Source organism: Allobosea sp. Leaf344, assembly GCF_001426225.1.
In the GTDB taxonomy this organism is placed as follows: Bacteria; Pseudomonadota; Alphaproteobacteria; order Rhizobiales; family Beijerinckiaceae; genus Allobosea.
The window spans coordinates 1,169,138-1,252,636 of the sequence record NZ_LMRT01000001.1 but is presented as its reverse complement, the minus strand read 5'-3'; the positions used below and the strand labels follow the sequence as shown (position 1 = coordinate 1,252,636).

Genomic DNA, 83,499 nt, shown 5'->3' with positions numbered 1-83,499 from the left:
CGTCAGATCCCCACCCGCCACAGCCTGCAGGGATCGCGCGAATTCGGTCGTGGCGGAATCCACCACGGCGTTGATCTCGTTGATCCCCGCCACCAGCTTCTGCATCTGCGGATCGGCGTCGCCGATCTGGAGGCGGGCGGAAAAATCCCCCGCCGCGGCCGCCGCGACGATATCGGTCACGTCGGAGACGATGGCGTCGACCGATTGTGCCCTGGCGAGGCGCCGTTCGGCGGCGGCGCGCTCCTGCTCCTCCAGCATCTGGACCCGCGACAGATTCTCGCGATAGGCCTCGAGCGCGCTGCTCAGCGCGCCGACCTCGTCGGGGCAGGGGGCGGCCGGGACCGGATGGTCGACATCGCCGGCCTGCATCCGGGCCAGAGCGGCGTTCATCGCCACCAGCGGATTGGCCAGGCGCTTGCGCACGCCGCGCCAGCTCAACAGGCACAGCCCGATCAGCGCGAGCAGCAGCGCGCCGATCAGAGCGAGCCGGGTCATCGCCTGGCTGCTCTGCTCGGCCGTCGTCGCCAGCATCTCGTCGAGCGAGCCGGTGACGGCGGCGACGATCGCCGTGAACGGGCCGTTGCACAGGCTCGTCCAGTCCTGCGCCGCGATCACAGGGCCGCCGCCGGCGCCGAGCTTGGCGACGAGCTGGTCCATGGCCTGGTTGGCCGCCGTGACCTGCTGGTTGGCGGTGGTCACCTTGGCCGCCACGCTCGCCGGCATTCCGGGACTGGCGACGAGGCCCGCCAGAGTGCTCTGGGCGCTGGTGCTGGCGCCGCGCAATTCGCCGAAGCGCTGCATCTGCGCCGGGGTCAGCGCCTGGCCGGAGCCGAGCGCCGGCCGCAGCACCGAGCATTGCAGCCCATAGCTCGAGCGCATCTGCCAGCCGGCCGCCTTGATCGCCTGCAGCTCCGCCAGCACCGGATCCTCGCGCCGCACCGCCAGAGAGGCCGCGGCGGAGGCCTTGGTCAGGGCCGCCTCGATCTCGCCCACGGCATCGTACCAAGGCATGGTGGCGGCGAGGCTGCGCTGCGCCTTGGGCTTGGCCGCTTCGGCGTTGAGATCGCCGATGCGCGCTTCCATCGCCTTCTGCGCCTGGGTGATGGCCTGGACCAGCCCGGCCTGGCCCGGCAGATCGGCGGCGGTCAGCCTCGCGACCGCGCTGGCGACCTGCGACTGGCCGGTCGCCAGCACGGTGCGGATCGTCGCCGCCGCGTCATCCTCGGCCTGCAGGCTGGTCTGCACCTTGCCGCGGTCGGAGCGGATCGCATTGCCGCTGATCAGCAGCGCCCGGTCGGCCTCGACCAGCCCGGCCAGACGATGATTGGTGCGCAGATCCGAAATGGCGATGAAGCCGAGATAGCCGAGTGTGCCGAGAGCGGGGGCGCTGATCGCCACCATCGTCGCCAGCAGATAGCGGCGCACGGACGTCGAGAAGATCATGGGGAGCGGTTCCGGACAGGCGGCGTCTGCGGGCGCAGACGGGATAGACCTGTCGGATTATGTCCAGGACCGGTTAATAGGCCCTCAAGCCGGCAAACAGCCCCGTGCCTAGAGGTTGAACACCCTGTGCGGCACCAATTCGCCGCGATCGACCGAGCCGGTGGCGATCAGCACGCCGCCGGAGGTCGCATAGACGGCGTCGCTGTCGATCGGCGCATCGCGGCCGCGCAGCAGCACGCTCTGGCCGCGCTTCAGCCGCAGCATCCCGTCGCGGCTGACCGCGATCTCCGGGATCAGCGCCAGCGCGGCCTTGACCGGGAGCAGCGCGGCCTGCGCCTGGTCCGGCCCTTCGCGCAGCCGATCGACCGCGACGGCGTCGGCGATCGCGAAGGGTCCGACGCGGGTGCGCCGGAGATGGGCGACATGGCCGAGGCAGCCCAGAGCGAGACCGAGATCGCGGGCGATGGCGCGGACATAGGTGCCCTTGCCGCATTCGGCCTCGAAGGTCGTCGTCGCCCCGTCATGGCTGACGATGCGCAAGGCGTCGATCTCGACGGGCCGCGGCTCGAGCTGCACATCCTCGCCGTCGCGGGCGAGATCATAGGCGCGCTCGCCGGCGATCTTGATCGCCGAATATTTCGGCGGCACCTGCAGAATCGTGCCGGTGAAGCGCGGCAGCAGCGCCAGGATCGCCGCCTCCTGCGGCCTGGCATCGCTGGTCGCGATGACCTTGCCCTCGGTGTCGTCGGTCTCGGTCTGGGAGCCCCAGGACACGGTGAACTGATAGGCCTTGCGGCCATCCATGACGAAAGGCACGGTCTTCGTCGCCTCGCCGAGCGCGATCGGCAGCAGGCCGGAGGCGAGGGGATCGAGCGTGCCGGCATGGCCGGCCTTCTTCGCCGCGAAGGCGCGTTTCACCACGGCGACCGCATGGGTCGAGGTCATGCCGACCGGCTTGTCGAGCACCACCCAGCCATGGACGTCGCGCTTCTTCGGGCGCTGCGACGGGCTCTGGCGCTCGTCCGGCAGCGAAGCGGCATCGAGCGGCGCCTCACTCATCGGAGCTCTCGGCCTTGCGCGGCGCGGAGCCGGATGTATCGCTGTCGGGCGCCTCGCCATCCTGCGGCAGCCGCAGCGGCTGCTTCAGGATGTCCCGGCGCACCTTGTCGGAATAGAGCAGCGCATCGACCCGCTCGGCCTCGGCGAAGCTCTCATCGGCCAGGAAGCGGATATCGGGGGCGTATTTCAGATTGACCCGATGGGCGATCTCGCCGCGGATATAGCGCTTGTGATCGTTCAGCGCCTTCAGCACCGGTTTCACGTCACCGCCGCCGAGCGGCATGATGAAACAGGTCGCGAGCTTCAGATCGGGCGCGATCCGCACTTCCGGGACGGTGACGACATGCTTCGACAGCACCTCGTCATGGATGTCGCCGCGCGCCAGCATCTCCGCCAGCGCATGGCGCACGAGTTCGCCGATGCGCAGCTGGCGCTGGTTCGAGCCGGATGATCTTGCTGGTTTGGCCATGGTTCCAGGTCTCCGGGATCGGACCGGATGAGCGGTTCAGGGTTCTAGTCGGGCGTTCGACGCCGCGGCGGGACGAAAACATCCTCGCGGCGGCGCGAGAGACGCGACGCGGGAGAAGCGGCGCGAGAGGCGCAGGGGCCGGTGGTGGTCGTCCGGCGCCGCGCCGGCGCAGCTTCCGGACGACCGGCCCGTCTCACAGCGTCCGCTTGATCTCCTCGACGCGATAGCACTCGATGACGTCGCCGGCGCGCATATCCTGGTAGTTCTCGAAGGACATGCCGCATTCCTGGCCCGCCACCACTTCCTTGGCGTCGTCCTTGAAGCGCTTGAGCTGCGCCAGCTTGCCCTCGTGAACCACGACATTGTCGCGGATCAGGCGGACATTGGCGCCGCGCTCGATCGTGCCGTCGGTGACGCGGCAGCCGGCGATCTTGCCGACCTTCGAGACCGCGAAGATCTCGAGGATCTGGGCGTTGCCGAGCATGGTCTCGCGCAGGGTCGGCGCCAGCAGGCCCGACATCGCCGCCTTCACATCATCCACCAGGTTGTAGATGATGTTGTAGTAGCGGATCTCGACGCCAGCCCGCTCCGCCGCCTCGCGCGCTTCCTTATGCGCGCGGACGTTGAAGCCGATCACCGCGGCGCCCGAAGCCTGGGCGAGGGTGATGTCGGATTCGGTGATGGCGCCGACGCCCGACTGCAGCACGCGGGCGCGCACCTCGTCATTGCCGACCTTCTCGAGCGTGCCGACGATGGCCTCGACCGAGCCCTGCACGTCACCCTTGATGACGAGCGGGAACTCCTTGCGGCCGGCGCCCTCCTTGAGGTCGCGCATCATCTCGGCGAGCGAACGCCCGCCACCCGAGGCACCGCCGCGCGCGGCGAGGCGGTCGCGGCGCTGACGCTCGCGATAATCCGTGACCTCGCGGGCACGCGCCTCGGACTCGACCACCGCGACGCGGTCGCCGGCCTCGGGCGTGCCGTTGAAGCCCAGGACCTCGACCGGCATGGAGGGCGGAGCCTCCTTGATCTGCGCGCCGGTATCGGCGATCAGCGCCCTGACCCGGCCCCATTCGGCGCCGGCCACGACGATGTCGCCGGTGCGCAGCGTGCCGCGCTGCACCAGCACGGTCGCCACCGGGCCGCGGCCGCGGTCGAGCTTGGCCTCGATCACGGTGCCTTCGGCCGGACGGTCCGGATTGGACTTCAGATCGAGCAGCTCGGCCTGCAGGGCGATCGCCTCGAGCAGCTTGTCGAGATTCTTGCCGGTCTTGGCCGAGACGTCGATTTCCAGCGTCTCGCCGCCGAGCGACTCGACCTGGATCTCGTATTGCAGCAGCTCGGACCGCACGCGGTCCGGGTTGGCGTCGTTCTTGTCGATCTTGTTGATCGCCACGATCAGCGGCACTTTCGCCGCCTTGGCGTGGTTGATCGCCTCCACCGTCTGCGGCATCACGCCGTCATCGGCGGCCACCACCAGCACCACGACATCCGTCACCTTGGCGCCGCGGGCGCGCATCGCCGTGAAGGCGGCGTGGCCGGGCGTGTCGATGAAGGTCACCTTGGCACCGGACGGCGTCGTCACTTGATAGGCGCCGATATGCTGGGTGATGCCGCCGGCCTCGCCGGTGACGACATTGGTCTTGCGGATCGCGTCGAGCAGCGAGGTCTTGCCGTGGTCGACATGGCCCATGATGGTCACGACCGCCGGACGCGGCAGCAGCATCTCGTCGGTGTCGGGCGTGTCGAACAGGCCTTCCTCGACGTCGGATTCGGCGACGCGCTTGACCGTATGGCCCATTTCCTCGGCGACGAGCTGGGCGGTGTCTGCGTCGATCACGTCGGTGATCTTGTGCATTGCGCCCTGCTTCATCAGCAGGCGGATGACGTCGACGCCGCGCTCCGACATGCGGTTGGCCAGTTCCTGGATGGTGATCGTCTCCGGGACGATCACCTCGCGCATCACGCGCTCCTTGGCGACGTCGGAGGCGCGGTGGCCGGTCATGCGCTGGACACGGCGGCGGAAGGCGGCGACCGAGCGGGTCCGCTCGTCATCGCCTCCGGTCGCCGTCGACAGCGTCAGGCGGCCGCGCGGCTTCTCGCCGACCTTGGGAGTCTTGGGCGCGGGAGCGGGTGCGCCACGCGCGCCGGCCGGGCCGCCACCGGGGCGACGGAAGGCGGGACGCGCCTCGCCATCGTCGGGACGGCTGCGCGGGGCAGCGGTCGAGGGCGCCTGGCGCGTCGGGCGCACCACGGCCGGCTCGGCCGGGGCGGTGGTATCGACGGGACGCGGCGGCCGCGGGGAATCGAGGCGCGGCGGACGCGAATCCAGCCGCGGCGGACGGGCACCGATGTCGCGCATCGGGGTCCGCGGCGCGAAATCGCGCGGGCCGGACGGCGCGGGACGCGGGGCCTGGGCATAGGGCTGCGAGGCCGGAGCGGCGGGCGCCTGCGCCCCCGGGGCGGCGGGCGCATCGGTGGCGGCCGGGCGCGGCGCCTGCGGCTCGTCCATGCGCTGGCGGGCGGCGCTCTCGGCGCGGCGCTTGCGGTCTTCTTCCTGGCGCCGGCGCTCGTCATCCTCGCGCTGGCGGGCCAGAGCGGCCTCGCGCTCCTGGCGCTCGCGCTCGATCACGGCGGCGCGCTGGCGCGCCTCTTCCTCGGCCATGCGGCGGGCTTCCGCCTCGCGGTCGCGGGCATCGGCGAGGGCGCGCTGGCGGGCGTCCTTCTCGTCTTCCGACAAGGTGCGCAGCAGCATGCTGCCGGCAGGGCGCTGCGGCGGCGGCGGCGATGCCGGCGGGGCCGGACGCGGAGCGGCCTGCTGGACCTGCGGCTGGGGCGCGCGCTGGATCGGCGCATCCTTCACATCCGGGCCAGCGACGCGCCGCTTGACTTCGACGACGACCTGCTTGGAGCGCCCATGCGAGAAGCTCTGGCGAACAGTGCTCTGCTCGACAGGCCGCTTCAACGTCAGCGTCTTCGGGGGACTGACGGTCAAGGTCTTGTCGCCCGGGGTCTTGGTATCGCTCATTATGCTTTCGGTCCTGCCGCTTTCGGTCCTGCCGCTTCGGTCGTCTGGTCGTCTCTGTCGCCGGGCTCGGAAGCGTCGTCCGGTCCTGCGTCCCCGGCATCGTCCGTCCGGTAGCGGACGAGCCGACGCCAGCGGGAGAGGAAAGCCTCAGCCGCCGGTCCCGGAGCAAGCGCCGCATGTATCACATGTGGTCGCCCTAACGCCAATTCCAAATCAGTTGCCGCGAAAAATGATATGACCGGGATGTTTCGCGGCTTCAAACCCTCGGATTCCCGGGCCAATCCGGCCCGATGCAGCGCCTGGGACACCTTCCGGCGCCCATCCTCCGCTCCGTCGCTGGCTTCGATCACCGCTGCGCAGCGCCCCGCTCCCGCCATGGCCTCGACCTTGGAGAAGCCGGACTGCACCAGCCCTGCCTTGTTGGCCATGGCGAGCGCCTGCAGCGCGTCCCTGACCAACAACCTGTCGATCATCGCAGGCAAATCCGCCGGAACGATGACCTTCGCCTTGAGGCTGCGCTCGAAGGCCTTCCGTTTGACGGCTTCGGCGACCGTGCCGGCGCTGAGGCTCGTCCAGACGCCGCGCCCGGGCAGCTTGCGCCGCAGATCGGGCACGATCACGCCGTCGGGCCCGGCGACGAAACGGATCAGATCCTCGGGCGCCTTGACCGCGCGTGTGACGACGCAGCTCCGCTCCGGCCCGTCATGCCGGGCTTCCCGCAAGATCGCCGATCGTCCCATCGCCGCGATCCCCGATCAGGCCTCCGCGGCCTCGCCTTCCGCCTCGGGCTCCTCGATCGCGGCGGGCGCCTCGATCCAGCCGGCCTTGACGCGGGCGGCCATGACCATCGCCTCGGCATCCTGGCGCGACAGGTCGAACCCGTCGAGATAGCCGGCATGGCGGGTGGTCTCGCCATCCTTGCGCTCGGTCCAGCCGATGAGGTCGTCGGTGGCGCAGCCGGCGAGGTCCTCGACGGATTTCACGTCGTTCTCGCCGAGCGCGACCATCATCGCGGTGGTGATGCCCTCGACCTCGCGCAGATCGTCGGAGACGCCGAGCGCGCGGCGCTTCTCGTCATGCTCGGCCTCGATCGCGGCCAGATATTCCTGGGCGCGGTTCTGGATCTCGGCCGCCGTATCCTCGTCGAAACCTTCGATCGAGGAAAGCTCGGTCGGCTCGACATAGGCGACCTCCTCGACCGTCCGGAAGCCTTCGGAGGCGAGCAACTGGCCGACCGTCTCGTCGACGTTCAGCGCGTTCATGAAGATCTCGGTGCGCTGCAGGAATTCCTTCTGGCGGCGCTCCGATTCCTCGGCCTCGGTCAGGATGTCGATGTCCCAGCCGGTGAGCTGCGAGGCGAGGCGGACATTCTGGCCGCGGCGGCCGATGGCGAGCGAGAGCTGCTCGTCGGGCACCACCACCTCGATCTTGTCGGCTTCCTCGTCGAGCACGACCTTGGCGACTTCCGCCGGCTGCAGCGCGTTGACGACGAAGGTCGCGACGTCAGGCGACCACGGGATGATGTCGATCTTCTCGCCCTGCAGCTCGCCGACCACGGCCTGCACGCGCGAGCCGCGCATGCCGACGCAGGCGCCGACCGGATCGATCGAGGAATCGCGGCTGATCACCGCGATCTTGGCGCGGGAGCCGGGATCGCGGGCGACCGCCTTCACCTCGACGATGCCGTCGTAGATCTCCGGCACTTCCTGGCCGAAGAGCTTCGACATGAATTGCGGATGGGTGCGCGACAGGAAGATCTGCGGGCCGCGCGGCTCGCGGCGCACGTCGTAGACATAGGCCCGGGCCCGGTCGCCGACCTTGAAGGTCTCGCGCGGGATCATCTCGTCGCGGCGGATGATCGCCTCGCCGCGGCCGAGATCGACGAAGACATTGCCGTATTCCACGCGCTTGACCGCGCCGTTGACGATCTCGCCGATGCGATCCTTGTATTCGTCATATTGCCTGTCGCGCTCGGCCTCGCGCACCTTCTGCACGATGACCTGCTTGGCCGACTGGGCGGCGATGCGCCCGAAATCAAAAGGCGGCAGCGGATCGGCGATGATGTCGCCGATCTGGGCGGCCGGGTTGTGGCGCTTGGCCTCGTCGACGGTGATCTCGGTCGCGCCGTTCTCGACCTGCTCGACCACCTGGAGATGGCGGGCCAGGCGCAGCTCGCCGGTCTTGGTGTTGATCTCGGCATGGACGTCGGTCTCGGCGCCGTAGCGGGAGCGTGCGGCCTTGGCGATCGCGTCCTGCATCGCATCGACGACGATCTGCCGGTCGATCGACTTCTCGCGGGCGACGGCATCGGCGATCTGCAGCAGTTCGAGCCTGTTGGCGCTGACGACCATGGCGCTCACTCCTCTTCTTGGTTGTCTTGGGAATCCGCCGCGCGGGGCTTGCCCGGGCGGGGACCGAGGGATTTGCCGCGGCCCTTGCGGGGCGTGGCGATGTCATCGGCGGCCGGCATCTCCGGCGGCAGCCCGGCCTTGCCGCGCCGCAGCGATTCCGTCACGAGCGCATCGGTCAGGACGAGCCTGGCATCGTCGATCAGCCGCATCGGAATGGCGACGTCGCGCTCTTCCTCGCTCTTGGCGTCGTCGCGGGAGAGCAGGGCGTCACCGCCCTCGACGCCGCGCAGGATGCCGCGGAAGCGCTTGCGGCCGGCGACAGGCTCGCTGGTCTCGATCTTGGCGAGATGCCCGGCCCAGCGCGCGAAATCGCCGGCGCGCACCAGTGGGCGGTCGATGCCGGGCGAGGAGACCTCGAGATGATAGGGGACCTGGATCGGGTCGTCGACGTCGAGCGCCGGCGACACCGCCTGGCTCACCGCCTCGCAGCCCTCGACATTCATCGTGCCGTCGGGGCGCTCGGCCATGATCTGCACGGTGCAGCCGTTCTGGCCCGAGACCCGCACCCGCACGAGCCGGTAGCCGAGATCGGCGATCACCGGCTCGACGATCGCGGCGACGCGCGAGGCGACGCCGCCCTCGACGACGATGCGCTCATCCTGGCCGTAGCTGTCCGTCGGCTCGTTCATGGTCCGGTCGCCTGCCCTGGAGTTTCGACGCTCCAGCCGATTGAGTCCCTGAAATCCGGGCACGAGCAAGACGGAGATCGCCCGTCCCGGCACCGCGCCCGCTCCGGCGGGGCTGGGGCCAATAAAAAAGAGCGGGCCGGTGGGCCCGCTCTTGATCATCGGCATTCACCGAAACCAGAGCTGTTGGGCGCTGTTTAGTCCGGTTTGCCGGCGCATGCAAGATCTTCCGACGTCGCAGCGTCTGCCGATCCGGGATCGTGAGACGGCTCGACACATACAGTCGACGACAGTGGCGCGACAGTTTCCGAAGCTGCGCTAACCCGATGGTCATTCTTGTCAGCTAGGCTGCGCAAAGTTGCGTTGGACGGGATTGCTTGAATGAGTGCGGTGAATGCGCTGTTGCGCGACCTCGAAACGACGATGCTGCGCGGCTCCCAGAGCGAGCGCGCGCAGATCCTTTCGCGACTCACCGATCTCTTCATCAGCACGGCCGCGGCGATGGAGGACGAGCAGGTCAGCGTCTTCGACGTGGTGATCGGCCGCCTCGCCCGCGCCATCGAGGTCCGGGCCCGGGCCGAACTCTCCGAGCGGCTCGCGCCGGTGCCCAACGCGCCGCGCGGCGTCGTGCGCCTGCTGGCGCTGGACGAGATCTCGGTCGCCCGCCCCGTGCTGGTCGCCTCGCCCCGCCTCAACGACCAGGATCTGGTCGCGGTCTCGGCCGCCAAGGGCCGCGATCACATGCTCGCCATCACCGAGCGCCCCAATCTCGGCGAGCCGGTGACCGATTTCCTGATCCTGCGCGGCGGGCGCGTCGTCACCCATGCCGTCGCCGCCAATCAGACCGCCCGCTTCTCGCGCCATGGCATGGGGGTGCTGGTGATGCGCGCCGTGCAGGACGACGCGCTGCAGGCGACGCTCGGCTCGCGCAGCGACATCCCGCCGGAGTTGGTCGAGCAGCTGATGATCGCCGCCAAGAACGCGGCGCGCCGCCGGCTCAGCGCGACGCTGGAGCCGAGCGCCGTCAATGCCAGCGCGGTGGACGGCGCGGTGGAGCGCGGCGCCGAGGCGATCGGCGCCAAGGACCAGATCAGGGACGATATCGGCAAGGTCAGCGCCGCGCTGATCGAGATCAACCGGCTGAACGAGGCCGGCGAGCTCGACGAGGCCACGGTGGCGCGCTTCGCCGCCGACGGCGCCTCCGAACATGCGATCTGCGCGATGGCGGTGCTGGCTCAGCTCACCTTGCCCGCGACCGAGCAGATCATTCTGGGGCCGGATCGCGACGCGGTGCTGCTCGCCGCGCGCGGGCTGGGCTGGTCCTGGGAGACGACGCGCACGCTGATCGGCCTGAGGAAGGACCACGGCAAATCCGACGCCGCGATCGAGCGCGCGCGCCAGAGCTTCCGCAACCTCAATCTCACCACGGCGCAGCGCGTGCTCGGCTTCCTCAGGATGCGCGACGCACAGCCGTGAGATAGCTCGGCACCCGCCCGGCCGCGATCGCCTTGGCCTCGTAGCGGGTCCGTACCCAGCCGGGATAGGGACGGCGCCAATCCTCGGCGCGCTCGTCCGTCCAGTCGAAATCCGGCGAGGCGAGCAGCCGCGCCAGCGTCCAGCCGACATAATCGTCGATATCGCTGGCGAAGCGGAAGCGCCCGCCGCCGCGCAGCGCCCGCGCCAAGAGCTGCAGGGTCCGCTCCGAGACGAAGCGGCGCTTGCGCTGCCGCCGCTTCGGCCAGGGATCGGGATAGAGCAGGTCGATCGCGTCCAGCGAGCCCGCCGGCAGGCGCGGCAGCAGCAGCGCCGCATCGCCGTCCCAGAGCCTGATGTTGCCGAGCTTCTCGCGCTCGATCACGGCCAGGAACTTCGCCATGCCGTTGATGAAGGGCTCGACGCCGATGAAGCCGATCTCGGGGCTCTCGCGCATGCGCGCCAGCAGATGCTCGCCGCCGCCGAAGCCGATCTCGAGCCGTACCGCGCTCACCTTCCGGGCGAACAGCGCGGGCAGATCGGCGATCTCGCCCTCGGGCAGCCGCAGCCGCGGCAAGGTGCCCTGCATCAGGGCGCTCTGGCCCTCGCGCAGCGCCTTGCCCTTGCGGCGGCCGAAGAAGGCGCGGTCTGGATTATGCTCGTCTGTCATGCCGGGACTTTACACCAGGACCGGCGCTGCCGGCGGGGGGCACCAATGAAAAGGGCCGGGCTGCAGCCCGGCCCTCACCGAAAGCGGCGGCGCGCGGCCCGATCAGGCGACGGCCTTCTTCAGCGCGTCGATGAGATCGGTCTTTTCCCAGGAGAAGCTGCCGTCGCGGCCGGCCTTGCGGCCGAAATGGCCGTAGGAGGCGGATTTCGCATAGATCGGCCGGTTCAGCTGCAGATGCGTGCGGATGCCGCGCGGGGTCAGGTCCATCACCTCGGCCAGCGCCGTCTCGAGCTTCGCCTCGTCGACCTTGCCGGTGCCGTGCAGATCGACATAGATCGAGAGCGGCTTGGCGACGCCGATGGCGTAGGAGAGCTGGATCGTGCAGCGATCGGCGAGCTTGGCCGCGACCACGTTCTTGGCGAGGTAGCGCGCGGCATAGGCGGCGGACCGGTCGACCTTGGTCGGGTCCTTGCCGGAGAAGGCGCCGCCGCCATGCGGGGCCGCGCCGCCATAGGTGTCGACGATGATCTTGCGCCCGGTCAGGCCGGCATCGCCATCGGGACCGCCGATCACGAATTTCCCGGTCGGATTGACGTGCCAGACCGTCTCCTTGGTGATCCAGCCCTCGGGCAGGGTCTCGCGGATATAGGGCTCGACGATCTTGCGGACATCGGCCGAGGACAGGCTGTCGTCGAGATGCTGGGTCGACAGCACGATCTGCGTCACGCCGACCGGCTTGCCGTTCTCGTATTTCACCGTGACCTGGCTCTTGGCGTCGGGGCCGAGCTTGGCGGCCGGGCCTTCGCCGGAATGGCGGGCCTTGGCGAGCACTTCCAGGATCTTGTGCGCGTAATAGATCGGCGCGGGCATCAGCTCCGGCGTCTCGCGGCAGGCATAGCCGAACATGATGCCCTGGTCGCCCGCGCCTTCATCCTTCGTGCCGGCGGCGTCGACGCCCTGGGCGATGTCGGCCGACTGGGCGTGGAGCAGCACGTCGATCTTGCACGTCTTCCAGTGGAAGCCGTCCTGCTCGTAGCCGATCGCCTTGATCGCCCGGCGCGCGGCGGATTTGACCTTGCTCTTCATCGCCTTCTCGTCGAGCGAGGTGCGGACTTCGCCGGCGATCACGACGCGGTTCGTGGTGGCGAGGGTCTCGCAGGCGACGCGCACCTGGGCAGCGTCCATGCCGGACTTGGCGGCTTCCTTGAAGAAGAGATCGACGACTTCGTCGGAGATCCGGTCGCAAACCTTGTCGGGATGACCTTCAGCGACGGATTCGCTGGTGAAGAGATAGTTCTGGCGGGACACGGTTCTGAAATCCTTGCGACCAGGGCCTGGCTACCCACGGCAATCCGGTAGTCGGCTTGCCTCGGAGCGCGCCGTCTTTACAGCGGACAGGTTCGTCGTCAAGCGCGAAATCCGGCCTGAGGAAACTTCGTTCGTCCTGCCGAACAGGAATCGCTGGAAATCAGGCCTCCGGCGCCTCGTCCTCCGCCAGCGACTCCACAAGATCGATCAGCTTGCGGCGCACGCGGCTGCTCTTGATCTTCACGAAGGCCTTGGTCAGCTGCACGCCTTCGCTCGTCGCCATGAAGTCCGAGACATAGGCGGAGGAGGCGGCATCCGAGAACCCACCCTGCGGCATGTCCCCGGTCGGGGCGCCGTCGAAGAAGAAGGACACCGGCACGTCAAGCATCTTGGCGATCTGCTGCAGGCGGCTCGCGCTGATGCGGTTCGACCCCTTCTCGTATTTCTGCACCTGCTGAAAGGTCAGGCCCAGGGCTTCCCCAAGTTTCTCCTGGCTGACACCCGCCAGCATCCGGCGCATGCGGACGCGGCTGCCGACATGCCGGTCGATCGGATTGGGAATCTTCTTGATCATCGTTGGGTTGTCCTTGTTTCCGGCCGCGACCGCTGCCCCAGTGACCAACCAGGCTGCAGGCATGAAAATAGACTGTTCGAAAGGAACTTCTAGAGGCCGTTTATCGCAAAGCGGTTCCAAATGGGATGATCAGTTGCGTCGATGCCTAAGAAACAACGAAAAGATTAGGAGAATGGCCAGAAGGCCTAGCTCTCCATAGCGGGCATAGAGCGTTTCGGCGGCCGGACGGGGTAGGCCGGAATCCAGGACGCCCTGCTGCCCCAGAGGAAGACTGCCGATGATCCTGCCATGGCCGTCGACGACGCCGGAAATGCCGGTATTGGCGACACGCACCAGCGGCAACCCCTGCTCGATCGCACGCATCCGCGCCTGGGCGAAATGCTGATAGGGCCCGCTCGTCTGTCCGAACCAGCCATCATTGGTGAGGTTGAGCATCAGCCCCGGCCGCGATCCCTGTCTCGGCACCACCTCTCCTGGAAAGATCGCCTCGTAGCAGATCAAGGGCGCCACGGGCGGCAACCCCCGCACGGAAAGGCCGACATGGCGGGGCCCGGCCGCGAAGCCGCCGGGGATGGCGACGAATTCCGAGAGGCCGACGCCACGGATCAGCCTGGCGAAGATCTCCGGCAGATATTCGCCGAACGGCACCAGATGCACCTTGTCGTAGCTGGCGACGATCGCGCCCTCGTCGTCGACGACCTGGATCGCATTGTAGATCGGCGGGCGCGCCTCCCCCGGCAGCGGTTCGCCCGCCCGCGCCGCCCCGGTGATCAGCGTGGTCTGCGGCGGCAGCAGCGCCGCGATCCGCGACAGCGCCGGCGGCGTCCGGCCGAGCAGGAAGGGAAAGGCCGATTCCGGCCAGATCAGATGCGTCACATCCTGCACGCCCAGCGTCGTCGGGCTGGTCGCCCGGTCGCTGAGCGTCAGATACTGGTTCAGGATTGCCTCGCCATTGCGCGGGCTGAATTTGGCGTCCTGCGGCAGGTTGGGCTGCATCAGCCGCAACTTCACCCCGGCGACCAGCGGCGCCGGCGTCGGCGGGATCCGCCAGACGCCATAGCCCGCCATGGCGGCGAGCGTCAGCAGGGCGAGCAGCGGCGCGCGCCAGCGCCGGGACCCGGTCTCCGCCGTGCCGAGCGTGGCCGGCGCCGCGCCGATCGCGACCGCGAGCAGCGTCAGCCCGTAGATCCCGGCGAGCGAGACGAATTGCGCCAGCTGCAGCTGGCCCGCCAGCATCATCCCGTAGAGATTCCAGGGAAAGCCTGTGAAGACGTGCCCGCGCAGAAATTCGCTCGCGGTCAGCGCCACCGCCAGCACCAGGATGCGGCGCGCACCCGCCGGCCAAGCCAGCCGTGCCAGGCCGAAGGCCAGCGCCGGGAACACCGCCAGCACAGCCGGCAGCGCCACCACGCCGAGCGGCATCGCCCAGGCGAATTTATCGGCCTCGACCAGGAAGGCGGCGCCGAGCCACCACAGCCCGGCGACGAAAAAGCCGAAGCCCCACCACCAGCCGACCGCCGCCGCCGCCCGGAAGCGCCGGGAAGCCGTCTCGCCGACGGCGCCGTCGATCAGCCAGACGGCCATCGTCATCGGCAGGACGATCAGCGGCCAGAGATCGAGCGGAGGCAGCGCCAGCGCACCGCTGGCACCGGCCGCGACGGCCATGAGGCGTCGCCGCCAGCCCCAGGCGAGGATGACGGCGTCGGCGACGCGGGCGAGCTGCATCAGACCGGCTCCACCTGCGCCATCGCCTGGCTGCCGGGTTCCGGCCGCTGCGAGATTCGCACCCGCTTGATGCGGCGCGGATCGGCCTCGAGAATATCGAAGGCGAGGCGCTCCGGCCCCTCGACGGTTTCGCCTTCGCCGGGGACGCGTCCCGCCAGCGTCACCACCAGCCCGCCGATCGTGTCGATGTCCTCGGCGACCTCGAGCTCGGAGAGATCGATCCCGGTGACCTCCTTCAGCTCGTCCAGCGTCGCCCTCGCATCGGCGGTGAACACGCCTTCGCCCGCGGCGGCGATCGATGGCGCCGCATCCTGATCGTGCTCGTCCTCGATCTCGCCGACGACGATCTCGACGAGATCCTCCATCGAGACCAGCCCGTCGGTGCCGCCATATTCGTCGATGACCAGCGCGATATGGGTGCGCGTCGCCTGCATCCGCACCAGGAGATCGACCGCCGGCATCGAGGGCGGGACATAGAGCACCGGGCGCAGGATCTTGGCCTCCGCCAGGGTCTGCGACAGGTCCAGCGCCGCGAAATCATGCCGCACCGCTTCGGTCACCCCGTCAAGCGTCGTGGCGCGGGCCTTCTCGGCGATGAATTCGAGGAAGTCGCGGATATGGACCATGCCGCGGGGGTCGTCGAGCGAATCGTCGAAGACCGGCAGGCGCGAATGGCCGGCGGTGCGAAACAGCGCCAGCAGCTCGTCCAGCGTAGTGTCGGAGGGCACGGCGATGATGTCGGCGCGGGGAACCATCACGTCGCCGACCCGGGTCTCGCGCAGGCTGAGCACGTTGGACAGCATGGCGCGCTCCTGCGCGCTGAGATCGGCGAGCTGCCCGCTGCCCTGCGCCAGTGCCTCGGTGATCTCCTCCCGGATCGTGCCGCCGCTGCGCAGGCCGAGGCGCTCCAGGAAATGGCCCAGCCAATGCGCCAGGCCGCGCGGCGCTTCGGGTTGGCTTCGACTGTCGTCGCTCATGATCTCGGGGACGGGTTCTGGTTGGAGGAAAGCGGCTCGCTATCCGCATAGGGGTCGCCGATGCCGAGGCTGGCGAGCGCGCGGATCTCCAGCGCCTCCATCCTCTCGGCCTCGGGTGTCGTCTCATGGTCCTCGCCGAGCAGATGCAGCACGCCATGGATGACGAGATGGCTGAGATGGTCGGCGAGCGGCTTGCCGTCGTCGCGCGCCTCCCGCTCCAGCGTCTCATAGGCGAGGACGAGGTCGCCGAGCACCGGGCTCTGCGCCACTCTCTCGACCGGGACCGCGGGGAAGGACAGCACATTGGTGGGCTTGTCGAAGCCGCGCCAGTCGCGGTTGACGACGCGGATGCGCTTGTCGTCGGTCAGCAGCACGCTGAGCTCCGCCTGGTCCATCGGCTTGCGGGCCGCGACGGAGACCGCCGCCCGGCTGGCCAGCGCGACGCGCTCGCGCAGATCCTGGAGGTCCCGCCAGCGCCGGGACTGCACCCGTATCGCCAGCGAAAGTTCCGGCTCCGCATCAGTGTCCTGGCTGTCCTGGCTGCGCGGCGCCGAGCGCCGCGCGCGAGATCGGTCGCTCATCGCGGCCGCTCCCGCGACAAGGTGCGGCGCAGCCCCTCCGCCTCGTCCTCGATCGGCGTATCGGGCACGGCGGCGCGGATGCGCTCCTCCCGCTCCTCGCGCTCGCGGCGGGCGGCGCTCTCATAGGCCATCACGATGCGGCGGACGAGATCGTGCCGGACCACGTCGCCTTCCTCGAATTTGGCGTAGCCGACGCCGTCCACGGTGGAGAGCAGCTTCACCGCCTCGATCAGCCCCGAGCGCTGGCCCGGCGGCAGGTCGATCTGCGAGGGATCGCCGGTGATGATCATCCGCGAACCCTCGCCCAGCCGGGTCAGGAACATCTTCATCTGCACGGAGGTGGCGTTCTGCGCCTCGTCCAGCAGCACCACCGCATTGGTCAGCGTGCGTCCGCGCATGAAGGCGAGCGGCGCGATCTCGATCATCCCGGTCTGCAGCGCGCGCTCAACATGGCGCGCCTCCATGAAATCATTCAGCGCGTCGTAGATCGGGCGCAGATAGGGGTCGACCTTCTCGCGCATGTCGCCGGGCAGGAAGCCCAGCCGCTCGCCGGCCTCGACCGCGGGGCGCGACAGCACCATGCGCTCGACCACGCCCTGCTCGATCAGCGAGACCGCATGGCCGACCGCGAGCCAGGTCTTGCCGGTCCCGGCCGGGCCCTCGGCCAGCACAAGCTCGTTGCGCTTCAACTGGCGCAGATAGGCGTCCTGCGCCGCGTTCCGGGCCCGCACCGGCCCGCGCTTGCGGGTCACGATCGCGTCGAAGGAGGCCTTGCCGGCATGGTCGGAGGGAAACAGCGAGCGCTGCACATTGCTTTCCTCGATCGCCCCGTCGACCTCGCCGAGCGTGACGGCGGCTCCGGCCTTGGCCCGGCTGTAGAGCGTCTTCAGCACCCGGCCGGCCTGCTCCGCCCCCTCCGGCGTGCCCTTGATCGTGACGTGATTGCCGTTGGGGCTGATCACCAGGCCGAGGCGGCGCTCGAGATGCGCCAGATTCTGGTCGTAATGGCCGAAGACCAGGCTCGCCAGCCGGTTGTCCTCGAAGGACAGCGTCACCTCCGTGGCCGCCAGCGCGTCGCGCGCCAGACCCTCGCGCGGCAGCGCGTCGACACGCAAGGCGCCCTCGCGCCGCAGGCTGCGCTCGGGGCGGGTGTTCAGCGGGTCAGGCTGTGCCAAATGCGTCGTCTCCCTGGCGGGTGGGTCGTGCGGGCAGGAGCGTCCGCGCGGAACTGCGGTCCATAACGAGATAAGAGGTTTTCAACCTGATGACAGGGCCGCGCCGGCCGGATTGCGCGCGGCGGAACGCAGGCGGGGCGTCGAGCGCGTTCAAGCGGCCAACTCCTCCGGCGCGCGGTCATCGGGCCCGGCCTTGCGGCCGAACAGCGAATTGGAGCCGGCCCGCTCGATCACCACCTGCACGCGGTCGCCGATCTGATTCGTCTCGGTTTCGATCTGCACAGCCTGCAGATACGGCGTCTTCCCCGCAAGCTGCCCGGGATGGCGCCCGGCCCGCTCCAGCAGGATCTCGACCTTGCACCCGACCAGCGCGTGGTTGAACGCCTGGCGGTGATGCTCGATGCGCTCCTGCAGCCGATAGAGCCGCTCGTTCATCTCCTCGCTGCCGATCTGGGTCGCGAGCTCGGCCGCCGGCGTGCCGGGGCGCGGCGAATATTTGAAGGAATAGGCGCTGGCGAAGCCGATCTCGTCGACGAGCCGGATCGTCTCCTCAAACTCCGCCGCGGTCTCGCCGGGAAAACCGACGATGAAATCCGAGGAGAGCGCGATGTCCGGCCTGGCGCGGCGGATCCTGGCGATCAGCCGGCGGTAATCATCGGCCGTATGCTTGCGGTTCATCGCGGCCAGGATGCGGTCGGCTCCGGCCTGCACCGGCAGATGCAGGAAGGGCATCAGCTGCGGCAGGTCGCGATGGGCCGCGATCAGATCCTCGTCCATGTCGCGCGGATGGCTGGTGGTGTAGCGAATGCGGCAGATCCCCTCGATCTCCGCGACCCGGTGCATCAGCCGTGCCAGGCTCCAGCTCGCGCCGTCCGGCCCCTCGCCATGATAGGCGTTGACGTTCTGGCCGATCAGCGTGACGTCCTGCACGCCGGCCGCCGCCAGCCGCTCGACCTCGACGAGGATCTGCGCCACCGGCCGCGAGAATTCGGCGCCGCGCGTATAGGGCACCACGCAGAAGGCGCAGAATTTGTCGCAGCCCTCCTGCACCGTGACGAAGGCGGAAATGCCGCGCGCCCTGATGCTCGCCGGGCGCGGCGCAGGCAGGTGGCCGAATTTATCGTCGATCGGCAGGTCGGTATCGACGATCCGGCGCGCGCGCGCCTGTTCCAGCAGCTCCGGCAGGCGGTGATAGGCCTGCGGCCCGACCACCAGGTCGACCGCCGGCTGGCGGCGCTGGATCTCCGCCCCCTCCGCCTGGGCGACGCAGCCCGCGACGACGATGCGGGTGTCCTGGCCCTGCGCCTTCTGCGCGGTCTTCAGGTCGCGCAGCTTGCCGAGCTCGGTATAGACCTTCTGCACCGCCCGCTCGCGGATATGGCAGGTGTTGAGCAGGATCAGGTCGGCGCCCTCGGGCGTGGCGCTTTCCTCGAAACCCTGTTCGCCCAGGATGTCGGCCATGCGCTGCCCGTCATAGACGTTCATCTGGCAGCCGAAGGACTTGATGTGGACTTTCTTCATCATCTCGGGTCGCGAGCCGCAAAGCGCTTCCATACTCCGGATCGCGCCGCGAGGAAATGCGCTGGGTTAAGTCGCGTCCGCGGCACCGCCGCTGGCGATGCTCCGCCGCCGCGCCTGCCGGATGCTGGCCTCCGCCCGCCGCGTCGCCTCCTTGCGCGAGACCGCCCGCCCCATCAGGATCGGCTCGCCCCAGGCCAGCTCGACATCGATGGCGCCGGCATTCAGCACCGCGCGCAGATGCGGCGCCAGATCGGTGTCGCCATACCAGGCCAGCAGCGTCCGCTCGAAGCGTCCGCCGGCCAGCCCATGGAAGCCGGTATAGGTGATGGTCAGCGGATAGACCGGGATTTCGCTGTCGGGCCCCGCCGCCAGCGCCTCATGCGCCGCGCCGAGCAAGGAGGAGCGCATCGGCAGGATGCGCGTGCCGTCGCCTGTCGTGCCCTCGGCGAACAGCACCACCGCCTCGCCCGCCTGCAGCCGCGCCCCCATCTCGGCCGCGACATCGGCGGTATGGGCGCGCCGCGCCCGGTCGATGAAGACGGTGCGCTGCAGTTTCGCGAGCTGCCCGATCACCGGCCAGCCCGCCACCTCGCTCTTCGCGACGAAGGAGAGCGGCCGCTCGGCGCCGATCACCGAAATATCCAGCCAGGAGACGTGGTTGGCGACGATCAGCCCGCCCACCCCGCGCTGCGGCGGCGTGCCGCGGATGATCCGGCGCACGCCGAGCAGCCGGCAGGTGACGCGGTGAAACAGCCGAGGAATCGCGCTGCCGCGGCCGATGCGGGTGGCGACGAGCTGCGCCGGCAGGAGCGCCAGGGTCACGCCCGCGAGCAGCGTCAGCCGCAGCATTCCGGCGGGCCGCAGCCGGCTCATGCGAGATCGAGCCGCATCGTCACGGCGCTGGCGCGGCTGCCGTCGCTCTTCGCGTAATAGCTCTGGCGGCGGCCGACTTCGCGGAAGCCCAGCGAGCGGTAGAGCTGCTCGGCCGGCCGGTTGCCGTCCTCGACCTCGAGATAGACATGGCGGATGCCGGCCCTGGCGAGCTGGTTGAGATGCGCGCCGAGCAGGATCCGGCCGAGCCCCTCGCGGCGATGCGCCCGGGCGATGACGACGCTCAGGATCTCCGCCTCGTCTGCCGCCTTGCGCGACAGGACGAAGCCGCAGGGGTGCGGGTCCGTGCCGGCGAAAATCCCGTCGGTGACGACGGCCGGGTCGGCGATCAGGGCGGCGCATTCGCCGGGCTCCCAGCCGCGGGCGAAACCGCCCTGGTGGTGCAGCGCCGCGACATGCCGCGCGAAGCGCACGTCCAGCATCCCCGTCCGCGCCGGGCTCGCTCCGGGTTTCAGCAATTTGCGCAGCCAGTCCATGCCGCTTGTTGGCCACAGCGCGGCCGGCAGGCAAGGATAATCTGGTCGGGCCCCGCCATGGCGTCGCGCGCTAGCGTCGCGGCAGCCGCGCCCGGTCCTGCGGCGTGGTTTCCGGCGCCTTGAGGTAGAGCGGGCGCGGTGGCGCGCTCTGCGGATCGGCGATCAGCCCGAGCCGCGCCACCCAGGCGATGTCCGGAGCCTTGGAATCGTCTATCACCAGCGCATCGAGCCCGATCGCCCAGGCCTCGTTGGCGATGGCCAGCGCGGCCGAGCCGACGAGGCTGACCGGCCCGGCGCCGATCGCGCGCGCCGCGTCGCGATGATTGACCTGGCGGACCGAGACCAGCGGCTTGCCCTCGGAGCTCAGCGCCTGGAACCAGACCTGCCCGTGCCGCGCATCCAGCGCCGCGGCGATCACCCGGCCGGGCTCGCGCCCGATCAGCGGCGCGGCCGTGGCCGCCAGCGTGGTGACGCCGACGGCGGGGATCCCGGCCGCCAGGGCGATGCCGCGCGCCGCGCTGATCCCGACCCGCAGCCCGGTATAGGAGCCCGGGCCGACGGTCACGGCGACGCGGTCGAGCCCGGAAAAACCGCCCTCGACCCCGGCCATAACCCGCTCGATCAGCGGCATCAGCGCCTCGGCATGGCCCCGGTCCATGGCGATCTGCTCGCCGGCGAGCGGCGCGGCCGCTCCGGCTTCGAACACGCAGGCCGCGCAGGCGCCGAGCGCGGTGTCGATCGCAAGGATACGCATGGTCGGCGGCAAATCCCGTCAGCAGGGCGCCGCCACGAGGCGTGACGACGAGAGGTCAGCGACAAGAATGCCAAAATCGCGCCGCGATCAAGCGTCGCGCGGCTCAGACCGCCTCGACCTCGCGCACATCCGGCAGGAAATGCTTCAGCAGGTTCTGGATGCCGTGCTTCAGCGTCGCGGTCGAGGAGGGGCAGCCGGCGCAGGAGCCCTTCATCGCGAGATAGACGGTGCCGTCCCTGAAGCCGCGGAAGGTGATGTCGCCGCCATCGCCGGCCACGGCCGGGCGGATCCGCGTCTCCAGCAGGTCCTTGATCGTCTCGACGGTCCTGGCGTCCTCGGGCGCGAAGAACTCGCCTTCCTCGATCACGTCGGCGGCGGAGCCGGAGGCCAGAACCGGCGCGCCCGACATGAAATGCTCCATGATCGCGCCCAGGATCGCCGGCTTGAGATGCGGCCATTCCCCGCCCGATTTGGTGACGGTGATGAAATCCGCGCCGAGGAAGACGCCGCTGACGCCGCTGACGCCGAACAGGCGCTGGGCCAGCGGCGAGCGCTCCGCCTGCTCGGGGGCGCGCAGCTCCAGCGTGCCTTCCGGCATCACGGTGCGGCCGGGAATGAATTTCAGCGTGGCGGGATTGGGGGTGGCTTCGGTCTGGATGAACATGGTCGCCTCCGGCGCGGGCGGTTCAAGGCCGCCGTTCCGCTTCCCGATATAGGCGTGACGCGGCCGGGATTCCAGCGGAAGCTTTCGCCTCCCGTCCTGGTCCCGCGCCCGCTCGGCATCGCCGGCCCTCAGGCCAGCGCGTCGATCTCCTCGTCGGCGAGATGGCCCGGAACGATCGCCACCGGGATCGGGAAGGTCGCCGCCGCCTTGCCGGCCAGCGCGCTGACCAGCGGGCCGGGGCCGTCCCGCCCGGAGCTGGCGGCCAGCACCAGCAGCGAAATATCCTCGTCGGCCTCGATCAGCTTGACCAGCTCATCGGCCTTCACCCCGGTGCGGACCACTTTTTCCGGCTCCATGCCGGCGAGCGAGCGCACCGCGGCCGCGGCCTCGTCGATCAGCGCCTGCGCCTCGGCCTCGGCCTCCGCCTGCATCACCTCGCCGACGCCGAGCCAGGTCTCGTGCTCGGGCGGGGTGATCACGCCGAGCAGCACGATCGCCGCGCCGACGCGGGCGCAGCGCCGGGCCGCGAAGCGCACCGCCTTGGCGCATTCGGGGCTGTCATCCACGACCGCGAGGAATTTCGGACGATGGCCCGTCTCATAGGCCCGCCTGCGCTTCACCATCTCTCTGGTCCTGTCGCCGCTTCCAGGAGCCGGCATGGTGGCCCGCGACCTTAGGTCAGCGCAAGCCTGCCGACGCGGGGGGCATCGGCGCTCAGCGCCTGACGAAGCCGATAATGTCCTTGACATCGGCCATCACCGGCTCGGCGATGGCGCGGGCCCGGTCGGCGCCCTCATGCAGGATCGCGTCGACATGGCTGACATCGGCCAGGAGTCTGCGCATCTCGCCGGCGATCGGGGCCAACCTGTCGACCGCGAGATCGACCAGCGCGCTCTTGAAGGCCGAGAACTGCCCGCCGCCGAACTGCGCCAGCACCGCCGCCTTGTCGCTGCCGGACAGGCCGGCATAGATCCCGACCAGATTCTCCGCCTCGGGCCGGCCCTCCAGCCCCTTCTCCTCGGAAGGCAGCGCCTCCGGATCGGTCTTCGCCTTGCGCACCTTCTGGGCGATGGTCTCGGCATCGTCGGTCAGATTGATGCGGGAATAGTCGGACGGGTCGGATTTCGACATTTTCTTGGTGCCGTCGCGCAGGCTCATCACGCGCGGCGCCGGCCCCTGGATCATCGGCTCGGGCAGCGGGAAGAAGCCGAGATCGCCGGTGGCGAGGCCGCGTTCCGCGATCTCCGCGCCGAAATCATTGTTGAATTTCTGCGCGATGTCGCGCGCCAGCTCGAGATGCTGCTTCTGGTCCTCGCCGACCGGCACATGCGTCGCCTTGTAGAGCAGGATGTCGGCCGCCATCAGCACCGGGTAGTCGTAGAGCCCGACGGAGGCGTTCTCGCGGTCCTTGCCGGCCTTTTCCTTGAACTGAGTCATGCGGTTGAGCCAGCCCAGCCGGGCGACGGTGTTGAACACCCAGGCCAGCTCGGCATGGCCGGCGACCTGGCTCTGGTTGAAGATGATGCTGCGCTTGGGATCGACGCCCGCGGCGATATAGGCGGCGGCGACCTCGCGCGTGGCGCGGCGCAATTCCGTCGGCCCGCCCCAGACATCGAGCCCCTGGGTGATCGCGTGCATGTCGACGACGCAATAGATGCAGTCATGCGTCTCCTGCATCGCCACCCAATTGGTCAACGCGCCGAGATAATTGCCGAGATGCAGCGTCGAGGTCGGCTGCATGCCGGAAAAGACGCGCTGGTGAAAGGCCGCCATCGGGCGCTCCCGCAAATCGGTGGAACCGGAGTGGCGCGTTCTGGCGGAAGCGCAGGGGGAGCGCAAGAGGCGCGCAAGAGGCGCCGCAGGAGGGCGAGAGGCGCGGTCAGCCCGGCGGTTTGCCCAGCCGCCCGAGCTCGCGCAGGTGGAAGGCGCCGAAAATCCGCCCGGCCAGCGCGAAGACCGCCAGGCCGAAGGCGCAGAGTCCCGCCAGCACCAGCATGCGCAGAGCGAGCCCGGTCGGTTCCGCCAGCCACGCCGCGAGCCTGGGTGTCAGCGCGCCCAGCGCCGCCAGCATGGCGAGCGTCGCCGCGATCAGCGCGAGCAGCGGCTTCAGCAGCGCCAGGCGCGGGTGCCAGAGCCCGTCGCGGATCAGGAAGATGCCGAGCACCGAGCCCTGCACCAGAAAGGCCAGGCTCGCCGCCAGCGCGGCGCTGGTCGCCGGCAGGGAGGATGTCCCGATCAGCCCGGCCGCGATCGCCACGGCCAGCGCCGCGAGCCCGGCACAGACCGGCAGGCTGGGCTTCTGGCGGGCGAAATAGACCTGCGCGAAGACCTTGGCCATCACCGCGAAGGGCAGGCCGGCGGCGAAGGCGGCGAGTGCCGAGGCCGTCCGCACCCGGTCGAGAGCCGCGAAGCGCCCGCGCTCGAACAGCACGGAGACGATCGGATCGGCCAGGAAGGCCAGCGCCGCCGCTGCCGGCAGCGCCAGGGCGAGGCCCAGCACCAGCGCCCGGTCGACCGTCCGGCGGCGCCCGGCCGCGTCGCCCTCGGCCTCCTGCCGGGCGATCGCCGGCAGCAGCACCACGCCCATCGCCACCGCGACGAAGCCGAGCGGCAGCTGGAAGATGCGGTCGGCATAATAGAGCCAGGACACCGCGCCGGGCTGGGCCGAGGCGATCTGCGTCGCGACCAGCAGCACGAGCTGCGAGGTCGAGGCGGCCAGCAGCGCCGGCCCGCCGAGCCGCATCAGCCGCGCCATTTCGGGCGACCAGCGCAGGCGCGGCACGGGCAGGCCGGGGCGGCGGCGCAGCAGGGCGGTGGCGATCATCACGAGATGCAGCAGCCCGCCGAGGCTGACGGCGCCGGCGACCAGAGTGGCGGCGCCGGCGGCCTGCAGCCCGGTGCCGAGCGCCAGCAGCAGCGCCGCCAGCAGCACGATGTTGAGCAGCGAGGGCGCCAGTGCCGCGACCAGGAACCGGCCCTCTGCGTTCAGCATCGCCGAGAGCAGCGAAGCGAGCGAGGTGAAGGCGAGGAAGGGCAAGGCGATGCGGGTATAGTCGATCGCCAGTGCGTAGGTCTGCGGCGCGTCGCGGAACCCGCCGGCGATGCCGAGCACGAGCCAGGGCGCGACCAGCAGGAACAGCGCGGTGAGCCCGCCTGCCGCCAGCGCCAGCCAGGCGAAGGCCTCGCCGGCGAAGCGCCGCGCGGCGCCGGGGCCCGATTCGCCGCGCACGCCGAGATAGACCGGCACGAAGGGCGCGTTCAGCCCGCCCTCGCCCAGCACCCGGCGCACCAGATTGGGCAGGCGGAAGGCGACGAGAAAGGCGTCCGCCACCGGGCCGGCGCCCAGCAGCCGCGCGATCAGCATGTCGCGGGCGAAGCCGAGCAGTCGCGACAGCACCGTCGCCAGCCCGACGACCAGCGAATTCCGGGCGAGCGTGGACGAATCAGCCGGCATCGCCCTCTTCCCTCCCCCCGGGCCCGGCCGACCCTACAGGATGAACCGGCTGAGATCCGTGTTCCGGGCGAGGTCGCCGATCCGCGCCTCGACATAGGCCGCGTCGATCAGCACGCTCTCGCCCGAGCGATCGGGGGCGGTGAAGGAGACGTCGTCCAGAATGCGTTCGATCACCGTCTGCAGCCGGCGCGCCCCGATATTCTCGACCGCCGCGTTCACCTCCACCGCGATCCGCGCGATCGCGTGGATGGCGTCGGGGGTGAAGCTGATCGTGAGCTCCTCGGTGGCCATCAGCGCCACGGATTGCTTGATCAGGCTCGCTTCGGTCTCGGTCAGGATGCGCTTGAAATCCTCGATGTCCAGCGGCTGAAGCTCGACCCGGATCGGCAGCCGGCCCTGCAGCTCCGGCAGCAGATCCGACGGACGCGAGACATGGAAGGCGCCCGACGCGATGAACAGGATGTGGTCGCTCTTCACCACGCCGTGCTTGGTGGCGACGCTGGTGCCCTCGATCAGCGGCAACAGGTCGCGCTGCACGCCCTCGCGCGAGACATCCGCGCCGCCCTTGCCTTCGCGCGCGCAGATCTTGTCGATCTCGTCGAGGAAGACGATGCCGTTGTTCTCGACCTCGCGGATCGCCGCCTGGACGATCGCCTCCTGGTCGATCAGCTTGTCGCTCTCCTCGGTCAGCAGCGGGCCATAGGCGTCCCGGACCAGGATGCGCTTGGGCTTGCCCTTCTGGCCGAAGGCCTTGCCGAACATGTCGGAGAGGTTGATCGCGCCGATCGAGGCGCCGGGCATGCCGGGCACCTCGAACATCGGCGCGGAGGAGGCGCCGGCCGCGATCTCGACCTCGATCTCCTTCTCGTCCAGCTCGTTGGCGCGCAGCTTGCGGCGGAAACTGTCGCGCGTCGCGGGGCTGGCGGTGGCTCCCACCAGCGCGTCCAGCACCCGCTCCTCGGCGGCCAGATGCGCCTTGGCCTGTACGTCCTTGCGCTTGGTCTCGCGAACCAGCGCGATCGCCACCTCGACCAGATCGCGCACGATCGATTCGACGTCGCGCCCGACATAGCCGACCTCGGTGAATTTCGTCGCCTCGACCTTGAGGAAGGGCGCGTTGGCGAGCTTGGCCAGCCGCCGGGCGATCTCGGTCTTGCCGCAGCCGGTCGGGCCGATCATCAGGATGTTCTTGGGCGAGACCTCCTCGCGCAGCGGCCCCTCCAGCTGCTGCCGCCGCCAGCGATTGCGCAGCGCGATCGCGACGGCGCGCTTGGCGTCGTTCTGGCCGACGATGAAGCGGTCGAGCTCGGAAACGATCTCGCGCGGCGAAAAACTGGTCATGTCAGGCCTGGTCCTGCTGAAACTGCATGATGAGCACCCCGTCCGTGCGGCCTTCGAGATGCGGCACGGGGCGGAAACCGGCCTTGCGATAGGCCGCCACCGCGCGGTGATTGTCGGGATGCGGGTCGATCAGGATGGTCTCGTGTCCCTGCGCCAGGAGCATCCGGGCGAAGCGCCGCAACACGGCCGAGCCGAGCCCCTGCGAGAGCCTGTCCGCATCGCCGATCGACAGGTCGATGCCGACCGCATCGGACGGGACCTCGGCCATCCAGGGGCTCTGCGCCAGGCTGTCCGGATCGAGGTTGAGCGCGACCTGCCAGAGCTGGAGATAGCCGGCCGGCTCGCCATCCAGCGTGAACAGGAAGGGCCGGCAGGGATCGCGCCCCTCGACCATCTCGCGGATGATGGCGAGCTCGCTCTCCGGCTCGCCCCACCAATCCTGCCAATGCGGCTGGGCCAGCCAGCGCGCCAGCAGCGGCAGATCGGCGGCGCAGACCGGCCTGAACCCGATTTCGGGGGATTGCTGCCCGGTCACGCCGCCTCCAGCGTCTCGATCACGAGGGAATGATTGGTGTAGACGCAGATGTCGCCGGCGATCTTCATCGCCTTGCGCACGATCGTCTCGGCATCGGCCTCGACATCGACCAGCGCCCTTGCGGCGGCGAGGGCGAAATTTCCGCCCGAGCCGATCGCCATCACCGAGCCGTGCTCGCTCGCCTCCGGCTCCAGCACGTCGCCCGTGCCGGAAATCAGCAGCGAGACCTCCTTGTCGGCGACCAGCAGCATCGCCTCCAGCCGGCGCAGATAGCGGTCGGTCCGCCAATCCTTGGCCAGCTCGACGCAGGCGCGCAGCAATTGCGTGGGATATTGCTCCAGCTTGGTCTCCAGCCGCTCGAACAGGGTGAAGGCATCGGCGGTGGCACCGGCGAACCCCGCGATCACCGCGCCCTTCGCCAGCCGGCGGACCTTGCGGGCATTGCCCTTCATGATGGTCTGGCCGAGCGAGACCTGCCCATCCCCGCCGATCACGACCCGCCCGCCCTTGCGCACCATCAGGATGGTGGTGGCGTGCATCGAGGGGGGAGCATGGCTGGCGTCTGACATCGCGATCTCGTCCTGGCTCGGCGCGGGCGGGAGCCGCCAACATGTTCAGGCCGGCGCCCGGTATCAAGAGCATCGAGCGCGAAGACCCTGCGAATCCGCCGGCCGCGCCGCTCGGCCGTGGCCTGGTCCCGCGACGCGGCGAAGCATTGGCCTTCCCGCCCCGCGCCTGCTAAAGCCACGCGAAATCCGCCAGCGACAGGGGCTGTCATGCGTTCGGGCGAAGTGAAGCGCCGCACCAATGAGACCGACATCGCGGTCAGACTCGTGCTCGACGGCACGGGCAAGGCCGAGATTGCGACCGGGGTCGGTTTCTTCGACCATATGCTCGATCTCTTCGCCCGCCATGCGCTGATCGATCTCGCCGTCAGCGTGAGCGGGGACACCCATATCGACGATCATCATTCGGTGGAGGATGCCGGCATCGCGCTGGGCGAGGCGCTGAAACAGGCGCTGGGCGACAAGAAGGGCATCCGCCGCTACGCTGACGTGCATCTGCCGATGGACGAGACGCTGACCCGCGTGGCGGTGGACGTCTCGGGCCGGCCCTTCCTGGTCTTCCGCACCCAGTTCCGGGCCGAGAAGATCGGGAGTTTCGACACCGAGCTGGTCCGGGAATTCTTCCAGGCCTTCGCGATCAATGCCGGCCTGACCCTGCATGTCGAGACGCTCTACGGGGACAATGCCCATCATATCGCCGAGAGCTGCTTCAAGGGCCTGGCCCGGGCGCTGCGCATCGCGCTCGAGGTGGACCCGCGCGAGGGCGGCCGCGTTCCCTCGACCAAGGGCGCGCTGTAAGGAACCGAGCATGGCCTTCTATACGGTGATGATCCCGCCGCCGGGCTCCGGCGGGCGGGTGGAGGAGATCGAGCGGGCGCGGCTGCTGCCGGAGAGCTTCTCCTGGTGGGCGCTGCTGCTGAGCGGTCTCTGGCTGCTGTCGCAGCGGCTCTGGCTGGCGAGCCTGCTGTTCCTGCTGCTCTGGGGCGGGCTGGTCTATGCGGAGAGCCGCTACGGGCTGGACGGCACGCTGATGGCCCTGGCCCATCTCGCCATCGGCCTGTTCCTCGGCCTGGAGGGCCGCAACCTGATCGCCCGCAAGCTGGCGCGCCAGGGCTGGCGCCTCGCCGACGTGGTCGAGGCGCGCGATCTGGCCGAGGCCGAGAAGCGCTATTTCGAGCGTGCTCTGGCGGGAGAGAGCGTCGCGGCGCGCCCGGCGCCCGCCCCGTCGCGTCCGCGCGACCAGGGCCCGCTGCCCGTGATCGGGCTGTTTCCGGAGGCGCAGGGACGATGAGCCAGAGCGTCGCGATCATCGATTACGGCTCGGGCAATCTGCATTCCGCGGCCAAGGCCTTCGAGCGCGCCGCGAGCGAGGCCGGCATCCCGTCGACGATTCTGGTCACCAGCGACCCCGGCGCCGTCCGTGCCGCCGACCGCATCGTCCTGCCGGGCGTCGGCGCCTTCGCCGATTGCCGGCGCGGGCTCGACGCCGTGCACGGCATGGTCGAGGTGCTCGAGGATGTGGTGCGCGGCCGGCAGCGGCCCTTCCTGGGGATCTGCGTCGGCATGCAGCTGCTGGCCTCGCGCGGCCTGGAGCACGAGGTCGCGCAGGGGCTGGGCTGGATCCCCGGCGACGTCGCCTTGATCGAGCCGCGGGATCCCGCGCTGAAGATCCCGCATATGGGCTGGAACACCCTGACCCAGCGCGCCCCGCACCCGCTGCTCCGCGACATCGCGACCGGCCCCGGCGGGCTCCACGCCTATTTCGTGCATTCCTACGCGCTGCAGGCCGCGCGGCCGGAGGATGTCCTGGCGCTGACCGATCATGGCGGCCCGGTCACGGCGATGGTCGCCCATGGCAATATCGCCGGCACGCAGTTCCATCCCGAGAAGAGCCAGAGCCTGGGGCTGAAGCTGATCGCCAATTTCCTCAGGTGGACCCCGTGATTCTGTTTCCTGCGATCGACCTGAAGGAAGGCCGCTGCGTGCGGCTGAAACAGGGCGACATGGCCCAGGCCACGATCTTCAACGACGATCCCGCCGCCCAGGCCCGCCAATTCGAGGAGCAGGGCTTTCGCTGGCTCCATGTCGTCGATCTCGACGGCGCCTTCGCCGGAAAGCCGATGAACGCCGCCGCCGTCGAGGCGATCCTGGCGCGCGTCGCCTTTCCGGTGCAGCTCGGCGGCGGCATTCGCGACATGGCGACCGTCGAGGCCTGGCTCGCCAAGGGCATCAGCCGCGTCATCATCGGCACGGCGGCGGTGCGCGATCCGGCCTTCGTCAAGGCCGCAGCCCGCGCCTTTCCGGGGAAGGTCGCCGTCGGCATCGATGCGCGCGACGGCCAGGTCGCGGTCGAGGGTTGGGCCGAGACCTCGGCGTTGGCCGCCGCCGATCTCGGGAGACGCTTCGAGGATGCCGGCGTCTGCGCCATCATCTACACCGACATCGCGCGCGACGGCATGCTCCAGGGCATCAACTGGGACGGCACCATCGCGCTGGCCGGCGCGCTCTCTATCCCGGTCATCGCCTCCGGCGGCCTGGCCTCCATGGCCGATATCGAGCGGCTCTGCGCGCCCGACGCCGCGCTGCTCGCCGGGGCCATCACCGGCCGCGCCCTCTATGACGGCCGGATCGACGCGGCAGCGGCGCTCGCCCGGCTCGCAAACCGCGGATAGGCCGTCGGGCGGCTGAGGCGTATAGTGAAGCTATAAATTCAGCATAACTGCGCTAGCACGATAAATTGAGGCATCTGTTGTTCAGTTTGAGCGCGTTACTATCTTATATATGACTGACTACACTGTCTTTGCAATATATGCCCGCCGGATAGCACAAGCGCCGGTTGGTTTTGCTTGTCGCGGCGGCATGATAGAAAACTGCATCATCCCGCCTTGAAACGTGATATATGACGATCACAGCCCGGCTCAGGAGCGTCGCAGTGGGACTCCCCGATCAGGGAGCCCCAGGGCTCGTAGCCTTCGAGGATGATTATTACGGCTGGGCGATGCATCAGGCGGCCCTGCTCGCTTCGGGAGAGACCGAGGGTCTCGATCTCGCCAATCTCGCCGAAGAGGTCGCGGAGCTGGCGCGCGCCGAATTCCGTTGCCTGTCCGAGTCCTACCGGCTGCTGCTCGTCAACGTGCTGAAATGGGATCATTCCCCCGTCAGGCGCACGCGCCATTGCCAGAAGGCGATCGAGACGCAGCGCGAACGGATCAAGGATCTGCTGATCGACAACCCCAGCCTGTCGCAACGGCTGGACGAGGCGAGCGCGCGGGGGTATCGGGAGGCGAGGTCACGCGCGGCTCGCGAGCTGGCGGTGGCCATGGACCAGATGCCCGCGACCAGTTCCCATAGCGCCCTTGCCCTTCTCTCGCGCCGGTTCGACCTGGGCTGAGGGAGCCCACCGTCGAGCCCGGCTTGCATGACCCTTAAGACCCGCATCATCCCGTGTCTCGACGTCAAGGACGGCCGTGTCGTCAAGGGCGTGAATTTCGTGGATCTGGTCGATGCGGGCGATCCGGTCGAAGCCGCCAAGGCTTATGATTCGGCCGGCGCCGACGAGCTCTGCTTTCTCGACATCACCGCCAGCAGCGACGATCGCGGCATCCTCTTCGACGTCGTCACCCGGACGGCCGAAGCCTGTTTCATGCCGCTCACCGTCGGCGGCGGCGTGCGCAGCGTCGAGGATATCCGCGCGCTGCTGCTCGCCGGGGCCGACAAGGTCTCGATCATGACGGCCGCGGTCAACCGGCGCGATTTCGTGCGCGAGGCGGCGGAGAAATTCGGGGCGCAATGCATCGTCGTCGCGATCGACGCCAAGCAGGTCGGGCCCGAGCGCTGGGAGATCTTCACCCATGGCGGGCGCCGGCCGACCGGGCTCGACGCCGTGGATTATGCGCGGGAGGTGGTGGCGCTCGGCGCCGGCGAGATCCTGCTGACCTCGATGGACCGTGACGGGGCGAAGACCGGTTTCGATCTCGACCTGACCCGCCGCGTCGCCGATGCGGTGCCGGTGCCGGTCGTCGCCTCCGGCGGGGTCGGCACGCTCGACCATCTCGTCGAGGGGGTGACTCTGGGCCATGCCAGCGCGGTGCTGGCGGCCTCGATCTTCCATTTCGGAACCTATACCATCCCGGAGGCCAAGGCCCATATGGCGCGGGCCGGCCTCGCCATGCGGCTGGATTGAACGATGACCGGTTTCACCCTCGCCGATCTCGAGACGATCATCGCTCGCCGCGCCAAGGCGTCGCCGGAGGAATCCTGGACGGCGAAGCTGCTCGCCGCCGGTCCGGAGCGCTGCGCCAAGAAACTGGGCGAAGAGGCGGTCGAGGCCGTGATCGCCGCGGTGAAGGGCGACAGGGAGGAGCTGATCGCCGAGAGCGCCGACCTGATCTATCATCTCTTAGTCGTGCTTCTGTCGCGCGATGTTGCATTGCAGGACGTGTTGGGCCAGCTTGAGGCCCGCACTGCGCGCTCCGGCCTGGCGGAGAAGGCGGCGCGGCCCCGTTGATGTCGAGGATTGTTGCGCGTTGAACCTCGAAGCCTGGAATGCGGGTCGTCCCATGGACCAGCGTCTCGTCCCGGCCCCGGCCGACCCCGATCTGGGCTCTCCCTACCGCACCTTCACGCGGGACGAGTGGGCGCATCTGCGCGCCGACACGCCGCTGACCCTCTCGGTCGACGATCTCACCAAGCTGCAATCGATCAACGACCCGATCTCGCTGGACGAGATCGTCGCGATCTACCTGCCGCTGTCGCGCCTGCTCTCGCTCTATGTCGCCGCGACCCAGGGCCTGTTCAAGGCGACGCAGCGCTTCCTGATGGCCGAGGCCGAGGTCAAGGTGCCCTATATCATCGGGGTCGCCGGCTCGGTCGCGGTCGGCAAATCGACCACCGCGCGCGTGCTCAAGGCGCTGCTCTCGCGCTGGCCCAACACGCCGAAGGTCGAGCTGGTCACCACCGACGGCTTCCTGCTGCCCAATGCCGAGCTCGACCGCCGCGGCCTGATGCAGCGCAAGGGTTTCCCCGAGAGCTATGACGGCTCGGCGCTCCTGCGCTTCCTCTCCGATGTGAAGGCGGGCAAGCCCTCGGTCTCGGCCCCGGTCTATTCGCATCTCGTCTATGACGTCGTGCCGGGCGAGAGCGTCACGGTCGAGCGGCCCGACATCCTGATCCTGGAAGGGCTGAACGTGCTGCAGCCGAGCCGGATGCCGAAGGACGGGACTGTGATCCCCTTCGTCTCGGATTATTTCGATTTCTCGGTCTATCTCGATGCCGACGAGCATGATCTGCACCGCTGGTACGTCAATCGCTTCATGACCCTGCGCCAGACCGCCTTCCGCGATCCCCGCTCCTTCTTCCGCAAATATGCGGAGATCGGCGAGGAGGAGGCGATGACCATCGCCGAGCAGCTCTGGACGGGCATCAACCTGCCCAATCTGCAGGAAAACATCCTGCCGACGCGCCAGCGCGCCAGCCTGATCCTGACCAAAGGCGCCAGCCACCGGATCCAGCAGGTCTCGCTGCGGCGCCTGTGATGGAGGCGCTGGCCGCGATGGCGGCGGCGGCCTTCGTCGCCGCCACGCTGGTGCCGGCCCAGTCCGAAGCGGTGTTCGTCGGGCTGCTCGCCGCGCAGGCGGCCGATCCGCTGGCGCTGTTCGTCACCGCCTCGCTCGCCAATACGACCGGTTCGGTGGTCAATTGGTGTCTGGGGCGCCTGATCGCCCGCCACGGGCTCGAGCGCCTGCCGGCGCGGCTGCGGCCGGATCCGCTGGGGCTGCAGCGCGCCCAGGGCTGGTTCTCGCGCTTCGGCTGGCCTTCGCTGCTCCTGGCCTGGCTGCCGGTCGCCGGCGACCCGCTGACCTTCGTCGCCGGCACGCTGAATTACCCCCTGCCGCGCTTCATCCTGCTGGTCCTGCTCGGCAAGGCGGCGCGATACGCCGCGCTCTGGGGCGGCTACGCCGCGGTGGCCGGCTGAAACCGGCGGCCGGCGTCACACTCTGGACCTTTCGGATCGTCTATGAGAGCTAGGCCGACGCGGCCGGCGGAAGACAACCATGACCGTTTGCGAAATCGCCCGTCGCGGGTTACCAGCAACACGCTTTTTCAGGAGTCCTGTCATGTCCATTCAACGCATCGGCGTCGGTCCGCGCATGTCGAAGGCCGTCGTGCACGGCAACACCGTCTATCTCGCGGGCCAGGTGGCGGACAAGGCGGCCGGCAAGAGCGTCGCCGAGCAGACCCAGGAGATCCTCTCGATCATCGACGGGCTGCTGGCCGAGGCCGGCACCGACAAGACCAAGCTGCTGATGGTCAATATCTGGCTCTCCGACATGGCGAGCTTCGCCGAGATGAACGGCGTCTGGGACAAGTGGATCCCCGCCGGCCAGACGCCGGGCCGCGCCACTGTCGAGGCCAAGCTGGCCGCGCCCCAATTCACCGTCGAGATCGCGGTCATCGCCGCGAAGTGACGGGATAGCGGCGGGGCGGCTCTGGGCGGAGGGGTGATGGAGATGCAGGTAGACACCCTCGCGTCTTCGGTCGCGCAGATCTCGCAGAGCCGCGGCCTGCCCCATGTCGCTCTGGTCGCCATGATCGCGCCGCTCGGCAAGCTCGCGGGCGAGCTGGGCCGGGCCCGGCTCGATCGGCTTCTGGCGCGCAAGGCCGGTGATTTCCTGGCGCTGCGCGCCCGCCTCGCCGGGCCGGGACGGCCGGCCGCGATCGCGGCGCATTACGCCGGTGCCGCAGCGGCGCTCGAAGCCGGCCGCTTCGGCGAATGCGACCGGCTTCTCGCCCAGGCCGAGCTGCAGCTTCTCTCCGGCCTCGGCGACATCGGCTCGATGTCGCTTGAGGACCGCCTGGCCACCGGCGAGGTCAGGGCCGATCGCGGCGCGACCAGCCTGCTGACGCTCACTCTCCAAAGCTACCGCGACGCGGCGGACCGGCTGGGCGAGGCCTCGGCCCTGGTCGGGCTCGCCGATCCCGCGCGCAGCCATGCGCTGGCTTTGGGCCAGGCCGAGGTCATGATCAGGCGCAGCGAGGATCTGTCGGATGGCACGGGTCTTCCCGCCGCCATCGCGCATCTGCGCGTCATCCTGGCCGGGCTCGACAGTTTCGACGATACGGTGCTGTGGGCCGCGACCCAGGAGCGGCTGGGCCTCGCTCTGGCGCGCCTGTCTTCGGGCCAGGCGCCGGGCGGGCTGGCCGAGGCCGCATCTTGCTTCCGGCTGGCGCTCGAGGATCTGCGCCAGGCGCAGGATCCCGCGCTCTGGACGCGGTTGCAGCGCCATCTCGGCGCGACCCTGCTGAAGCTCGACGAGCAGGCCGCCACCCCGGATACCGATCTCGTGGAGGAGGCGGTCGCGGCGCTGCGCGCGGCGCTCGGCGGCACGAAGCAGGCCGGCGATCCGGCCGCCTGGGCGCGGCTTCACCAGGATCTGGGCCGGGCCCTGTTCTCGCTCGGCCGCCGCACGGGCGCCATGGCCGAGTTCGAGGCGGCCTTCAACAGCTATCAGGCGGCCGCGACCGTCTGGACCCGCGAGACCGCGCCCGAGCGCTGGGCCGGGCTGCATCACGGCATGGGGCAGGTGCTGAGCGCGATGGGCGAGCGCTACGGCGAATCCATCGTGCTGGAGGAGGCGGTCGCGAGTTTCGACCAGGCCCTGGAGCAGCGCCAGCGCGATCGCGCGCTGCCGGGCTGGGCCGAAAGCACGGCGGAGCAGGGGCTGGCCAGGGTGAAGCTCGCCCTGCGTCTGCGTGACGCAGGCGGGGCCCAGCAGGCCCTGACCCAGATCGTCTCGGCGGTCCAGGCCGCCCAGGAGGCCGGATTGGCCGCGCTCTCCGCCGATCTGCAGAAGACGCTCGCCAGCGCCGGCGCGATGGTCGAGGCGGCGAGCCGGGCGCCGCCGCCGGCCCGCCGCCGCGAATTCTGAGGCTCAGCGCGCAGCGGCCTTGGCGCGGCGGCTCTCCAGCCGGTCCAGCGCCGCATCCAGCGTCGCATCATGCTTGGCGAAGCAGAAGCGGACGATGGTCCTGACCGCGCCTTCCGCATAGAAGGCGCTGACGGGGATGGCGGCGACGCCGCTTTCGGTGACCAGCCGCTTGCAGAAGGCGACATCGTCGCTCTCGCCCAGCGGCGCGATGTCGACATTGAGGAAATAGGTGCCGACGCTCGGCAGCACGGCATAGTCGAGCGCCTTCAGCCCCGCCGCGAACCGGTCCCGCGAGCGCTGGAAATCGGCGCGCATCGTCTCGAAATAGCTGTCCTCCTTGCCGAGCCCATAGGCCACCGCGGCCTGCAGATTGGGCGGGGTGGTGAAGGTGATGTATTGATGCGCCTTGGCCAGCACCCGCATCAGCCGCGGCGCCGCCATCACCAGCCCGACCTTCCAGCCGGTGAGCGAGAAGATCTTGCCGGCCGAGGAGATCTTCACCGTCCGCTCGCGCATGCCGGGCCGGGCCAGCATCGGCACATGCCGGCGCCCGTCGAAGACGACATGCTCCCAGACCTCGTCGCAGATCGCGACGGCGTCGTGCCGGACGCAGAACTGCGCCAGCAGGTCGAGATCGGCCTCGCTGAAGATCGTCGCCGTCGGGTTCAGCGGGTTGTTGAACAGGACGACGCGGGTCTTCGGGCCGAAGGCCTGCGCCAGGGCCGCCTCCGTCAGGCCGAAGGCCGGCGGCGTCAGCGTCACGAATTTCGGGATGCCGCCGGCCCGGCGCACCAGCGGCACATAGGCGTCGTACATCGGCTCGAACAGCACCACCTCGTCGCCGGGGGTGATCAGCGCCATCAGCGCCCCGGCAATCGCTTCGGTGGCGCCCGAGGTGACCATGATCTCGCTGGCGGGATCGAGATCCAGCCCCTGCCAGCGCTTGTAATGCGCCGCGGTCGCCTCGCGCAGCTCGGGCAACCCCATCATCGGCGGATACTGGTTCCAGCCGGTCATCACCGCCTCGGCCGCCTTGCGGCGGACGTCCTCGGGGCCGGGATCGTCGGGAAAGCCCTGGCCGAGATTCACCGCGCCGGTCTCGCGTGCCAGTTGCGACATTACTTCGAAGACGCTGGTCTGCAGGGCGGAGAAGATCGGGTTCATGGCGGGTCGGCTTCCGGAGCTTCAGGCAGAGCGCGCCTTATCACGCCTCTGCGCCGGACGCATCCCGAGGACTGGCGAAACCATATCGAATGATGAATGTTGACATTCATCACAAGTCAGTGTTCTATGGGCTCGCCGGTTCACGCCGGGTTGGACGGCTGCATCGCCCCTTTGGCGGTCGTCCTTTCTAGCGTGGGCCGGCGACTCGTTTCCGGCAGGATGTTTCGCCGCGCGCGGCCGCAGATTCCGCTTTGCGGCGTCACCGAGGCTGGATAGGCAGGGCCATGAGCCCGCCGCGCACGCCAGCCATCATGATCCTCGGCACCGGATCGAATGTCGGTAAATCCCTGCTCGTCGCCGGGCTCTGCCGGCTCTTCGCCGATCGCGGCCTCGCGGTGCGCCCCTTCAAGCCGCAGAACATGTCGAACAACGCCGCCGCCACCCCCAGCGGCGAGATCGGGCGGGCCCAGGCGCTGCAGGCGCGGGCGGCCCGGATCGCCCCCCATACCGACATGAATCCCGTGCTGCTGAAGCCGGAGAGCGCCACGGGCAGCCAGATCATCCTGCAGGGCCGCGTCGCCGGGCGTCTCTCCTCCGGCGATTACCAGCGACGCGGCGAGTTCCTGCCGCAGGTGCTGGAGAGCTTCGCCCGCCTGGGCGAAGGCGCCGATCTGGTGATCGTGGAGGGGGCCGGCTCCCCGGCCGAGACCAATCTGCGGGCGCGCGACATCGCCAATCTCGGCTTCGCCCGCGCCGCCTCCGTTCCGGCGGTGCTGGTCGGCGACATCGATCGCGGCGGCGTCATCGCCAGCCTGGTCGGATCGCATGCCGTGCTCGACGCCGAGGACCGCGCGATGATTCGCGGCTTCGCGATCAACCGGTTCCGCGGCGACGTCGCGCTGTTCGCCCCGGGGATCGAGACGATCCGGGGCCTGACCGGCTGGCCCTGCTTCGGCGTCGTGCCCTGGTTCGCCGAGGCCGCGCAGCTGCCGGCGGAGGATGGGCTCGATCTGCGCTCCGGCGCGCGCAAGCCGGGCGCTTCACTGAAGATCGCCGTGCCGATGCTGCCGGGTATCGCCAATTTCGACGATCTCGATCCGCTCAGGGCGGAGCCGGCGATCGACCTCATGCTCGTGCCCCGCGGCCAGGCCCTGCCGGGCGATGCCGATCTTGTCATCCTGCCCGGCTCCAAGACGACCCTGCGCGATCTGGCGGTGCTGCGCGGCGAAGGCTGGGATATCGACATCGCCGCCCATCATCGCCGGGGCGGGCATGTCCTCGGCCTGTGCGGCGGCTACCAGATGCTCGGCCGCCTGGTCAGGGATCCGCTGGGACTCGAGGGCCCCGCTGGGGAGGCGCCGGGGCTCGGCCTATTGGATGTCGACACCGTCCTCGACCGCGACAAGACGGTCCGCCAGACCGCTTTCTCCCACGCCGCCAGCGGCTGCGCGGGGCTGGCCTATGAAATCCATCTCGGCCGCAGCGAGGGCGCGGATCGCGCGCATGCGCCGTTCCGGACGGATTCGGGGCCGGAGGGCGCCGCGAGCCGCGACGGGCGCGTGCTCGGCACTTATCTCCACGGCCTCTTCGCCAGCGATTCCGTCCGCGCCGCCTATCTCTCGGGGCTCGGCCTGGCCGGCTCGGGCCTGGCCTATGAGGCCGGGATCGAGGCGGTGCTCGATCGGCTCGCCGGGCATCTGGAGCGGCATCTCGACACCGAGGCGCTCTTGTCCCTGGCCAGGCAGGGCGCCTGAACCCAATGAAAAACCCGCCGGATGGCTCCGGCGGGTCTTGCGGTCGAAACGGCTCGCGGGGTTCACACGGAACCGGAGATCCAGCGCGAAAGGTCGCTCTTGGGCGCCGCGCCGACCTTCTGCGAGGCGAGCTTGCCGTCCTTGAACAGCATCAGCGTCGGGATCGAGCGGATGCCGAACTGCGCCGGGATCGCCTGGTTCTCGTCGACATTCATCTTCACGATCTTGACCTTGCCGTTCATCTCGGTCGCGATCTCCTCGAGCGCCGGGCCGATCATCCGGCAGGGGCCGCACCATTCGGCCCAGAAATCCACCACCACCGGCTCGGAGGATTTGAGGACGTCGGCCTCGAAGCTCGCATCGGTTACCTTGCTGGTCGCCATGGCCATCGCCTTTCGATTCTCGTCTGGTCGCAGCCGCGCTGCGTTCGTCTGGAAGCTATGAAGGCCCATGCCCCCGGTCAAGGCGCGGGGGCAGGGCAGGGAAGCAGGTCTAACCCGTCATTCCTGCAAGCACCGCTTCCAGAATGGCGTCGTCGAGATCGAAAGCCGTGAGGCTGGCGGTGTAGATCACCAAGGTCCGGATCCTGCGGCCGGGATAGATCTGCGCCAGCAGCGCCCTGTACACCGCGAGCTGCGCCAGCGTCGCAGCGGGAATGAATTCGGCAGAGCGTGGCGGGGTCGCGGCGGTCTTGAAATCGGCGATCAGCACCTCGGCCGGGCCGACCGCCAGCCGGTCGATCTGGCCACTGACCATCCGGCGCGAGCCGTCGCGCAGGGTGATGGCGCCCGCGACCGGCGTCTCCGCCAGCGAGCCAGCGGCGAACAGCGCCGCGAAATCGGGCCTGGCGAGCAGCGCCAGCGCATCGGCCACGATCCGCTCGCGCCGCGCGACCGGCAGCGCGGCGCCGCGCGACGCGGCCAGCGCCGCCGCCGTGCCCGGGCGCTGGGCCGGCGAAATATCCGGCAGGAGCTGCAGCAGGAGATGGGCGAGGCGCCCTGCGGCCGCGGCCTCGGCGAGATAGGGGCCGTCGCCCGGGCGCTCGCCGCCATCCGCGGCGGAGAGGGCGCTGGAGGGTTTCAGCGGCGGGGCCGGCTCGGCTTCCTCCGGGGCCTGGCGGTGCAGCCAGTCCGGCAGCGGCACCGGTGCTGTTGCTTTGGGCCCGTCCGCGGCCTCGTCGGCGCCGGCCGCCGAGACGCGGAACCGGCAGATCTCGCCGTCGCCATCGGGCGCCGGCACCGCGGCCAGGCCCTGCGGCGCCTGGGACAGTCCCTCCTTGATCATCCCATACCAGCTGCCCTGTGGGATCTCGCCCTTCGCCTGGGCGCCGCAGACGATCAGCCTGTCCTCGGCCCGCGTCATCGCGACATAGAGCAGCCGGTGGTGCTCCTCGACCAGCTGCGCCACGACCTTTTTCTTCGCGTCGCGCGTCGGCTCGGCATCCTCGGCGTTGGCCGGTGGCCAGAGCGGCACGGCCGCGCCGTGCGGCGGCTGAACCGCCAGGATCTTGGGCAGGCGCTTGGCGCCGGGCTCGGGCGCGAGATCGGCCAGGATCACCATCCGTGCCTCCAGCCCCTTGGCGCCGTGCACGGTCATCACCCTGACCTCGCCGGCGCTGGCCGAGAGATCGCGCTTCACATCGGTGGCGGTCGCGCCGATGCGGTGCAGGAAACCGGCCAAAGAGGGGCCGTAGCGCCTCTCATGGTCGAGCGCTGCGTTGAGGAAGGCGTCCAGCGCATCCCCCGCCTCGGCGCCGAGCCGCGCCAGCGCCAGGCTGCGGCCGCCGCCCGGGCCGAGCAGCCCGGCGAAGAAGCGGAAGGGGCCGCAGCGCCCGGCCTCCGCCGCCATGCCCACGAGCCGCGCCTCGGCCTCGGCGTAGCGCGGCTCCGTCGCGCCCGCCTGCTGCAGCGCCTGGCGCAGCGAGCCCGTCCGCTCCGGCGCGAGCCGCAGCAGGTCCTCGTCGTCGAGGCCGAGCAGCGGCGTCTTCAGCGCGGTGGCGAGCGTCAGATCATCCTCGGGCAGGAGCAGACTGCGCCCGAGCACCAGCAGATCCTCCACCGCCGGATGGTCGGCGAGCGTCAGCCGGTCGCGCCCTGTGACGGGGACATCGGCATCCTTCAGCGCCTTGACGATCGCCTCGAACAGCGCGCCGCGCTGCCGCAGCAGGATCATCACGTCGCCGGGCGCGAAGCGCCGCCCGAGATCGTCATGCCCGGCCTTGCGCCAGCGCGACAGCACGGCCGCGATGCGCGCGGCGAGCTTGGCCGTGCCGCTGCGCCGCTCCACGGCATCCACCGGCGTCGTCCAGGCATCGGGCGGCTCGCCCGTATCGTCGACGGAGATCGGCCAGAGATCGACGCAGCCCGGATCGTTGCGGCGCACCGTCTCATGCGGCTCCGGCCGCGACCCGCCGTCGAAGACCAGCCCGGCGGCATGGGCCTCCATCGCGAAGACCGCGTCGACCGCCTGCATGATGTCCGGCGTCGAGCGGAAGGAGGTATTCAGGCTGACGCTCTCGAAGCGCTGACCCGCGGCCCGGATGCGCAGGCTGAGCCGGCTGCGCTCCTCGCCGAAAGCCTTCGGCATCGCGCCCTGGAAACCGTAGATCGACTGTTTCTCGTCGCCGACGGCGAAGATCGTGCGCGGCTTGGGCCCCGCATCGGCGGCGCTGAACTCCTCGGCCAGCTTGCGCAGGATCGCCCATTGCGCCTCGCTGGTGTCCTGCGCCTCGTCGAGCAAGATGTGGTCGATCCCGGCATCGAGCTTGTAGAGCACCCAGCTCGCCTCGACGCGCGAGAGCAGCGAGCGGGTGCGGGCGATCAGATCGTCGTAATCGAGCAGGGAGCGCCGGCTCTTCTGCCGCTGGTAGCTCGCCAGCATCTGCGTCACCAGCAGCGCCAGCGCGTGGCTGCGATCCCGCGTGGCGATCGCGGCGAGGCGCTCGGCCGCCGCCAGCAGTCTGGCGGCGAGGCTTTCCAGCGTCTCCAGCACATCCGGCTCGAATTCGGATTTGCCCTTGCCGCGGATATGCTGGTTGATCGCACCCGCCTCGGTGATGAAGCCCTTGCGGCAGAACCCGACCGGGTCGCCGCCATCCTCGCAGGCGATCAGCGCGCGCAGCGTCGCGGCGAAGCGCTTGCGGGTCTCGCTGCCGGCCTGCAGCGCCTCGACCAGCGCCGGCAGCCCTCCCAGCCGCGCGACGTCGTCGCGGAACTCCGCATGCACCTCGGCCGCCGTCAGCCGCGGTGTGATCTTCAGGAAAGCGCTGATCCCGGCCAGGATCTCGGCCGGGTCGCGGGCCCGCCCCTGCGCATCGCTGAACAGCGCCCGCTGGTGCAGGGCCTCGCGCATCATCGCGTCGAAGGTGTCCTGCGCCGCCTGCCGCGCCAGCAGCGCCAGCGCCCCGGCCAGCGCGCCGTCGGGATCGGAAGCGGCGTCGGCGAGCAGCGCGCGCCGCGCCTCGCGCAGCATCTCGGCCTGCGCCACGTCGTCCGCGATCTCGAAGCGTGGCGGGACATTTGCTTCGAACGGCGCCGATTGCAGCACCCTGGTGCAGAAGGCGTGGATGGTCTCGATCTTCAGCCCGCCCGGCGTCTCCAGCGCCTGCGCGAAGAGCCGCCGGGCGATCGCCCGCCGGCCCGGCGCCGGCGCCTCGCCGGTCAGCTTCGCCAGCGCCGCGTCCAACGCCGGCTCGTCCAGCGTCGCCCATTCGCCCAGCACCCGGAAGATCCGGTTCGCCATATTGGCGGCGGCGGCCTTGGTATAGGTGATGCAGAGCATCCGCCCCGGCGCCACCCCGTCGAGCAGCAGGCGCAGCACCCGGTTGACCAGCACATGCGTCTTGCCCGAGCCGGCATTGGCCGAGACCCAGGCGCTGAGCCGCGGTTCCGCCGCCAGCGCCTGGCGCTGGTCGGTGAGCGGCGGCACGATCCAGCCCGGCTTCATGCGTCCTCATCCTCGCCGGCGGCGGCCGACCATTCCTTGACCCGGGCGAGATGGTCATAGGGGCTGGCGAATTTGATGTAGTCCGGCGCGCGCCGCGACAGATAGGCCTCGCGCCCGCTGCGCAGCGCCTCGACATGCTCCAGCAGCCTGGCGAGATGGCGTGCCGCGACATCGGCCAGGGGCTCCTCGCCGAAGCTCAGCGGCTTGTCCTCGGCCCAGGCTTTGGGATCGTGATGCAGCTTGAGATAAAGCACCGACTCGACCGGAGTCGGCCCGATCGCGCCCTCGAAACCCGCCCGCGCCGCCAGCTCCGCCTCCAGCGTCAATTGCGGGGCGAAACCCTTCTGCACCTGTGCCTTGGTCGGCGCGCCGCCGGTCTTGAAGTCGATGATCCGCAGGCGCGGCTCCCGCGTGATCTCGATGCGGTCGGCCTTGCCGCTGAGCCACAGGCTGCTCCCGTCGGAAAGCGGGAAGCTCTGGCCGGTGAAGGCCTCGACCGCGACGCGCTCCAGCCCGCCGCGCCGCCTCTCCTCCCAGGCGATGAAATGCGCCGCGGTCAGCAGAAAGCGCGGCCACCAGAAGGCCTTCACCTCGGGCGTGCCGGCATAGCGCGCGAAGGCGGCGGCGCCCATCGCCAGGAGCTGCGCATGCGCATCGGCGGGGAGATGGCGCGGATAGGTCCGCGCGAAGGTCTCGACGATCTCGTGCAGCAGGCTGCCGCGATCCTGCGCGGTCGGGTCCTCGACCAGCGGATCGAGCGCGTCGAGCTTCAGGATCTTGCGGGCATGGATCTGGTAGGGATCGCGATAGAGCGTCTCGACATCGGTGACGCTGAGCGCGCGCGGCTGCAGATGCCGCGGCGGCCGCGGCGCGGGGCGCTTGACCGGCACCACGCCCGGCGTCGGCGCGCTGAGCCGTCCCGCCAGGGCGGTGAGCCGGTCGCCGGCCTCGCAGGATTTCGCCCATAGCGCCGGCGGCGTCACCGCCTTCAGCCGCAGCCAGAAGCGCGAGGCGATCGTCTCGGCCTCGCCGGCCTTGCGCGCCCGCGTCAGCGTCACCTGCCGGCCCATCAGCGCCTGCACGAAATCATGGGCCGTCTGGCCGACGCGGCGCTCGGGGGCGGATAATCCGAGCTCGGCCCGCATCGGCCGGTTCAGGAAGGCGTCGGTGCGCGTCTTGGGCGGCCAGACATCCTCGTTCAGCCCGCCGAGCACGATATGGTCCGCCTCGAGCAGCCGCGCCTCGAGCAGGCCCCAGATCTTGACGCGGGGATGGCCGCCGCCGCTGCGCCGCACCACCTGCTCCGCCAGAAGACCGTCGAGGATCGCCACGAAATCGGCGGGCTGCCCGCCCTGCGGCATGGATTCCGCGGAGGCCGCGATCTCGTCGAAGAGCCCGCTCAGCGCCTCGCCATCCGGGCCGCCGAAGCCGAGCACGCGGCTTTCCTCGTCGCGGCTCACCGCCGCGATCGCCTGCCCGGCCGCCGCCGCCACCGCGGAGAGCGCCGGCCCGTCGGCATGCAGCGCATCGCAGAGCGGTGTCATCGCCAGGCCCAGCGCCGCCAGCACGTCGCGCGCCGCCGCTTCGTCGGCTTCGCTCAGGCGCTTGCGCGGGCCCGGCACATGGCGCTCCTCCGGCTGCGGGCGCAGCCCGGCGAGGCTCGCCTCCAGCCCCGACAGGCCCTTGCCGACGGCCCGGCCACGCCAGGCGCCGATTTCGAGCGCCGCCGCCCCCTGCAAGGCCCGGGCCCGCGGCAGGCCGAGCCGGCAGAGCGGATGCGCCAGCAGCGGCGTCACCGTGGCGGGGGTCATCCGCGCCAGCGCCGCCTCCAAAACCAGCCGCAGCAGCGCGCCGGCCGGCCAGCGCGCCAGCGGCAAACCGGCGGAATCATCGACGCTGACGCCCCAGCGCTGTAATTCCACCGCGACGCGCTCGGCCAGGCCGCGATCGGGCGTCACCAGCGCCGCCTGCCGGCCGGGCTCCTCCAGCGTCTCGCGCAGGGCCAGGGCGACGCTGAGCGCCTCCTCGCGCTCGGCCGCCGCCTCGACGATGCGCAGCCCCGCGAAGCCGGGCGCGCAGGCCGCTTCCGGCAGCCTCTGCCTGAGATCGGCCCAGCCCTCGCTGACCGAGGCCGGCAGCAGGGCTTCCCGCAGCACCCCGGCGCGGCTCTCCCGCGCCGCATCGGGCAGGCCGAGCGGCGTGACGTCGTCGCGCTCCGCCTGGAGCGTGCCCATCAGCTGGCGCAAGGCCGCCTGCGGATGGGAATGGGCCGGTTCCTCGGCCACGGCGCGCCAGGCCGGCTCCGGCAGAGCGAGGTCGAGATCGGGCAGGATGACGGCGCCGTTCGGCAGCCGCGCGATGGCGGCCAGCAGATCGGCCGTGGCGGGCACCGTGCCGGTCGAGCCGGCGGCGATGATCGGGCCCGTCACCCCGCCCGAGAGCAGGCGCTCGCGTTCGGCCGCGAGCATGCGGTTGCGGAAGGCGGCGGGGTCGCAGGCGCCGCGCTCGGCCAGCAGCGCCGGCCAGCTCTCGCCGAGAATGGCCAGGAACCCGGCATTGAGCTGCCAGACCTGGTCGAAGCGCGCCGCATCCAGCTGCTTCAGCCGCTCCACCGGCACGCGCTCCGTCTGCATCTGGTCGAGCAGCGCGGCGAGGTCGCCCGCCAGCCCGTAGGATTCCGCCAAAGTGGAGGGCACCAGCGCCGGCTCGCCCGGATCGAGCCTGAGATGGCTGCGATTGGCCGCCTTGCCCCAGGCGTCGACCAGCTGGGTCAGCAGCATCCGCCGGACCAGCGGCGCGATCGGCGCGATCTGTTCCGGGCCCCAGCCACCGGCCCCGATCAGCGCGGTCTCCGCCTCGTCGACATCGCCGAGCGGCACGATCCGCGGCAGCAGCAGCGGCTGGCCGGAGAGTTTCTCGGAGAGGCAGGCGGCGAAAGCCCGCGCCGCCCGCCGCGTCGGCAGATAGAGCGTGGTCCGCGCCATGGCGGTGGGATCGGCGGGGTCATGAACCCGGCCGAAGCGCCCCTCCAGCATGGCCTGCGCCAGCACGTCGAGGAAGGGCGCGCCGGCGGGGATGCTGAACAGGTTGAGCTGCGCCATCGCTCAGGCGGCGCGGGCCTGCGCCGCGGCGAAGGCGGCCTCGGCGGGGGCGATGGCGTCGGGCGTGCCGACATGCAGCCATTGCCCTTCCAGCACCTGCCCATACAGCCGGCCGGCCGCGATCGCCCGGTCGAACAGCAGGTTGAGCGAGAACGGCCCCTCCGGCGTCGCCTCGAACAAGTCCGGCTTGAGGATGGCGACCCCGGCATAGATGAAGGGCGCGCTCGCCGCAGCACCGCGCCGCGTCAGCCGCCCGGCCGCGTCCCGGACGAAATCGCCGGCGCCGTCGAAGCCGATGCTGGTCTCCCGCTCGGCCAGCAGCAGCAGCATGTCCATCGCCGACGCGTCCCAGCGCCGCGCCATCGCGGCGAGGTTGGAGCGTCCGCTCTCGCTCCACAGCGAATCGGAATTGACGTGGAAGAACGGGTGCGGGCCGAGCAGCGGCAGCGCCTTCCTGACGCCGCCGCCGGTTTCCAGAAGCTGCGCCCGCTCGTCCGAAATGGTGACATGGGGGCTGGTGCGGCCGGCGAGATGGGCCTCGATCCGGTCGGCGAGGTGGTGGACATTGACCACCGCCTCGCGCACCCCCGCCTCGGCCAGCCGGTCGAGCGCGTGGTCGAGCATCGCCTTGCCGCCGATCGCCACCAGCGGCTTGGGCAGCGTGTCGGTGATCGGGCGCATCCGCTGCCCCAGCCCGGCCGCCAGCACCATGGCCCGCTCGATATGCGTCACGCGAATCTCTCCTGTTCGCGCCGATCATACAGGGAAAAGCGCCGCGCGATCAGCATAACTGCAGGAGGCAACCGCCCCGGATCAGGCCTCGGGAGCGGCGTCCCGAGCGGCGAACAGCCCGGGCAGATGCGTCTCGTACCAGGATTTCAGCTCGGCCAGCGCGGGATGGTCGAGGTTGCGGCGCAGATAGGCCTCGATCCGCGGCAGATGCCGGAGATAGGCCGGCTTGCCGTCCCGCTTGTCGAGCCGCGCGAAGATCCCGGCGATCTTGGTGTTGCGCTGCGCGCCGAGGATGGCATAGGCGCGGGCGAAGGCGCCGAGGTCGAAATCGGGCGCATCGGCCCGGCGCGCCGCGCCATAGGCGGCGAGCAGGCGCAGCTCCAGCGCCGCCGGCACGTCGATGCGCGCATCCTGCCCGAGCGAGACCAGATCATAGGCGGGATGGCCCAGCACCGCGTCCTGGAAATCGATCAGCCCGAGCCTGGAGTGGCCGCTGCGCTGCGGCAGCCAGATCAGATTGGGCGAGTGGAAATCGCGCAGCGTCCAGCTCTGCGGCGCGGACAGCACCTCGTCGAACAGCCGGTTCCAGATCCGCGCGAATTCCGCCTGCGTCACCGCCGGCAGGGTCACGCCGGCGATGTGCGGCGCATACCATTCCAGGATCAGCTCGGTCTCGATCGCCAGCGCCCCGCGATCATATTCGGGCACGACATGGTCGCGGCCCTCCGCCACCGGCAGGATCGCCGGCAGGGTGTGCCGGTGCATGTCGGCGAGCAGCCGCGCCGCGGCCTCGTAGCGCTCGGCGATCGGCCCGTCGCCGTCGACCACCCCCTCGCTGCCGAGATCCTCGATCAGCAGCAGCCCGTTCGCCAGATCCTGCGCATAGATCTCCGGGGCGGAATAGCCGAGCGAGCGCAGGCCGCGATCCATCGCCACGAAGGCGTCCACCGTCTCGGCCAGATGCGCCAGTGCCGAATAGGGCTTGCCCTGGCGGATCGCCGGCCCGTCCGGCCGCGGCGGCGAGATCATCAGCACCGCGCAGCTGCCGTCGGGCCGCGTCAGCCGCTCATAGGCGCGACTGGAGGCGTCGCCCTGCATGAAGTCGCGCCGCGCCTGAGTCCAGCCGGCGCCGTCGATCAGGGCCCGGCTGGCGAGCGCGATCGCCAGGCGCTGGCGCCACAGCACGCCGCCCGAGAGCAGCGCGATCCGCCCGGTCTCGGGATGGTCGGGATCGACGTCCAGGATGATGTCGAGACGCCGCCCGGCCGGCAGCCGCTCGCCGGCGCGGTCGGGCCATTCCACCAGAGTGATGCTGCGCTCCAGCTCCTCGACCAGCCCGATATCGTCGAGCTCGTCCGGGGAGCGGACGCGGTAGAGGTCGGCGTGCAGCACCGGCCCGCGCGACGTGTCGTAGCTCTGCACCAGCGTGAAGGTCGGGCTCGGCGCCTCCAGCGCCGGATCCTCGGCGAGTTCGCGCAGGATGGCCCGCGCCAGCGCCGATTTCCCCGCGCCGAGCTGGCCCGACAGCGCCAGGATGTCGCCGGGCTTCAGGATGCCGGCGAGATCGGCGGCGAGCCGCGCCGTCGCGCCCTCGTTCGGCAGCAGCACGCGGTGCTGCCCGGTCCTGGAGAGATCCGTGGTCATTCCGCCGCATCCGAGAGCGGCAGGCCTTCGGAGGGGAAGACGGCGGTGACTCGCGTGCCCTGGCCCGGCTCCGAATCGAGCTCGACGCGGCCGCCATGCAGCTCCACGATCGAGCGGACGATCGACAGGCCGAGCCCGACGCCGCGATGGCTGGAGCCGAGCGAATGGCTTTCGAAGCGGTCGAAGACCTTGTCCTTGACCTCGGCGGGGATGCCGCGCCCCTCGTCGCTGACCGTCAGCCTCACCTCATGGCCCACCCGGCCGGCCGCGACGGTGATGGTCTGGCCCGGCTTGGAGAAGCCGATCGCGTTCGAGATCAGGTTGAACAGGACCTGGCGCAGGCGCTTGCCGTCGGCCCGCAGCGGGCCGGTCTGCGGGGCGATATCGACGCGCAGCGTCAGCTGGCTGTCGGTCAGCCGGTCATGCAGCCCGGCCGCGGCCTGGGCGATGGTTTCGGCGACGTCGACATCCTGCAGATCGAGCGTCAGCGCGCCGTTGTCGATGGTGGCGAGGTCGAGAATATCGTTGATGATCGCGAGCAGCGCCCCGGAGGAGCGCATGATATGCGCGGTATAGTCGCGCTGCTTCTCGTTCAGCGCACCGACCGCCTCGGTGCCGAGCAGCTGGGCGAAGCCAATGATGTTGGTCAGCGGCGAGCGCAGCTCGTAGGAGACGTGGTGGACGAATTCCTCGCGCAGCCGCGAGACCTTCTCCAGCGCCTCGTTCTTCTCGGTGAGCGCGCGCTCGACATTCACGCTCGCCGTGACGTCGGCGAAGGTGATCAGCGTCGCGCCGTCGGGCAGCGGCGCGGCGGCGCAATCGAGCACGCTGCCGTCGCGGCGCTGCATCCGGCAGCCATAATCCTCGCGCGCGTCGCGCACGCCGGTGACGACGCTGTGCAGCTCGCTCCAGACGTCGTCCTGCGGGAAGAGCGGCCGGCAGAGCCTGACCACCTGGTCGATATGCGGCGCGGCGGTGGCGAGATCGCCCGGGATCCGCCAGGCCTGGGCGAAGGCCGGGTTGAACAGTTTCAGCCGCCCGTCCGAGCCGAACACCGCGACGCCTTCGCGCAGCGATTCCAGCGTCTCGCGCTGCGTCCGCGACAGCGCGTTGAAGCGCGATTCCAGGGTGAAGCGCTCGGTGACGTCGTCGAGCAGATAGGTGACGCCGCCTTGCGGGTTGGGGCTGGCGACGACATGGATGGTGCGCCCGTCGGGCAGGTACCACCAATCCTCATTGGCGCGCGTCGCGGTATAGGCGGACTGCACCCCGGCCTTCCAGCTGCGATAATCGCCGAGTTCCGGCAGGCGCCGCTCCGCCCGCAGCCGGTCGAGGATCTCGCTGTCGCTGGGATGGCCGTCGAGGAAAGCGGCATCCAGCGACCAGAGCGCGTCATAGCCGGAATTGCGGTAGAGCAGCCGCTGCGAGGCGTCGAAGACCGCCACCGCCGTCTTCAGCCGGTCGAGCGTCGCGACATGCGCATCCATCTGGCGCTGCAGGTCGGAGCGCACCGCCTCCAGCTCGCTCATATCGGTCGCCATCCCGGCGAAGCCCGACGGCGTCGGCAGTTCCAGGATGTCGAGCGTGCGGCGCTGGCCGGCGACCACGGCCGGTGCGCGCCGGCTGAAGGTGCTGCCCTCGCCGCGCGCCCGGGACGCCGCCTCGCGCTCGCCACGATCGAGCAGTTCGAGCCCCTTCAGCACCGCATCCTCGGCGGTCGCGGCCTCGACGGCGCGGGCATAGGCGGCGTTGCACCAGCTCAGCCGGCCGTCCGGGCGGCGCAGCCAGGCCGGCTGCGGCAGCCCGGCGAGCAGCCCGGTCAGCGCCGCGTGATCATGGCCGAGCCGCTCCAGCTCGGCCTGGAGTTTCAGGACCTGCGCCCGCTCGCCCGTCACCTCGCGGAAGCGCACCACCGCGCGGCCGGTGACGGGCCGGCCCTCGACATCGACGAAGGCGCCGGATTTGGCGCGCAGGGTCAGCACAAAGGCCTCGCCCCGCTCCTTCAGCGCGTCGGTGGCGAGTTCGAGCTTCTTGGCGTCGGCATGCGGCGCCCAGGCGCCATAGGCCAGGGCCAAAGCTCCGCCGGGGGCACCCAGAAATCCGCTATCCCCCTCGATCACCGGCTCCGCCTGGCGCCCGTTCCAGCTCACCACCACCTGCGGGTCGGAGGCCAGGAGCGCGGTCAGCCGGTCCTGATGCCCGCGCGCGGCCTCGAGCTCGCGCGCCATATCGGCCTCGCGCCGCTGCCAGCGGGCCCGCTCCCGGACATAGACCAGCGAGGTCGTGGTGGCGAAGACGGTCAGCCCGACGAGCAGCACCGAGAGCGTGCCGGCGCTGAGCAGGTCCGGCTGCAGCGAGGCCGGCCATTCCGCCTGTGCGGCGCCGGGCAGGGCGACGAGACCGGGCAGCATCGTGCGGCGCTTCCATCCGCCGCCGCTCCGTCCTTGGCCCTGCCGTCTCATTCTGCATCCGTCTCGGTTGAAAGCCGCCGCGGCGTGCCGCTCGGCATGGGGTTGTCACGCGCCGCTCCCGGGCCGTTCAAGGCCCGCATACGCCCGCCACCACGCCAGTCCCGTTCGCTTGCCGATCCGCCCGGCCCTGAGCCAGGGAGCCGAATCATCGCCACTCTACTCATCGGGAGAGTCCGGCAGGAAGTGCTTAATCGAGCGTAAATCCGGCGATTTTTTCCGTGACGCGCAAGATCGGGCGAAGATCTCAAGCCCTAGAGGACGGAGAGCGGACAGCATCTATTAGTGGTGGCTGATGCCGATTTGACTCAGATCGGCGGCAAAGAAAAAGGGCCCGGCGCGTGCCGGGCCCTTCCTGTTTCGCCGCCTGGGCGATGTCAGTAGCGGTACAGCTCGGGCTTGAACGGGCCGGTCTGCGCCACGCCGATATATTTGGCCTGGGCATCGTTCAGGACGGTGAGCTTCGCGCCGACCTTGGCGAGATGCAGCGCGGCGACCTTCTCGTCGAGATGCTTGGGCAGGGTGTAGACCTTGTTCTCGTATTTCGCGTGGTGCTTCCAGAGCTCGATCTGGGCCAGAGTCTGGTTGGAGAAGGAGCAGGACATCACGAAGGACGGGTGGCCGGTGGCGTTGCCGAGATTCACCAGGCGGCCTTCCGACAGCAGGATGATGCGCTTGCCATCGGGGAACTCGATCTCGTCGACCTGCGGCTTGACGTTGTCCCACTTGAAGTTCTTCAGGCCGGCGACCTGAATCTCCGAGTCGAAATGGCCGATGTTGCAGACGATGGCGCGGTGCTTCATCGCGCGCATGTGGTCCACGGTGATCACGTCGAGATTGCCGGTGGCGGTGACGAAGATATCGGCGCGCGGGGCGGCATCCTCCATGGTCACCACCTCATAGCCCTCCATCGCCGCCTGCAGCGCGCAGATCGGGTCGATCTCGGTGACCATGACGCGGCAGCCGGCCTGGCGCAGCGAGGCGGCCGAGCCCTTGCCGACGTCGCCATAGCCGGCGACGACCGCGACCTTGCCCGACATCATCACGTCGGTGCCGCGGCGGATGGCGTCGACCAGCGACTCGCGGCAGCCATAGAGGTTGTCGAATTTCGACTTGGTGACGGAATCATTGACGTTGATCGCCGGGAAGGGCAGGCGGCTGGCCTTGGCCAGCTCGTAGAGCCGGTGCACGCCGGTGGTGGTCTCTTCCGAGACGCCCTTGATCGCGTCGCGGGTCTTGGTGAACCAGCCGGGATTGGCCTTCAGCTCGCGCTTGATCAGCGCGAAGAAGATGGTCTCCTCCTCATTGCCCGGCTTGTCCAGGAACTCGGCCTTGCCGGCTTCGGCCTCGGCGCCGAGGATGATCAGCATGGTCAGATCGCCGCCATCGTCGAGGATCATGTTGGGCGTGCCGCCATCGCCCCAGGTGGCGGTGCGCAGCACATATTCCCAGTATTCCTCCAGCGTCTCGCCCTTGATGGCGAAGACCGGGGTGCCGGTCGCGGCGATCGCGGCGGCGGCATGGTCCTGGGTCGAGAAGATGTTGCAGGACGACCAGCGCACATCGGCGCCGAGTTCCTTCAGCGTCTCGATCAGCACGGCGGTCTGGATGGTCATGTGCAGGCAGCCGGCGATGCGCGCGCCCTTCAGCGGGGACTGGCCCTTATACTCCTCGCGGATCGCCATCAGCCCCGGCATCTCGTCCTGGGCCATGTTGATTTCCTTGCGGCCGTAATCCGCGAGGCTGATGTCCTTGACGACGTAATCGGTCTTCGACACGGGGCGTGCTCCTGCTGGTCTTGCGATGATGGGCGGCTCCATAGCAGCGCCCGGCCGCAAACGCAATCAAAGATATAAAGATGTCTTTATATGGCGAGCCGGCTCGCCGCTTCGGGCCGGGACGGGCGGCTTCGCGCGCCGGCCTCGCGCGCGCCGGCCGAGCGCAGCGCGGCACTGTGGGCCGCAGATGGTCGAAGCAGGATAAGATGGGAGAGGACGGGCGGCGCGGCGCCTATTCGCCTTCGCCGAACCGGTCGGCGACCAGCGCTTCCAGCGCCTTCAGCGCCTCATGCGCCTCGCGACCCTTGGCGACGACGGTGATGGTCGAGCCGATGCCGGCGCCGAGCGTCAGGATGCCCATGATCGAGGTCGCGCCCACCGTCTCGCCGCAGCGTGTGACGGTGATGTCGGCGTCGAAATTAGCCGCGCATTGCACGAATTTGGCCGTGGCCCGGGCGTGCAGCCCCTTCTTGTTGATGATCGGCAATTCGCAATAGAGCGCCCCGGGCGGGATCACGGTGTCCGGGCAATCGCAATCCTCGCCGTCATTCACCGCTCTGTCCTCATTTCCCGGCCAGAACCCGGCTGGCGATGGTGATGTATTTGCGTCCCGCATCCTGCGCGCTGGTCACCGCCTCGTCGAGGCTCTTGTCCTCGCGCACGCTGGCGAGCTTGATCAGCATCGGCAGGTTCACGCCGGCGACGACGTCGACCTTTCCCGGCTCCATCACCGAGATCGCGAGATTGGAGGGGGTGCCGCCGAACATGTCGGTGAGGACGATGACGCCGCGCCCGGTCTCGACGGCCTCGACGGCGGCGATGATGTCGCGCCGGCGGCCTTCCATGTCGTCATCGGGAGCGATGGCGATGGTGGCGAGCTGCTTTTGCGGGCCGACGACATGTTCGAGCGCGGAACGGAATTCCGTCGCCAGATGGCCATGCGTCACAAGGACGAGTCCGATCATTCACAACTGCGCCTGAGAGCGCCTGGGGCGCCCGGACAAGGTCGCGGTTTATGCGGCAGGTGCGAGATATGCGCAAGCCGTTTGCTAAAACTTGTCCAATGTCGGGTTACTCCCGCTCGAGAAACAGCTCCAGCGCCGCCAGCACCAGCCGCTCCTGCCCCGGGCGCCCGGCGAGCCGCAGCCGCGGCAGGGCGACGCCGCCGAGCTGCGCCACCAGATCCTCGGGCTCGGGCATGCGCGCCGGCTCCTCGGCAGCGAGATCGACGATCAGCCGCAGCACGACCGCAGGCAGATGCGGCTCTGGCGTCAGCCCCAGCCCCCGGCGCTCGATCACCCCCGCCAGCGGGGCGACGGGCCGCGCCAGCAGCCGGCCATGCGCGGCCGTGATCTCGGTGCGGTCATCCGCCACCAGCCGCGCGAAGCCGCCTCTCAGCCGGGCGAGCTCGATCAGCGCCAGCGCCAGCGTCGATTTGCCCGAGCCGGCCGCGCCGCGCAGCAGCAGCCCGGCCTCGCCGATCGCCACCGTCGTGGCGTGGATGCGCTCGCTCATGCGGGGCGCGAAGCCTGCGGCGCCGCCGGCAGGCGCACGGTGAAGCGGGCGCCGAGCCGCGGCCGCTCGCCATCGGGCCCGGGCGGCCCGAGCCGGTTCTCGGCGCGGATCGTGCCGCGATGCGCCTCGACGATCTGGCGCGAGATCGACAGGCCGAGCCCGGAATTCTGGCCGAAACCCTCGTTCGGCCGGTCGGTATAGAATCGCTCGAACACCCGTTCCAGCGCATGGGGCTCGATCCCCGGCCCCTCGTCATCGACGGTGATCACCACCTCCTGGCCCTCGCGGCTCAGCATCACCCGCACCGGCCGGTCGGGCGGCGAGAAGGAGCGGGCATTGTCGATCAGATTGACGATCACCTGGCCGAGGCGGGAATCATGGCCAAGCACCAGGAAGCCGTCGCGTGGCCCGCCCGGCCGGCCGCGCCGCTCGCTGACCAGGTCGATCCGCGCCTGCCCCTCCCGCCGCGTCTCGTTCTGCAGCGAGACCACCGCCTCCAGCACATCGCCGAGATCGACCGGCACCGCATCGTTGCGGGCGAGTTCGGCATCGAGCCGCGACGCGTCGGAAATATCGGAAATCAGCCGGTCGAGCCGGCGGACATCATGCTGGATCACCGCCAGCAGGCGCCCGCGGGATTCGTCCGATTTGGCGCGCGGCAGCGTCTCCACAGCGCTGCGCAGCGAGGTCAGCGGGTTCTTCAGCTCATGGGCGACGTCGGCGGCGAAGCTCTCGATCGCCTCGATCCGGCTGTAGAGCGCCTTGGTCATGTCGCGCAGCGAGCCGGAGAGATGGCCGATCTCGTCATGGCGATTGCCGAAATCCGGGATCTGCTCGCGCGACTTCACCCCCTTGCGCACACGCTGCGCTCCTTCCGCCAGCTTGCGGATCGGCTCGGCGATGGTGCCGGCCAGAAGCACCGACAGCACGATCATCACCCCGGCGGCGACGGCGAAGACCTGGAAGATCGCATAGCGTTCCGAGGCGATCACCGCGTCGATGTCGCCCCCTTGCGTCGAGAGCAGCAGCACGCCCTTCACCGCCCGGAAGCGCTGGACCGGCACGGCCACCGAGACGATGGTCTGCCCGCGCGTATTGACCCGCACCACGCTGGCCGGAATGCCGTTCAGCGCCCGCGCCACCTCTGGATAGGATTTGCCGTTGGCGTTCTCGAAATCATCATAGGCCGGCACGTCGGCCTTGCCGAGGCGGCTGCGGAGCACGTTCCAGGTGCGCTCCAGCAGCGGCGCCTCGTCGGGCTCGCCCAGCCGCGGCAGATCCATCCGCAACACGTCGCCGCGCGAATAGAGATTGCGGGAGTCGAGCGTCAGGAGCCCGTCCTTGTCGTAGATCCGCGCCCGCGTCTTGGTCGGCGTCACCAGCCGGCGCAGCAGCGGCGCGACCTTTTCCGGATTGATCGAGAAATCGAGCGGGTCTTCGGCGAGCCCGGCGCTCTCGCCGGCCTGCAGCTGCAGCAATTTGTCGGGATCGATGGCGATGCTGTCGGTCTCGACCGTGGCGGAGGCGGAGATCGCCCCGGCGATGATCTCGCCCTGGGTCAGGAGGCTCTGCACCCGCGACTCGATCAACCCCTCGCGGAACTGGTTGAGATAGAGGAAGCCGACCAGCAGCGCGACCAGCCCGGCGAGGTTGAGGACGACGATGCGCCGCGTCAGGCTCGAGGCGGCGCGCGAGGAGATCGCGCGCGCGGTGCGCCGGCCGAACAGCGCCAGCCGCCGCCGCAGGGGCAGGGCCGGACGGGCCGGGCCGGGATCCGCCCGGCGCTCCTCTTCGATCGTCGCCATCGTATCCGTTGCGTTCGCCCCGTCGCCGCGGGGACGCCGGCCACCGTCTCGCGGCGCGCGCACCGCGTGCGGAGCGCCGCCGAAGCCGGCCTCAGCCTTCCTTGAAGCGGTAGCCGACGCCGTAGAGGGTCTCGATCATGTCGAAATCCGGGTCGACCTGGTTGAACTTCTTGCGCAGCCGCTTGATATGGCTGTCGATCGTCCGGTCGTCGACATAGACCTCGTCGTCATAGGCGGCGTCCATCAGGGCGTTGCGGCTCTTCACCACGCCCGGGCGCTGCGCCAGCGACTGCAGGATCAGGAATTCGGTCACGGTCAGCACCACCGGCTCGCCCTTCCAGGTGCAGGTATGGCGCTCGGGATCCATGCGCAGCAGGCCGCGCTCCAGTGCCTTGGCATCCTCCGAACGCGCCGGCGCGCCGGGGTCCTTGGCGCCGGAGCGGCGCAGGATCGCCTTGACGCGCTCGACCAGCAGGCGCTGCGAGAACGGCTTCCGGATGAAATCGTCGGCGCCCATCTTCAGGCCGAAGAGCTCGTCGATCTCCTCGTCCTTCGAGGTCAGGAAGATCACCGGCAGGTCGGATTTCTGGCGCAAACGGCGCAGCAGCTCCATCCCGTCCATGCGGGGCATCTTGATGTCGAAAATCGCGAGGTCGGGCGGATTCTGCTTCAGCCCGTCCAATGCGGAGGCGCCGTCCGTATAGGTCATGATGCGGTAGCCCTCGGCTTCGAGGGCGATGGACACCGACGTCAGAATGTTGCGGTCGTCATCGACCAGCGCAATGGTTGGCATCGGAACAGGGTCTCGCGTTTGAAATGCTTTTGCGGTCACTCTCGCGGGAGAGCGGCCAAACCATGGCCGCAATCTAGCGACCGCATGACGGATTTGCTACCGCGCACCCTGAAAAAGAGATCGCAGGCGCAGAGGTTCCATGACCCAGGACAGTCCGGCCGTCGCCGCGGGCGAGCAGCCCCGCAAGATCGACCCGATCCGGCCCACCGATGACGGGGCCCGCGCGCTGGCCCGCGAGCTGCTGCGCTCCGCCCGCTCCGGCACGCTGGCGACGCTCGGCGCCGATGGCCACCCCGCGGCGAGCCTCGTCAGCCTCGCCACCGATGGCGACGGCACGCCGCTGATCCTGGTCTCGGCTCTGTCGGGCCACACCGGCAATCTCCTCGCCGATCCCCGCTGCTCGCTGCTGCTGGCGCGCTCCGGCAAGGGCGATCCGCTCGCGCATCCCCGGATCACGCTGAAGCTGCGGGCGCGGCAGGTGTCGCGGGAGGGGCCCGAGGCGGAGCGCATCCGCCGCCGCTTCCTGGCGCGCCAGCCCAAGGCGGGGCTCTATGCGGATTTCGGCGATTTCTCGTTCTTCGCCCTGCAGATCGAGGCAGCCAGCCTGAATGGCGGGTTCGGCCGCGCCTTCGAACTCACCCCCGCCGATATCCTCAGCGCCGCCGACCGGGCGGATGCGCTGGCGCCGCTCGAGGAGGGGGCGGTGGCGCATATGAACGCGGACCATGCCGATGCCGTGAGGCTCTACGCCACCGCCTTGCTGAAGGCGCGCGACGGCGCCTGGCGCGTCACCGGCATCGATCCCGACGGGCTCGATCTCGCTCTCGGCGACGAGACCCTGCGCCTGCCCTTCCCCGCGCCGGTCGCGGATGCGGCCGCCCTGCGCGGCACGCTGGCGCTGCTGGCGCGCCAGGCCCGCGAGGGCGCCGACCGGGGGGACGCTTCGCCCTGAGCGGCGGCGCATTCACCACGCCGGCTATTTCAATCGATTTAGCGATTTTTCAGACGGTTCAAGACCTTCCGCCATCTTGAGCCGGCGTCTGCGAGGGCCTAAAGAGCCGATCGACATCGCTCACCGGCGCGCGGGCTGCCTTGCCGCGATGCGCGCCTGCGCAAGATAGCGGCCGCGACTGGAGCGGATCGCGCCTCGGGAGGATCCCAGTGGACAATATCGGTCATTACAATGCCGCCCACGGCGCCGACACCTTCGGCTTCCGCAAGCTGAAATCGGTCTGCTGGAACCTGGAGGCGCCCAGGCTCTACGAGGATGCGCTGAAGTCGGGCGAGGCGGTGCTGGCCAAGGGCGGGGCGCTGCGCGCCGATACCGGGATCCATACCGGCCGCTCGCCGAAGGACAAATTCGTCGTCCGCGACGCGACCACCGAAGGCAGCGTCTGGTGGGAGAACAACGGCTCCATCACCACGGCGCAGTTCGAGGCGCTGCTGGCGGATTTCCTCAGCCATGCCGAGGGCAAGGCGCTCTATGCGCAGGATCTCTATGGCGGCGCCGATCCGGCGCATCGCGTCAAGGCCCGCGTCTTCACCGAATATGCCTGGCACTCGCTCTTCATCCGCAACCTGCTGATCCGCCCGGAGCTCGAGGAGCTGGCGAGCTATGTGCCGGAGCTGACGATCGTCGATCTGCCGAGCTTCAAGGCCGATCCGGCCCGCCATGGCTGCCGCTCCGAGACCGTCATCGCGATCGACTTCACCCGCAAGATCGTGCTGATCGGCGGCACCTCCTATGCCGGCGAGATGAAGAAGTCGGTCTTCACCTATCTCAACTTCACCTTGCCCGGCGCCGGGGTGATGCCGATGCATTGCTCCGCCAATGCCGCCTCGGAGAACGACGTCGCCGTCTTCTTCGGCCTGTCCGGCACCGGCAAGACCACGCTCTCGGCCGATCCCAGCCGCACTCTGCTCGGCGATGACGAGCATGGCTGGTCCGGCAAGGGCGTCTTCAATTTCGAGGGCGGCTGCTACGCCAAGACCATCCGCCTCTCGCGCGATGCCGAGCCGGAGATCTACGCGACCACCGAGCGCTTCGGCACCGTGCTGGAGAACGTCACGCTCGATCCGATCAGCCGCGCGCCGGATTTCGACGACGGCTCCAAGACCGAGAACACGCGCTGCGCCTATCCGCTCCACTTCATTCCCAATGCCAGCGCCACCGGCCGCGCCGGCCACCCCAAGAACATCGTGATGCTGACCTGCGACGCCTTCGGCGTGCTGCCGCCGATCGCCAAGCTGACCGGCGCCGAGGCGATGTATCACTTCCTCTCCGGCTACACCGCCAAGGTGGCCGGCACCGAGAAGGGCGTGAAGGATCCAGAGGCCACGTTCTCGACCTGTTTCGGCGCGCCCTTCATGCCGCGCCACCCCTCGGTCTACGGCAATCTGCTGCGCGATCTCATCGCCAAGCATCATGTCGATTGCTGGCTGGTCAACACCGGCTGGACCGGCGGCAAATACGGCGTCGGCCGGCGCATGCCGATCCGCGTCACCCGCCGCCTGCTCTCGGCGGCGCTGGACGGCTCGCTCAACCGGGCCGATTTCCGCCGCGATCCCTATTTCGGCTTCGCGGTGCCGACTTCGGTGCCCGGCGTCGAGCCCCACATCCTCTACCCCGTCAAGACCTGGCAGGATAAGGCCGAATTCTCCGAGACGGCCAAGCGCCTGGTCGCGATGTTCCGGGAGAATTTCAAGCGCTTCGAGAGCCATGTCGACGATGCGGTGAAGGCCGCGGCGCCGGTCAACTCGCTGGCCGCCTGACGAGGAGAGGGGCGGGGACCGCGGCACCAGGGGGGAGCGGGCGGAGATGGGCCACATCGGCTTGCTGCTGCGCCTGCTCGCCAGCCTCGCTCTGCTCTGCGGGGCGGCCTGGGGCGTCGGGCTCCTGCTGTTTCGCCTGCCGCAGCCCTTCGCCCTCCCGGCCGCGATCCTGTTCGGGCTGGCGGCGCTGGCCGGCGGAATCGGCCTGTGGAGCGGGGCGCTGCGGCTGCCCCTCGGCTTCGCCCTGCTGCTGCTCGGCCTGCTCGGCTGGTGGAGCGCGCTCACGCCCTCGCATCAGCGCGACTGGATCCCGGAGTTCGCCCGCCTGCCCCGCATCGAGCGGCAGGGCGACAGCCTCGAAATCGAGAATCTCCGGCATTTCACCTGGCGCAGCGAGACCGATTACGACATCGCCTGGCGGAATCGGAGCATCAGCCTCGATGCGGTGGAGGGGGTCGATCTCTTCCTCTCCTACTGGTCCGGGGAGGCGATCGCCCATCTCCTGGTCAGCTTCACCCTGCGCGACGACGTGCCGCTGACCTTCTCGATCGAGGTGCGGCGCGAGACCGGCGAGGAATGGTCGTCGCTGGCCGGCTTCTTCCGCAGCTATGAGATGGCCTATGTCGCGGCCGACGAGCGCGACGTGGTCGGCCTGCGCACCCATGCGCGCCGCGAGGATGTCCGCCTCTTCCGCCTCGCCGCCTCGCCGCAGCAGGCGCGCGATCTGCTGCTCGCCTATGCCGCCGACATCAACCGGCTGGCCGCCCGGCCGCGCTGGTACAATACGCTCGGCACCAATTGCACCACGGTGGTCTACAGGCTGGTCGAGCAGGTCGCGCCGGGCTGGCGCTTCTCGCTGCCGCTCGATCCGCGCGTGCTGCTCTCGGGCTATCTGCCGGGTTACCTGCAGCGCATCGGCGCGATCCGGCAGGATCTCCCGCTCGCCGAACTCGTCGCCAAGGGCCGCATCAGCGAACGCGCCAGGACGGTCCCCATCGGCGATCCCGGCTTCTCCCGTGCGATCCGTGTCGATGTGCCGGAGGGCCGGCGCTGACCGCCGCCCCGCGCGGGCTGGAATATGACAGATTTATGTCACATACTCCCGGCTAAGCCCCTCCGATCAGACCGGGGCAATCCAGGGAGAGAGATTGGTGACTGTTTCGAAGCTCGGCGCCGCCATCGCGGCCCTTCCCCTGCTGGTGATCGCCGCCCCCGGCGCGGCTCCGGCCCAGGATAGCTGCCCCAATCGCGGCCAGCTCGACACGCGCTATTGCGACGCGAACAAGGACCTGGTCGCCGATGCGCCGGCGGATCCGAAGGATTGGAAGGATCCTTCCGCGCTGGTCTGGGCCTATACGCCGGTCGAGGATCCGGCCGTCTATGCCAATATCTTCAAGCCGCTGACCGAGCATCTCACCAGCTGCGTCGGCAAGCGGATCGTCTATTACCCCGTCCAGTCCAACTCCGCCGAGATCGAGGCGATGCGCTCCGGCCGGCTGCATTTCGCCGGCTTCTCCACGGGTCCGACGGGTTTCGCCGTCAACCTCGCCGGCGCCGTCCCCTTCGCCGCCAAGGGCGTCGGCGATCAGGTCCGCGGCTATAATCTCGTCGCGGTGGTCAAGGCGTCGAGCCCCTATCAGAAGCTGTCCGACCTCAAGGACAAGAAGGTCGCGCATACCTCGCCCTCCTCCAATTCCGGCAATCTCGCGCCGCGCGTGCTGTTTCCCGAGCAGGGTCTGACCGCGGATACCGACTACAAGCCGCTGATGTCGGGCGGGCACGACAAATCGCTGCTCGGCGTCGTCTCCGGCGATTACGACATGGGCGCCATCGCCAGCGACGTGTTCGAGCGCATGATCACCCGCGGCACGGTGAAGAAGGAGGATGTGCGCGTCATCTACCGCAGCCCGGTCTTCCCGACCTCGTCCTTCGCCCATGCCCATGATCTCAAGCCGGAGCTCGCCAAGAAGCTCACCGACTGCTTCTTCTCCTTCCGCTTCACCCCGGAAATGACCAAGGAGTTCAACGGCGACGACCGGTTCCTGCCGATCAGCTACCAGAAGGATTGGGCGGTGGTGCGCGATGTCGCGGAGAAATCCGGCACGCCCTACAACAAGAGCGCCTATGACGCGGAAGCCAAGCGCGAAGCCGAGGCGCTGGCCAAGAAGGCGCAGCAGGCTCCGGCCAAGGCCCCCTGAGCGATCCGCTCGAGAAGGAAGTCCGTCGCCTCCATGAGTGCTCTGCCACAGGACACGCCCGGCACCTGCCGGGCGTTGATCATCCGCAATCTCGTCAAGGAATACCGGCCCGGCCAGCCCGTCCTGCGGGACGTCACGCTCACCGTCGACGAGCCCGGCACGGTCGCGATCATCGGCCCCTCCGGCACCGGCAAGTCGACGCTGATCCGCTGCATCAACCGGCTGGTCGACCCGACTTCCGGTTCGATTCTGCTTGACGGGGTCGATCTGGCGCGGCTCGAGGGCCAGGCCCTGCGCCAGGCGCGGCGCCGGCTCGGCATGGTCTTCCAGGAATACAACCTGGTCGAACGGCTCACCGTGATCGAGAACGTGCTGTGCGGCCGGCTCGGCTATGTCCCGGTCTGGCGCGCCTGGACGCGGCGCTTCCCCGAGGCCGACATCGCCCGGGCCTTCTCGCTGCTCGAACAGGTCGGCCTCGGCGAATTCGCCACCCGCCGCGCCGACCAGCTCTCCGGCGGACAGCGCCAGCGCGTCGGCATCGCGCGCGCCGTGATGCAGGAGCCCGATCTCGTCCTCGCCGACGAGCCGACCTCCTCGCTCGACCCCAAGACCTCGGTCGAGATCATGGAGCTGCTCGCCCTCGTCGGCCGCGAGCGCAACATTCCGGTCCTGGTCAACATCCACAATGTCGCGCTGGCGCGGCGTTTCGCCCGCCGCATCATCGGCATGTCGAAGGGGCTGATCGTCTATGACGGGCCGCCCGCCGGCCTGCAGGATGCCCATCTCGCCGAGATCTATGGCGGCGAAGGCTGGATGGAATGAGCGCCCTGCCCGAGACGGGGGCGGCCCTGCGCGGCCGCGCCTTCCCGCCAAACTGGCCGCTGCGCATCGGCGCGCTGATCTTCCTCCTCTATGTCGGCTATGCCGCCCAGATCCTCGACATGCGCTGGGAGCGCTTCGTCCTGGGGCTCGACAATGGCGCGCGCTTCCTCGGCCGGATGTTTCCGCCCAACATCGCCGCCGACAAGATGCGCCTGCTGTTCGACGGCATGCTGGAATCCCTGCAGATCGCGATCATCGCGACCGGGGCCGGCGTGCTGCTGGCGCTGCCGCTCGGCCTCTGCGCCGCGCGCAACCTGATGCCGCTGCCGGTGACGATCGCCGCGCGCGGGGTGATCGCGCTCTGCCGCACCTTCCATCCGGTCATCGTCGCCATCCTCTTCGTCAAGGCGGTCGGTTTCGGCGCGCTCGCCGGCGTGATGGCGCTCGTCGTGGCGACGCTCGGCTTCATCGCCAAGCTGATCGCCGAGGCGATCGAGGAAATGTCGATGAAGCCGATCGAGGCTTTGCGCGCCGCCGGCGCACCCTTCCTCTCGGTCGTGGTGATGGGCGTAGTGCCGCAGGTGCTGCCGCGCTTCATCGGCTTCGCCGCCTATCAGCTCGATTCGAACCTGCGCAATTCTGCCCTGGTCGGGCTCGTCGGCGGCGGCGGCATCGGCGCCACGCTGTTCACCGCCTTCCAGCGCTTCGACTATGATTTCGTGCTGTCGATCATCATCGCGATCATCGTCACGGTGATGGCGGGCGAAGTGCTGTCGGCCTTCATGCGCCGCATCTATCAGGACGAGGCGCCCTCGGGCGAGGTCGTCCGGCGCGGGGCAGACCGGGTCTGGCACCGCTTCACCACGGCGGAGCGCACGGTGCGGCTGGTGTTCTGGGCGATCGCCGCCCTGGCGCTCGGCTGGTCCGTCCAGACCATCGAGGTCATCCCGGAATTCCTGTACGACGCCCCGGAGCAGACGGTCGACCTGTTCGGCCGGATGTGGCCGGTGGATTGGAGCTATTTCCCCAAGACGGTCGGCGCCGCGCTGGTCGAGACGCTGCACACCGCCACGCTCGGCACCATCCTGGCGATCGCCCTGGCGACGCCCGTGGCGCTGATGTGCGCGCGCAACGTCTCGCCCTCGGCCTGGGTCAACATGGTCGGGCGCTTCATCCTGGTCGGCACCCGCTCGGTGCATACGCTGGTCTGGGCCCTGCTGTTCGTCGCGGTCTTCGGCCCCGGCGCGCTGGCCGGCGTGCTCGCCATCGCCGTGCATTCCATCGGCTTCACCGGCAAATTCCTGGCCGAGGCGATCGAGGAGGCCCGCGCCGGGCCGATCGAGGCGCTGCGTGCCGCCGGGGCGCCGCGGCGCTCCGTCCTGCTCAAGGGCTTCTGGCCGCAGGTGAAGCCGGCCTTCCTCGCGGTCAGCCTGTTCCGCTGGGACATCAATGTCCGCGAGAGCGCGGTGCTCGGCCTGGTCGGCGCCGGCGGCCTCGGCGTCGCGCTGCAGGCGGCGATGGACAATCTCTACTGGGACCAGGTCGGGCTCGTGCTGATCGTGATCTTCGTCGTGGTCGTGATCACCGAAATCGTCACCGCGACGATCCGCTCCCGCGTGATCTGAGGCGGGCAGGCGCGGGGCCGGCGGCCCCGCCCGCTCAGCGGAAGAAGATCACGGTCTGGAGCAGGAAGATCGGGATCAGGATGGCGCCGGACCAGAGCATGTAGCCGAAGAAGCTCGGCATCTTCACCTTCCGGTCCTTGGCGATGGCGTAGACCATGAAGTTGGGCGCGTTGCCGATATAGGTGTTGGCCCCCATGAACACCGCGCCGGCCGAGATCGCCGCCAGCGTCAGGGCCCCGCTCGTCATCAGGACCTGCGGGTTGCCGCCCGCCAGCTCGAAGAAGACGAGATAGGTCGGCGCATTGTCGAGGAAGGAGGAGAGCGCGCCGGTCAGCCAGAAATAGGCGACCGTGTTGTGGCTGCCGTCGGGATTGCTGACCAGCGCGACCAGCCCGGAGAAGGCGCCGTTGCGGCCGGCCTGCAGCATGGCCAGAACCGGGATGATGCAGATGAAGATGCCGGCGAACAGCTTGGCGACTTCGAGGATCGGCCCCCAGCTGAACTCGTTGCCGGCGCGGACAGGCTTCGGCGTCAGCTTCAGCGAGAGCCCGGCCAGCGCCAGCAGGATCGCGTCGCGCACCAGGTTCTGCAGCTCCACCGGCGAGCCGGCGATGTTGAAGACGATGCCGGGCTTCCAGCTCGCCGACATCAGGATCGCCGCGATCACCCCGCCGAGCAGGATGAAATTGACCTTGCCATAGAGCTTCAGGTCGCGGTCGGGCGTCGGGTCCTTCAGGCTGGGGAGGCCCTCCTCCTTCTTGTAGAACCAGCTGTCGAGGACGAAGAACAGCGTCAGCAGGATCGCGACCGCCAGCAAAGTCTCGGGCAGGAGATGCGTCGTGGTCCAGAAGAAGCTCACCCCGCGCAGGAAGCCGAGGAACAGCGGCGGATCGCCGAGCGGCGTCAGCGATCCCCCGATATTGGAGACCAGGAAGATGAAGAAGACGACCACATGGACATTGTGGCGCCGGCTGTCATTGGCCCGCAGCACCGGCCGGATCATGATGATCGAGGCGCCGGTGGTGCCGACGAAGCTGGCCATCAGCGTGCCGATCGCCAGCAGCGCCGTATTCGTCGCCGGCGTGCCGTGCAGATTGCCCATGATCAGGATGCCGCCGGCGATGGTGAACAGCGCGAAGAGCAGGATGATGAAGGGGATGTATTCCAGCAGGGCGGTATGGGCGAGCGCGCCCAGGGCCGGCTCGAAGCCGCGCAGCAGCACCAGCGGCACCAGCACCAGCAGCGCCCAGAAGGCCGCGAACTTGCCGTAGTTCAACTCCCAGAAATGCGGGAACAGGATCGGGCCGAGCGCGATCGACAGCAGCATTCCGGCGAAGGGCAGCGCCCACATCACCCCCATCGTCGCGCCGTCGATCCCGGTCGCGGCATGGGCCAGGCTCGGCAGCAGGCAGGCGGCCAGCACGGCGCCGGCAAGCGTCATCGATCGCGTCAAAGCTCATCCCCCTGCGCTCTGGCGGCGCTCGTCGTCCCGAGAGGCGGGCCGGTGTCCACGGGGGACCACGGCCGCCGCAGCGGTTCTACGCTACCGGCCGAAGCCCTTCAACAGATGGTTGCCGGCCGGGGTCGCCGCGGTCCCGTCGCGCCGTTATGCCGTCATTCATCGTTTTCCTGTATAGCCGGCTCGCGCTCGATCACCGCGATTCGAAGGCCAGCCATGTGCCGTTTCCTCGCCTATTCCGGTGTCCCGGTCTTTCTGGAGGATCTGGTCGCCGCCCCCTGCCATTCGCTGATCCACCAGTCGCTGCATGCCGAGGAAACCAAGACCGGCACGAATGGCGATGGGTTCGGCGTCGGCTGGTATGGCGACCGGCCCGAGCCCGGGCAATATCGCGAGGTGCGCCCGGCCTGGTCGGACGAGAATCTGCTTTCGATCGCCCGGCAGGTGCGCTCGCATCTGTTCTTCGCCCATGTCCGCGCCGCGACCGGGACGGCCACCACCAGGGCCAATTGCCATCCCTTCGCCCATGGCCGGCATCTCTTCATGCATAACGGCCAGATCGGCGGCTATGGCCTGATCCGGCGCCGGATCGAAAACCTGATCCCGGACGCGCTCTATGGCGCGCGGGTCGGCACCACCGATTCCGAGGCGCTGTTCCTGCTGGCGCTGGCCAGCATGGCGGAGGGCGCCTCGCCCGGGGAGGCGCTGGCCTGCGCCCTCGACCAGGCGCTGTCGCTGATGCAGCAGGCCGGCATCCGCGAGCCGCTGCGCTGCGCGGCGGCGCTGGCGGATGGCGAGACCATCCACGCCGTGCGCTGGTCCTCCGACGCCAAGCCGCCGACGCTCTATCTCTGCGATCGCGGCGACAGCGTGGTGATCGCCTCCGAGCCGGTCGACGCCGCGCGCGATTGCTGGCAGGCGCTGCCCTGCAACACGCTGGTCAGCGTCAGGGCCGGCACGGTCGAGCTCGCGCCCTTCGGCGCCGGGCTGCGCCGGGCCGCCTGACGCGCGCTTGCGCCGGCCCGCGGCTTGCGCCACATCGCGCAAGCCATGCGCGCCTTCGACACGCCCCTTCCCATTGACGCCGCCCTGCCGGCCCTGTGCCAGGCGCTCGCGCAGCGTCCCAACGCCGTGCTGGTCGCGCCGCCGGGCGCCGGCAAGACCACGCGCGTGCCCCTCGCCCTGCTCGACGAGGGCTGGGTCGGCGGCGGCAAGCTGATCGTGCTCGAGCCGCGGCGGCTGGCCGCCCGCGGCGCGGCCAGCCGCATGGCGCATACGCTGGGGGAGCAGCTGGGCGAGACGGTGGGGCTGCGCGTCAGGCTCGGCTCGCGGATCGGGCCGAAGACCCGCATCGAGGTGGTGACGGAGGGCGTCTTCGCCCGGATGATCCTCGATGATCCCGCGCTGGAGGGCGTCGCCGCGGTGCTGTTCGACGAATTCCACGAACGCTCGCTCGATGCCGATTTCGGCCTGGCCCTGGCGCTCGACGCGCAGGGCGGGCTGCGCGAGGATCTGCGCATCCTGGTGATGTCGGCGACGCTGGACGGCGCCCGGGTCGCCCGGCTGCTCGGCGAGGCGCCGGTGATCGAGAGCGAGGGCCGCGCCTTCCCGGTCGAGACGCGCTATCGCCCGCGCGATCCGCTGAAGCGCATCGAGGACCAGGTCGCCGACGCGGTGCTTCTGGCGCTGAACGAGCAGAGCGGCTCGCAGCTGGTCTTCCTGCCCGGCCAAGGCGAGATCCGGCGGGTGGAGGAGAGGCTGCGCGAGCGCCTGCGCGACCCGGCGGTCGAGATCGCGCCGCTCTATGGCGCGCTCGATCAGCGCGAGCAGGACCGGGCCGTGCAGCCGGCGCCGCCGGGCCGCCGCAAGATCGTCCTCGCCACCGCCATCGCCGAGACCTCGCTGACCATCGAGGGGGTCCGGGTGGTGATCGATTCCGGCCTGGCGCGGGTCCCGGTCTACGAGCCCGATAGCGGGCTGACCCGGCTGGAGACGCGCCGGGTCAGCCGTGCGGCGGCCGATCAGCGGCGCGGCCGGGCCGGGCGGACCGAGCCCGGCATCTGCTATCGCCTCTGGGACGAGGCCGGCACCGGCGCGCTCGAACCCTTCGGGCGGCCGGAAATCCTCTCCGCCGACCTCGCCCCGCTGCTGCTGGATTGCGCCGCCTGGGGGCTCAGCGACCCGACCAAGCTGGCCTTCCTCGATCCGCCGCCCGCCCCGGCGCTGAAGGAAGCCCGCAGCCTGCTGCTCGGCCTGCACGCGCTCGATCCCGAGGGACGGATCACGCCGGAAGGCCGTGCGCTGCAGGCGCTGCCCCTGCCGCCGCGCCTCGCGCGCATGGTCATCGCGGCGGCGCGCTTCGGCGAGGACGTCCGGGCCGCCGAGCTGGCGGCGCTTCTGGTCGAGCGCGGGCTGGGCGGCGATGCGATCGACCTGGCGGAGCGCGCCGAACGCTTCGGCCGGGAGCGTGGCGGGCGCGCTGCCGATATGCGCCGCCTCGCCGAAGGCTGGGCCCGCAGCGCGCGCAGCACCGCGGCCGGGCTGCAGCGCAGGGCGCTGAGCCCGGGTTTCCTGCTCGCCCTCGCCTATCCCGAGCGGATCGCCAGGGCGCGCAGCCCCGGCTCCGGACAATATCTCCTGGCCAATGGCCGAGGCGCGGCGCTGGAACCGGTGCAGCGCCTGGCGCGCGAACCATTTCTCGTGGTGGCGGAGATGACCGGCGCGGCCCAGCAGGCGCGCATCCAGGCCGCCGCCGCGCTGAGCGAGGACGACCTGACCGCGCTCGGCCAGGCGGGGCTGGGCGCCTACCAAATCGAGGAGCGCAGCGAGACCGCGTTCGACCGCGCGGCGCGCGCCCTGCGCACCCGCGCGATCCGCCGCTATGGCGCGCTGCTGCTGGCGGAGCGGCCGCTGCCGCCGGATACCTCCGCCGAGGGGGCGATCGTCCTGGCCCGGGGCCTGGCGGGGCTGGGGCTCGGCCTGCTGCCCTGGACACGGGCCCAGCTGCAGCTGCGCGAGCGCGTCGCCTTTCTGCGCCGGGCCATGGGCGCCGCCGCCGACAACCTCTGGCCGGATCTGTCGGACGAGGCGCTGGCCGCCCAAGTGGAGCAATGGCTCGCTCCGCATCTCGCGCACCGGGCCGGGCTCGCCGCGATCCGCAGCGAGGATCTCGATGCCGCGCTGGCGGAGCTGCTCCCCTGGGATCTGAAGCGCCGGCTCGACCAGGAGGCGCCCACGCATTTCACCGCCCCGACGGGGTCCAGCCTGGCCGTGGATTACGGCGCCGAGGCCGGCCCGACGATTTCGGTGCGGGTTCAGGAGCTGTTCGGCCTCTCCAGCCACCCCGCTCTGGCCGCGGGGCGCGTGCCGCTGGTGCTGAATCTGCTGTCGCCCGGCCATAAGCCGATCCAGATCACGAAGGACCTGCCCGGCTTCTGGCGCGGTTCCTGGTCGGCGGTGAAGTCAGAGATGAAGGGCCGCTATCCGCGCCATCCCTGGCCGGAGGATCCCGCCGCCGCGGCCCCGACCACCCGGGCGAAGCCGCGCGGCACCTGAAGAGGTCTGTGTGCGAGGGGTTCGCCGGCTACCGTCCGACCGGCTGCTGGCGGATCGTCAATTGCCCATCCGGTCGCGCCATTGCCGCTCGCCCTGCAGGCAGGAGACGCGCGGCTGCCGGGCCTGCGCCTTCTGCACCAGGGCTTCCGGGCCTTGTGGCGCCTCGGCGATCTCGCGCACCAGTTTCGTGCGCGTCGCATCGACGAACTGGCTGCGCTCGCGGATCGGGATGACGAAGGCGCCGACGCCGGTGATCACGCAATCCTCGTAATAGAGATCGAGATTGTCGGTATCGAAATAGCTCGCCTGCTTCAGCATCACCGGCAGCCCGTTGATGCTGATGCCCTTGTCGCGCGCCTCGTCTCGTGCGGTCTCGACCGGCCTGCCATCATTGTTGGCGCCGTCTCCGGAGATGTCGATCACCTTGCGCATCGGCACGACCTTGGCCTGTTCGAGCAGGCTGACGCTCAGGTCGATCGCGCCCGAGATCGAGGTGCGCCGGCCGCGCCGTGTCGGTGCCTCGCCCAGCTCCTCGGCGAAGGCGATCGCCGATTGCGGCGTGTCGATGACCGTCCAGGGCTTGACGACATGCTGGAAATGCCCGCCCGCCCATTCGAAATAGGTGACGGCGATCTTGCCGATCGCGCCCTTGGCGATGGCGTCGTGCAGCTCCTTGGAGCGGAAGGCCTCGATATAGCCGTTGCGCTGCAGCGCCAGCTCGTCGATGTCCATGGAGTAGGAGACGTCGACCGCCAGCACCAGAGCGACATCGACCTCCTCCGACGGCTCGGGCGCCGCCTGGGCGCGGGGCGCATCGCCGCCGAGCCCGGACAGACCGGCGAAAAGCACACTCAACAGAGCCAACAGCCAGCGCCGCATAGCCACCTCCGTCGTCAAGTCGCGACGGAGAGTGTGCGCCGGCTCAGAATTTCAGCCAAGCCCTTCCTGCGGGCAGTCGATCACAAAGAAGTGGCAATCAGCCGGCGCGCCTGGCCTCGACGATAGCGATGGCCGCGGCCAGCACCTCGTCGATCGTCAGCGCCGAGGTGTCGAGCAGCACCGCATCCTCCGCGGCCTTGAGCGGCGCGTCGCTGCGGCCGGAATCGCGGGCGTCGCGCCGGCGAATATCGGCGAGGATCGCATCGAAGGTCGCGGGCTCGCCCCGTCCGGTCAGCTCGCGGTGCCGGCGCGCGGCCCTCACCTCCGGCGTCGCCGTCACGAACAGCTTGGCTCCGGCCTGCGGGCAGATCACCGTGCCGATGTCGCGCCCGTCCAGCACCGCCCCGCCGGGCTGCGCGGCGAAGCGGCGCTGGCGCTCGATCAGCCCGGCGCGCACCGCCGGCATCGCGGCGACGACGGAGGCGGCCTCGCCGATCTCGCGCCCGCGCAGCGCCTCCTCCGGGAAGGAGCGCCCGTCCAGCGCGGCGACGGCGGCCGCGGCGTGGTCGGCGTCGCGGATGTCGTGCCCGTCATCGATCACCGCGCGCGCCACCATCCGGTAGAGCAGCCCGGTATCGAGATAGGGCAGGCCGTAATGCGCCGCGAGCCGCCGCGCCAGCGTGCCCTTGCCGGAGGCGGCCGGCCCGTCGACAGCGATCACCCGGCGGTAGCGCGCATCGGCCGGGCTCATGCGATGTCGCCGCCGAGCTGGCGCATCAGGCCGATGAAGCTCGGGAAACTCGTGGCGATCATCGCGCCGTCATCGACCTGCATCGGCTTTTGCGTCGCCAGCCCCATCACCAGGAAGCTCATGGCGATGCGATGGTCGAGATGCGTGGCCACCACGCCCCCGCCCGCGACCTCGCTCCGGCCTTCGACGATCAGATCGTCGCCCTCGATCGCGCAGCTCACCCCGGCCGCCTTGAGCCCCGCTTCGACGGCCGCCAGCCGGTCCGATTCCTTGACGCGCAGCTCCTGCAGCCCGCGCATCCGCGTCGTGCCGCTGGCGAAGGAGGCGGCGACGGCCAGCACCGGATATTCGTCGATCATCGCCGGGGCGCGCTCGGGGGGCACGGTGACGCCCCGCAGCGCCGAAAAGCGCACGCGCAGATCCGCCACCGTCTCGCCGCCCTCATTGGCCTCGCGCTCCACCGTGATCTCGGCGCCCATCTCGCGCAGCGTGGTCAGCAGGCCGCTGCGCAACGGGTTGGTCATCACGCTCTCGATCAGCACGTCGGAGCCGGGCACGATCAGCGCCGCGACCAGCGGGAAGGCGGCGGAGGAGGGGTCGGCCGGCACGATGATCGGCGCGGCGGCGAGTTCCGGCTGGCCGGTCAGCGCGATCCGCCGGCCATGCTCGCCCTCTTGCGTCACCGTCACCTCGGCGCCGAAATGCGTGAGCATCTTCTCGGTATGGTCGCGCGTCGCCTCGGCCTCGATCACCGTGGTCACGCCCGGCGCCGCCAGCCCGGCCAGCAGCACGGCCGATTTGATCTGCGCCGAGGCGACCGGGGTGCGGTAGGTGATCGGCACCGCCTCCTGCGGGCCGCGCAGCGTCAGCGGCAGGCGCCCGCCCTCTTCCTGGCGCAGGACGACCGTCCCCATCTGCTCCAGCGGATCGAGGATGCGCCGCATCGGCCGCTTGCGCAGCGAGGCGTCGCCGTCGAAGGTGGTGGTGATCGGATGCGAGCCGCAGACGCCCATCATCAGCCGCGAGCCGGTGCCGGCATTGCCGAAATCCAGGAGATGCGCCGGCTCCTTCAGCCCGCCGACGCCGACGCCGGTGACCCGCCAGGCGCCGGGCCCGTCATGATGGACGATGGCGCCGAGCGCCCGCGCCGCCGCGGCGGTGCGCAGGACATCCTCGCCTTCGAGCAGGCCGGAGACCCGGGTCTCGCCGATCGCCAGCAGGCCGAAGATCATCGCCCGGTGCGAAATCGACTTGTCGCCGGGGACGCGGACGCGGCCTTTCAGCGGGCCGCCGCGGCGGGATGTGACGGGGGTGGGGTGCTCGGCCTGGGCCACTTTTCGCTCTGCGGGCTGGAGAAACGGGGACGCGCTGCTGCCTAACACGCGCTCACCGCCTGCGTCACGCGGGGCGCGCCGCCAAATCAGGATTTGACAGCGCGCCCTGCCACGACTAACGGACGCGCCTGCTTTTCAAAACGGTATGAATTGAAGGTCCGACGCAGTGGCGAAACCGGAACTTGGCACCAAGCGCGTTTGTCCCACGACTGGGCGCAAATTCTACGATCTGAACAAGGATCCGATTGTCTCGCCTTATACGGGGCAGTCCTTCCCGCGTTCGATGTTCGAGCCGCAGGCCAAGGCGGCCGCCGCCGCCAAGCCGGCCGATGACGAGGAAGAGGCCGAGGTCGCCGACGGCGCGGTCGAGCTCGTCTCGCTCGACGAGGCCGATGCGGAAGCCGCCGAGAAGGATGTCGTCGTCACCAGCGAGGACGATATCGAGGTCGAGGACGACATCGCGGCCGAGGACGACACCTTCCTCGAAGAGGACGAGGAAGGCGATGACGACGTCGCCGACCTGATCGACGGCGATCTCGAAGGCGACGAGGACGTCTGAGGCGGGCTCGGCCAGCCGGCAAACCAGCCCTCGCAAGAATGTCGTTCAGATGACAATTCGAGGCTTGAGTCTTCCGGCAGGCCCGCCTATAGAGCGCTGCGTCGCCGCTTCGGCGCGGCAGGCAATGACCGGATCGAACGCCTCAGGGCACGAGCCGCGAGCCGGATAGACCCGGGCTGATCCCCAAATCAGCCCATCAGTGGGGCCATAGCTCAGTTGGGAGAGCGCTTGAATGGCATTCAAGAGGTCGGCGGTTCGATTCCGCCTGGCTCCACCAAATTCTCTCTGACATCTACGCTGTCCGGCCAGCCTGCTCCCGCTTCGGGCGCTTCCGGCGTATAGCCCTGTCCTGACGAATCGCTTCAGGAGAGGCCCGTGCCCAAACTCTGCAAATTCACCTCGCCCATCGACGGCAAGCCGGTCTACGTCAACGCCGCGCTGGCGAGCGTCGTCTACACCTTCAAGGGCGAGCCGCCCGACACCATCATCGGCTTCGGCAAGGATTTCATGCTGGGCGTGAAGGAGGGGCTGGAGGAAACCGTCGCGATTCTCGATCGGGCGCTGGCCGAGGACAAGCCGCGGGGCTGAGCGGTCGTGAGCCCGATCCGCCCCCGGTGCGCTGCTCCTAACGCTTGTTGCCGCGCGGGCCCGACAGGACCGGGGTGCGCGCCTTGTTCTCGCCCTGCAGCTTGCGCCAGCGCGCCAGCCTCTCGGGGTCGAGCGTGCCGGCCCGCACCGCCGCCTGCACCGCGCAGCCCGGCTCGTGCTCATGGCTGCAATCGCGGAACCGGCAGGACGGCGCGAGCTCGGTGATCTCGGCGAACAGCGTCTCGATTCCCTCGCCGACATCGGCGACATGCAACGTCCGCATCCCCGGCGTGTCGATCACCCAGCCGCCGCCCGCCATGGCGTGGAGCGAGCGGGCGGTGGTGGTGTGGCGCCCCTTCGCATCATGCTCGCGGATGCCACCGGTCTGCTGCGGTTCCGCCTGCTCCGGCCCGACCAGCGCGTTCACCAGCGTCGATTTGCCGACGCCGGAGGAGCCGACCAGCGCCACCGTCCGCCCCGGCCCGCACCAGGGTGACAGCCTGGCGGCGACGTCCTCGCCGCGCGGATTGACCAGCACGACGGGCAGATCGCGCTGCAGCGCTTCCGCCTGGCGGCGGAAGGTCTCCGGCTCCTCGGCCATGTCGGCCTTGGTCAGCAGGATGACCGGCTGCGTCCCGGCCTGGTTCGCCAGCGCCAGATAGCGTTCGAGCCGCGCCACGTTGAAATCGGCATTGCAGGAGGTGACGATGAACAGCGTGTCGATATTCGCGCCCGCGAGCTGCGGCACCCGGCTGCCTTCCGTGCGCCGCGACAGCACCGTCTTCCGCTCCAGCCGGCGCAGCAGCCTGTGCTCGGCCCTGTCGAGCAGCACCCAGTCGCCGACCGCGTAATCGCCGGTCTGCGCCTTCTCGGGCAGGACGGGGCGCAAGGGGCCGTCGGGTCCGATCGCCGTCAGCCTGGCCCGGTGCACGGTGGCGATGCGCCCGCGCAGGCAGGCCTCCTCGCCTGGCTCGATCTGCTCCTCGAAGAAGTCGGACCAGCCCATCGCGGCCAGCGCATCACGCTCCGGCCCGCCGGCGCGGGCGCTCATGCGCCGGCCGCGGCGAAAGCATCCGCGATCATCGCCCGCGCCTCGCCCTGGATCGCCTCCAGATGCGCCTCGTCGCGGAAACTCTCGGCATAGATCTTGTAGACCTCTTCGGTGCCGGAGGGGCGAGCCGCGAACCAGCCATCCTGCGCCACCACCTTGACCCCGCCGAGCGGCGCGTCATTGCCCGGCGCATGGCTGAGAACGGCCTGGATCGGCTGGCCGGCCAGGCTGGTCGCGCCGATCCGCTCGCGGCTTAGCCCCTTGAGCACGGCCTTCTGCGCCGCGCTGGCCGGCGCATCGACGCGGGCATAGACCGGGGCGCCGAGTTCCTCCGTCAGCCCGCGATAGAGCTCCGCCGGGTCCTTGCCGGTCACGGCCATGATCTCGGCGGCCAGCAGCCCGAGGATCAGCCCGTCCTTGTCGGTGCTCCAGCTCGTTCCGTCCCGGCGCAGGAAGGAGGCGCCGGCGCTTTCCTCCCCGGCGAAGCCGAGCGAGCCGTCCGACAGCCCCTGCACGAACCATTTGAACCCGACCGGCACCTCGACCAGCGGGCGCCCGAGCTTGCCGGCCACCCGGTCGATGATCGCGCTCGACACCGCGGTCTTGCCGATGCCGGCATCGGCCCGCCAGCCAGGACGATGGGCGAAGAGATAGGCGATGCTGCTGGCGAGATAGTGGTTCGGGTTTATCAGGCCGTGGCTGCGCGTGACGATGCCGTGGCGGTCGGCATCGGTATCGTTGGCGAAGGCGACGTCGAAGCGCTCGCGCATGCCGATCAGGCTGGTCATCGCATAGGGCGAGGAGCAGTCCATCCGGATCTTGCCGTCCCAATCGGCGGTCATGAAGCCGAAGGCGGGATCGATGGTCGCGTTGACGATCTCGGCCTTCAGCCCGTAGCGCTCGATGATCGGCCCGTAGAAGCCGATGCCGGCGCCGCCGAGCGGATCGATGCCGATGCTCACCCCGGCGCGGGCGATCGCCTCCATGTCGAGGATGCTGCCGAGTTCCGCGACATAGGGCGTGACGAAATCATGCCGCCGCACCGCCGGAGTGCGCAGCGCCCGCGCATAGGGCATTCGCTTCACCCCGGCGAGCCCGGCTTCCAGCAGCCCGTTGGCCCTGCGCTCGATCCAGCCGGTCGCATCGGTATCGGCCGGGCCGCCATGCGGCGGGTTGTATTTGAAGCCACCATCGGCAGGGGGGTTGTGCGAGGGCGAGATCACCACGCCATCGGCCAAGCCGGAGCTGCGCCCGCGATTATACCCGATGATCGCATGCGAGATCACCGGCGTCGGCGTGAAGCCGAGCTCCGCATCGATCATCGTGACGACGTCATTGGCGGCGAACACCTCGAGCGCCGTCTCGAAGGCCGGGCGCGACAGGGCATGGCTGTCGATGCCGAGGAAAAGCGGCCCGGTGAAGCCCTGCTCGGCCCGATAGGCGCAGACCGCCTGGGCGATGGCCAGGATATGCGCCTCGTTGAAGGAGCGCTGGAACGCGCTGCCGCGATGGCCCGAGGTGCCGAAGGCGACGCGCTGGCCGGCGACGGAGGGCTCCGGCCTCTCGAAATAGGCGCTCTGCAGCGCTGCGAGATCGACCAGCGCGGAAGCGTCGAGCCTGTGTCCGGCGAGCGGGCTGACATTGCTTGTCATGAGGGATCCTGTCGAGCGGGGTATCATCCGGTCTGGCGCAACGCCATCGGCAAGCGGGTGGGCAGGGGCAGGCGGCTACATTTCACAATGCCGCCGCTTCTGCAAAGCCGTGACGGGCGCCGCCGGTTCCGCGCCGACGCGACTCGACAGTCTCTGCCATGCGGGCTTAACATGACGTAACGTCATGACGAGCGGGTGTCGCGTGGCTCAGGATCGAGACGGCGGGCGGCCCGCAGCCCCATCCCAGTCGGCCGAGACGCTGCCGCCGGAACTCGCGCTGCTCACCGGCCATCACGGCACGCGGCGCGATCTGGCCGGCTGCGCCTGCGCGGCCGCCCGGCTCGGCGTCTCGCCGGCGCGCCAGGCGATCGTCTCGGGCCTGGTCGACGAGACCGGCTATTACATGTGCCTGGCCCGGCGGCTGGGGCTGGACTTCCTGGAGCGACCGCCATCCCTGGCGCCGGGCGGGAGCTATGACGCGATCCGGCGGCAGGGCGTGGCGCTGGCCGCCGAAGGCGGGCGACATCGCCTCATCGTGGCGCCGGAGGACGCGGCGCTGCGCCGCCTGCTCCTGGCCGGGCCGCGCCGACGCGGCGATGTGGCGGTGACGACGCCGCGCGCGCTCACCGAGGCGCTGCGCGCCGCCAATGCGCCGCGTCTCGCGCGCCATCTCGCCGGCTGCGACCGCGCCGGGCTCGCCCGGGCGAGCGCCCGGACGGGCTCGAGCCTCGGCCAGCGCATCGCGGCCGGGCTGCTGGTGGCGGTGCTGTCCTTCCTCGGGACGCTGGCGCCGCTGGCGACCTTCTTCAGCCTGGCGGCCCTGCTCGGCCCGCTCTTCCTGGCACTGATCACGCTGCGTCTCGCGGCCGCCTTCGAGGCGCCGGAGCCCGATCTCTGGACGCGGCATGGCTGGCGCCTCGATGATGCCCGCCTGCCGGTCTACACCGTGGCCGTGCCGCTCTATCGCGAGGAAGCGGTGCTCGACCAGCTGCTGGCGGCGCTCGCCGCGCTGGACTATCCCCCCGCCAAGCTCGACATCCTGCTGCTGATCGAGGCCGATGATCTGGTGCTGCGGCAGGCGCTGGCGCGCAAGCCGCTGCCGCCGCAGATCGCCATCCTGACGGTGCCGCCCGGCGCGCCCCGCACCAAGCCGCGGGCGTTGAACCTGGCCCTGCTCGAGGCGCGCGGTTCGCTCCTCGCCATTTTCGATGCCGAGGACATCCCCGATCCGCAGCAATTGCGCCGCGCCGCCGCCCGTTTCCTGCGCGCGCCGGCCTCGCTCGCCTGCCTGCAGGCGCATCTCGTCATCGCCGATCAGGGGGAGGGCACGCTGGGGGCGCTGTTCGCGCTGGAATATGCGGCGCTGTTCGAGGTTCTGAATCCCGGGCTGATCCGGCTCGGGCTGCCGATCCTGCTCGGCGGCACCTCGAACCATTTTCGTACCGAAGCGCTGCGTGAAGTGGGCGGCTGGGACGCCTGGAACGTCACGGAGGACGCCGATATCGGGCTGCGTCTGGCGCGTGCCGGCTATCAGCTGGCGGATCTGCCCTGCGCCACCGCCGAGGAGCCGCCGGCGGCGCTGCGCGCCTGGTTCAGGCAGCGCGCCCGCTGGCTGAAGGGCTACATCCAGACCAGCGTGACGCATCTCCATGATCCGCGGCGCCTGCTGCGCGAGCTCGGCCTCGCCTCATCCCTCGCCGTGCTGGTGCTCGCGCCGGGCGCCGTCCTCTCGGCCCTGGTCTACCCGGTCTTCCTCGGCGCCGCGCTGGCGGTATGGAGCGCCGGTGGCGACTGGCCGGCCGCCGGCTCGCTGCGCTGGCTGGTCCTGACGCTGTCGGTCGCCGTCGCGGGGTTCGGCTTGCTCGCCATGCTGGTGCCGGCGGTGCTGGGGGCGAAGCGGCGCAACGCCAGCCGCCTGCTGCCCTATGTCCCGCTGCTGCCGCTCTACTATGCGCTGCTCTCGATCGCCGCCTGGATCGCGCTCTACGAATATGTCGACCGGCGCTTCGTCTGGAACAAGACGATGCATGGCGCGGCGCGCCTCGGCGCGCGAAACCGGATCAGAGATGCCGCAGCCATTCCGCCGCCGCCTCGGCCGGCGGGCGCTCGATATTGAAGGCGCCGACGAAACCGCCGCGCTTGTCCATGAGATAGACCAGCGCGGTATGGTCCATGGTGTAGTCGCCATCCTTGAGCGGCACCTTCTTGGCATAGGCCCGATAGGCCTTGACCATGGCGTCGATCGCCGGCCGGTCGCCGGTGAGGCCGATGATGCGCGGGTCGAAGGCGCCGAGATAGCTCTTCACCACCTCGGCCGTGTCGCGCTCCGGATCGACGGTCACGAACAGCGCCCGCAGTTTCTCGCCCTTGGCGCCGGTCGCCCGCAGCGTCTCCGAGATCTCGAACAGCTTGGTCGGGCAGATGTCGGGGCAATGGGTGAAGCCGAAGAACACCAGGAACGGCGCCCCGAGCAGGTCCTTGTCGGAGAGCGGCTTGCCCTCCTGGGTGGTCAGGGTGAAGGGGCCTCCCACGCTCGACGCGCTTTGCCCGGCCCGGTTCGGCGCGAAGGTCACGAAGGCCGCCAGCGCCAGGGCGCTCGCTCCGAGCAGGAACACGATCAGCGGCAGGAGCAGGCGGCGGTTCATGGAGCAATCCGGCGTCGAGACGGCGTTCGGGCGGCGAGCCCGGCCTGCTCCTAGACCATCCGCGGCGAAAGGGGAATTCTCGGCGGGGCCAGCGGCACTGCGTCACGACGCAGCGGGCAGGCCGGGCCGAGGGGCTGCGGATGGCGCAGCGGCGCTAGAAACAGGCGACGATCGCGGCGATCAGCCCGTCGGTGAACAGCCGGTCGCCCTCGCGCCACCACAGCAGCAGCCCAGCCAGCAGCAGGGCGACGGCGCCCGCGCCGAGCAGCAGCAGGCTCATCCGGGACGGCGCGGGGTCGGGCCCCTCGATATCGGGTTCGCTGGTCGTCATGCCGATCATCATAGCGCAGCCTCGCGCCGGGCGCAGCAGCCTCGCGCCGCCATCCGCGGGGAATCAACTCCGCGCCCGGAGCTGACGCAGAGAAATCGCCAGAACGCGAAATTGCGCTCGATTGTACGGATTTAACAGAAACCGGTACCGCGCGGAACCAATCACCTTCAGTTCCTATCCGGAGCCCCGAAAAAACTGAGTCTCCCCTTCAGAAATGAGTCCAGGAGCCTCCTGACGTTAAGGAATTGGAGACGAAATCGATTCAAAGCTTCTACGTAAGCTTACGTAGCAGTCGAAAGAAAGACCGGCCTGCGTAAGAGTCAAAATGCGAACTGATCCCCGAATTCCAGCTAATGGGCCCGCTCCGTCAGAGTCGAGCGAGCGCTGAGCGAGTCGAGGCGAGGAGAGACATGATGCAAGTATTGGACTGCAAGGATGATTGGTCCTTGAAATCTATTCGAAGCGTCCAGGCCCATATCCTGGCCAATGACTCCGGCGCGCGCCGGTTGTCGCTCGATTGTTCGGCCGTCACCTCCTGTGACCTCACCGGCATCCAGCTCCTCGCCGCGGCCTTCCGCGGCTTCGCCGAGTCGGGCCGGAGCCTGAGCGTCGCCGGACTCTCGCCGGCGATGGAGCAGGCGCTGGCGCGAGCCGGCCTCGCTCTGTCGCCCGCGGGCGATGCGCTGATCTGCGGCGAGAACTGACCGATGGCCGCGATCCTCACCGTCGACGACTCGCCCAGCGTCCGCCAGATGATCAAGCTCGTCCTCGGGCCCGCCGGCCATGCCGTGGCCGAGGCCGGCGACGGCTCGGAGGGCCTGGCCAAGGCCAAGGCCGAGCGCTTCGATCTCGTCATCACCGATCTCAACATGCCGGTGATGAACGGGCTGCAGATGATCAAGGCGCTGCGCGCCACCCCCGAGGGGGTCGGCGTCCCGATCGTCTTCCTGACCACCGAATCCGACGACGCCATCAAGCAGGAGGCCAAGGCCGCCGGCGCGACGGGCTGGATCACCAAGCCATTCAAGCCGGAGCAGCTGCTCGCGGTCGTGGCCAAGCTTGTGAGGGCATGATGGAACTCGACCCCGCCGCCACCTTCCGCCAGGAGGCCGCCGATCTGCTCGACAGCCTCGAGACCGTGCTGCTCGATCTCGGGCAGACACCGGCCGACCGGGATCTGATCGACGCCGCCTTCCGGGCGCTGCACACGATCAAGGGCTCGGGCGCGATGTTCGGCTTCGACCGTGTCGCCGCCTTCACCCATGATTTCGAGACGGCTTTCGATCTGATCCGCAAGGGCAAGATCGACGCCAACCACGACATCGTCACCGTTTCCCTCTCGGCACGCGACTATATCCGCGCGCTGATCGAGGCCCCGGACGCGACCGATCCGATCATCGGGGAAGCGATCGTCGAGGAGCTGCAGCGCCTGATCGGCCGCGGCGACGCGAAGGGCGCAGCCGGTGCCGCCGCGCCCCCCGCGGCCGCGGCCGGAGCCTCCCTCGCGAGCGGGCAGGGCGGCTGGCGGATCACCCTCGCCTTCGAGGAGCAGATTCTCCGCAATGGCGCCAACCCGCTGGCGCTGCTCGACGATCTGCGCGAGCTCGGTCCCTGCACGGTGCTGCCCGATCTGGCGCGGCTGCCGGCGCTGGCCGATCTCGACCCGGAATCCTGCCTGATCGGCTGGACCGTCACCCTCGCCGCCGATTGCCCGCGCGAGGCGATCGAGGACGTCTTCATGTTCGTCCGCGACGAGATGCGGCTCGCCATCGCGCCGCTCGCCGAGGGCGTGCCGGACGTCCGGCCGGGCTTCACGCTCGACATGGCCGAGGCCGCGGCCGAGCCGGCGGCGCCCCGCCCGGAGGCCCTTTCGGCCGAGACCGCGTCGCATCCGCTGCCCGGCAAGGCCGCGCCCGCCCCGGCCGGCGCCGAGCTGAATCGGCGCGCCGAGGACAAGGGCTCCACCGTGCGCGTCCAGGCCGAGCGCCTCGACGAGCTGATGGACCGCGTCGGCGAGCTCGTCATCGCCCAGGCGCGGCTGTCGCAGCTCGCCCATTCCGGCACCGATCTGGCGATCAAGGCGATCGCCGAGGAGATCGAGCGCCTGGCCTCGGGGCTCAGGGATTCCACCATGGGCGTCCGCATGGTGCCGATGGGCTCGCTCTTCGGCCGCTTCCGCCGCCTCGTCCACGATCTCTCGCGCGATCTCGGCAAGCCGGTCGATTTCGTCACCGTCGGCGAAGATACCGAGATGGACAAGACCATGATCGAGCGCCTCGCCGATCCGCTGGTCCACCTCATCCGCAACGCCATCGACCACGGCATCGAGAGCCGCGAAGCCAGGGCGAGCACCAGCAAATCCGCCACCGGCCGGATTGAGCTCTCGGCCCGCTATGTCGGCGCGCAGGTGCTGGTCACGGTGCAGGACGACGGGGCCGGGCTCGACACCGCGAGGATCCGCGCCAAGGCCGAGGAGCAGGGGCTGGTCCAGCCGGGCGCGACGCTGTCCGAGCAGGAGATCCACCAGTTCCTGTTCCATCCCGGCTTCTCCACGGCCAGGACGATCTCCGCCCTCTCCGGCCGCGGTGTCGGCATGGATGTGGTCAAGCGGACGATCGAGGCGATGCGCGGCGCCATCGACCTCACCACCATTCCCGGCCACGGCTCTTCGGTGACGCTGCGCCTGCCGCTGACGCTGGCGATCATCGACGGGCTGCTGATCCGCGTCGGCGAAGGGCGCTACATCATCCCGCTCTCGGCGGTGGAGGAATGCATCGAGCTGACCGCGGCTGACGAGGCGAGGTCGCGCGGGCGCAGCTTCCTCTCGGTGCGCGGCGAGCTGGTGCCCTTCCTGCGCCTGCGCGAGCTGTTCGATGCGCAGGGCGCCGCCGATCCGCATCAGAAGGTCATCGTCACCGCCATCGGCGGCACCCGCATCGGGCTCGTCGTCGACCAGATCATCGGCTCCCACCAGACGGTGATCAAGTCGCTCTCCAAGCTGCATGCGGACGTCACGATGTTCTCCGGCGCCACCATCCTCGGCGACGGCACCGCAGCCCTGATCCTCGATGTCGCCCAACTCGTCAGCCTCGGCCAGGGCCGCGCCGACGACAGAACCCCGGAGGCCGCGTGATGAACCAGCTCGAAACAAGCCAGCGCGTGCCCGCCGGCGCGCCGCCCGCACCCGCCAGGCTGCAGGTGCTGATGGTCGGGATCGGCAACGAGATCTTCGCGATCGAGACCGAATTGGTGCGCGAGATCATCGATCCCGTCCCGGTCACCCGCGTCGCCGGCGCCCGGGACTATCTGCCGGCGCTGATCAATGTCCGCGGCAATGTCGTGCCGCTAGCCGATCTCAGCCGCCGCTTCGGCATGGCCGGCGCCGCCCAGACCTCCGACACGCGCATCGTCGTCGTCGAGGTCGAGGTCGACGACGACCCCGTCACGCTCGGGATCGTCGCCGACAGGGTCTTCGAAGTCACCGAAATTTCCGCAGCCGACAGCCAGCAGATGCCGAGGCTCGGAAGTCACTGGAAGCCCGAATTCATTCGCTTCATCACCAAGTGGAACGATGAATTCGTCATAGTGCCAGAACTCCACAAGATCCTGGAATGAGGCCAGGACCAGCAAGCAGCAAGCAAGTCAGTAAAAGAGGGGCAATACAATGCGTTTCACGATCAAGGCCAAATTGGCGTTGGCGTTCGGAGTGATCATCGTTCTCTTCGCAGCCGCCGGATACTTCTCCATCAATAGCCTGTCCGGCTCCAATGACAGGATGCAGGCCTTCGCCAGTAAACCCTTCGCCCAGGTCCAGCGGGTGATGGAGATCGAAAGGATCGCCGTCGATGCCGGCCGCATCGTCGCCCGCTCCATCGCGGAAGCGGAGACCAAGGAACGGGTCAAGCTGCAGAACGACTTCAAGGCCAACGACGCGCGCATCCATGCCGTGCTGAAGGATTATGCCGCCCAGCTCGCGCCCGGCGAGCAGGAGCGTCTGCGCAGGCTCGAGGCAGACTGGAACCAGCTTTCGGCCGCGGCCTCCCAGGCGCTGGATCTGGCCGTGCAGAACGCCAACAACGCGGCGATCACGCTCGCGACCGGCGAAGCCCGCGAGCTCGGCGCACAGGTCGAGGCCCGGCTCAACACGCTCCAGGCCCGCAGCGATCTCGGCGAGCGCGTGTCGAAGCTCGTCACCGACCTGAAACTGAACCTCGCCTATCTCCGGCACGATCTCTACGCCGCCATCGTCATCACCGACGAGGAGCAGCTCAAACACGCTGATGCCGACTTCCAGGCCCGGCTCAAGCAGACCAATGACGAGCTCGCGCAGCTCGCCGCCGCGAGCGTCGGCACGGCCCATCTCGCCGAATCCAATGCCGTCATCACCACCTTTCGCGCCTTCGAGGCCGCCAGTCGCAAGACTGTGGCCTTCGGCGCCGCCAACACCGACGCCAGGGCGCTGGAGATCTATCGCGGGGCGTTCACCAAGGCCCGCGCGGCGCTGAATGCCGGGGTGGCCGAGATCAAGACCGCCGAGACGCAGGTCGCCGATCGCTTCGTCAAGGAGACCGAGGCCGCCTATGAATCGACCCGCATGATGCTGCTCGGCCTCGTCGCGGCGGCGCTCGCGATCAGCATCGGCATGGCGCTGTGGATGGCGCTCTCGATCTCGATGGGGCTGGCCAGCGCGGTGGCCGTCGCCAACAGCATCGCCGAGGGCGACCTCTCCCGCGATGTCGACGTCTGCGGCCGTGACGAGATCACCGATCTGCAGAGCGCCTTCCAGGCGATGGTCGTGAAGCTGCGCGAGGTCGTCGGCCAGGTGAATGCCGCGGCCGAGAACATGTCGGCCGGTTCGCAGGAGCTCTCGGCCAGCGCCGAGCAGCTCTCGCAGGGCTCGACCGAACAGGCGGCCTCGACCGAGGAGGCT

At 69.7% G+C, this 83,499-nt stretch carries 75 protein-coding genes and 1 tRNA gene; 30 read left to right on the top strand and 46 right to left on the bottom strand.

The genetic code is table 11. From position 1 onward, the window contains the following. The 7 genes from ASG72_RS05595 to rimP form a co-directional block, all read right to left on the bottom strand. A partial coding sequence (locus ASG72_RS05595) for a HAMP domain-containing protein (protein ID WP_056709791.1) occupies positions 1 to 1,443 on the bottom strand: 1,443 nt, incomplete at its 3' end. Positions 1,444 to 1,551: 108 nt separating this feature from the next. Further along, entirely contained in the window at positions 1,552 to 2,502 is a 951-nt protein-coding gene (gene truB / locus ASG72_RS05590; RefSeq protein WP_056709789.1) for a tRNA pseudouridine(55) synthase TruB, read from the bottom strand. Beyond that, a complete protein-coding gene (gene rbfA, locus ASG72_RS05585) occupies positions 2,495 to 2,971 on the bottom strand; it encodes a 30S ribosome-binding factor RbfA (protein WP_056709787.1) in 477 nt (158 codons plus the stop codon). Before rbfA ends, truB begins: the two co-directional genes overlap by 8 nt. Before the next feature lie 193 nt (positions 2,972 to 3,164). Next, positions 3,165 to 5,999: a translation initiation factor IF-2 gene (gene infB, locus ASG72_RS05580; protein ID WP_056709784.1), complete on the bottom strand. Its 2,835-nt coding sequence runs from the start codon at positions 5,997 to 5,999 to the stop codon at positions 3,165 to 3,167. Further along, complete coding sequence (locus tag ASG72_RS05575) at positions 5,999 to 6,739, bottom strand: RNA-binding protein (RefSeq protein WP_056709782.1); 741 nt, start codon at positions 6,737 to 6,739, stop codon at positions 5,999 to 6,001. The genes infB and ASG72_RS05575 overlap by 1 nt, the downstream gene beginning before the upstream one ends. Before the next feature lie 15 nt (positions 6,740 to 6,754). Then, complete coding sequence (gene nusA / locus ASG72_RS05570) at positions 6,755 to 8,350, bottom strand: transcription termination factor NusA (protein ID WP_056709780.1); 1,596 nt, start codon at positions 8,348 to 8,350, stop codon at positions 6,755 to 6,757. Between the two features lie 5 nt (positions 8,351 to 8,355). Next, positions 8,356 to 9,039: a ribosome maturation factor RimP gene (gene rimP, locus ASG72_RS05565; protein ID WP_082540096.1), complete on the bottom strand. Its 684-nt coding sequence runs from the start codon at positions 9,037 to 9,039 to the stop codon at positions 8,356 to 8,358. Between the two features lie 378 nt (positions 9,040 to 9,417). Between rimP and ASG72_RS05560 the strand changes: the two genes are divergently transcribed. Then, positions 9,418 to 10,512: a DUF2336 domain-containing protein gene (locus ASG72_RS05560; protein ID WP_056709778.1), complete on the top strand. Its 1,095-nt coding sequence runs from the start codon at positions 9,418 to 9,420 to the stop codon at positions 10,510 to 10,512. Here the strand turns inward: ASG72_RS05560 and ASG72_RS05555 are convergent. From ASG72_RS05555 to hslV, 18 genes are all read right to left on the bottom strand, one after another. Continuing rightward, the gene (locus ASG72_RS05555) at positions 10,487 to 11,179 is read right to left on the bottom strand and encodes a tRNA (guanine(46)-N(7))-methyltransferase TrmB (RefSeq protein ID WP_056709776.1); all 693 of its coding nucleotides are present in this window, start codon (positions 11,177 to 11,179) and stop codon (positions 10,487 to 10,489) included. The genes ASG72_RS05560 and ASG72_RS05555 overlap by 26 nt on opposite strands. A gap of 102 nt (positions 11,180 to 11,281) precedes the next feature. Beyond that, complete coding sequence (metK, locus tag ASG72_RS05550) at positions 11,282 to 12,487, bottom strand: methionine adenosyltransferase (protein WP_056709773.1); 1,206 nt, start codon at positions 12,485 to 12,487, stop codon at positions 11,282 to 11,284. Between the two features lie 160 nt (positions 12,488 to 12,647). Next, complete coding sequence (locus ASG72_RS05545) at positions 12,648 to 13,061, bottom strand: helix-turn-helix transcriptional regulator (RefSeq protein WP_056709771.1); 414 nt, start codon at positions 13,059 to 13,061, stop codon at positions 12,648 to 12,650. 129 nt (positions 13,062 to 13,190) lie between these two features. Further along, complete coding sequence (gene lnt, locus ASG72_RS05540) at positions 13,191 to 14,786, bottom strand: apolipoprotein N-acyltransferase (RefSeq protein ID WP_056709769.1); 1,596 nt, start codon at positions 14,784 to 14,786, stop codon at positions 13,191 to 13,193. Beyond that, positions 14,786 to 15,763: a hemolysin family protein gene (locus ASG72_RS05535; RefSeq protein ID WP_056709767.1), complete on the bottom strand. Its 978-nt coding sequence runs from the start codon at positions 15,761 to 15,763 to the stop codon at positions 14,786 to 14,788. The genes lnt and ASG72_RS05535 overlap by 1 nt, the downstream gene beginning before the upstream one ends. Beyond that, positions 15,760 to 16,344 (bottom strand): rRNA maturation RNase YbeY, encoded by a 585-nt coding sequence (gene ybeY, locus ASG72_RS05530; protein WP_082540095.1) that lies wholly within the window; start codon positions 16,342 to 16,344, stop codon positions 15,760 to 15,762. Before ybeY ends, ASG72_RS05535 begins: the two co-directional genes overlap by 4 nt. Then, positions 16,341 to 17,459, bottom strand: coding sequence for a PhoH family protein (locus ASG72_RS05525; RefSeq protein ID WP_244488715.1), 1,119 nt, complete (start codon positions 17,457 to 17,459; stop codon positions 16,341 to 16,343). The genes ybeY and ASG72_RS05525 overlap by 4 nt, the downstream gene beginning before the upstream one ends. 210 nt (positions 17,460 to 17,669) lie before the next feature. Then, the gene (gene miaB / locus ASG72_RS05520; protein WP_056710009.1) at positions 17,670 to 19,040 is read right to left on the bottom strand and encodes a tRNA (N6-isopentenyl adenosine(37)-C2)-methylthiotransferase MiaB; all 1,371 of its coding nucleotides are present in this window, start codon (positions 19,038 to 19,040) and stop codon (positions 17,670 to 17,672) included. 66 nt (positions 19,041 to 19,106) lie between these two features. Beyond that, positions 19,107 to 19,913 (bottom strand): lysophospholipid acyltransferase family protein, encoded by an 807-nt coding sequence (locus ASG72_RS05515; protein WP_056709766.1) that lies wholly within the window; start codon positions 19,911 to 19,913, stop codon positions 19,107 to 19,109. Continuing rightward, a complete protein-coding gene (locus ASG72_RS05510) occupies positions 19,910 to 20,407 on the bottom strand; it encodes a GNAT family N-acetyltransferase (RefSeq protein WP_244488700.1) in 498 nt (165 codons plus the stop codon). The genes ASG72_RS05515 and ASG72_RS05510 overlap by 4 nt, the downstream gene beginning before the upstream one ends. A gap of 70 nt (positions 20,408 to 20,477) precedes the next feature. Beyond that, positions 20,478 to 21,161 (bottom strand): tRNA (adenosine(37)-N6)-threonylcarbamoyltransferase complex dimerization subunit type 1 TsaB, encoded by a 684-nt coding sequence (gene tsaB / locus ASG72_RS05505; RefSeq protein WP_056709765.1) that lies wholly within the window; start codon positions 21,159 to 21,161, stop codon positions 20,478 to 20,480. A 103-nt stretch (positions 21,162 to 21,264) separates the two neighbouring features. Continuing rightward, positions 21,265 to 21,825: a NifU family protein gene (locus ASG72_RS05500; protein WP_056709763.1), complete on the bottom strand. Its 561-nt coding sequence runs from the start codon at positions 21,823 to 21,825 to the stop codon at positions 21,265 to 21,267. Positions 21,826 to 21,953: 128 nt separating this feature from the next. After that, positions 21,954 to 22,448, bottom strand: a complete 495-nt coding sequence (locus tag ASG72_RS05495; protein WP_056709761.1) for a universal stress protein — start codon at positions 22,446 to 22,448, stop codon at positions 21,954 to 21,956. 91 nt (positions 22,449 to 22,539) lie between these two features. Beyond that, positions 22,540 to 23,598: a tryptophan--tRNA ligase gene (trpS, locus tag ASG72_RS05490; RefSeq protein WP_056709759.1), complete on the bottom strand. Its 1,059-nt coding sequence runs from the start codon at positions 23,596 to 23,598 to the stop codon at positions 22,540 to 22,542. A 106-nt stretch (positions 23,599 to 23,704) separates the two neighbouring features. Then, positions 23,705 to 25,279 carry a murein biosynthesis integral membrane protein MurJ gene (gene murJ / locus ASG72_RS05485; protein WP_056709757.1) on the bottom strand — a complete coding sequence of 525 codons (1,575 nt, stop codon included), beginning with the start codon at positions 25,277 to 25,279 and terminating at the stop codon, positions 23,705 to 23,707. Positions 25,280 to 25,312: 33 nt separating this feature from the next. After that, positions 25,313 to 26,620 carry an ATP-dependent protease ATPase subunit HslU gene (gene hslU / locus ASG72_RS05480; protein WP_056709755.1) on the bottom strand — a complete coding sequence of 436 codons (1,308 nt, stop codon included), beginning with the start codon at positions 26,618 to 26,620 and terminating at the stop codon, positions 25,313 to 25,315. A gap of 1 nt (position 26,621) precedes the next feature. After that, the gene (locus ASG72_RS05475) at positions 26,622 to 27,155 is read right to left on the bottom strand and encodes a GNAT family N-acetyltransferase (protein WP_056709753.1); all 534 of its coding nucleotides are present in this window, start codon (positions 27,153 to 27,155) and stop codon (positions 26,622 to 26,624) included. After that, positions 27,152 to 27,724: an ATP-dependent protease subunit HslV gene (hslV, locus tag ASG72_RS05470; protein WP_280137735.1), complete on the bottom strand. Its 573-nt coding sequence runs from the start codon at positions 27,722 to 27,724 to the stop codon at positions 27,152 to 27,154. The genes ASG72_RS05475 and hslV overlap by 4 nt, the downstream gene beginning before the upstream one ends. A 207-nt stretch (positions 27,725 to 27,931) precedes the next feature. Between hslV and hisB the strand changes: the two genes are divergently transcribed. From hisB to ASG72_RS05415, 11 genes are all read left to right on the top strand, one after another. Beyond that, positions 27,932 to 28,519, top strand: coding sequence for an imidazoleglycerol-phosphate dehydratase HisB (gene hisB, locus ASG72_RS05465; protein ID WP_056709749.1), 588 nt, complete (start codon positions 27,932 to 27,934; stop codon positions 28,517 to 28,519). A gap of 10 nt (positions 28,520 to 28,529) precedes the next feature. Then, on the top strand, positions 28,530 to 29,012 hold the full coding sequence (locus tag ASG72_RS05460; RefSeq protein WP_056709747.1) for a DUF2628 domain-containing protein: 483 nt from the start codon (positions 28,530 to 28,532) through the stop codon (positions 29,010 to 29,012). Next, positions 29,009 to 29,665 carry an imidazole glycerol phosphate synthase subunit HisH gene (gene hisH, locus ASG72_RS05455; protein ID WP_056709745.1) on the top strand — a complete coding sequence of 219 codons (657 nt, stop codon included), beginning with the start codon at positions 29,009 to 29,011 and terminating at the stop codon, positions 29,663 to 29,665. The genes ASG72_RS05460 and hisH overlap by 4 nt, the downstream gene beginning before the upstream one ends. Further along, the gene (gene hisA / locus ASG72_RS05450) at positions 29,653 to 30,393 is read left to right on the top strand and encodes a 1-(5-phosphoribosyl)-5-[(5-phosphoribosylamino)methylideneamino]imidazole-4-carboxamide isomerase (RefSeq protein WP_200939890.1); all 741 of its coding nucleotides are present in this window, start codon (positions 29,653 to 29,655) and stop codon (positions 30,391 to 30,393) included. The genes hisH and hisA overlap by 13 nt, the downstream gene beginning before the upstream one ends. Positions 30,394 to 30,653: 260 nt before the next feature. Beyond that, complete coding sequence (locus ASG72_RS05445; protein WP_162246194.1) at positions 30,654 to 31,112, top strand: DUF29 domain-containing protein; 459 nt, start codon at positions 30,654 to 30,656, stop codon at positions 31,110 to 31,112. Between the two features lie 27 nt (positions 31,113 to 31,139). Further along, entirely contained in the window at positions 31,140 to 31,904 is a 765-nt protein-coding gene (hisF, locus tag ASG72_RS05440; protein ID WP_056709740.1) for an imidazole glycerol phosphate synthase subunit HisF, read from the top strand. A 3-nt stretch (positions 31,905 to 31,907) separates the two neighbouring features. Then, a complete protein-coding gene (locus ASG72_RS05435) occupies positions 31,908 to 32,228 on the top strand; it encodes a phosphoribosyl-ATP diphosphatase (RefSeq protein ID WP_056709739.1) in 321 nt (106 codons plus the stop codon). Positions 32,229 to 32,280: 52 nt separating this feature from the next. Next, on the top strand, positions 32,281 to 33,255 hold the full coding sequence (coaA, locus tag ASG72_RS05430) for a type I pantothenate kinase (RefSeq protein WP_056709736.1): 975 nt from the start codon (positions 32,281 to 32,283) through the stop codon (positions 33,253 to 33,255). After that, positions 33,255 to 33,695 carry a VTT domain-containing protein gene (locus tag ASG72_RS05425; protein ID WP_056709734.1) on the top strand — a complete coding sequence of 147 codons (441 nt, stop codon included), beginning with the start codon at positions 33,255 to 33,257 and terminating at the stop codon, positions 33,693 to 33,695. The genes coaA and ASG72_RS05425 overlap by 1 nt, the downstream gene beginning before the upstream one ends. Positions 33,696 to 33,837: 142 nt before the next feature. Beyond that, positions 33,838 to 34,188: a RidA family protein gene (locus ASG72_RS05420; RefSeq protein WP_056709732.1), complete on the top strand. Its 351-nt coding sequence runs from the start codon at positions 33,838 to 33,840 to the stop codon at positions 34,186 to 34,188. A 36-nt stretch (positions 34,189 to 34,224) separates the two neighbouring features. Further along, entirely contained in the window at positions 34,225 to 35,649 is a 1,425-nt protein-coding gene (locus tag ASG72_RS05415) for a hypothetical protein (protein ID WP_156395802.1), read from the top strand. 3 nt (positions 35,650 to 35,652) lie between these two features. On the opposite strand, the gene ASG72_RS05410 is transcribed toward ASG72_RS05415, so the two are convergent. Beyond that, positions 35,653 to 36,813, bottom strand: a complete 1,161-nt coding sequence (locus tag ASG72_RS05410) for an aminotransferase (protein WP_056709730.1) — start codon at positions 36,811 to 36,813, stop codon at positions 35,653 to 35,655. A 284-nt stretch (positions 36,814 to 37,097) separates the two neighbouring features. Between ASG72_RS05410 and ASG72_RS05405 the strand changes: the two genes are divergently transcribed. Next, positions 37,098 to 38,567 carry a cobyric acid synthase gene (locus ASG72_RS05405; protein ID WP_244488699.1) on the top strand — a complete coding sequence of 490 codons (1,470 nt, stop codon included), beginning with the start codon at positions 37,098 to 37,100 and terminating at the stop codon, positions 38,565 to 38,567. Positions 38,568 to 38,629: 62 nt separating this feature from the next. Here ASG72_RS05405 and trxA read toward each other — a convergent pair whose 3' ends face one another. The 12 genes from trxA to ASG72_RS05345 all read right to left on the bottom strand — a co-directional run bounded on the left by trxA (position 38,630) and on the right by ASG72_RS05345 (position 56,348). Then, a complete protein-coding gene (gene trxA / locus ASG72_RS05400) occupies positions 38,630 to 38,950 on the bottom strand; it encodes a thioredoxin (RefSeq protein ID WP_056710003.1) in 321 nt (106 codons plus the stop codon). 109 nt (positions 38,951 to 39,059) lie between these two features. Continuing rightward, entirely contained in the window at positions 39,060 to 42,512 is a 3,453-nt protein-coding gene (gene addA, locus ASG72_RS05395; RefSeq protein ID WP_056709726.1) for a double-strand break repair helicase AddA, read from the bottom strand. After that, positions 42,509 to 45,613, bottom strand: coding sequence for a double-strand break repair protein AddB (addB, locus tag ASG72_RS05390; protein ID WP_056709724.1), 3,105 nt, complete (start codon positions 45,611 to 45,613; stop codon positions 42,509 to 42,511). The genes addA and addB overlap by 4 nt, the downstream gene beginning before the upstream one ends. Positions 45,614 to 45,616: 3 nt before the next feature. After that, complete coding sequence (locus ASG72_RS05385) at positions 45,617 to 46,324, bottom strand: nucleotidyltransferase family protein (protein ID WP_056710002.1); 708 nt, start codon at positions 46,322 to 46,324, stop codon at positions 45,617 to 45,619. A gap of 102 nt (positions 46,325 to 46,426) precedes the next feature. Then, on the bottom strand, positions 46,427 to 47,989 hold the full coding sequence (gene tsaE, locus ASG72_RS05380) for a tRNA (adenosine(37)-N6)-threonylcarbamoyltransferase complex ATPase subunit type 1 TsaE (protein WP_056709721.1): 1,563 nt from the start codon (positions 47,987 to 47,989) through the stop codon (positions 46,427 to 46,429). Beyond that, positions 47,986 to 50,400: a PAS domain-containing sensor histidine kinase gene (locus tag ASG72_RS05375; protein ID WP_056709718.1), complete on the bottom strand. Its 2,415-nt coding sequence runs from the start codon at positions 50,398 to 50,400 to the stop codon at positions 47,986 to 47,988. Before ASG72_RS05375 ends, tsaE begins: the two co-directional genes overlap by 4 nt. Positions 50,401 to 50,834: 434 nt before the next feature. After that, the gene (gene ahcY, locus ASG72_RS05370; protein WP_056709716.1) at positions 50,835 to 52,277 is read right to left on the bottom strand and encodes an adenosylhomocysteinase; all 1,443 of its coding nucleotides are present in this window, start codon (positions 52,275 to 52,277) and stop codon (positions 50,835 to 50,837) included. Between the two features lie 190 nt (positions 52,278 to 52,467). Next, complete coding sequence (locus tag ASG72_RS05365) at positions 52,468 to 52,788, bottom strand: HPr family phosphocarrier protein (protein WP_244488698.1); 321 nt, start codon at positions 52,786 to 52,788, stop codon at positions 52,468 to 52,470. A 10-nt stretch (positions 52,789 to 52,798) separates the two neighbouring features. Continuing rightward, the gene (locus tag ASG72_RS05360; protein ID WP_056709715.1) at positions 52,799 to 53,200 is read right to left on the bottom strand and encodes a PTS sugar transporter subunit IIA; all 402 of its coding nucleotides are present in this window, start codon (positions 53,198 to 53,200) and stop codon (positions 52,799 to 52,801) included. A 106-nt stretch (positions 53,201 to 53,306) separates the two neighbouring features. After that, positions 53,307 to 53,750 (bottom strand): HPr kinase/phosphatase C-terminal domain-containing protein, encoded by a 444-nt coding sequence (locus ASG72_RS05355; RefSeq protein WP_056709713.1) that lies wholly within the window; start codon positions 53,748 to 53,750, stop codon positions 53,307 to 53,309. Beyond that, positions 53,747 to 55,555, bottom strand: a complete 1,809-nt coding sequence (locus ASG72_RS05350) for a sensor histidine kinase (protein ID WP_082540092.1) — start codon at positions 55,553 to 55,555, stop codon at positions 53,747 to 53,749. Before ASG72_RS05350 ends, ASG72_RS05355 begins: the two co-directional genes overlap by 4 nt. Before the next feature lie 91 nt (positions 55,556 to 55,646). After that, positions 55,647 to 56,348 carry a response regulator transcription factor gene (locus tag ASG72_RS05345; protein WP_056709712.1) on the bottom strand — a complete coding sequence of 234 codons (702 nt, stop codon included), beginning with the start codon at positions 56,346 to 56,348 and terminating at the stop codon, positions 55,647 to 55,649. 139 nt (positions 56,349 to 56,487) lie between these two features. Here ASG72_RS05345 and ASG72_RS05340 point away from each other — a divergent pair, with 139 nt between their 5' ends. The 6 genes from ASG72_RS05340 to phnE all read left to right on the top strand — a co-directional run bounded on the left by ASG72_RS05340 (position 56,488) and on the right by phnE (position 63,765). Continuing rightward, positions 56,488 to 57,300 (top strand): DUF2470 domain-containing protein, encoded by an 813-nt coding sequence (locus ASG72_RS05340; protein ID WP_056709709.1) that lies wholly within the window; start codon positions 56,488 to 56,490, stop codon positions 57,298 to 57,300. 209 nt (positions 57,301 to 57,509) lie between these two features. Beyond that, positions 57,510 to 59,120 carry a phosphoenolpyruvate carboxykinase gene (locus ASG72_RS05335; RefSeq protein ID WP_056709707.1) on the top strand — a complete coding sequence of 537 codons (1,611 nt, stop codon included), beginning with the start codon at positions 57,510 to 57,512 and terminating at the stop codon, positions 59,118 to 59,120. Positions 59,121 to 59,166: 46 nt separating this feature from the next. Beyond that, positions 59,167 to 60,174, top strand: coding sequence for a DUF4105 domain-containing protein (locus tag ASG72_RS05330; protein WP_056709706.1), 1,008 nt, complete (start codon positions 59,167 to 59,169; stop codon positions 60,172 to 60,174). Between the two features lie 97 nt (positions 60,175 to 60,271). Continuing rightward, complete coding sequence (gene phnD / locus ASG72_RS05325; RefSeq protein ID WP_056709996.1) at positions 60,272 to 61,318, top strand: phosphate/phosphite/phosphonate ABC transporter substrate-binding protein; 1,047 nt, start codon at positions 60,272 to 60,274, stop codon at positions 61,316 to 61,318. Between the two features lie 33 nt (positions 61,319 to 61,351). Beyond that, complete coding sequence (gene phnC, locus ASG72_RS05320; protein WP_056709704.1) at positions 61,352 to 62,140, top strand: phosphonate ABC transporter ATP-binding protein; 789 nt, start codon at positions 61,352 to 61,354, stop codon at positions 62,138 to 62,140. Further along, a complete protein-coding gene (gene phnE / locus ASG72_RS21240; protein WP_082540091.1) occupies positions 62,137 to 63,765 on the top strand; it encodes a phosphonate ABC transporter, permease protein PhnE in 1,629 nt (542 codons plus the stop codon). Before phnC ends, phnE begins: the two co-directional genes overlap by 4 nt. Positions 63,766 to 63,799: 34 nt before the next feature. Here phnE and ASG72_RS05305 read toward each other — a convergent pair whose 3' ends face one another. Further along, complete coding sequence (locus tag ASG72_RS05305; protein WP_156395801.1) at positions 63,800 to 65,206, bottom strand: sodium:proton antiporter; 1,407 nt, start codon at positions 65,204 to 65,206, stop codon at positions 63,800 to 63,802. A gap of 234 nt (positions 65,207 to 65,440) precedes the next feature. Between ASG72_RS05305 and ASG72_RS05300 the strand changes: the two genes are divergently transcribed. Together ASG72_RS05300 and hrpB are read left to right on the top strand one after the other, a co-directional pair. Further along, entirely contained in the window at positions 65,441 to 66,229 is a 789-nt protein-coding gene (locus ASG72_RS05300) for a class II glutamine amidotransferase (RefSeq protein ID WP_056709700.1), read from the top strand. Positions 66,230 to 66,274: 45 nt separating this feature from the next. Next, positions 66,275 to 68,779 (top strand): ATP-dependent helicase HrpB, encoded by a 2,505-nt coding sequence (gene hrpB, locus ASG72_RS05295; protein WP_056709698.1) that lies wholly within the window; start codon positions 66,275 to 66,277, stop codon positions 68,777 to 68,779. 57 nt (positions 68,780 to 68,836) lie between these two features. On the opposite strand, the gene ASG72_RS05290 is transcribed toward hrpB, so the two are convergent. The 3 genes from ASG72_RS05290 to aroA all read right to left on the bottom strand — a co-directional run bounded on the left by ASG72_RS05290 (position 68,837) and on the right by aroA (position 71,743). Continuing rightward, the gene (locus tag ASG72_RS05290; protein ID WP_056709697.1) at positions 68,837 to 69,658 is read right to left on the bottom strand and encodes a DUF1194 domain-containing protein; all 822 of its coding nucleotides are present in this window, start codon (positions 69,656 to 69,658) and stop codon (positions 68,837 to 68,839) included. A 97-nt stretch (positions 69,659 to 69,755) separates the two neighbouring features. Then, positions 69,756 to 70,409 carry a (d)CMP kinase gene (cmk, locus tag ASG72_RS05285; RefSeq protein WP_056709695.1) on the bottom strand — a complete coding sequence of 218 codons (654 nt, stop codon included), beginning with the start codon at positions 70,407 to 70,409 and terminating at the stop codon, positions 69,756 to 69,758. After that, entirely contained in the window at positions 70,406 to 71,743 is a 1,338-nt protein-coding gene (gene aroA / locus ASG72_RS05280) for a 3-phosphoshikimate 1-carboxyvinyltransferase (protein ID WP_056709693.1), read from the bottom strand. The genes cmk and aroA overlap by 4 nt, the downstream gene beginning before the upstream one ends. A 166-nt stretch (positions 71,744 to 71,909) precedes the next feature. Between aroA and ASG72_RS05275 the strand changes: the two genes are divergently transcribed. The 3 genes from ASG72_RS05275 (at position 71,910) to ASG72_RS05265 (ending at position 72,890) form a co-directional block, all read left to right on the top strand. Continuing rightward, positions 71,910 to 72,302, top strand: coding sequence for a TIGR02300 family protein (locus ASG72_RS05275; RefSeq protein WP_056709691.1), 393 nt, complete (start codon positions 71,910 to 71,912; stop codon positions 72,300 to 72,302). A 201-nt stretch (positions 72,303 to 72,503) separates the two neighbouring features. After that, a tRNA-Ala gene (locus tag ASG72_RS05270) sits at positions 72,504 to 72,579 on the top strand. A gap of 98 nt (positions 72,580 to 72,677) precedes the next feature. After that, the gene (locus tag ASG72_RS05265; protein ID WP_056709689.1) at positions 72,678 to 72,890 is read left to right on the top strand and encodes a hypothetical protein; all 213 of its coding nucleotides are present in this window, start codon (positions 72,678 to 72,680) and stop codon (positions 72,888 to 72,890) included. Between the two features lie 37 nt (positions 72,891 to 72,927). On the opposite strand, the gene rsgA is transcribed toward ASG72_RS05265, so the two are convergent. Both rsgA and pgm read right to left on the bottom strand, forming a co-directional pair. After that, positions 72,928 to 73,941 carry a ribosome small subunit-dependent GTPase A gene (gene rsgA / locus ASG72_RS05260; protein ID WP_056709688.1) on the bottom strand — a complete coding sequence of 338 codons (1,014 nt, stop codon included), beginning with the start codon at positions 73,939 to 73,941 and terminating at the stop codon, positions 72,928 to 72,930. Further along, complete coding sequence (pgm, locus tag ASG72_RS05255; RefSeq protein WP_056709686.1) at positions 73,938 to 75,593, bottom strand: phosphoglucomutase (alpha-D-glucose-1,6-bisphosphate-dependent); 1,656 nt, start codon at positions 75,591 to 75,593, stop codon at positions 73,938 to 73,940. Before pgm ends, rsgA begins: the two co-directional genes overlap by 4 nt. A gap of 202 nt (positions 75,594 to 75,795) precedes the next feature. Between pgm and ASG72_RS05250 the strand changes: the two genes are divergently transcribed. Then, positions 75,796 to 77,709, top strand: coding sequence for a glycosyltransferase family 2 protein (locus ASG72_RS05250; protein WP_056709684.1), 1,914 nt, complete (start codon positions 75,796 to 75,798; stop codon positions 77,707 to 77,709). On the opposite strand, the gene ASG72_RS05245 is transcribed toward ASG72_RS05250, so the two are convergent. Both ASG72_RS05245 and ASG72_RS05240 read right to left on the bottom strand, forming a co-directional pair. Next, complete coding sequence (locus tag ASG72_RS05245) at positions 77,654 to 78,238, bottom strand: SCO family protein (RefSeq protein ID WP_056709682.1); 585 nt, start codon at positions 78,236 to 78,238, stop codon at positions 77,654 to 77,656. The two genes, ASG72_RS05250 and ASG72_RS05245, sit on opposite strands and share 56 nt — an antisense overlap. Positions 78,239 to 78,392: 154 nt before the next feature. After that, positions 78,393 to 78,569: a hypothetical protein gene (locus ASG72_RS05240; RefSeq protein ID WP_156395799.1), complete on the bottom strand. Its 177-nt coding sequence runs from the start codon at positions 78,567 to 78,569 to the stop codon at positions 78,393 to 78,395. Positions 78,570 to 79,015: 446 nt separating this feature from the next. Between ASG72_RS05240 and ASG72_RS20230 the strand changes: the two genes are divergently transcribed. The 5 genes from ASG72_RS20230 to ASG72_RS20600 all read left to right on the top strand — a co-directional run. Next, positions 79,016 to 79,273: an STAS domain-containing protein gene (locus ASG72_RS20230; protein ID WP_162246193.1), complete on the top strand. Its 258-nt coding sequence runs from the start codon at positions 79,016 to 79,018 to the stop codon at positions 79,271 to 79,273. Positions 79,274 to 79,276: 3 nt separating this feature from the next. Continuing rightward, positions 79,277 to 79,642: a response regulator gene (locus tag ASG72_RS05230; RefSeq protein WP_056709675.1), complete on the top strand. Its 366-nt coding sequence runs from the start codon at positions 79,277 to 79,279 to the stop codon at positions 79,640 to 79,642. Beyond that, the gene (locus ASG72_RS05225; protein ID WP_056709674.1) at positions 79,639 to 81,702 is read left to right on the top strand and encodes a chemotaxis protein CheA; all 2,064 of its coding nucleotides are present in this window, start codon (positions 79,639 to 79,641) and stop codon (positions 81,700 to 81,702) included. The genes ASG72_RS05230 and ASG72_RS05225 overlap by 4 nt, the downstream gene beginning before the upstream one ends. Continuing rightward, positions 81,702 to 82,184: a chemotaxis protein CheW gene (locus tag ASG72_RS05220; RefSeq protein WP_056709671.1), complete on the top strand. Its 483-nt coding sequence runs from the start codon at positions 81,702 to 81,704 to the stop codon at positions 82,182 to 82,184. Before ASG72_RS05225 ends, ASG72_RS05220 begins: the two co-directional genes overlap by 1 nt. Before the next feature lie 49 nt (positions 82,185 to 82,233). Further along, the coding region (locus ASG72_RS20600; RefSeq protein ID WP_156395821.1) for a methyl-accepting chemotaxis protein at positions 82,234 to 83,499 on the top strand (1,266 nt) is incomplete at its 3' end.

Coding starts and splice junctions, on each gene's coding strand:
- coaA (WP_056709736.1), top strand. CDS start 32,281: ATGGACCAGCGTCTCGTCCCGGCCCCGGCCGACCCCGATCTGGGCTCT.
- ASG72_RS05555 (WP_056709776.1), bottom strand. CDS start 11,179: ATGACAGACGAGCATAATCCAGACCGCGCCTTCTTCGGCCGCCGCAAG.
- lnt (WP_056709769.1), bottom strand. CDS start 14,786: ATGCAGCTCGCCCGCGTCGCCGACGCCGTCATCCTCGCCTGGGGCTGG.
- ASG72_RS05245 (WP_056709682.1), bottom strand. CDS start 78,238: ATGAACCGCCGCCTGCTCCTGCCGCTGATCGTGTTCCTGCTCGGAGCG.
- ybeY (WP_082540095.1), bottom strand. CDS start 16,344: ATGAGCGACCGATCTCGCGCGCGGCGCTCGGCGCCGCGCAGCCAGGAC.
- trxA (WP_056710003.1), bottom strand. CDS start 38,950: ATGGCGACCAGCAAGGTAACCGATGCGAGCTTCGAGGCCGACGTCCTC.
- trpS (WP_056709759.1), bottom strand. CDS start 23,598: ATGGCGGCCTTTCACCAGCGCGTCTTTTCCGGCATGCAGCCGACCTCG.
- ASG72_RS05340 (WP_056709709.1), top strand. CDS start 56,488: ATGACCCAGGACAGTCCGGCCGTCGCCGCGGGCGAGCAGCCCCGCAAG.
- ASG72_RS05345 (WP_056709712.1), bottom strand. CDS start 56,348: ATGCCAACCATTGCGCTGGTCGATGACGACCGCAACATTCTGACGTCG.
- ASG72_RS05290 (WP_056709697.1), bottom strand. CDS start 69,658: ATGCGGCGCTGGCTGTTGGCTCTGTTGAGTGTGCTTTTCGCCGGTCTG.
- pgm (WP_056709686.1), bottom strand. CDS start 75,593: ATGACAAGCAATGTCAGCCCGCTCGCCGGACACAGGCTCGACGCTTCC.
- ASG72_RS05405 (WP_244488699.1), top strand. CDS start 37,098: ATGAGCCCGCCGCGCACGCCAGCCATCATGATCCTCGGCACCGGATCG.
- infB (WP_056709784.1), bottom strand. CDS start 5,999: ATGAGCGATACCAAGACCCCGGGCGACAAGACCTTGACCGTCAGTCCC.
- ASG72_RS05425 (WP_056709734.1), top strand. CDS start 33,255: ATGGAGGCGCTGGCCGCGATGGCGGCGGCGGCCTTCGTCGCCGCCACG.
- ASG72_RS05350 (WP_082540092.1), bottom strand. CDS start 55,555: ATGGCGACGATCGAAGAGGAGCGCCGGGCGGATCCCGGCCCGGCCCGT.
- rbfA (WP_056709787.1), bottom strand. CDS start 2,971: ATGGCCAAACCAGCAAGATCATCCGGCTCGAACCAGCGCCAGCTGCGC.
- ASG72_RS05355 (WP_056709713.1), bottom strand. CDS start 53,750: ATGAGCGAGCGCATCCACGCCACGACGGTGGCGATCGGCGAGGCCGGG.
- ahcY (WP_056709716.1), bottom strand. CDS start 52,277: ATGGAGCCGCCCATCATCGCAAGACCAGCAGGAGCACGCCCCGTGTCG.
- ASG72_RS05500 (WP_056709763.1), bottom strand. CDS start 21,825: ATGTTCATCCAGACCGAAGCCACCCCCAATCCCGCCACGCTGAAATTC.
- nusA (WP_056709780.1), bottom strand. CDS start 8,350: ATGGTCGTCAGCGCCAACAGGCTCGAACTGCTGCAGATCGCCGATGCC.
- ASG72_RS05375 (WP_056709718.1), bottom strand. CDS start 50,400: ATGCTGCCCGGTCTCGTCGCCCTGCCCGGCGCCGCACAGGCGGAATGG.
- ASG72_RS05330 (WP_056709706.1), top strand. CDS start 59,167: ATGGGCCACATCGGCTTGCTGCTGCGCCTGCTCGCCAGCCTCGCTCTG.
- rimP (WP_082540096.1), bottom strand. CDS start 9,039: ATGAACGAGCCGACGGACAGCTACGGCCAGGATGAGCGCATCGTCGTC.
- ASG72_RS05225 (WP_056709674.1), top strand. CDS start 79,639: ATGATGGAACTCGACCCCGCCGCCACCTTCCGCCAGGAGGCCGCCGAT.
- phnC (WP_056709704.1), top strand. CDS start 61,352: ATGAGTGCTCTGCCACAGGACACGCCCGGCACCTGCCGGGCGTTGATC.
- ASG72_RS05300 (WP_056709700.1), top strand. CDS start 65,441: ATGTGCCGTTTCCTCGCCTATTCCGGTGTCCCGGTCTTTCTGGAGGAT.
- ASG72_RS05410 (WP_056709730.1), bottom strand. CDS start 36,813: ATGAACCCGATCTTCTCCGCCCTGCAGACCAGCGTCTTCGAAGTAATG.
- tsaE (WP_056709721.1), bottom strand. CDS start 47,989: ATGACCACGGATCTCTCCAGGACCGGGCAGCACCGCGTGCTGCTGCCG.
- ASG72_RS05420 (WP_056709732.1), top strand. CDS start 33,838: ATGTCCATTCAACGCATCGGCGTCGGTCCGCGCATGTCGAAGGCCGTC.
- hslV (WP_280137735.1), bottom strand. CDS start 27,724: ATGTCAGACGCCAGCCATGCTCCCCCCTCGATGCACGCCACCACCATC.
- ASG72_RS05460 (WP_056709747.1), top strand. CDS start 28,530: ATGGCCTTCTATACGGTGATGATCCCGCCGCCGGGCTCCGGCGGGCGG.
- ASG72_RS05305 (WP_156395801.1), bottom strand. CDS start 65,206: ATGACGCTTGCCGGCGCCGTGCTGGCCGCCTGCCTGCTGCCGAGCCTG.
- ASG72_RS05560 (WP_056709778.1), top strand. CDS start 9,418: ATGAGTGCGGTGAATGCGCTGTTGCGCGACCTCGAAACGACGATGCTG.
- phnE (WP_082540091.1), top strand. CDS start 62,137: ATGAGCGCCCTGCCCGAGACGGGGGCGGCCCTGCGCGGCCGCGCCTTC.
- ASG72_RS05495 (WP_056709761.1), bottom strand. CDS start 22,448: ATGGTGAAGCGCAGGCGGGCCTATGAGACGGGCCATCGTCCGAAATTC.
- ASG72_RS05360 (WP_056709715.1), bottom strand. CDS start 53,200: ATGATCGGACTCGTCCTTGTGACGCATGGCCATCTGGCGACGGAATTC.
- ASG72_RS05415 (WP_156395802.1), top strand. CDS start 34,225: ATGGAGATGCAGGTAGACACCCTCGCGTCTTCGGTCGCGCAGATCTCG.
- ASG72_RS05230 (WP_056709675.1), top strand. CDS start 79,277: ATGGCCGCGATCCTCACCGTCGACGACTCGCCCAGCGTCCGCCAGATG.
- hslU (WP_056709755.1), bottom strand. CDS start 26,620: ATGACCAGTTTTTCGCCGCGCGAGATCGTTTCCGAGCTCGACCGCTTC.
- ASG72_RS05220 (WP_056709671.1), top strand. CDS start 81,702: ATGAACCAGCTCGAAACAAGCCAGCGCGTGCCCGCCGGCGCGCCGCCC.
- ASG72_RS05385 (WP_056710002.1), bottom strand. CDS start 46,324: ATGGTGCTGGCGGCCGGGCTGGGGCAGCGGATGCGCCCGATCACCGAC.
- truB (WP_056709789.1), bottom strand. CDS start 2,502: ATGAGTGAGGCGCCGCTCGATGCCGCTTCGCTGCCGGACGAGCGCCAG.
- addA (WP_056709726.1), bottom strand. CDS start 42,512: ATGAAGCCGGGCTGGATCGTGCCGCCGCTCACCGACCAGCGCCAGGCG.
- hisH (WP_056709745.1), top strand. CDS start 29,009: ATGAGCCAGAGCGTCGCGATCATCGATTACGGCTCGGGCAATCTGCAT.
- ASG72_RS05545 (WP_056709771.1), bottom strand. CDS start 13,061: ATGATCAAGAAGATTCCCAATCCGATCGACCGGCATGTCGGCAGCCGC.
- hrpB (WP_056709698.1), top strand. CDS start 66,275: ATGCGCGCCTTCGACACGCCCCTTCCCATTGACGCCGCCCTGCCGGCC.
- cmk (WP_056709695.1), bottom strand. CDS start 70,409: ATGAGCCCGGCCGATGCGCGCTACCGCCGGGTGATCGCTGTCGACGGG.
- addB (WP_056709724.1), bottom strand. CDS start 45,613: ATGGCGCAGCTCAACCTGTTCAGCATCCCCGCCGGCGCGCCCTTCCTC.
- ASG72_RS05435 (WP_056709739.1), top strand. CDS start 31,908: ATGACCGGTTTCACCCTCGCCGATCTCGAGACGATCATCGCTCGCCGC.
- ASG72_RS05515 (WP_056709766.1), bottom strand. CDS start 19,913: ATGAGCCGGCTGCGGCCCGCCGGAATGCTGCGGCTGACGCTGCTCGCG.
- tsaB (WP_056709765.1), bottom strand. CDS start 21,161: ATGCGTATCCTTGCGATCGACACCGCGCTCGGCGCCTGCGCGGCCTGC.
- ASG72_RS05535 (WP_056709767.1), bottom strand. CDS start 15,763: ATGAGCGACGACAGTCGAAGCCAACCCGAAGCGCCGCGCGGCCTGGCG.
- ASG72_RS05575 (WP_056709782.1), bottom strand. CDS start 6,739: ATGGGACGATCGGCGATCTTGCGGGAAGCCCGGCATGACGGGCCGGAG.
- hisB (WP_056709749.1), top strand. CDS start 27,932: ATGCGTTCGGGCGAAGTGAAGCGCCGCACCAATGAGACCGACATCGCG.
- miaB (WP_056710009.1), bottom strand. CDS start 19,040: ATGAAGAAAGTCCACATCAAGTCCTTCGGCTGCCAGATGAACGTCTAT.
- hisF (WP_056709740.1), top strand. CDS start 31,140: ATGACCCTTAAGACCCGCATCATCCCGTGTCTCGACGTCAAGGACGGC.
- rsgA (WP_056709688.1), bottom strand. CDS start 73,941: ATGAGCGCCCGCGCCGGCGGGCCGGAGCGTGATGCGCTGGCCGCGATG.
- ASG72_RS05240 (WP_156395799.1), bottom strand. CDS start 78,569: ATGACGACCAGCGAACCCGATATCGAGGGGCCCGACCCCGCGCCGTCC.
- ASG72_RS05510 (WP_244488700.1), bottom strand. CDS start 20,407: ATGGACTGGCTGCGCAAATTGCTGAAACCCGGAGCGAGCCCGGCGCGG.
- murJ (WP_056709757.1), bottom strand. CDS start 25,279: ATGCCGGCTGATTCGTCCACGCTCGCCCGGAATTCGCTGGTCGTCGGG.